98 protein-coding genes and 1 tRNA gene (2 of these 99 running past the window's edge) are annotated in these 114,342 nt (G+C 69.1%); 49 read left to right on the top strand and 50 right to left on the bottom strand.

The genetic code is table 11. The features are described 5' to 3' along the window. The 5 genes from HXX10_RS05010 to HXX10_RS05030 all read left to right on the top strand — a co-directional run. A protein-coding gene (locus HXX10_RS05010; protein WP_296520438.1) for an IclR family transcriptional regulator crosses the window boundary here: on the top strand, window positions 1-646 show its 3' portion. Its footprint begins 272 nt before the window's first position; the window shows 646 of its 918 coding nt (coding positions 273-918); the start codon falls outside the window, past its left edge; the stop codon is at window positions 644-646. Between the two features lie 575 nt (window positions 647-1,221). Continuing rightward, complete coding sequence (locus HXX10_RS05015; protein WP_296520439.1) at window positions 1,222-2,448, top strand: efflux RND transporter periplasmic adaptor subunit; 1,227 nt, start codon at window positions 1,222-1,224, stop codon at window positions 2,446-2,448. Between the two features lie 35 nt (window positions 2,449-2,483). Beyond that, the gene (locus tag HXX10_RS05020) at window positions 2,484-5,642 is read left to right on the top strand and encodes a CusA/CzcA family heavy metal efflux RND transporter (RefSeq protein ID WP_296520440.1); all 3,159 of its coding nucleotides are present in this window, start codon (window positions 2,484-2,486) and stop codon (window positions 5,640-5,642) included. A 170-nt stretch (window positions 5,643-5,812) separates the two neighbouring features. Beyond that, window positions 5,813-6,676, top strand: coding sequence for an amino acid ABC transporter substrate-binding protein (locus tag HXX10_RS05025; protein WP_296520441.1), 864 nt, complete (start codon window positions 5,813-5,815; stop codon window positions 6,674-6,676). A 112-nt stretch (window positions 6,677-6,788) separates the two neighbouring features. Next, window positions 6,789-8,051: an ATP-dependent 6-phosphofructokinase gene (locus tag HXX10_RS05030; protein WP_296520442.1), complete on the top strand. Its 1,263-nt coding sequence runs from the start codon at window positions 6,789-6,791 to the stop codon at window positions 8,049-8,051. A gap of 135 nt (window positions 8,052-8,186) precedes the next feature. On the opposite strand, the gene HXX10_RS05035 is transcribed toward HXX10_RS05030, so the two are convergent. Next, window positions 8,187-8,262 (bottom strand) — tRNA-Thr (locus tag HXX10_RS05035). Window positions 8,263-8,475: 213 nt separating this feature from the next. Here HXX10_RS05035 and HXX10_RS05040 point away from each other — a divergent pair. The 5 genes from HXX10_RS05040 (at window position 8,476) to HXX10_RS05060 (ending at window position 12,391) form a co-directional block, all read left to right on the top strand. Beyond that, window positions 8,476-8,631, top strand: coding sequence for a hypothetical protein (locus tag HXX10_RS05040; RefSeq protein ID WP_296520443.1), 156 nt, complete (start codon window positions 8,476-8,478; stop codon window positions 8,629-8,631). 91 nt (window positions 8,632-8,722) lie between these two features. Continuing rightward, entirely contained in the window at window positions 8,723-9,232 is a 510-nt protein-coding gene (locus tag HXX10_RS05045; protein ID WP_296520444.1) for a transcriptional repressor, read from the top strand. 96 nt (window positions 9,233-9,328) lie between these two features. Next, on the top strand, window positions 9,329-10,255 hold the full coding sequence (locus tag HXX10_RS05050) for a DMT family transporter (RefSeq protein ID WP_296520445.1): 927 nt from the start codon (window positions 9,329-9,331) through the stop codon (window positions 10,253-10,255). 49 nt (window positions 10,256-10,304) lie between these two features. After that, on the top strand, window positions 10,305-11,555 hold the full coding sequence (ispG, locus tag HXX10_RS05055; RefSeq protein WP_296520446.1) for a flavodoxin-dependent (E)-4-hydroxy-3-methylbut-2-enyl-diphosphate synthase: 1,251 nt from the start codon (window positions 10,305-10,307) through the stop codon (window positions 11,553-11,555). Continuing rightward, on the top strand, window positions 11,552-12,391 hold the full coding sequence (locus HXX10_RS05060) for an SDR family NAD(P)-dependent oxidoreductase (protein WP_296520447.1): 840 nt from the start codon (window positions 11,552-11,554) through the stop codon (window positions 12,389-12,391). The genes ispG and HXX10_RS05060 overlap by 4 nt, the downstream gene beginning before the upstream one ends. Before the next feature lie 241 nt (window positions 12,392-12,632). Here the strand turns inward: HXX10_RS05060 and HXX10_RS05065 are convergent, their stop codons facing one another. From HXX10_RS05065 to HXX10_RS05085, 5 genes are all read right to left on the bottom strand, one after another. Beyond that, window positions 12,633-12,863: a type II toxin-antitoxin system HicA family toxin gene (locus tag HXX10_RS05065; RefSeq protein WP_296520448.1), complete on the bottom strand. Its 231-nt coding sequence runs from the start codon at window positions 12,861-12,863 to the stop codon at window positions 12,633-12,635. Further along, the gene (locus HXX10_RS05070) at window positions 12,860-13,096 is read right to left on the bottom strand and encodes a type II toxin-antitoxin system HicB family antitoxin (RefSeq protein ID WP_296520449.1); all 237 of its coding nucleotides are present in this window, start codon (window positions 13,094-13,096) and stop codon (window positions 12,860-12,862) included. Before HXX10_RS05070 ends, HXX10_RS05065 begins: the two co-directional genes overlap by 4 nt. 2 nt (window positions 13,097-13,098) lie before the next feature. After that, on the bottom strand, window positions 13,099-13,356 hold the full coding sequence (locus tag HXX10_RS05075; RefSeq protein ID WP_296520450.1) for a type II toxin-antitoxin system ParD family antitoxin: 258 nt from the start codon (window positions 13,354-13,356) through the stop codon (window positions 13,099-13,101). A 181-nt stretch (window positions 13,357-13,537) separates the two neighbouring features. Next, window positions 13,538-14,062 (bottom strand): hypothetical protein, encoded by a 525-nt coding sequence (locus tag HXX10_RS05080; protein ID WP_296520451.1) that lies wholly within the window; start codon window positions 14,060-14,062, stop codon window positions 13,538-13,540. Further along, a complete protein-coding gene (locus tag HXX10_RS05085; protein WP_296520452.1) occupies window positions 14,059-14,655 on the bottom strand; it encodes a hypothetical protein in 597 nt (198 codons plus the stop codon). Before HXX10_RS05085 ends, HXX10_RS05080 begins: the two co-directional genes overlap by 4 nt. Window positions 14,656-14,870: 215 nt before the next feature. Between HXX10_RS05085 and HXX10_RS05090 the strand changes: the two genes are divergently transcribed. The 6 genes from HXX10_RS05090 to HXX10_RS05115 all read left to right on the top strand — a co-directional run bounded on the left by HXX10_RS05090 (window position 14,871) and on the right by HXX10_RS05115 (window position 19,396). Then, entirely contained in the window at window positions 14,871-15,077 is a 207-nt protein-coding gene (locus HXX10_RS05090) for a hypothetical protein (protein WP_296520453.1), read from the top strand. Window positions 15,078-15,405: 328 nt separating this feature from the next. Then, complete coding sequence (locus HXX10_RS05095; RefSeq protein WP_296520454.1) at window positions 15,406-16,461, top strand: NAD(P)-dependent alcohol dehydrogenase; 1,056 nt, start codon at window positions 15,406-15,408, stop codon at window positions 16,459-16,461. 373 nt (window positions 16,462-16,834) lie between these two features. Then, window positions 16,835-17,809 (top strand): ParA family protein, encoded by a 975-nt coding sequence (locus HXX10_RS05100; RefSeq protein WP_296520455.1) that lies wholly within the window; start codon window positions 16,835-16,837, stop codon window positions 17,807-17,809. Beyond that, a complete protein-coding gene (locus tag HXX10_RS05105) occupies window positions 17,793-18,263 on the top strand; it encodes a hypothetical protein (RefSeq protein ID WP_296520456.1) in 471 nt (156 codons plus the stop codon). The genes HXX10_RS05100 and HXX10_RS05105 overlap by 17 nt, the downstream gene beginning before the upstream one ends. A gap of 140 nt (window positions 18,264-18,403) precedes the next feature. Beyond that, entirely contained in the window at window positions 18,404-18,991 is a 588-nt protein-coding gene (locus HXX10_RS05110; RefSeq protein ID WP_296520567.1) for an HXXEE domain-containing protein, read from the top strand. Window positions 18,992-19,189: 198 nt separating this feature from the next. Beyond that, on the top strand, window positions 19,190-19,396 hold the full coding sequence (locus tag HXX10_RS05115) for a hypothetical protein (RefSeq protein WP_296520457.1): 207 nt from the start codon (window positions 19,190-19,192) through the stop codon (window positions 19,394-19,396). Between the two features lie 14 nt (window positions 19,397-19,410). Here HXX10_RS05115 and HXX10_RS05120 read toward each other — a convergent pair whose 3' ends face one another. Together HXX10_RS05120 and HXX10_RS05125 are read right to left on the bottom strand one after the other, a co-directional pair. Further along, window positions 19,411-20,019: a YidB family protein gene (locus tag HXX10_RS05120; protein ID WP_296520458.1), complete on the bottom strand. Its 609-nt coding sequence runs from the start codon at window positions 20,017-20,019 to the stop codon at window positions 19,411-19,413. 161 nt (window positions 20,020-20,180) lie between these two features. Next, on the bottom strand, window positions 20,181-23,909 hold the full coding sequence (locus HXX10_RS05125; RefSeq protein ID WP_296520459.1) for an IPT/TIG domain-containing protein: 3,729 nt from the start codon (window positions 23,907-23,909) through the stop codon (window positions 20,181-20,183). A 546-nt stretch (window positions 23,910-24,455) separates the two neighbouring features. Between HXX10_RS05125 and HXX10_RS05130 the strand changes: the two genes are divergently transcribed. The 4 genes from HXX10_RS05130 to HXX10_RS05145 all read left to right on the top strand — a co-directional run bounded on the left by HXX10_RS05130 (window position 24,456) and on the right by HXX10_RS05145 (window position 26,891). Continuing rightward, window positions 24,456-24,983 (top strand): phage tail protein, encoded by a 528-nt coding sequence (locus HXX10_RS05130; RefSeq protein WP_296520460.1) that lies wholly within the window; start codon window positions 24,456-24,458, stop codon window positions 24,981-24,983. A 131-nt stretch (window positions 24,984-25,114) separates the two neighbouring features. Beyond that, window positions 25,115-25,651 (top strand): phage tail protein, encoded by a 537-nt coding sequence (locus tag HXX10_RS05135; RefSeq protein WP_296520461.1) that lies wholly within the window; start codon window positions 25,115-25,117, stop codon window positions 25,649-25,651. Window positions 25,652-25,747: 96 nt separating this feature from the next. Beyond that, entirely contained in the window at window positions 25,748-26,275 is a 528-nt protein-coding gene (locus tag HXX10_RS05140; RefSeq protein WP_296520462.1) for a phage tail protein, read from the top strand. A gap of 13 nt (window positions 26,276-26,288) precedes the next feature. After that, window positions 26,289-26,891 (top strand): GNAT family N-acetyltransferase, encoded by a 603-nt coding sequence (locus tag HXX10_RS05145; protein ID WP_296520463.1) that lies wholly within the window; start codon window positions 26,289-26,291, stop codon window positions 26,889-26,891. A gap of 61 nt (window positions 26,892-26,952) precedes the next feature. Here HXX10_RS05145 and HXX10_RS05150 read toward each other — a convergent pair whose 3' ends face one another. Beyond that, a complete protein-coding gene (locus tag HXX10_RS05150; RefSeq protein ID WP_296520464.1) occupies window positions 26,953-27,219 on the bottom strand; it encodes a PilZ domain-containing protein in 267 nt (88 codons plus the stop codon). On the opposite strand from HXX10_RS05150, the gene HXX10_RS05155 reads away from it, so the two are divergent. After that, on the top strand, window positions 27,218-27,367 hold the full coding sequence (locus HXX10_RS05155; RefSeq protein WP_296520465.1) for a hypothetical protein: 150 nt from the start codon (window positions 27,218-27,220) through the stop codon (window positions 27,365-27,367). The genes HXX10_RS05150 and HXX10_RS05155 overlap by 2 nt on opposite strands. 149 nt (window positions 27,368-27,516) lie before the next feature. Here the strand turns inward: HXX10_RS05155 and HXX10_RS05160 are convergent, their stop codons facing one another. The 3 genes from HXX10_RS05160 to HXX10_RS05170 all read right to left on the bottom strand — a co-directional run bounded on the left by HXX10_RS05160 (window position 27,517) and on the right by HXX10_RS05170 (window position 31,379). Then, window positions 27,517-29,670: a DUF4139 domain-containing protein gene (locus HXX10_RS05160; RefSeq protein ID WP_296520466.1), complete on the bottom strand. Its 2,154-nt coding sequence runs from the start codon at window positions 29,668-29,670 to the stop codon at window positions 27,517-27,519. Window positions 29,671-29,902: 232 nt separating this feature from the next. Next, entirely contained in the window at window positions 29,903-30,448 is a 546-nt protein-coding gene (gene ppa / locus HXX10_RS05165) for an inorganic diphosphatase (protein ID WP_296520467.1), read from the bottom strand. A gap of 268 nt (window positions 30,449-30,716) precedes the next feature. Beyond that, on the bottom strand, window positions 30,717-31,379 hold the full coding sequence (locus tag HXX10_RS05170) for a DUF1847 domain-containing protein (RefSeq protein WP_296520468.1): 663 nt from the start codon (window positions 31,377-31,379) through the stop codon (window positions 30,717-30,719). 324 nt (window positions 31,380-31,703) lie between these two features. On the opposite strand from HXX10_RS05170, the gene cysE reads away from it, so the two are divergent. Next, complete coding sequence (gene cysE, locus HXX10_RS05175) at window positions 31,704-32,561, top strand: serine O-acetyltransferase (protein WP_296520469.1); 858 nt, start codon at window positions 31,704-31,706, stop codon at window positions 32,559-32,561. A 27-nt stretch (window positions 32,562-32,588) separates the two neighbouring features. Here the strand turns inward: cysE and HXX10_RS05180 are convergent, their stop codons facing one another. Then, window positions 32,589-34,352 carry a tetratricopeptide repeat protein gene (locus HXX10_RS05180; RefSeq protein ID WP_296520470.1) on the bottom strand — a complete coding sequence of 588 codons (1,764 nt, stop codon included), beginning with the start codon at window positions 34,350-34,352 and terminating at the stop codon, window positions 32,589-32,591. A gap of 268 nt (window positions 34,353-34,620) precedes the next feature. On the opposite strand from HXX10_RS05180, the gene HXX10_RS05185 reads away from it, so the two are divergent. From HXX10_RS05185 to HXX10_RS05195, 3 genes are read left to right on the top strand one after another with little or no spacing between them, the layout of a single operon-like run. Next, window positions 34,621-35,079, top strand: a complete 459-nt coding sequence (locus HXX10_RS05185; RefSeq protein ID WP_296520471.1) for a hypothetical protein — start codon at window positions 34,621-34,623, stop codon at window positions 35,077-35,079. A 58-nt stretch (window positions 35,080-35,137) separates the two neighbouring features. Continuing rightward, complete coding sequence (locus HXX10_RS05190) at window positions 35,138-36,820, top strand: methyl-accepting chemotaxis protein (protein ID WP_296520472.1); 1,683 nt, start codon at window positions 35,138-35,140, stop codon at window positions 36,818-36,820. A 60-nt stretch (window positions 36,821-36,880) separates the two neighbouring features. Beyond that, on the top strand, window positions 36,881-39,619 hold the full coding sequence (locus HXX10_RS05195; RefSeq protein WP_296520473.1) for an EAL domain-containing protein: 2,739 nt from the start codon (window positions 36,881-36,883) through the stop codon (window positions 39,617-39,619). Here HXX10_RS05195 and HXX10_RS05200 read toward each other — a convergent pair. Both HXX10_RS05200 and HXX10_RS05205 read right to left on the bottom strand, forming a co-directional pair. Continuing rightward, complete coding sequence (locus HXX10_RS05200) at window positions 39,529-40,257, bottom strand: NAD(P)H-dependent oxidoreductase (protein ID WP_296520474.1); 729 nt, start codon at window positions 40,255-40,257, stop codon at window positions 39,529-39,531. The two genes, HXX10_RS05195 and HXX10_RS05200, sit on opposite strands and share 91 nt — an antisense overlap. A 28-nt stretch (window positions 40,258-40,285) precedes the next feature. After that, the gene (locus tag HXX10_RS05205) at window positions 40,286-41,146 is read right to left on the bottom strand and encodes an IclR family transcriptional regulator (RefSeq protein ID WP_296520475.1); all 861 of its coding nucleotides are present in this window, start codon (window positions 41,144-41,146) and stop codon (window positions 40,286-40,288) included. 228 nt (window positions 41,147-41,374) lie between these two features. Between HXX10_RS05205 and HXX10_RS05210 the strand changes: the two genes are divergently transcribed. The 5 genes from HXX10_RS05210 to HXX10_RS05230 are packed head-to-tail and all read left to right on the top strand — an operon-like array spanning window position 41,375 to window position 45,931. Beyond that, complete coding sequence (locus HXX10_RS05210; protein WP_296520476.1) at window positions 41,375-42,514, top strand: ABC transporter substrate-binding protein; 1,140 nt, start codon at window positions 41,375-41,377, stop codon at window positions 42,512-42,514. A 41-nt stretch (window positions 42,515-42,555) separates the two neighbouring features. Beyond that, complete coding sequence (locus HXX10_RS05215; RefSeq protein WP_296520477.1) at window positions 42,556-43,278, top strand: ABC transporter ATP-binding protein; 723 nt, start codon at window positions 42,556-42,558, stop codon at window positions 43,276-43,278. A gap of 10 nt (window positions 43,279-43,288) precedes the next feature. Continuing rightward, a complete protein-coding gene (locus tag HXX10_RS05220) occupies window positions 43,289-44,293 on the top strand; it encodes a branched-chain amino acid ABC transporter permease (protein WP_296520478.1) in 1,005 nt (334 codons plus the stop codon). Further along, window positions 44,290-45,063 carry an ABC transporter ATP-binding protein gene (locus HXX10_RS05225; protein ID WP_296520479.1) on the top strand — a complete coding sequence of 258 codons (774 nt, stop codon included), beginning with the start codon at window positions 44,290-44,292 and terminating at the stop codon, window positions 45,061-45,063. The genes HXX10_RS05220 and HXX10_RS05225 overlap by 4 nt, the downstream gene beginning before the upstream one ends. Continuing rightward, window positions 45,056-45,931 carry a branched-chain amino acid ABC transporter permease gene (locus HXX10_RS05230; RefSeq protein WP_296520480.1) on the top strand — a complete coding sequence of 292 codons (876 nt, stop codon included), beginning with the start codon at window positions 45,056-45,058 and terminating at the stop codon, window positions 45,929-45,931. The genes HXX10_RS05225 and HXX10_RS05230 overlap by 8 nt, the downstream gene beginning before the upstream one ends. A 63-nt stretch (window positions 45,932-45,994) precedes the next feature. Here the strand turns inward: HXX10_RS05230 and prpB are convergent, their stop codons facing one another. Further along, entirely contained in the window at window positions 45,995-46,915 is a 921-nt protein-coding gene (prpB, locus tag HXX10_RS05235; protein WP_296520481.1) for a methylisocitrate lyase, read from the bottom strand. Window positions 46,916-47,169: 254 nt separating this feature from the next. Here prpB and prpF point away from each other — a divergent pair, with 254 nt between their 5' ends. From prpF to HXX10_RS05250, 3 genes are all read left to right on the top strand, one after another. Next, entirely contained in the window at window positions 47,170-48,345 is a 1,176-nt protein-coding gene (prpF, locus tag HXX10_RS05240; RefSeq protein ID WP_296520482.1) for a 2-methylaconitate cis-trans isomerase PrpF, read from the top strand. Window positions 48,346-48,373: 28 nt separating this feature from the next. After that, entirely contained in the window at window positions 48,374-49,378 is a 1,005-nt protein-coding gene (locus HXX10_RS05245) for a tripartite tricarboxylate transporter substrate binding protein (protein ID WP_296520483.1), read from the top strand. 200 nt (window positions 49,379-49,578) lie between these two features. Then, window positions 49,579-50,370 (top strand): alpha/beta fold hydrolase, encoded by a 792-nt coding sequence (locus HXX10_RS05250; protein WP_296520484.1) that lies wholly within the window; start codon window positions 49,579-49,581, stop codon window positions 50,368-50,370. Window positions 50,371-50,499: 129 nt separating this feature from the next. Here HXX10_RS05250 and pufA read toward each other — a convergent pair whose 3' ends face one another. The 7 genes from pufA to HXX10_RS05285 form a co-directional block, all read right to left on the bottom strand. After that, window positions 50,500-50,679, bottom strand: a complete 180-nt coding sequence (gene pufA, locus HXX10_RS05255) for a light-harvesting antenna LH1, alpha subunit (RefSeq protein WP_296520485.1) — start codon at window positions 50,677-50,679, stop codon at window positions 50,500-50,502. Window positions 50,680-50,695: 16 nt separating this feature from the next. After that, window positions 50,696-50,836 (bottom strand): light-harvesting antenna LH1, beta subunit, encoded by a 141-nt coding sequence (gene pufB / locus HXX10_RS05260; RefSeq protein ID WP_296520486.1) that lies wholly within the window; start codon window positions 50,834-50,836, stop codon window positions 50,696-50,698. Window positions 50,837-51,773: 937 nt separating this feature from the next. After that, window positions 51,774-52,922 carry a Gfo/Idh/MocA family oxidoreductase gene (locus HXX10_RS05265; protein ID WP_296520487.1) on the bottom strand — a complete coding sequence of 383 codons (1,149 nt, stop codon included), beginning with the start codon at window positions 52,920-52,922 and terminating at the stop codon, window positions 51,774-51,776. A 1-nt stretch (window position 52,923) separates the two neighbouring features. Continuing rightward, a complete protein-coding gene (locus HXX10_RS05270; RefSeq protein WP_296520488.1) occupies window positions 52,924-54,063 on the bottom strand; it encodes a C45 family peptidase in 1,140 nt (379 codons plus the stop codon). After that, a complete protein-coding gene (locus tag HXX10_RS05275; RefSeq protein ID WP_296520489.1) occupies window positions 54,060-54,875 on the bottom strand; it encodes an ABC transporter ATP-binding protein in 816 nt (271 codons plus the stop codon). The genes HXX10_RS05270 and HXX10_RS05275 overlap by 4 nt, the downstream gene beginning before the upstream one ends. A 17-nt stretch (window positions 54,876-54,892) precedes the next feature. Beyond that, window positions 54,893-55,942, bottom strand: a complete 1,050-nt coding sequence (locus tag HXX10_RS05280; RefSeq protein WP_296520490.1) for an ABC transporter substrate-binding protein — start codon at window positions 55,940-55,942, stop codon at window positions 54,893-54,895. A gap of 16 nt (window positions 55,943-55,958) precedes the next feature. Then, entirely contained in the window at window positions 55,959-56,789 is an 831-nt protein-coding gene (locus HXX10_RS05285; protein WP_296520491.1) for an ABC transporter permease, read from the bottom strand. Window positions 56,790-57,029: 240 nt separating this feature from the next. Here HXX10_RS05285 and HXX10_RS05290 point away from each other — a divergent pair, with 240 nt between their 5' ends. Further along, a complete protein-coding gene (locus HXX10_RS05290) occupies window positions 57,030-57,872 on the top strand; it encodes a polysaccharide deacetylase (protein WP_296520492.1) in 843 nt (280 codons plus the stop codon). 42 nt (window positions 57,873-57,914) lie between these two features. Here the strand turns inward: HXX10_RS05290 and HXX10_RS05295 are convergent, their stop codons facing one another. From HXX10_RS05295 to HXX10_RS05330, 8 genes are all read right to left on the bottom strand, one after another. Next, entirely contained in the window at window positions 57,915-58,130 is a 216-nt protein-coding gene (locus HXX10_RS05295; RefSeq protein WP_367141930.1) for a hypothetical protein, read from the bottom strand. A gap of 197 nt (window positions 58,131-58,327) precedes the next feature. After that, window positions 58,328-58,987 (bottom strand): hypothetical protein, encoded by a 660-nt coding sequence (locus HXX10_RS05300; RefSeq protein ID WP_296520493.1) that lies wholly within the window; start codon window positions 58,985-58,987, stop codon window positions 58,328-58,330. Window positions 58,988-59,051: 64 nt separating this feature from the next. Further along, window positions 59,052-59,828 (bottom strand): hypothetical protein, encoded by a 777-nt coding sequence (locus HXX10_RS05305; RefSeq protein ID WP_296520569.1) that lies wholly within the window; start codon window positions 59,826-59,828, stop codon window positions 59,052-59,054. A gap of 98 nt (window positions 59,829-59,926) precedes the next feature. After that, entirely contained in the window at window positions 59,927-60,709 is a 783-nt protein-coding gene (gene fabI / locus HXX10_RS05310; protein ID WP_296520494.1) for an enoyl-ACP reductase FabI, read from the bottom strand. After that, a complete protein-coding gene (locus HXX10_RS05315) occupies window positions 60,706-61,923 on the bottom strand; it encodes an acetate/propionate family kinase (RefSeq protein ID WP_296520495.1) in 1,218 nt (405 codons plus the stop codon). The genes fabI and HXX10_RS05315 overlap by 4 nt, the downstream gene beginning before the upstream one ends. Window positions 61,924-61,929: 6 nt before the next feature. Next, complete coding sequence (locus HXX10_RS05320) at window positions 61,930-62,916, bottom strand: phosphate acetyltransferase (protein ID WP_296520496.1); 987 nt, start codon at window positions 62,914-62,916, stop codon at window positions 61,930-61,932. Window positions 62,917-62,953: 37 nt separating this feature from the next. Further along, window positions 62,954-65,200, bottom strand: coding sequence for a DUF3141 domain-containing protein (locus HXX10_RS05325; protein ID WP_296520497.1), 2,247 nt, complete (start codon window positions 65,198-65,200; stop codon window positions 62,954-62,956). 144 nt (window positions 65,201-65,344) lie between these two features. After that, window positions 65,345-65,797 carry a hypothetical protein gene (locus HXX10_RS05330; protein WP_296520498.1) on the bottom strand — a complete coding sequence of 151 codons (453 nt, stop codon included), beginning with the start codon at window positions 65,795-65,797 and terminating at the stop codon, window positions 65,345-65,347. Window positions 65,798-66,053: 256 nt separating this feature from the next. Between HXX10_RS05330 and HXX10_RS05335 the strand changes: the two genes are divergently transcribed. Both HXX10_RS05335 and HXX10_RS05340 read left to right on the top strand, forming a co-directional pair. After that, window positions 66,054-67,157, top strand: a complete 1,104-nt coding sequence (locus HXX10_RS05335; protein WP_296520499.1) for an efflux RND transporter periplasmic adaptor subunit — start codon at window positions 66,054-66,056, stop codon at window positions 67,155-67,157. A 4-nt stretch (window positions 67,158-67,161) separates the two neighbouring features. Then, on the top strand, window positions 67,162-70,350 hold the full coding sequence (locus HXX10_RS05340; RefSeq protein ID WP_296520500.1) for an efflux RND transporter permease subunit: 3,189 nt from the start codon (window positions 67,162-67,164) through the stop codon (window positions 70,348-70,350). A 216-nt stretch (window positions 70,351-70,566) separates the two neighbouring features. Here HXX10_RS05340 and HXX10_RS05345 read toward each other — a convergent pair whose 3' ends face one another. From HXX10_RS05345 to HXX10_RS05360, 4 genes are all read right to left on the bottom strand, one after another. Continuing rightward, a complete protein-coding gene (locus HXX10_RS05345; RefSeq protein ID WP_296520501.1) occupies window positions 70,567-72,384 on the bottom strand; it encodes an ABC-F family ATP-binding cassette domain-containing protein in 1,818 nt (605 codons plus the stop codon). Next, window positions 72,384-72,887: a YaiI/YqxD family protein gene (locus HXX10_RS05350; protein ID WP_296520570.1), complete on the bottom strand. Its 504-nt coding sequence runs from the start codon at window positions 72,885-72,887 to the stop codon at window positions 72,384-72,386. Before HXX10_RS05350 ends, HXX10_RS05345 begins: the two co-directional genes overlap by 1 nt. Window positions 72,888-73,574: 687 nt before the next feature. After that, the gene (locus HXX10_RS05355) at window positions 73,575-74,741 is read right to left on the bottom strand and encodes a mandelate racemase/muconate lactonizing enzyme family protein (RefSeq protein WP_296520502.1); all 1,167 of its coding nucleotides are present in this window, start codon (window positions 74,739-74,741) and stop codon (window positions 73,575-73,577) included. Window positions 74,742-74,868: 127 nt separating this feature from the next. After that, a complete protein-coding gene (locus tag HXX10_RS05360) occupies window positions 74,869-75,600 on the bottom strand; it encodes a hypothetical protein (RefSeq protein ID WP_296520503.1) in 732 nt (243 codons plus the stop codon). Between the two features lie 396 nt (window positions 75,601-75,996). Between HXX10_RS05360 and HXX10_RS05365 the strand changes: the two genes are divergently transcribed. The 5 genes from HXX10_RS05365 to HXX10_RS05385 all read left to right on the top strand — a co-directional run bounded on the left by HXX10_RS05365 (window position 75,997) and on the right by HXX10_RS05385 (window position 81,818). Continuing rightward, entirely contained in the window at window positions 75,997-78,117 is a 2,121-nt protein-coding gene (locus HXX10_RS05365) for a methyl-accepting chemotaxis protein (RefSeq protein ID WP_296520504.1), read from the top strand. A gap of 212 nt (window positions 78,118-78,329) precedes the next feature. Next, window positions 78,330-79,187 carry an ABC transporter ATP-binding protein gene (locus HXX10_RS05370; protein WP_296520505.1) on the top strand — a complete coding sequence of 286 codons (858 nt, stop codon included), beginning with the start codon at window positions 78,330-78,332 and terminating at the stop codon, window positions 79,185-79,187. Next, window positions 79,184-79,945 carry an ABC transporter permease gene (locus tag HXX10_RS05375; protein ID WP_296520506.1) on the top strand — a complete coding sequence of 254 codons (762 nt, stop codon included), beginning with the start codon at window positions 79,184-79,186 and terminating at the stop codon, window positions 79,943-79,945. The genes HXX10_RS05370 and HXX10_RS05375 overlap by 4 nt, the downstream gene beginning before the upstream one ends. After that, on the top strand, window positions 79,924-80,712 hold the full coding sequence (locus HXX10_RS05380) for an ABC transporter permease (RefSeq protein WP_296520507.1): 789 nt from the start codon (window positions 79,924-79,926) through the stop codon (window positions 80,710-80,712). Before HXX10_RS05375 ends, HXX10_RS05380 begins: the two co-directional genes overlap by 22 nt. A gap of 146 nt (window positions 80,713-80,858) precedes the next feature. Next, window positions 80,859-81,818, top strand: coding sequence for an ABC transporter substrate-binding protein (locus HXX10_RS05385; protein WP_296520508.1), 960 nt, complete (start codon window positions 80,859-80,861; stop codon window positions 81,816-81,818). A 45-nt stretch (window positions 81,819-81,863) separates the two neighbouring features. On the opposite strand, the gene HXX10_RS05390 is transcribed toward HXX10_RS05385, so the two are convergent. Further along, the gene (locus HXX10_RS05390) at window positions 81,864-83,009 is read right to left on the bottom strand and encodes a DSD1 family PLP-dependent enzyme (protein ID WP_296520509.1); all 1,146 of its coding nucleotides are present in this window, start codon (window positions 83,007-83,009) and stop codon (window positions 81,864-81,866) included. A gap of 211 nt (window positions 83,010-83,220) precedes the next feature. Further along, window positions 83,221-84,003, bottom strand: a complete 783-nt coding sequence (locus HXX10_RS05395; RefSeq protein ID WP_296520510.1) for an SDR family NAD(P)-dependent oxidoreductase — start codon at window positions 84,001-84,003, stop codon at window positions 83,221-83,223. 229 nt (window positions 84,004-84,232) lie between these two features. Between HXX10_RS05395 and HXX10_RS05400 the strand changes: the two genes are divergently transcribed. Continuing rightward, window positions 84,233-85,456, top strand: a complete 1,224-nt coding sequence (locus tag HXX10_RS05400; protein ID WP_296520571.1) for a PHB depolymerase family esterase — start codon at window positions 84,233-84,235, stop codon at window positions 85,454-85,456. 88 nt (window positions 85,457-85,544) lie between these two features. On the opposite strand, the gene HXX10_RS05405 is transcribed toward HXX10_RS05400, so the two are convergent. The 3 genes from HXX10_RS05405 to HXX10_RS05415 form a co-directional block, all read right to left on the bottom strand. Beyond that, window positions 85,545-85,868: a hypothetical protein gene (locus tag HXX10_RS05405; protein WP_296520511.1), complete on the bottom strand. Its 324-nt coding sequence runs from the start codon at window positions 85,866-85,868 to the stop codon at window positions 85,545-85,547. A gap of 79 nt (window positions 85,869-85,947) precedes the next feature. After that, window positions 85,948-86,112, bottom strand: a complete 165-nt coding sequence (locus tag HXX10_RS05410; RefSeq protein ID WP_296520512.1) for a hypothetical protein — start codon at window positions 86,110-86,112, stop codon at window positions 85,948-85,950. 92 nt (window positions 86,113-86,204) lie between these two features. Next, complete coding sequence (locus HXX10_RS05415) at window positions 86,205-87,158, bottom strand: LysR family transcriptional regulator (RefSeq protein ID WP_296520513.1); 954 nt, start codon at window positions 87,156-87,158, stop codon at window positions 86,205-86,207. Between the two features lie 911 nt (window positions 87,159-88,069). Here HXX10_RS05415 and HXX10_RS05420 point away from each other — a divergent pair. From HXX10_RS05420 to HXX10_RS05435, 4 genes are all read left to right on the top strand, one after another. Then, window positions 88,070-92,980: a 2-oxoacid:acceptor oxidoreductase family protein gene (locus HXX10_RS05420; protein ID WP_296520514.1), complete on the top strand. Its 4,911-nt coding sequence runs from the start codon at window positions 88,070-88,072 to the stop codon at window positions 92,978-92,980. Further along, window positions 92,977-95,805 carry a sulfide/dihydroorotate dehydrogenase-like FAD/NAD-binding protein gene (locus HXX10_RS05425; protein ID WP_296520515.1) on the top strand — a complete coding sequence of 943 codons (2,829 nt, stop codon included), beginning with the start codon at window positions 92,977-92,979 and terminating at the stop codon, window positions 95,803-95,805. The genes HXX10_RS05420 and HXX10_RS05425 overlap by 4 nt, the downstream gene beginning before the upstream one ends. 95 nt (window positions 95,806-95,900) lie before the next feature. Next, a complete protein-coding gene (locus HXX10_RS05430) occupies window positions 95,901-96,452 on the top strand; it encodes a heme-binding protein (protein ID WP_296520516.1) in 552 nt (183 codons plus the stop codon). A 189-nt stretch (window positions 96,453-96,641) separates the two neighbouring features. Next, window positions 96,642-97,649: a Gfo/Idh/MocA family oxidoreductase gene (locus HXX10_RS05435; RefSeq protein WP_296520517.1), complete on the top strand. Its 1,008-nt coding sequence runs from the start codon at window positions 96,642-96,644 to the stop codon at window positions 97,647-97,649. Window positions 97,650-97,950: 301 nt separating this feature from the next. Here the strand turns inward: HXX10_RS05435 and HXX10_RS05440 are convergent, their stop codons facing one another. The 8 genes from HXX10_RS05440 to pdxA all read right to left on the bottom strand — a co-directional run bounded on the left by HXX10_RS05440 (window position 97,951) and on the right by pdxA (window position 108,777). After that, complete coding sequence (locus tag HXX10_RS05440; RefSeq protein WP_296520518.1) at window positions 97,951-99,078, bottom strand: zinc-binding dehydrogenase; 1,128 nt, start codon at window positions 99,076-99,078, stop codon at window positions 97,951-97,953. A gap of 157 nt (window positions 99,079-99,235) precedes the next feature. Further along, window positions 99,236-100,075, bottom strand: a complete 840-nt coding sequence (locus HXX10_RS05445) for a sulfurtransferase (RefSeq protein ID WP_296520519.1) — start codon at window positions 100,073-100,075, stop codon at window positions 99,236-99,238. A 103-nt stretch (window positions 100,076-100,178) separates the two neighbouring features. Next, window positions 100,179-101,495, bottom strand: coding sequence for a cation:dicarboxylase symporter family transporter (locus HXX10_RS05450; protein WP_296520520.1), 1,317 nt, complete (start codon window positions 101,493-101,495; stop codon window positions 100,179-100,181). 499 nt (window positions 101,496-101,994) lie between these two features. After that, a complete protein-coding gene (locus tag HXX10_RS05455; protein ID WP_296520521.1) occupies window positions 101,995-102,672 on the bottom strand; it encodes a GNAT family N-acetyltransferase in 678 nt (225 codons plus the stop codon). Then, entirely contained in the window at window positions 102,669-103,484 is an 816-nt protein-coding gene (locus HXX10_RS05460; protein WP_296520522.1) for a 1-acyl-sn-glycerol-3-phosphate acyltransferase, read from the bottom strand. The genes HXX10_RS05455 and HXX10_RS05460 overlap by 4 nt, the downstream gene beginning before the upstream one ends. A 366-nt stretch (window positions 103,485-103,850) precedes the next feature. Further along, window positions 103,851-106,529, bottom strand: a complete 2,679-nt coding sequence (locus HXX10_RS05465; protein WP_296520523.1) for an AAA family ATPase — start codon at window positions 106,527-106,529, stop codon at window positions 103,851-103,853. A 10-nt stretch (window positions 106,530-106,539) separates the two neighbouring features. Next, on the bottom strand, window positions 106,540-107,658 hold the full coding sequence (locus HXX10_RS05470; protein WP_296520524.1) for a DNA repair exonuclease: 1,119 nt from the start codon (window positions 107,656-107,658) through the stop codon (window positions 106,540-106,542). Window positions 107,659-107,796: 138 nt separating this feature from the next. After that, window positions 107,797-108,777, bottom strand: coding sequence for a 4-hydroxythreonine-4-phosphate dehydrogenase PdxA (gene pdxA / locus HXX10_RS05475; RefSeq protein ID WP_296520525.1), 981 nt, complete (start codon window positions 108,775-108,777; stop codon window positions 107,797-107,799). A 200-nt stretch (window positions 108,778-108,977) separates the two neighbouring features. On the opposite strand from pdxA, the gene HXX10_RS05480 reads away from it, so the two are divergent. The 3 genes from HXX10_RS05480 to HXX10_RS05490 are packed head-to-tail and all read left to right on the top strand — an operon-like array spanning window position 108,978 to window position 111,999. Further along, on the top strand, window positions 108,978-110,345 hold the full coding sequence (locus HXX10_RS05480) for a four-carbon acid sugar kinase family protein (protein WP_296520526.1): 1,368 nt from the start codon (window positions 108,978-108,980) through the stop codon (window positions 110,343-110,345). A gap of 19 nt (window positions 110,346-110,364) precedes the next feature. Continuing rightward, window positions 110,365-111,123, top strand: coding sequence for a DeoR/GlpR family DNA-binding transcription regulator (locus HXX10_RS05485; RefSeq protein WP_296520527.1), 759 nt, complete (start codon window positions 110,365-110,367; stop codon window positions 111,121-111,123). Between the two features lie 15 nt (window positions 111,124-111,138). Next, window positions 111,139-111,999, top strand: a complete 861-nt coding sequence (locus tag HXX10_RS05490) for a hypothetical protein (RefSeq protein WP_296520528.1) — start codon at window positions 111,139-111,141, stop codon at window positions 111,997-111,999. Window positions 112,000-112,150: 151 nt separating this feature from the next. Here the strand turns inward: HXX10_RS05490 and HXX10_RS05495 are convergent, their stop codons facing one another. Both HXX10_RS05495 and HXX10_RS05500 read right to left on the bottom strand, forming a co-directional pair. Then, on the bottom strand, window positions 112,151-114,082 hold the full coding sequence (locus HXX10_RS05495; protein WP_296520529.1) for a TRAP transporter large permease subunit: 1,932 nt from the start codon (window positions 114,080-114,082) through the stop codon (window positions 112,151-112,153). Next, window positions 114,033-114,342, bottom strand: the 3' end of a protein-coding gene (locus HXX10_RS05500) for a TRAP transporter substrate-binding protein (RefSeq protein WP_296520530.1). It continues 710 nt past the right edge of the window; 310 of the gene's 1,020 nt are visible here — the last part of the coding sequence; the start codon falls outside the window, past its right edge; its stop codon occupies window positions 114,033-114,035. The genes HXX10_RS05495 and HXX10_RS05500 overlap by 50 nt, the downstream gene beginning before the upstream one ends.

Here is a 114,342-nt window from a genome sequence, read left to right on the forward strand (position 1 = left end):
TCTGGGCTGGAAGCTTGTTCAGCTCGGCGAGTCGGTGGCCGAGCAGTTCAACCTGCGCGAGATCGCAGCGCCCTATCTCACCGCCATTCGCGACGAGACCCGGGAAACCGCCCTGCTCGCCGTGCCGGTCGGCTGGGAGACGCAGGTGATCAGCGTCGCCGACAACATCTACGCCCGGGTCTTCATCTCCATCAAACCCGGCAATCGGCCGCTGCCCCATGCTGCGGCGCAGGGGCGGGTCGTGCTCGCCTTCTCGTCGCCCGATGTGGTCGAGCGCGCGCTCGTGCGCGATCTGTTCCGGCTCACCCCGCACACGATCGTCGACAGGGCGGTGCTGCGCGAACGTTTCGCGGCGATCCGCGAGCGGCTGTGGGACACCGCCGACTGCGAGATCATCGAGGGCGTCAACACGCTCGCGGTGCCCATTCTGCGCGACGGCAACGAGCTCGCCGGGGTGTTCTCGATCGTCGGCCTCAGCAGCAAGATTCCCGGAGTGCCCGACCCGCACCAGCTCGAGGTGCTGCACCGCCATGCCCGACTCCTCTCGGAATCGCTCAACGGCATGGCCTACCGCAAGCTGCTGCCTGGGGCCGACAACGAGCCGCAGCGCCGCCGGGGACGACCGCGCGAGTCCGGCCAGCCATAAAGACGCCGCGCCCCGCCGTGGCGGTCGTCATCGCGTCATACGTGATGGGCACCCTGTCTGGGTCTCCTGCCGGGCTGGTCTTCGCGCTCCCGGTCCGGAGGATTTTTCACGCGAAGCCGCGGGGCGCCGCCGGGTCCGATGCGACGTTTGGTCATCCGAAATTGTCGGTCGCTCACCGGCGCGGTTCGTCCCGGATGCGGCGTTGCACTGCAGCAGGCCGCCCGTGCGGCCCGCATGGTCGGCCAGCCTCTACGTCAACCCTACGGTAAGATAAGGGGTTTCTCGCTCGGCACGGGGGGCTCGAGTAAGGTTGATGTAAGTCGCGTGCGCTAAGATGTAACTGTCTGGTTCCTCGACGAGGACCGGCAGCATAGGGGGCTGCGTCATTCGGCGGCCGTTCTTCCCGCCTGTCGGATCGAACGTTCACTCGCCGTTCAGGCGATACCGGCGACATGGGAGCCGCAACGGTCTTGGGCGGCCGCTGCATGGCGTCGGGGTTCGTAAAAGAAACAAGAAGGCCGGAAGGCATGCACGGGAGGACGGTCGTGGGTGGGGCGAAATCCGGAGTGCGGTCCATGACTCGAGCGCTGGGCTGGCGGGCTCAGGCCGCTGTGGTCGTTTTGATCGTCGGCGTCGGCGCCGGCGGCGCGACGACGTGGCTGACGCATGGAAACGGCAAGCGGTCGGCCGCGGAGCTGACGGCCGAGACCAAGCACTCGAGCCGCTACTACAAGCCGAAGGACAGCGAGTGGACGACCCTGTCGGTGCGTCCGGTGGTCGAGCACGCCTTCAGCCCCGAATTCGTCACCGAGGGCAAGATCCAGGTCAACGAGGATCGCGCCACCCCGATCTTCTCGCCCTATGCCGGCCGGGTCACCAAGCTGTTCGCCAAGGCGGGTGACTCCATCGAGACGGGCCAGCCGCTGTTCATCGTCGAAGCGACCGACATGGTGCAGTCCCAGAACGACTTCATCGGCGCCGCCACGGCGATGAACAAGGCGCGTTCCGCCCTCGACCTCGCCATGATCAACGACAAGCGCGCCCGCGAGCTCTACGACGCCAAGGCGACGCCGTTGAAGGACGTGCAGCAGGCGCAGGCCGCCCTCATTGCGGCGCAAAACGACATGCGCTCGGCCCAGACGGCGCTCGAGGCGGCGCGCAACCGCCTGCGCATCCTCGGGCGCAGCGAGGACGACATCACCCAGTTCCAGACGACCGGGCGGATCAATCCCGACACCTCCGTCTACGCGCCGATCGGCGGCACCGTGGTGCAACGCAAGATCGGCCCCGGCCAGTACGTTGCCGTCGGCTCCAGCGATCCGGTCTTCGTCGTCGGCGACCTGTCGACGGTCTGGCTCACCGCCTATGTCCGCGAGACCGATATCGGCAAGGTGAGGGTCGGCCAGACCGTCAGCTTCACGGTGCTGGCCTATCCGGACCGGACCTTCCACGCCACCGTCGACTATGTCGCGGCCTCGGTCGATGCGACCAGCCGGCGCCTGACGGTGCGGGCCACGGTGGACAATGCCGAGGCGCTGCTGAAGCCCGAGATGTTCGCCAACGTGTCGTTGCGCACCCAGCAGGACATCGTCGCGGCCGCGGTTCCGCGCGAGGCGCTGGTTTACGAAGGCAGCAATGTGCGGGCCTGGATCGCGCGCGAGGACCGCACGGTGGAGCTCCGCGACGTCACCACCGGCATGACGGACGGTCGTATGGTGGAGGTCCTGGCGGGACTGAATCCGGGCGAGCGAATCGTGGTGCGCGGCAGCCTGTTCATCGACCGCATCGCCAGCGGCAACTGAGCGCGGCGCGCCCGCCCCCTCCGACCGACCCCCTCATGAACCAGTTGATCGCCATCACGCTCCGCCATCGCGTCCTGATGGTCGGGTTCTTCGTGTTGACCCTGGTGGGCGGCGTGCTCGCCTTTCAGCAGCTCAATATCGAGGCCTATCCGGACCCGACTCCGCCGATGGTGACGGTGATCACCCAGAGCCCGGGGCTCTCGTCCGAGGAGATCGAGCGCTACATCACCATCCCGATCGAGGCGCAGGTCGCCGGGATCAAGAATCTCCGCAACATCCGCACGGTCTCGCTCTACGGCCTCTCGACGGTCAGCCTGCAGTTCACCTTCGACTACACCTACGAGGAGGCGTTGCAGCAGGTGCTCAATCGGCTGGGGTCGATGTCGGCCCTGCCAGGCGGTGCACAGCCGCAGATCTCCCCGATCAGCCCGATCGGCGAGATTTACCGCTACAAGCTCGCGGGGCCGCCCGGCTACAGCGTGCTCGACCTCAAGACTCTGCAGGACTGGGTGCTGGTCCGCCGATTCCGCATGGTGCCGGGCGTGATCGACGTCACCGGCTGGGGCGGCAAGACCAAGACGTTCGAGCTGCAGGTCGACCTCGCCAAGCTCCTGTCCTACGGCCTCACCCTGCCGCAGCTCACCCAGGCGCTCACCAACAGCAACATCAATGTCGGCGGCAACACGGTCAATCTCGGGACCCAGGCCGCGGTGGTGCGCGGCGTCGGCCTGATCCGCTCGATCGACGACGTCGCCAACACCATGATCGCGCAGAGCGGCGGCAACCCCGTGCTGATCCGTGACGTCGCCACCGTCACGGTCGGCAACCAGCCGCGACTCGGCATCGCCGGCAAGGACGGCGACGACGACATCGTCCAGGGCATCGTGCTGATGCGCCGCGGCGAGCAGAGCATGCCGACCATCCGGCGGGTCGAGCACGAGGTCGAGCAGATCAATGCCTCCGGCCTGCTGCCGCCCGGCGTGCGGATCGAGCGGATCTACGATCGCAAGGATCTCATCGACGTCACCACCAACACCGTGCTGCACAACATGGTGGTCGGGATCGGCCTGATCTTCGTGCTGCAGTGGATCTTCCTCGGTAATCTCCGCAGCGCCCTGATCGTCGGCGCGACGATTCCGTTCGCGCTGTTCTTCGCGGTCGGGATCCTGGTCGTCCGCGGCGAGTCGGCGAATCTTCTGTCGGTCGGCGCCATCGATTTCGGGCTGATCGTCGACGCCACCGTCATCATGGTCGAGGCGATCTATCGCCGGCTCGCCATTCCGCTGGAGCAGCGCCAGCAGGCGGCGACCGGTCCCGGACGCCTGACCGGCAAGCTCTACGAGATCTATGTGGCCGGCACCGGCATCGGCCGCTCGATCTTCTTCTCGGCCGGCATCATCATCGCCGCCTTCATCCCGCTGTTCACGCTGAGCGGCGTCGAGGGCCACATCTTCGGCCCGATGGCGAAGACCTACGCCTACGCGCTGGCGGGCGGCCTGATCGCCACCTTCACGGTGGCGCCCGCGCTCAGCGCCCTCCTGCTGCCCGAGCACGTCAGCGAGACCGAAACCTTCGTGATGCGGTTCATGCACCGGCTCTACATGCCGGTGCTGCGCTTCGGCCTGGCGAATCGGGCGATCGTGCTCGCCTTCGCCGGCACGCTGCTGCTGCTCGCCGTGGTGGCCGTGCGGATGCTCGGGCTCGAGTTCCTGCCCAAGCTCGAGGAAGGCAATCTGTGGATCCGCGCCACGCTGCCGTCGACGATCGCGCTCGAGGAGGGCAACGGCTACGTCAATCGCATGCGCACGCTGATCCGCGGCTTCCCCGAGGTCGAGTCGGTGGTGTCGCAGCAGGGCCGGCCGGACGACGGCACCGACCCGGCCGGTTTCTTCAACGTCGAGTTCTTCGCCCCGCTCAAGCCGGTCGGGCAGTGGCGCAAGGGGCTCGACAAGGACGACCTCACGGGCGAGATCCTCACCAAGCTGAACGCCGAGTTCCCCGGCATCGCCTTCAACTTCTCGCAGTACCTGCAGGACAACGTCGCCGAGGCGGTGTCGGGCGTCAAAGGCGAGAACTCGATCAAGCTGTACGGCAACGACCTGCGCTCGCTCACCGACACGGCGAACAACATCCGCAACGTGCTCGATACCGTGCAGGGAATCGAGGACCTCGCCGTCTTCATCTCGCTCGGCCAGCCGACCATCCAGATCGACGTCGACCGCGCCCGGGCGGCGCGCTACGGCCTGACGCCGGGCGACATCAACGCCACCATCAAGGCGGCGATCGGCGGTGAGGCGGCCGGCAATCTCTACGAGCCGTCGAGCGACCGCTATTTCCCGATCGTCGTGCGCCTCGCGCCGCAATACCGGCAGACGCCCGAGGCGATCCAGAATCTCCGCATCGGCGTGCAGGGACCGAACGGCGTGAGCCAGATCCCGCTCTCCGACGTCGCCACCGTGAAGCTGATCTCCGGCGCCGCCTACATCTACCGCGAGAACCAGCAACGCTATCTGCCGATCAAGTTCAGCGTGCGCGAGCGGGACCTCGGCGGTGCCATCACCGAGGCGCAGGCGAAGATCGCCGCCAACGTCAAGCTGCCGCCCGGCTCGCGCCTCGAATGGGTCGGCGAGTTCGGCAACCTGCAGGACGCGATCGCCCGGCTGCAGGTCGTCGTGCCGATCGCGCTCGGCCTGATCGCCGTGCTGCTGTTCCTCAATTTCGGCTCCGGCATCGACACGCTGCTCGCCATGAGCGTCATCCCGCTCGCCGTGATCGGCGGCGTGCTGGCGCTGGTCGTCACCGGGATTCCGTTCAGCGTGTCGGCCGCGATCGGCTTCGTCGCGCTGTTCGGGATCGCCGTGATGGACGGCATCATCATCCTGTCGCAATACAATCGGCTGATCGACGCGGGCTTCAGCCGACGCGCTGCCGTTCTGCGCACCGGCGAGCTGCAGATGCGGCCCGTGCTGATGACCTGCATCATCGCCGGCGTCGGCCTGCTGCCGGCGGCGGTGTCGACCGGCATCGGCTCGCAGGTGCAGAAGCCGCTCGCCGTCGTGGTGGTCGGCGGCATGGCGCTGGCGCCGGTGCTGATCCTGCTGACCCTGCCGGTGCTGATCTCGCTGCTCTCGCGCCGCAAGCGCGTCGTCGCCCCCCGCGAGCAGCCCGAGCCGGTGCGCGAGCCGGCCGAGTAGCGCGGCGCCCGGGACTGCCGGTCGAGCCCGTCGAGACGCCGATCGTCCCACCCCCGATCTCGCGCGGCGTCGTTCGACAGGGCGCGCGCCCGCATGCGATGATCGGATTCGAGCGGGCGCGGCGGTCGCGGTCCGATTGTGATGTCGAACACGTCGGGAGTGGGGGAACGATGCGCAGGCTTGTGGCTCTCTGTGCCGTGCTGTTGGCGGCGGCGACGTCGGCGAATGCGCAGGGCTCGATTCCGAGCGGCAGCCGGCTGCAGTCGATCATCGACAAGAAAACGGTCCGGATCGCCTATCGTGCCGACGCGTCGCCGTTCTCCTTCGTCGACGACAAGAAGGAGCCGGCCGGCTACACGATCGACCTGTGCCGGATCGTCGCCACCTCGCTCGGGCAGCAATACGGCACCGCCGGCATCAAGATCGACTGGGTGCCCGTGACGGTGCAGACGCGCTTCGCCGCGATCATGGACGGCAAGGCGGACCTCGAATGCGGGGCCACCACCGTGACGCTCGGGCGGATGCGCGACGTCGACTTCTCGAGCATCGTTTTCGTCGAGTCGACCGGCGTCGTGGTCTCGCGCGCGACCAACATCCGAACGTTCTCCGACCTCGCCGGCAGAAAGATCGCCGTCGTCGCCGGAACCTCGAACGAGCGCGCCGCAATCGAGCAGATCCGGATGCGCAAGCTCCAGACGACGCTGGTCGCGGTCAAGGATCGCGACGAGGGCTTCGCGGCGCTCGAGGCCGGCAAGGTCGACGCCTATGTCAGCGACAAGCTGTTGTTGGTCGGCGCCCAGATGAAGCGTCCCGACGCCCTGGTCATGCTGCCGGACGACCTCTCGGTCGAGCCCTATGCGATCGTTCTGCCGCGCGGCGACTGGGCGCTGCGGCTGGCCGTGAACACCGGCCTCGCGCAGTTCTTCCGCGGCAATCAGAACGGCGAGCTGTTCCGGCGATGGTTCGAGCCGGTCGGCATGCGCCCGGGCCTGCTCATCGGCGCCGCCTACACGCTCGGCGCCTTGGCGGACTGATCGCGGCTGTCGGGGTCGTGGTCGGCGACGCGGCCGGCCCTTGCCGAAACGTCGGGGTGGGGCTACGGCATCGGACCGGCGCGCGCGGCGCGGACCCAAAGGCGAGCATGTCATGACGATCACGAGTCTCGGCCCTTGTCGGTTTCCATCCCCCCGCGGCGGCTTCGTCAGCGACGACGACCGTATCCCGGAAAAAATCCTGCAGCGGGCGGGCGTGGCCTACGATCCGGGCGCGCTGTTCGAGCTCGCCGGGCCGCGCGAGCGGCTGTTCTTCGATCCCCGCCGGGTGCGGGCCGGCATCGTCACCTGCGGCGGGCTGTGCCCCGGGCTCAACAATGTCGTCCGCTCGCTGGTGCGCGAGCTGATCGCCGGCTACGGCGTCGCCGAGGTGATCGGCTTCCGCATGGGCTATGGCGGCCTCGATCCGAAAAACGGGCATGAGCCGATGGTGCTCGCGCATGCGAGCGTCGACGACATCCACCAGCAGGGCGGCACGGTGCTCGGCACCTCGCGGGGCCCGGTCGAGATCGACGCGGCCGTCGACAATCTGATCCGGCGCCGGATCGACGTGCTGTTCTGCATCGGCGGCGACGGCACCCAGCGCGGCGCCTTCGCGCTCTCCGAGGCGTGCAAGGCGCGCGGTCACGCGCTCGCCGTGGTCGGCGTTCCGAAGACGATCGACAACGACGTCCGCTATGTGGCGCGCACCTTCGGCTATCTCACGGCGCTGGAGGAATCGCGGCGGGTGATCGATGCCGCCCACAACGAGGCGCGCAGCGTCGAGAACGGCGTCGCACTGGTCAAGCTGATGGGCCGCCACGCCGGATTCATCGCCGCGGGTGCGACGATCGCCAGCCAGGACGTGAATTTCACGCTGGTTCCCGAGGTGCCGTTCGGGCTCGACGGCGGGCAGGGATTTCTCGCGGCGCTGCGACGCCGTGTCGCCGAGCGCGGACACGCCGTCGCGGTGGTGGCGGAAGGCGCCGGCCAGGATCTGTTCTCGATGGTGCCGCAAACCACCGACGCGTCGGGCAATGTCAAGCTGCAGGACATCGGCCCGTTCCTGGCCGAAGCCGTCCGGCGCGACTTTGCGGATGTGCAGATGCCGCTGACGCTGCGCTATTTCGATCCCGGCTATCAGATCCGCAGTTGCGCCGCCAACTGCGAGGACGCGGTGCTGTGCGACCAGTTCGCCCGCCAGGCCGTGCACGCCGCGATGGCCGGCCGGACCGGCGTGGTGGTCGGGTTCATTCACGGGACGTTCGTCCACGTGCCGACATCGCTCATCGTGTCGGGCGTCAAGCAGCTCGATCCGGAAGGGCCGATCTGGCAAGCCGTCCTGGCCGCGACCCAGCAGCCGACGCGATTCGGGTGAGGGGGGCGGGCGGCCAGGGCCGTGCCGGCGCGAGGCAGCAGTGGCGGCGAGCGTCGCAGAAGCCATCGACCACGCGGCCGTGCGATAGCCGGATCGCTCGTCGTTTCGATGAAGGTCGGATGTCGGGCGTGTATCTGGTGCCGCAAGAGGGATTCGAACCCCCGACCCCATCATTACGAATGATGTGCTCTACCAGCTGAGCTATTGCGGCGACGCGGCTCCCTGATAATCGGCCCAGGAGGTCTTGGCAAGGGATCGGACTTTAACACCGTCAAAGTCGGTGTGGCCTTAATGCACGATGATTGTTGCCATTCTGCAACGGCACGCTTAGATTTAGCAGAATGACGGGTGCAGCCAGTTTCAAATTCCCGGGGTTCGATTTACCATCTTCGCGGGGGGAAGTAGTCGCGAGGAGAGCGACGAGATGGATGTGCCCCCGGAAGTTAATATGAAGCTTTGGCAGTTCTCCTTGACGGCAAAGGGGCGTGCTGCCTTGTGGTTAATTATTTCTCTTTCGTTGATTGCGCCGGTTTTTGCTGTGGCATTTGTGGGATACTACATTTCGATAATGTGGCGATGAGGAGGCTCATCCGCGCTAATTGTCACTCGCATCGCGCATGCTTCATTTGTGCGCCTTTGAAAAACGCCGGCGGAGCCGATAAATAGACGGCATGCCCGCGACCCGTATGCCGGCGGCCCCTGAGCCCGCGACCTTCCCGTCCCCGGATCACGACCACGCCCGCTGCAGCGCGGCCGTGCTGGCGCATGCCGAGGCGCTGTGCAAGGAACGCCGCGAGCGGCTCACCCCGATGCGCCGCCAGGTGCTGTCGATCCTGGCCGGGAGCCACAAGCCGCTCGGCGCCTACGAGATCCTCGAGCTCGTCGCGCCCGGCGGGCCACGGCCGGCGCCGATCACCATCTACCGCGCCCTCGACTTCCTGGTCGCCCAGGGGCTGGTGCACAGGATCGAGAGCCGCAACGCCTTCCTGGCCTGCGCCCACAGCCATGCCAGCGGGGCGCTGGTCGCCTTCCTGATCTGCGAGCGCTGCGGTGCCGTCGGCGAGGTGCCGGCCACGGCCATCGCCGACGCCATCTCGGCCTCGGCCCGGGCGATGGGGTTCTCCCCCAAGCTTTCGGTCATCGAGGTGACCGGCGTGTGCGCCCATTGCGGGCGCGCCTGAGGCGCCGGCCGCGCGCCGCTCTCGGCGCCTCGCGTGAAAAACCTTCCCTCCGGGGGCGGCAGACCCAGGTTCCGCCCGGCACCCGACAAGGCGTCCATGACCCCCCACGCCCGCCCGCTCGATGCGCTCGCGACCGCGACCATCATCGCCCTCAGCCTGAGCTGGGGCCTCAACCAGGTCGCCATCAAGGCGGCGCTGCCCGACATTCCGCCGCTGGTCCAGGGGGTGATCCGCTCCTCCGGGGCGCTGGCGATGCTGCTCGCCTGGGCCTGGGCGCGGCGGGTGCGGCTGCTCTCGCGCGACGGCAGCCTGCTGCCGGGGCTCGCCGCCGGAACGCTGTTCGGGATCGAGTTCATCATGATCTATCGCGGCCTGCCGCTGACCACGGCGAGCCGCGGCACCATCTTCCTCTACACCGCCCCCCTGTGGGTGGCGCTGGGCGGCTCCTGGCTGCTGCCGGGCGAGCGGCTCGGGACGCTGCAGTGGTTCGGGCTGGCGCTGGCCTTTTTCGGGGTCGTGGTGGCGATCGGCAGCCCGCAGCTCGCCGGGGCGGGCGCGGGCGGATCCGGGCTGGCGGTGCCGGGCGGCACCCCGACACTGCTCGGCGACGCCCTGCTGCTCGCCTCGGGGCTCGGCTGGGCCGCCACCACCCTGGTCATCAAGGGCACGCGGCTGGTCCAGATCGCCCCCGAAAAGACGCTCGGCTACCAGCTCGTCGTCTCCATCCCCATCCTGGTGGTGGCGGCCCTGGTGTTCGGCGAGAGCCTTGGCGGTACCCCGCGCCCGGCTGCGGTCGGCTGGCTCGCCTATCAAACCATCTGGGTGGTCGGAATCACCTATGGGCTGTGGTTCGCCCTGGTGAAGCACTATTCGGCCAGCCGTCTTTCGGCCTTCACGTTCCTCACCCCCCTGTTCGGGGTTCTGGCCGGGCATGTGGTGCTGGGGGATGCTATAGACTGGCCTTTCGCCGCGGCGGCGGGCCTGGTGGTGGCCGGCCTCGTGCTGGTGAATCGGCCGCGTTGACGGCGGCGTGCAGGTCTGGCACTCCGCGCGCGATCAAGGGAGTTTTTCGATGAGCGATCAGGCTTCGCCGGCGATGCGCCGCAAGACGGTGGCCGTGAAGGTCGGCAACGTCACGGTGGGAGGCGGCGCGCCGATCGTCGTGCAGTCGATGACCAACACCGACACGGCCGACGTCGCCGGCACGGTCGCCCAGGTCGCGGCGCTGGCCCGCCAGGGCTCCGAGCTGGTGCGCATCACGGTCGACCGCGACGAAGCCGCCGCCGCAGTGCCGCACATAAAAGAGCGGCTGCTGAAGATGGGCCTCGACGTGCCGATCGTCGGCGACTTCCACTATATCGGCCACAAGCTGCTGGCCGACCACCCCGGCTGCGCCGAGGCGCTCGACAAGTACCGCATCAATCCCGGAAACGTCGGCTTCAAGGAGAAGAAGGACAAGCAGTTCTCCTCCATCGTCGAGATGGCGATCAAGCACGGCAAGCCGGTGCGCATCGGCGCCAACTGGGGCTCGCTCGACCAGGAGCTTCTCACCCATCTGATGGACGAGAACGCGAAGCTGCCGAACCCCGCCGACGTGCGCGCCGTGACCCGCGAGGCGATGGTGCAGTCGGCGCTCCTCTCGGCCGGCCGGGCCGAGGAGATCGGCCTGCCCAGGAACCGCATCATCCTGTCGGCAAAAGTCTCCTCGGTGCAGGATCTGATCGCCGTCTACCAGGTGCTGGCCTCGCGCTCCGACTACGCCATCCATCTCGGCCTCACCGAGGCCGGCATGGGCTCGAAGGGCATCGTCGCGTCGTCGGCCGCGCTCGGCATTCTGCTCCAGCAGGGGATCGGCGACACGATCAGAATTTCGCTGACACCGGAGCCCGGCGGCGACCGCACCCTGGAGGTGAAGGTCGCGCAGGAGCTCCTGCAGACCATGGGTTTTCGCGTTTTCGTGCCGCTGGTCGCCGCCTGCCCGGGGTGCGGGCGCACGACCTCGACGACGTTCCAGGAGCTCGCCCAGGAGATCCAGGGCTTCATCCACACCTCGATGCCGGAGTGGAAGACGCGCTATCCGGGCGTCGAGTCCCTCAACGTCGCCGTGATGGGCTGCATCGTCAACGGCCCGGGCGAATCCAAGCACGCCGACATCGGCATCTCGCTGCCCGGCACCGGCGAGACCCCGACCGCGCCGGTCTTCGTCGACGGCAAGAAGGTCGCGACCCTGCGCGGGCCGACGCTCGCCGCCGACTTCAAGACCATGGTGATCGACTATATCGAGCGCCGCTACGGCAGCGGGGCGCGGACCGCGGCGGAGTGACGGCCCTTCCACCGGCGTTTCTGGTCACCGGCGCATCGACCGGGATCGGTCGGGCCGTCACGGTGCGGCTGCTCGCCGCCGGATGGACCGGCTTCGCCACGGTGCGGCGGATCGAGGATGCGCCGCCCGGCGCCACCGCGCTCCTGGCCGACGTCACGGATCCGGCGTCGCTCGACGCGGCGCGCGAAACGGTGGAGCGCGCGCTGGCGGGACGCCGGCTCGCCGCGTTGGTGATCAATGCCGGCATTGCGCTGCCGGGACCGCTGCTCCATCAGCCGCTCGACGAGATCCGCGAGACCTTCGACGTGAACGTCATCGGTGCGGTCGCCACCATGCAGGCCTTCGTGCCGCTGATGCTGCCGGTCGGCGACGGGCCGGCCCGCATCGTCGCCATCAGCTCGGTGTCGGGACGGATTGCGGCGCCGCTGGTCGGCGCCTATGCGGCGTCCAAGCACGCGCTGGAGGCGCTGTGCGACAGCCTGCGCCGCGAGCTGATGCTGCACGGCATCGACGTGGCGATCGTCGAGCCCGGACCGATCGCGACGCCGATCTGGGACAAGGGGCTGGCGTTCGGCGGCAGCCGCTACGCGGCGACCCCGTATCGCGACGCCGTCGCGGCCATGACGGCGCACTTCGCCGGATCGGTGGCGCATGCCCTGCCGGCGACACGCGTCGCCGATGTCGTGCTGGAGGCGCTGACGGCGCGCCGTCCGCGCAGCCGCTACGTGGTGACGGCCCGCCCGCTCATGGACTTCTGGCTGCCGCGCCTGTTGCCGGACCGCCTGCTCGACCGCCTGATCGCCGGCCGGCTCGCGCTGACGCGAAAGCGCGGATAGGGCGAGGCTTTACGAAGCGAAGCAAGCGTAGGGCGGGCAAAGGCGCGCCCGCGCCGTGCCCACGTGATCACGATGCAAAAACGATGGGCATGCTTCGCTTTGCTCACCCTACGACTACTGTAAGATGGGGAGAGCCGAAGGCGAAACCCATCTTTGCGCGGAACCTTTATGTGATGGGTTTCGCTGCCGCTCAACCCATCCTACGAACTGCGCTCATCGCGGCGTACGGGCTCGCCTGCGTTCACAGCAGCTCCTTCAACTCGTCGACCGTCAGTCCGGTCTGGCGGAGGATGGCCTGCAATGTCCCGGGCTTGATGTCCCGCCCGGCATGGATCGGGACCGTGACGGCGCACGCCGGATCGTTCCCGTGCACCAAGCGACAATGGCTGCCCGAGGTCCGCGTGACGACGAACCCGGCGCGTTCGAGTGCGCGGACGACCTCACGGGATCGAACCGCCGGCAGCCGGGTCATGCGGCGAGCGTCACTGTCACCTCGTGGATGCGCGGCTTGGCGTCGTCCGGCACGGGCTCGCCTCGCGCCAAGCGATCCTCGACGACCAGGCGGATGGCGTCCTCCGCCATCGCCAGCGCCTCCGCCTCGTCCTCGCCATAGCTGACGATCTCGGGAAGCGCCGGCACCCGGACCGTGAAGCCGCCGTCCGGTTCGGGTTCGAGCAGGACCGCGTAGGTATGCGATGTGGTCATGGTCAGGCCCGCTGCTGGACGTGGTGGGCTCGCAGCCGGCCGAAAACCCCCTCGGCAGGGACCGGCGGCCGCGGGTCGGCGAGCGACGTTTCGACCTGCCGGCGCAGCGCCGCGTCGTGGGCGGCAGTTTCCCGGTCGAGCGCCCGCAGGGCGTCGCCGACCACCTCGCTTTCCGACGCATAGGCGCCGGACGCGACCTTGCTTTCGACCATCTCGGCGAGATCTGCCGGCAGGGTGACGGTGAGCGAGCGTGCTGGCATCGACGGCATCCGTTCAGCGGCTGTGCAACGAAGACTTGGGCATTTTTGGTCCGATCGCAAGCCGGGAGTTCGCAGGATGGCTCGAGCCGAAGGCGAAACCCATCGCTTTCGGGGTGCGATTGGTGATGGATTTCGATGGCGCTCAACCCATCCTACGAACTGGTCGCACCATCCGCTCTTTTCACCCCGTCCACCTGCATTCGCTCGAGCGCCCGCCGCACAGAATTCCGCGCAGCGGCTCCTCGACGTGAGTTGCGCGGGACGGGGCGAGGCGCCACAGCCGATTGCGGCCGAAGCGTACGTCGCTGGTCGCCAGGAACAGCACGGCGATCTCGACCACCGGCGCGCTGTCGAAACGGCAGAGCGTCGTCACCACGCCGGTCTCGATGGTGATCTCGTCGGCCAGCGGCGGGCGCACATCGGGTGCGGCGAGCCGGACCGGTGGGCTCGCGGGTCCACAGGCGATGATCACATGCGCCCGGTCGGCCGGGTCGACGCCGAGCGCGAGCCGCACCGCCTCGGCCTCCGGGCCGAGCCGGGTCGACTTCGACCATTGCGCGGTGCCGTCGGAGATCAGGAGGCTCACCCGCACGATCGGTTGCTCGCAGGCCGCCGTCGCCGACCACACGGTGCGCTCCGCCGTCGTCCAGCATCCCGCCAGCGCGACACGGCAGCGCGACAAATCGCTCGGCGCTGACGGGCTCACGGCGCCGGCTCCCCGGCGAAATCATAGGCCGCGCGGCACCACTTCTGGCCGGTCGCCTCGGAGCGGATGAAGCGCCATTCCGGCCCCGCGCCGGAGATGTCGAAGACCTGCTTGCCGGTGCCGGGAACCGTCACGGGCGCCTGCTCGGCCGAGGCTTCGGCGAGGACCGCCGGCGGCAGCCGCATGACGAAGCCGATGGTGCCGTAGCCGACCACGAAGACGATCCCCGTGTCCGGATGCACCAGCGCCGGCCCGCCCCAAAACACCCAGCGGCACGATTGCGGGAGCGACGCATCCAGCCGCCACATCACGTCGATGATGTCGGGATGCGTGCCGAGTCCGTAATACGGGTCGGCGACCTCGGCGAGCGGCTGGCTGAGCGGCGACGGCGGCTTGATCGGGCCCGCCGCGATCTGCGCCATGACGCGCTGCACGCGCGCCTCGACGTCGGCGGCAGATGCGCGCGGCAGCAGGCGGGAGAACAGCGCCCGCGTGCCCTCCTCGGTGACCGGCTTCGGCCGGAAGGCGCCGATCGGACCGCTGTTGCGCGGATCGTGCTCGGCGACGCCGCGGTGGCCGGCGGGGTCAGGCATCGGTGCTCCTTCTTGCATCGACTGCGATCCGCTCCTCGAACCGGCCGCCGCCGCGTTTATGATATACGTTTATTCGAATATAATAACGTCGCAGCGCAACGGCCGGTTGGCGATCGGCAGCGTTCGCCGTGGATCCTGAAGCTGCGTTGATCCAGGTCAAGCGTCGGTGCACACCACCGGCGTATAGCCCGTCGGGTCAGGTGGAGATCCGACACATGCTGAAGCTTGCAGTTCTGATCTGGATGATGCTCGGCATCACGCTCGCCGGGGCCCTCGTCGTCGTCATCGTGACGGTGCCGTCCCTTTACGCGCAGGGCATGAGCCTGATCCCGATCGCCGCAGCGGTCGGCTTCATCGTCGCCATTCCGGCCGCGATCGTGATCGCCAAGAAGATCGATTCTGCCACGGCGCGGCGCGCCTGAAGCCGGCATCGCCCGACACGCCTGGCAGTCTCGGCCGTGCGCGGTCCGCATGCGGCCGGGACCGTGCGCGCCGCAACGATGCGGGCCGGGCACGTTTTCCGCTGAAATCCCAACGTGATCGGACGCGGCCGCGCCTCGCCTTCGATCCGCCGATGCAGATCCGGAATGCCGCGCCGCCCCTTGAACTGCGGTGCGCGACTACATTGATGAGGCTCTGGAACCGGCGGCCTCCCGGCCGCTCCCCCCGGCACGCTCCGGTAGGCCTTTCGCGGGTCGACACGTCCCGCCGAGCCTCCGGCGCGTGGGCGGTCTTCATTCGGAGCACCACATGTTCACCTGCACGGGCTATGCGGCCGAGGCCGCCGACAAGCGGCTCACCCCTTTCACGTTCGAGCGCCGCGACCCCGGCCCGACCGACGTGGCGATCGAGATTCTGTTCTGCGGCGTCTGCCATTCCGATCTCCACACGGCGCGCGGCGAGTGGGGCAACTCGCTCTATCCGTGTGTGCCGGGCCACGAGATCGTCGGCCGGGTGACGGCAGTGGGCGGCAAGGTCTCGCGCTTCAAGGTCGGCGATGTCGCAGCGGTCGGCTGCATGGTCGACTCCTGCCGCACCTGTCCGAGCTGCAAGGCCGGGCTCGAGCAGTATTGCGACAACGGCTTCACGGCCACGTACAACAGCGAGGACAAGAAGAGCGGCGGCCACACCTTCGGCGGCTATGCGAGCCACATCGTCGTCGATCACGACTTCGTGCTCAAGGTGCCGACGAACCTCGACCTCGCCGCCGCGGCGCCGCTGCTGTGCGCCGGCATCACCACCTGGTCGCCGCTGCGCCACTGGAAGGCCGGGCCGGGCAAGAAGGTCGGCATCGTCGGGCTCGGCGGCCTCGGCCACATGGGGGTCAAGCTCGCCCATGCGCTGGGAGCCCATGTGGTTCTGTTCACCACGTCGCCCGGCAAGATCGCCGACGGCAAGCGGCTCGGCGCCGACGAGGTGGTGCTGTCCAAGGACGAGGCCGCGATGGCGGCGCATGCCGAGAGCTTCGACCTGATCGTCGACGCTGTCGCGGCCGATCACGACATCAACGCCTATCTGGGCCTGGTGAAGCGCGACGGCACGCTGGTGCAGGTCGGCGCGCCGGAGAAGCCGCTCGCGGTCAATGTCTTCAGCGTGATCTGGAAGCGCCGCAACTTCGCCGGCTCGCTGATCGGCGGCATCGCCGAGACGCAGGAGATGCTCGACTTCTGCGGCCGGCACGGGATCACGTCGGACATCGAGATGATCCCGATCCAGAAGATCGACGAGGCCTATGCCCGCATGCTCGAGAGCGACGTGAAGTACCGCTTCGTCGTCGACATGGCATCCCTGAAGACGGCAGCCTGAGCGATCGCGGCCTGCTCCCTCGCTACGGCGCGAGGGGGCAGGGCGTCCGCGGCCGCTCGACGGCGGTTCGCCGCGCCGATCGGGGCCCGACATCGCCGTGGCGGTCGTCGCTTGCGTCGGGGCGCCCGACCACCGGCCGCCAAGTCGTTGTTGAAAAACTGTCATACTAGATAAAAAGTCTCGGTTCGCCAGTCGTTTGCGTGGGCCGTCCGCGGTCGTTTCCCGTTCCAGAATCACGACGATGAGAGTTACATCGTCGCGAGGCGTCGCTTGCCATTACGCCCCGGCATTTGCCCGGCCGTTCCCGACGGCCGAGGAGAGCCGGGGCTGGTCGAAGGGGCGCCCTGCAGTGTCGCGTTCCGATCGATGCCGGATGGCCGTCGAAGCGGCCCGTGGCGTCGAGCCGGAGGAGCTCGTTTCGGAGGGGTTCGGCGTGGCCGGAAAGGTCATCACGATCGCCAACATGAAGGGCGGCGTCGGCAAGACCGCCACCGTGGTGGCGCTCGCCGAGGCGCTCGCCGCGGATGATGTCGATGCGAAAATCCTGGTGATCGATCTCGATGCCCAGGCGAATGCGTCGTCCTGCCTGGCCGGCGACGGACCGCTCGCGGCACTCATCCGCGACGGCCAGACCATCGACGGCTTCCTCAACGACGTTCTGTTCAAGCGGAAGTCCCGCGAGCTCGACGCTTACATCCGCAACTACATCAGCACCGTGACGCATCGCGGGCATCAGCTCGGCATCGCCCTGCTGGCCTCCAGCGTCGAGCTGCGGCGCACCGAGACCAAGATTCTCTACCGGCTGACCAGGGCCAAGATGAGCCTCGACGAGATCGTCGAGCACCTCTCGATGGTGATGGATCGCGAGCTCGGTCGGGCGAGACGCCGGTTCGATTACGTCCTCATCGACTGCGGCCCGGGGATCTCCATCCTGACCGAGGTCACGATCCGGCTCGCCGACATGGTGATCGTGCCCACCATCCCGGATGCGTTGTCGACCTACGGGCTGCAGGCTTTCTGCAACAGCATCTGGAGCGGCGAGCTCGCCGAGAAGAGCCATTTCGAGAGCAAGCCGAAGGCCCGCTCGCCGCATGTCCTGATCACGCGAAGGCGCCAGGTCGAACTGCACCACCGCTTCGCCGCGATGATCCGCAACGAAGGCTCGGCCAAGCGGCCGGCATTCCGGGTCTACGAGACCGAGATCCCGGAAAGTGCCGACGTCGCCAAGGCGCTCGGGTCGATCGACGAGCCGGTGCCGTTCTCCCGGAAATGGGGCCCGCAGGTCGTCGCCGTGATGCGCAACCTGGTGGACGAGACCAAGGAGATCCTGAATGTCGCTCGCCATTGACGGCTTCGCCGTGCTGCGCAGCATCGGCACGCATGCGGCGGCCTTCGGCGACGTCGCGGCCGAGGCCCGCAGGACGGCGCAGCGTCTCGTGGCGAAGCAGATCATGATCGCCGCCACGGACCTCGGCGCGCTGCGCAACGTCTACATCGCGGTCGGCGAAGCCGACTTCGGCCTCGTCCTCGACGGCATGAGCGATGCGGACATCCGCTGTGGCCTCCTGACGATCGATCCGCATCGGCCCGGCATCGCGACAGCGAGCGGCACGTGGTGCCGCAGCCGGTTTCGTGCGCTCGCCGGCGGCACCGCCGAGCCGGCGCCGAAGCCGGCGAGCGCGGTGGCGGCGCGGTCCAGGTCCGTGCGTGCTCCAGGGCAATCGAAAGCCGCCGCGACCCGGGCGCGGCCGGAACGCCTGCACAGCGCCGCGATGGTTGCGGTGCGACGCAAGAAGAAATGACGCGGCAACCGGCGAGGGCCAAGGGCCGCCCGCGTTAACCGAGCATTCGTCAGGCGTGTGCTAGCGTCTCTCGGCTACTCCACCGCTCAGCCCTGCCGCAACCGCCGGCGTCGAGACCGAGAGGATCCCCCGTGTCCCCCATGCATCGCATCGCCGAAGGCTGGCAGAAGAGCCTACCGATTCTCGCCGTCGTCGGCGCCGCCCTGTGGCTCGTGTTGTTCCACGCCGATCCGGCGAGCGAGCGCGCCATGTTCGCGGCCCTGCTGGTCGTCTACATGGTCCACCAGATCGAGGAGCATCTGTGGCCGGGCGGTTTTCGCCAGTACGCCAATGCGCATGTGTTCAAGAGCGGGCGCGACGATTGGCCGGTCGACGAAGGTGGCGTCGCGCTCGTGAACATCGGCTGGGTCTGGCTGCCCATCGCCCTCGCCGCATTGTTTCCCGACGCGCTGCGCTGGCTCGGCCTCGGCTGGGTCGGGCTGACCTTCGTCAACGCGCTGTCGCATATCGGCACCACGGTGCGGTTCCGCGGCTACAATCCGGGCCTCGTCACCTCGATCGTGCTGTTCCTGCCGTTCACGATCTGGGTGTTCGCCACGGAGGTCTCCCGCGGCGCCCTGTCGGGCGCCGAGATCGGCGGGCTCCTGGTCGCCGGCGTGCTGCTGCACGTGCCGGTCGCCGCCCTGTTCGTGGTGCCGTTCCGCCGCAAGACCCCTGCCTTGGTGTAGCGGATCGCCGCGCCGCGCCGCCCGGTGCGCCCGGGCAACCCAACCGGTCGAAAGACTTTGCCGGCGGCAACGCGGTCTTAAGGCAATCCCGAACCGCAGGCCCGGAACAGAGGTCCCGGGCCAAAGAGGGCGCCTGATACGGGCGACGTCGCACGTGTCATCCCGATGATGTCGTTCACGATGCGAGCGAGGTCCGCGATGAGCACGTCCAGTATCAGCAGCTCGACCCTGAGCACCTACCTCCAGTACCTCACCGGAACCGACACCGACAGCAGCAGCAGCGTGAGGACGACCTACCTCGACAAGGCGTCGGAGGGCACGGTCCTGACGAAGAGCGAGCAGAAGGCCGCGCAGGCGCAGCTCAAGGCTGTCAACGCGGCCAGGCTGTTCGACATCTCGGTTTGATCCGGAGGCCGGCCTCACAGCCAGCGGTGGACGTCCTTCTCGGTCGGCAGGCGGCCGTCCGGCGTCACCTCGTCGACGGCTTCGGGCAGCCGGTGCCTGAGCTCCTCGAGCAACGCGTCGCGCGACATGCCGGTGCGCCGTGCCAGCTCGTCGATGCGCTCCGGCCCGAGCGCGTCGGCGAGGTCGCGGGCCGAGATCGATTTGTTCGGGCCCTTGCCGATCCAGGAGTCGGCGACCTCGCCCTTGCCCTTCTGGTGAAACTGGTCGACCAGATCCTTCAGGCCGCCGCTGAGCGCACCGCCTGCGGCGCCGCCGCCGAGCAGGCCCCCGAGCTTGCCGAGAACGCCGCCGAGCCCGCCGCTCGACTCGTCGACATGGCCGCCTTGGCCGGCTTGCCCGGTGCGGCCCGGTCCCCATGGTGGCGCGTTGGTCTCGGCCTGCGGCACCGGGGCGCCGCCGCTGCCGAAATGCTTGTAGGCCTTGTAGGCGAGCAGGCCGAGGATCGCCATGGTGATGGTCGACATGCCGCCCTTGTCGTTGGCCGCCGTCGGTGCAGGTCCGCTGTGGCTGGTGTCGCCGTGCGGGCCGTTCCTCATGCCGTTGATGACGTCGAGAAGTCCCATGGTCGTCGCCTCCTGCGCCGCCCCCCGCGTCTTAGATCGCGCGTCGATGTGACGGACGCAAGGCGGCCGACTGGCCGGCGGGCGGGGCGACGTGCCGCAGGATCGTTTGGGCCGGCCCCGAAGCGAACGGGGGGCCGGTCTGCCGGCGCGCGCCGTCGTGGTCAGAACGGCACGGAGGCCCGGCCGCGAAAACTCCAGATCTGGACGTCGCTGCCGATGCCGCCGAGCTCGGCGCCGAGCGCGATGGACGCCCCGTTGCCGAACCGCGCCGAAACCCCGCCGGTCGCCCGCGCCGACCACCCCTCGAGCAACGGCACCGAGGCGAGCAGCGGCGCCCCCGCCAGGATCACGGCGGCGGCATCGTCCTTGGAGAAGTAGTAGTCGGCGTAGAGGCCGGCATAGGGAGACAGCGTCACGGCCGGGGAGATAATCCACGGATAGGCGACCTTGACGCCGCCCGAGGCGCGCCCGGTGAAGAAGTTGCGGGCGTCCTGCGGGGTGCCGAGCGAGTCGGTGTAGCCGTTCTCGTGCTCCCACAGCGCATAGACCCGGGCCGACGGCTCGATCCACAGGCCGTAGAGCTGGCTCGTTCCGGTCAGGCCGCCCGACACCAGCCAGCGATGGCCGTCGAAGGTGCCGCTCGCCGTGCCGGACGTGCCGTTGTAGTCGAGCCCCGAATAGGCGACCGCCGCGTCGAAACGCAGGCCCGCTCCGAACCGCCAGCCCAGATAGGAGCCGACCGTCCAGCCGTCGCCCTTGAAGTGGCCGGTGAGCGTGTCCGACTTGTAGTCGAAGGTCTCCCAGCCGCCGACCGCGCCGATCAGGAGGTCGGGCGTCAGCTTGCGGGTCAGGCCGATCAGCGCGTTGACCTGGGTGCCGTAGAGCACGGAGGGCGAGTTGCTGGGCGTGTAGTTGCTGACCCCGGTTCCCCTCACCTCGGCCCACATCAGCCAGTCGCGCGGCTCGACGAAGCGGGGCCGCGACGGGTCGGCCTTCACCACGTTGCGATCGAGCGACGCGAAGGCGTCGTCGACCCGGCGGTTGCCGGCCGGCTGTCCGCGTCCGCTGCCGCGGCCGCCCGCGGCGCTGCTCGCCGGGTCGCTCGGCGCATAGGCCGAGCGGGCGCGATCCGTCGCCGCGTCGTCGGCCGAAGCCGTGGCCGGATCGGCGGCGAAGTTGAAGCGCACGCCGGTCGAGCTCGGCGAGAACAGGGCGCCGCCGTCGCTGAAGCCTTCGGCGATCGCGGTGTCGATGGCGCCCGAGATCGCCGCGCCGGAGGCCTGGGCGATCGTCTTGGTCGCGATGAGCTGCAAGGCGCGCAGGCGCAGGCTGTCGGCCGGCGTGTTCACCTCCTGGATCAGGGCTGAGGAGGTCGAGGCGGCGAAGCTCGCCGTGCCGGCATAGACGGCCGTGATGGTGTGCCGGCCGGCCCGCAGTGCCGTGGTGGTGAAGGCGGCGGTGCCGCCTGCGAGGGTCGCGGTGCCGAGCGCGACGCCGCCGTCGTTGAACGTCACGGTGCCGGTCGGGGTGCCGCCCGAGGAGGTCACGGTCGCCGTGAAGGTCACGGGCTGGCCGGCCTCGCTCGGGTTCCGCGAGGAGGCGACCGAGGTCGTCGTCGCCGGCGCGGCGTAGCTGAACAGGCCGGCGCCCGTGCCGGTGCCGCCGAGCGCGGTGACGACCACGTCGACCGAGCCGGCCGCATGCGGCGGGGTCGTCGCCGTGATCGAGGTGGCGCTGTTCACGGTGAAACTCGCCGCCGCGGTGCCGCCGAACGTGACGCCGGTCGTGCCGGTGAAGCCCGTGCCCGTGATCGTCACCGTGGTGCCGCCGGCGATCGGGCCGGAGCCCGGCGTCACCGCCGTGACGGTCGGCGCCGCATTGTAGGTGTAGAGGCCCGTCCCGGTGCCGGGCCCGGCCGGGGTCGTCACCGTGATGTCGACGGCGCCGGGGGCATGCGCCGGGGTCGTCGCCGTGATCGTGGTGGCGTTGACGACCGCGACGCCGGTGGCGGCCGTGCCGCCGAACGTCACGGCGGTGGCGCCGGTGAAGTTGCTGCCCGTGATCGTCACCGCGGTGCCGCCGGCGGCCGGGCCGGCGGTCGGCGCCACCGATGTCACGATCGGCGTCACCGCGAAGGTGAAGAGATTGGTGCCGGTGCCGGTGCCGCCCGCGGCCGTGACGACGACGTTGACGGTGCCGGAGGCGTGGGCCGGGGTCGTCGCCGTGATCGAGGTGGCGCTGTTCACCGTGAAGCTCGTAGCCGCCGTGCCGCCGAACGAGACGGCGGTGACGCCGACGAAGCTGGTCCCGGTGATCGTCACGCTGGTGCCGCCCGTGACCGAGCCGATGTTCGGCGAGACGCCCGTCACGGTCGGCGCCGCCACGTAGGTGAACTGGTCGGCCGCGCCGGTCGGGCTCGTGCCGCCCGGGGTGGTGACGCGGATGTCGACGGTGCCGGTGCCGGACGGTGCGGTCGCGGTGATCGAGGTGGCGCTGTTGAACGTGAAGCCCGTCGCCGGGGTGGCGCCGAACGCGACCGCGGTGACGCCGGTGAATCCGGTGCCGGTGATGGTCACCGAGATGCCGCCGGCGAGGGGCCCGGCATTCGGCGTGACCGCCGTCACGGTCGGCCCCGCCACGTAGGTGAACTGGTCGGCCGCGCTGGTGGCGCTGGTGCCGGTCGGGGTGGTGACGGTGACGTCGACGGTGCCGGTGCCGGCCGGTGCGGTCGCCGTGATGGAGGTGGCGCTGTTGAACGTGAAGCCCGTCGCCGGGGTGGCCCCGAACGCGACCGCGGTGACGCCGGTGAAGTTGCTGCCCGTGATGGTCACGGTGGTGCCGCCGGCGAGCGGGCCGGAGATCGGCGCGATCGACGAGACGATCGGCACCAGGACATAGGTGAACTGGTCGGCCGCGCTGGTCGCGCTGGTGCCGCCCGGCGTGGTGACGCGGACGTCGACGGTGCCGGAGCCGGCCGGTGCGGTCGCCGTGATCGAGGTTGCGCTGTTGAACGTGAAGCCCGTCGCCGGGGTGGCCCCGAACGTGACCGCGGTGACGCCGGTGAAATCGGTGCCCGTGATGGTCACCGGCGTGCCGCCGGTCGTGGGGCCGGTGGTCGGTGCGATGCCGGTCACCGTCGGGGCCGGCACGTAGGTGTACTGGTCGGCCGCGCTGGTGGCGCTGGTGCCGATCGGGGTGGTAACGGTGACATGCACGGTGCCGGTGCCGGCCGGCGCCGTCGCGGTGATCTGGGTCGCGCTGTTGACCGTGTAGCCGGTGGCGTTGGTGGCGCCGAACTTCACCGCGGTGGCGCCGGTGAATCCCGTGCCCGTGATGACGACCGAGTTGGTGCCCGCGGTCGGGCCGCTGGTCGGCGAGAGGCCGGTCACGACCGGCACTGCGGGCAGAGTCACGGCAATCGAGAACAGCGTATCGGTCGGACCCGAGGGAAACTGCTGGCTGTCCGCCCGGGTCGCAAACGGCGGCCCGGTGCAGCTTCCCGAATCGCTACAATGCGAGGACGAATAAAGGCTCAGCGACTCCGATCCGGTCCCGGACTGCGACTGCAGGGTCACTTGGACTTCGTCGGCACCGAAACTCGCTCCGCCCTTGACAGGGTGCAGGAGATAGACGGCCTTTGCTGTCGTGTAAGTATAGTCGGCATAACTGTAGGTCGGAACGTCGACGGTGCCCGCCGTATTGCCGATCGGCCCGTTGAAATTCGACTGAACGCCCAGCGCCGGAAACAGGCCCCATTTGGCCTGATCGTCGGTGATGCAGATCGAGATGGTCTCGCCGACCGACGTGAACGCGATGCTGGCTCCGCTGAGGGTGCTCGGAACTGTGCAGGCCGCGGAGGCGCTGCCGGCGGTGGCGAGAGAGGCGAGCACGCCGAGCGCCAGAAGGCCGAGGGCCCGGACTCCGAGGGCCCGGATCGCGGCGTTCCACCGCGTCGCGAACCCCCCTGTCGGACCGATGCGGTGGTTCCGCTCTGCCGAGCCTGTCGCCGCTCCGCGCGCCCCGTCGCCTGTCATCACGTCCCCCGCTTGGCCTTGCCCCGGATCGCCCACCCCCGCACGAACGCACAGCGACCGCGGCGATCGCTCGGCTCGGACGGACTCGTTCGAGGCAACCGGACCATTTTTGGATTGCAAGGCACCTGTCCCAACCGCCTCGGTTGTAATCATCTCAGCGGCATATCGGCAGGAGCGCAAGGCTAGTCGGCCTCATCCGTTGGGGGGATGAGCCGGTTTTTCAGACAGCGTTGCGTCACCGCAACATCTCAACTATGGCGCGTCAAACGCATAGGCTTTAAAATACCTCCGTATGGATCAACGGGCGAGAATGCCTTGACAGTGTCTTTCTGATTGAAATAAAATTACCACAGGTTGTAGCAGGGGCATTCATCCGAGCTTCGAACCCGCCAGGGAGCGACCATGCCGCTGGAGCCTTTCATCGGACAGATCATGCCGGCCGGCTTCGGGCTAGTTCCGCGCGGGTGGGCTCTGTGCGACGGAAGCCTGCTCGCGATCCAGACGAATCAGGCGCTCTTCGCCCTGCTCGGCACGACATACGGGGGCGACGGAATCCGCACCTTTGCGCTGCCCGACCTGCGCGGGCGAGCCGTGCTGGGCAGCGATCTCGCCTCGGTCCCCTGGGGACAGGTCTCCGGGACGGAGACCGCGAGCGTGTCGGTCGCCCAGTTGCCGAGCCACAACCATACCATTCAGGCGTCGACGACGGCCGGCACGGGCCGGGGCGCGTCACCGGCCGGAAATCTCTTCGCCAAGAACACCGCCTCGCCCGTCGCCATCTTCGCGCCGCCCGCCAGCGGCGACGTCGCCCTGGCGTCCGGGACCAATGTCGGGCCCGCCGGCGGCAGCACGCCCCACAACAACATGCAGCCCTATCTGGCCGTCAACTATCTGATCGCGCTGAACGGGGTCTTCCCGCCGCGACCGTGACGGCTGCGCATCGCGCGGCGGCCGCGCACGGCATGACGGCACGATCGTCCGCCATCGACGGCGTCGATGGCGGTCCACCGAACCAGGACGCCGAACCAGGACGCCGAACCAGGACGTGAGGACTGTTCACGATGTCGGACCCCTTTGTCGGTGAAATCCGCCTGTTCGGCTTCCCGCGCGTGCCGACGGGCTGGCTCGCCTGCGACGGCGCGTCGGTGCCGATCTCGCAATACGACGTGCTGTTCGCGCTGATCGGCACCTCCTATGGCGGCGACGGCGTCTCGACCTTCAATGTGCCGGATCTGCGCGGCCGGTTGCCGCTGTCGCAAGGAAACGGCAGGGGGCTGACGCCGCGCGTGCTCGGCGAGGTCGGCGGTGAGGAGGCTCACATCCTGCTCGGGTCGGAGATGCCGTCGCACAGCCATTCCCTGCTGTCGACGACCAGCCCCGGCACCACTCCGACGCCCGACCCCGCCGTGCATCTGGCGACGTCGAGCATCGCGAGCGCCAAGGTCTACGCGCCGCAGGCCGACGTCCCGAGCTACGACGTCATGGCGCCGGCCATCGTCGCGACCGGCAACAACCTGCCGCACGACAACATGATGCCGACGCTGACCTGCAACTACTGCATCTGCTGGTCCGGCATCTTTCCGTCGCCGTCCGCCTAGGCGGACGCTGCCGGACGCGCGTGCGGGTTTCCGCGCCGATTCTGCGTCCTGCTTCGCAACCTTCGCTATCCGCGCGTCTCGTTTCAGGGGAATGTCATGTCCGATCCATTCGTCGGCGAAATTCAGGCCTTCGCGTTCGGCTACAGTCCGGACAACTGGCTGCCCTGCGACGGGCGCCCGCTCGCGATCAGGCAGTACACGGCGCTCTTCGCACTGATCGGCACCTCCTATGGCGGCGACGGCACGACCACGTTCAATCTGCCGAATCTCGTCGGCCGGGTCGCGGTCAGCCAGGGCCAGGGGCCCGGCCTGACGCCGCGCATCATCGGTGAGGAGATCGGCGAGGCGGCCGTGGCGATCGGACAGGCGGAGATGCCGTCGCACACCCATGCGCTGCAGTTGGGCAGCAGCCTCTCCACCAACGGCACGGCCGGGCCGACCGGCGGATCGAACGTCGCGATCGATCCGAGCTTCAACGGCTTCGTCCCGCCGCCGGCCAACACGACGCTGTCGCCGACCGCCGTCGGCGTCACCGGCGGCTCGCAGCCCCATGCCAACACCCAGCCGACGCTGGCGATGATCTACTGCATCTCGACGTCCGGCATTTTTCCGAGCTTCGGCTGAGCGTGCGCCGGCCATGAGCGTGGCTGCGCCGAGGCCGCCGGACACGATCGTCGGGCGGCTCGTCCCGAGCGACCCCGCGACGGTCGTCCGCCCGCTCGCGCCGGCGGACGAACAGTTTTGTCGCGCGCTGTTTCACGAGGATCGCGCCGCCCGGTTCGCGTCGCTCGGCGCGAGCGGCCACCTGCTGGCGACGATGCTCGATCAGCAATTCCGCGCGCAGCAGACCGGTTACGGTCGCAGCTTTCCCCACGCCGAGCATCTCCTGATCGAGCATGTCGGCGCGGCGGTGGGCCGGCTGATCGTCGCGGTCGAGCGGGCAGCGCTGCCGATGGCCGCCACCGACGAGACCTTGCCGGAAGGGTCGACGTCGCTGGCGCGTGCAGGCGATCGTACCGTACATCTCGTCGACATTGTGCTCGCCGCGGCGGCCCGCGGGCACGGCATCGGCACCGACGTGATCAACAGCCTTTTGCGCGCGGCCGCTGGGATGGGGGCGACGCGCCTGACCCTGGCGGTGCTGCAGACCAACGACGGCGCCCGCCGGCTCTACGAGCGGCTCGGCTTCGTCGCCACCACGGGCGGGAGCCACATCGTCATGGTCAAGTCCTTGCCGTGACGGTTTGGTCAGGGGCGGAGCCCTGTCCGAGGCGCAGGACGTGGTCCGCCTCGTCCTGCCGTCAGCCCTTCAGAAACATCACGCCGATCTGCCGGTCGTCGCGCCGCACGATGCGGCAGCGGCGCTGGAACATCAGCAGGAACTCGACCGGCATGTCGACCGGGTTGGTCACCGTGAGCTTGGCGCCGCCCGACGAGATGTCGCAGATCATGCAGTTCTGCGGAACCGAGCCGTCGCACGGATCGAAGAAGGCGGGATAGTGGATCTCGAAGCGGGGGCTCCGGCGGAGCTCCCGCAATTTGCTCTGCTGCTGACGAAAGAAGACCATGGCACGCCTCGTCCGGACGGCGCCGTCGACGCACGGCACCCTGTTCGGCTACGATTGTCGGCGGCTCCCGCTAAGCCGCCGCAAAGACGGGCGTTATGATTTCGACGAGTTTTTTTCCGACAATGTGAAGGGATTTTTGTGGGCGTGATGGTGGTTCGCCCCGACTCATCGGTCATCCCGGAAGCGCCGCGCAGCGGCGCTGTCCGGACTCCATAACCCCTGTCTGTGAGTATGGATTCCGGGCTCGCGGACCTTCGGTCCGCGCCCCGGAATGACGGCCTCGTCTGAATATGCAGCTCACAGCTTCAGTTGCCGCGCCAGCTCCACGGCGGCCTGGCGCTTCGCCGCCATGTCGGCCTCCAGCGCCTGGTCGGCCTTGCCGATCTCGGCGAGCCGGTCCTCCTGGGTCTTCAGCGTGTCGAGATAGCGCCGGCCCAGATCCGTCCCGGCACCGACCGACGAAAGATTCCGGCGCAGCCGCTCCTGGTCGTCGCCGATGCGCTTGCGCTCGGCGTCGAGGCGCGTCCGCTCCGCCCGCGCCCGGTTGATCTCGCCGACCAGGGCGCCGAGCTTCTGCACTGTCTCCTTGACGGCCGGCGTCTCGTTCTCCAGCCCACGGATGCGGGCGAGGATCTCCTCCGGCGCGTAGTCGGTCAGCATCACGATTTGCCGGTCGGTGCGCTCCAGCACCAGTGACGCCTTGGTGGTCTTGCCCTTCGGCGCCGCCACGGTGGCGCGGAAGCGGGTCGGCGTCTCCTCGACGCCCTTGCTGCCTTCGGCCGGCGTCCAGCCGTCGGCGCGTGCCTCCTCGATGACGATCTCGCGATCCTCGTCGGCCGGCGGCGTGATCTCATAGGCGAGCGTGCGACGTGATTTGATGGTCAGCGTCAGCTCGCCGTTGACGGCCTTGCCCAGGGTGGTGCGGCGGACGCCTTGGTCCTCGCGGCGGATGTCGGTCTTCGCATCGAGCGCGAAGGTCACGTATTTGAAGGTGCCGCGGGCGAGCAGCGGCAACTGGGCGTCGCCGACGAAGTTGACGGCGCCGTCGCCCGCCCCGTCGAAGGCCGTGACGATGCCGGCCGGCAGGCTGGTGTCGCCGTCGTTCTTCAGGCGTACGGCGGCGAGCGGCCGGCGCGGCGAGGTCTCGGGCTGGTAGAGCCAGGTCCGGGTCGCCGTCACCTCGCGGTCGACGAACGGCACCATCACGGTGTGGCCGGTCGCCACCGACACCTTGGCCGGAAACCGATAGAGAAGCTGGGTCGAGGCCTCCTCGGCCTCGGCCGCCTGGGCGACGCCCGCGATGGTGTCGAGCTCGGGAGGCGGCGGGGCGGGGGCCGGTATGGCGAGCGCCGGCGCCATCGGCCGTTGCATTTGGCCGACCTGGGGCGCCGGCATGGCCTCCCGCCGGGCGAACCCGGCCGCCGCCTTGGCGCGCGGCATCGAAGCCTGCTCGACGGCGTCGTCGGTGCGCGGCATCAGCCGCGTCGCGGTCGTTACCGGCACCTCGATGCGGTCGGCGTAGAAGGCCGTGTAGAGCGACTGCTTCAGTGCCACCGGATTGCCCGAGACCAGCACCAGCTCGACATCCTTCCAGTCGCCGCCCGTGAGGTTCTCGACCACGGCCCAGCCCTGCAGCCGCGCCTTGCCGCCCTCCTTGGGCAGCACCAGCCGGTACGAGGTCTTCCACACCGGCGCCGCGACCACATAGCCGAGCCCGGCCCGCCTGGTGCCCTCGCCCAGAAAGCCGATCGACAACGTGCGGCGATCCTTGGCGCGGTTCTGCGATTGCCCCGCCAGCGCGCGGTCGATCTGGGCGCGCGTCTCCGGATCGGTGAAGCGCAGCGAGGTCAGATCCTCCAGCACGGCCTGCACCAGGCCGCGCTCGGTCATCAGGCTGAGCCGATGCCGCGTCACCGTGCCGCCGTTGGCGGGCAGCGCCGTCTCCTCGGGCTCGACCCGGAAGACCCGGCCCTTGGCCGTGACGGGCCCGGCGACCTCCACCTCGGCGCCGACCAGGGCGTTGAGGAGCGCGGTCGGCGAGGCGAGCGCGTCCGGGCCGAACGGCAGATCGCGAAAGAGCTCGACCAGCGGCGCCTTGCCGGGGAGGCTGACGGCGCCGACCCCGCCCTCGCGGTCGAACACGGTCAGACTCTTCAACAGATCGTCGACCTGGTCGAGCCGGACCGGCAGGTCGATGCTGGCGCCGCCCGTCACGGGGCCGGCGTGCAGGAACTGGGCGAGGCCGGCACTCGACAGCACGACGCGCACCAGCGGCAGCTCGGCGGCGCCCGCTTGGCCGAGGCCGGCCAGCAGAGCGGCGATCGCGAGGCTGCAGAGGAGGCGGCGTTTCGGGGCGGAGCGCCGGACGGCGGTCGCCACGATCCGGGATTGGGGCAGGTGCAAGGTGGTCGCCGGGCGAAGAGCCCGCGACAGCGACGTCGGCTCGAGCATGGTGCGATCCTGTCGTTGCAAAACTGTCGTTGCAGGGTCGCGCACCGTCGGGCCGGGCCCGGCCGCCGGAACGCGACGATCGGAAACACGGGCGGTATGTCAGTCCGGAACCAGGGCGGCGTGAGGGCCAAAAGACGCTCGCACGGCGGCGTGCTCTCGTTTGTGCACGGCACGCCGGCGCCGGTTCAGATGACGCCGGCCTTCCTCGAGGTCGTAGCCCGGCCTATGTCGACTATTTGGCTTCGGCGGCCTTGGCGGTGGCGCGGGCGATCGACTCCATCACCAGCTTCTCGGCGCCGTCGGCATCGACCCAGCGCACGATGGTGACCCACTTGCCCTTTTCGAGGTCCTTGTAGTGCTGGAAGAAGTGGCCGATCTGCTCGCGCATGATCGGCGGCAGGTCCTCGTAGGTCTTCACGTCGGTGTAGAACGGATGCAGGTCGTCGACCGGCACGGCGATGATCTTCTCGTCGCCGCCGGCCTCGTCCTCCATCAACAGGGCGCCGACCGGGCGGCAGCGGATCACCGAGCCGGGGAACACCGGGACGCGGTTCACCACCAGGACGTCGAGGGGGTCGCCGTCCATCGACAGCGTATGCGGAATGAAGCCGTAGTTGCCGGGATAGAACATCGCCGTGTGCAGGAAGCGGTCGACGAACAGGGCGCCCGACGACTTCTCGATCTCGTACTTGACCGGTTCGCCGCCGAGCGGGATCTCGATCACCACATGGACGTCCTTGGGCGGATTGCGACCGGGCGAAATCTCGGCGAGGTTCATGGGAGCTCCACCTGCAGCGTGTTCGTTTCGGCCGGCCGGGTCCCGGCGCCGCCAACGCGTCTGCTTACTGCGGCGGAGCCCGGCGCGACAACTGGATTTCGCTTTTTCACCCGACCCTGGCGGCGATGGCGATAAATACATTAGCCCGCGACGCATATCTGCGTCATGCGCGGGCTTGACCCGCGCATCCATCCACTTCGCAAAAAGCGCATTTTTTCGAAGATGATGGATCGCCGGGTCAGGCCCGGCGATGACGCCGAGGCGGGTGTCACAGCCCCTTCAGGCGGTCGGCGTCCATCACCCGCTTGCTGTAGCTCTTGGCGGTGTAGAGCGCCGCCACCGGATTGTGGCCGAGCACGCGGTCCTTGGTGAGAAGCGTCGTCACCGGCGCCTCGGAATGCTTGCAGAACAGCGCGTCGTGTCCGACGCACAGGCCGATGATCACGTTGAGGTCGGTCTTCCTGGCGTTGAGCGTGACGGCCTGCAGAATCGGATTGCAGCAGGCCTCGAAGGTGCCGGGCCGGATCTTCTGCGCGTCGGGCACGCCGATCTCGCATTTGTCGGTCGAGCCGACCTTGCACAGGACGGTCTGCGGCGCAAATCCGCCGCGGCGCAGGATGGTGGCGAACAGCCGCGCCTCCTCGATCAGGCCGACGCAGGTCGCGATGCCGATCCGCTTCGCTCCGATGCGCCGTGCGAAGGCGAGCGTCTCCTCGACCCGGGTGAGCTTGCCGTAATAGGTGCCCTCCACCTCGGCGGCCGCGTGGGCGAGCTTGGCGTCCGGCCCGCCGTCGCGGTAGCGCGACAAGGCGTCCGCGAGCACGTCGGGCGGCGTCGCGTCGGTGAGGCAGAAATCCGGCCTGTTGTGCCGCGGATTGTGACAGTCGAGCTGCCCGCAGTCGGAGCAGGTCGGTTCGGCAGGCTTGGTCATGACGGTTCCGTTGCGACGGTCGGCCGGCCCGGGCGGGCTGGCCGCGATGCGCCCGGCGGGGCCGAAGCGCATTGGGTGAATGCTACCGCGTCGTCGATCGGCGGACTTCCGTGCAACTACGGCCGGTCGATGCGTGCCGTCGTGGTTAATCCCGTCGGTGCAACGAGTTCCGGCAAGTCGATAGGATAATCATGCTGTCGCCAGCGCGAAGAAGAGCAGGCCGTTTTCTTGACAAGCACCGCTGTGGAGCGGAGATCCTCGGACAATGATGCAGGTCTATGCCGCGCGTGCCCGGGCGCCGGACTGCCACACGAAAGGACGCTCGTGAGCTTCGCGACCCCTCTGCACGCCACCACGGCGCGCCGTCCGTCCGTCCATGCCGACCGACTCTGGACGCGCCTGCGCGACGAAGCCGAAACCATGCTGCGCAACGCGCCGGAGTTCGGCGCGCTGGTGATGTCGACCATCCTGGGTGCCGACGGCTTCGAGGACGCGGTGGCGCGGCGCATCGCGGCGCGGCTCGCCAATGCGGACGTCTCCGTGCCGGTGCTGCGCGATGCCTTCCGGCATGCCTTCGCGGACGATCCGGCGATCGGCCGCGCCGTGCGGGCCGACGTGCTCGCCGTGCTCGACCGCGATCCGGCGACCGCGCGGCTGATCGAGCCGGTGCTGTTCTTCAAGGGCTTTCACGCCATCCAGGGCCATCGCCTCGCCCATTGGGCGTGGCGGCGCGAGCGGCGCGACCTCGCCCTTTGGCTGCAGAGCCGGTCCTCCGAGGTGTTCCAGACCGACATTCATCCGGCGGCACCGTTCGGGCAGGGCATCTTCCTGGATCACGCCACCGGTTTGGTCGTCGGCGCCACCGCCGTGGTCGAGGACAATGTCTCGATCCTCCAGGCCGTGACGCTCGGCGGCACCGGCAACGAGACCGGCGACCGTCATCCAAAAATCCGCCACGGCGTGCTGATCGGGGCCGGCGCCAAGATCCTCGGCAATATCGAGATCGGCCACTGCGCCCGCATCGCTGCCGGCTCCGTCGTGCTCAAGCCGGTGCCGCCCGCCACCACGGTCGCCGGCGTGCCGGCCCGTGAGGTCGGCCCGGCCGGCTGCGCGGAGCCCGCCCGTACCATGGACCAGATCCTCGGCGAGGACGCCTACGAGTCGTTCGTCTACGTGATTTGAAGGTCGACGCCTTAACCCGGCGGGGGCTCAGTTGACCGCGCGGCCGGCGATGCGGTCGAGGTCGCCGGCCAGGCGCTCCACGATGTCGCGGGATGCGATGACGCGCGACAGACGATCGCGCGCCTCGTCGATCCAGGTCGGTCGACGCGCCTGCAGGGTCGCGAGCGCGGCACGTGCGCCGGCTGCGTCCCCCATGCGGGCCGCCAGCAGGGCGCGCGCGACCAGGTTGAAATCGAGATCGCCGGGCATCTGGTCGGCGCTGATGGCCGCGGTGGCGAGATCGTCCTGGAGATAGGCGGCGAGGAACAGCGACCAGGCGAGCGGCAGCGGGTTCGACGTGGTGCTGCGTCGCGCCTGCTGCAGCAGCGGCAGGCCGCGATCGATGTACCCCATCGCCACGAGCTGGGCGCCGACCTGCATCAGCACCCGAAGATCATAAGGGTTGAGGGCCAGCGCCTTCTCGCCGAGGTCGAGACCGCGATCCGGGAAGCCACGGGCGACCTGAATCTGCATCAGCGTGTAGTGGGCCCGCGCGCTCGCCGGGGCCAGCTCGACGGCGCGTCGCGCCAGCACCAGCGCGCGCGTCAGGTTGTCGCTCGCGCCGAAGCTCAGCGTGTAATCCCGCAAGTAGAGGCGGGCCAGGAGGACGTGGCCGTAGGCGAAGGTGGGGTCGTCGACGATCGCCTTCTCCAGGCACGCCCGCGTGTGCTCGCGCCGATCAGCGTCGAAGTAGCGCGCGACCTGGGTGGCATCGAGCAGGCAGTGAGAGGGCGACGGTGCGCCGTCGCCGGGCTTGCGCCGTTCCGCCGCCGCGATGATGCCGAACGGCTGCAGCAGGGCGCTCGTGATGTGGAGAATGAGGTGCGGCGGGGTCACGTCGCCGGCGCCGGCCGCCTGGTCTGCGGCAAAATCGTCCTGCCAGACCACCGTCCGGTCCGGCATCGCGATCAGACGGACGCTCAGGAGCGCCTGGCCGTTTGCTGCGCGGACGAGCGTCGGCGCCAGCACGTAGTCCAGCCCTGGCATGTCGCCGCCGGCGTTGCCGGCCTCGAGCAGATTCGGGGCGGCCGTCACCACGGTGATGTCCTCGAACCGCGACAGCGCGTTGGTCAGCGCGGCGTGCACCCTCGTGGCGTCGAGCGCCCCCGCCTGCGGCCGGCCGATCGTCGCGATCGGCTCGATCGCGATGCGTGGCCCGTCACGGCGGCGCTCGATCGCCCCGACGGTAAGCTCGCCGGTCGCGGCCGTGAGTCGTTGCATGTTCCATGCGTCGATCACCAGCACGTCCAGCAGGCCGTAGCCGACGATGCCGAGCAGCACCAGCCCTACGGACGAGAGCCGGGCCGGAAGCCGCCGTCCAGTGCTCGACGCGGCGGTCGAAAGCTCCGGTCCATCGCCCGACGGCGGCTCCGGTGCGGATGGCGGCGCCGGGAGAGGCTCCTGAGGCAGAAAGACCGGGACGTAGCGCCCGCGCGGCAGCGCGATCCGGACCGGATCGTGACGGCCGCCGTCGGCGTAGTACCGCGCCAGCTCCTGGCGCAGACGGGCCGCCTCGGTGCGGACGATCGACTGGGTGTTGGGGTCGAAGCTCGAGTCACGACCGAGCGCTTCGACCGCGATGGTGTAGCCCTTGATCTGGTCGTCCTTGCCGGCGAGCGTCCGCTCGACCACGTAGCGCAGGAAGGCGACGATCTGGGGCGAGTCCCGGAATCGCGTGCTCGATGTCACCCGCGTCAGCGCCGCAGCAATTTCGGCATCCGACGGGCGATTGCTGTCGCCCAAGTCCGGCAAGATTAGTACATCCTGAGTAGTCAATTTTCGGAATTGACGTGGCCCCGACCACCATATCGGGGCGCATGCAGCCACAACATCTTACAATTTAGAATAATTAGTAATACGCATCTGCAACTCGATAATTGAATTGTACCCTCAATTCAATCGCCCGTTACCGTCATGGCGAGTGATAACTTTCGGCTATCCGACATCTGACCGTCACCTGACGGCCAGAGCTTTGCCGCAGTAAGGAACAGGTAACCATTCGGGTCGAACCCTGCCCATCATGAAACACCGCGTCAGGGGGACGGAAACCGCAATGGCGAATCAGAAAAGTGATGGTGGAAGCGACCGGCGGAAGTCGCGGACCGCAGTCGAGCGGACGGCGCTGTGCGTTCTGCGCGCCGACCTGCCGCGATTGCGATCCGCGCTGGACACCTATGCGCGCTGCATGGCCGAGGTGGTGACCGAGCTGTCCGGGTCGGACGACGGGGCGGCTCGCCGGCTCGACCTGCTCGGCAGCCTGCGCCGCGAGCACGACGCCGCGCTCGCCGACCTGGAGCGCATCGTCGGACTGCTGGAGGCCGGCGGGCTCGGCGACCCGGATGCGGTCGACGGGGAGGACGACCGCCGCGAGGTTGGCCGTGCGATCGATTCGGTCGCCGCCCGTCGGCGCGGCTGGCGTGACCGAGCGATGCGGCGGTGCGAGCAGATCCAGCACAAGCGCAACGTCGTGGAAGGGTGACATTTCGGCCTCCGAGCGCGGCCGAACGGCGGCGGTCCGGCGGGGGCAGGAGGGGGCCATGTCATTGTCGAACGTAAAGATTCTTTACAAGATTCTGGGCTGCTTCGGGCTCCTGCTGGTCGTCGTGGCCGGCGCCGTGTGGTTCACGGCGACCCGGATGGTGGCGATCGATGCCGAATACTCGGCGATTATCGAGCGCGACGTCGCCGGCATGAAGGCCGGGCTGCGGGCCAACCAGGAGGTCTTCAATTTCGGCCGCCTGACCTGGCGCCTGATCGCCGAGACCGACCCGGCCGACCAGCAGCGGACGCTGGCCGAGCTCCGTGCGATCGAGAAGGACGTCTCTGCGCTGCTCGACGGCGCCAAGAAGGACCTGCCGCAATTCGCGGCCCGGTTCGAGACGGCGCGCACCATGTTCGCGGCAGCCCATCTGGAGATCGCGGCGATCGAGAAGGCGGCGGCGGCAAACGACAAGGCGGCGGCGCTGCGGGCCGGCAAGGCACTGCAGCCGAAGACCGCGGAGCTGCGCCAGTACATGCGCTCCATCACGGCCGACGTGGAAAAATCATTGCAGCAACGGTCCGACGCCGCCACCGCAGAGGTGATGCAGACCATCAAGGTCACGGTTGCGTCGATCGGCATTGCGGCTGGGCTGGTGCTGGCGCTCGCCTTCGGCGTCGCCCAGTTCGGTGTCGCCAAGCCGCTCGGCAGCCTCGCCGGCATCATGCAGCGGCTGGCCGGCGGCGATCTGGCGGCCGAGGTGGCCGGGGCGGAGCGCGGTGACGAGGTCGGCCTGATGGCGCGCAGCGTCGCGGTCTTCAAGCAGAACGCCGTCGAGACGCTGCGGCTGCGCAAGGAGCAGCAGGAGGCGGAGGTCCGTGCCGCCGCCGCCCGCAAGCAGGAGCTCGCCAAGCTGGCCGACGGCTTCGAGTCGGCGGTCGGCACCATCGTCGGGGCCGTGTCGTCCGCCGCCACCGAGCTCGAGGCCGCGGCCTCGACCCTCACCCACACGGCGCAGACGACCCAACAACACGCCGGTGCCGTCGCGGCCGCGTCCGAGCAGGCCTCGGCCAATGTCTCGTCGGTCGCCTCCGCGACCAACCAGATGGCCGCCTCGGTCAACGAGATCAGCCGCCAGGTCAGCGAATCGACCCGGATCACCGGCGAGGCAGTGCGACAGGCGGAGAAGACCGATGCGCGCATCGGGGAGCTCTCCGAAGCGGCGGGCCGCATCGGCGACGTGGTCAAGCTGATCACGGCGATCGCCGAGCAGACCAACCTGTTGGCCCTCAACGCCACCATCGAGGCGGCCCGGGCCGGCGAGGCCGGCAAGGGGTTCGCCGTCGTCGCCCAGGAGGTCAAGGCGCTCGCCGCCCAGACCGGCAAGGCGACCGGGGATATCTCGGCGCAGATCGCCGCCATGCAGGCAGCGACCGAAGATTCGGTCGGGGCCATCAAGGAGATCGGCGGCACCATCGGCCGCGTCGCCGAGATCGCGGCGACCATCGCGGCGGCCGTCGAGGAGCAGGGCGCGGCGACCGGTGAGATCGCCCGCAATGTCCAGCAGGCCTCGGCCGGCACGACCGAGGTGGCGCGCAACATCTCCGACGTCAACCAGGGCGCCGAGGAGACCGGGGCGGCGTCTGCCCAGGTTTTGTCGTCGGCCCAATCGCTGTCCAAGGACAGCAACCGGCTCGCGCACGAGCTCGACACGTTCCTGGCAACCGTCCGGGCGGCCTGAGAGTTGACTTGGCCCGACCGAGGTCGGCATCTGGACCGTGGTTCGCAACCGAGTGAGGACATGGCCAGGATCGCCGGCTCGCTCCATCATCGTGCCGTGTTCGTCAGCGCGCTGCTGGTCTGCGTGCTGGCCACGCTCGCGGTGGGGCTGTCGGTCTGGCAGAGCCGCTCCGACGCGATCGCCGAGGCGGTCCGCAGCGACCGCGACACGGTCGCCTTCCTGGCCGGCCAGCTCGATCATGTCGTCAGCGAGGTCGACAACGTCATCAAGGACTACCGCGACCTCGCCGAGATCTTCACCATCACGGCGAACGACGGGTTCCAGCGCCAGTTCACGGCAGGCTCCCTGCGCGACTGGATGACGGCCAAGCTCCAGCAGGTTCGCTTCGCCCACCATCTGTCCATCGCGGACGCCGCCGGCACCGTGGTGATGTCGACGTATCCGGGCGTGAACCCACAGCTCGACCTCGCCGATGGCGACCAGTTCGGCGACCTGCGGAGCTCCGTCGACGACCGGCTGAGCATCTCGCTGCCGCAGCGCAGCCAGGCGACCGGCGAGCCGATCCTGATCTTCGCCCGGCGCGTCAACGGGCCGAACGGCGCCTTTGCCGGCGTCGTGCTCCTCAGCGTGCCGATCGCGCATTTCGATCGGATGTACAACGGTGCCGGCTTTCGCCGCGACCGCGCCTTCGCGTTGGCGCGGCGCGACGGCACCGTGCTGCTCCGCTATCCTGTCGACGCGCGCCGGACCGGGCTGAAGTTCCCGCCCCATTGGCCCTGGCACGCCATGGTCGCGGCGGGCGGCGGCAGCTATCGCTCGCCCGGCGTGTTCGACGGCGTCGTCCGGTGGGCCTCGGTGCAGCCGCTCGCGATCCACCCGATCGTCGTCGCCATCTCGGTGCCCGAGGAGAGCGTGCTGGAGAAATGGCGCGAACGCTCGGCCTATGCGGCGTTCGGCGCGGTCCTGCTGCTCGGCTGCCTGCTGACGCTCCTGGTGATCCTGGCGCGGCAGCTCCGCCATCTCGGCGCCTCGCGGGCCCAGCTCGCCGCGCAGTCCGACTCGCTCGCCTCCTCCAATGCCCGCCTGCTCGACACCAATTCGCAGTTCGCCGCCACCCTCGCGTCCATGTCGCAGGGGCTGTGCATGTTCGACCGCGCCGGCGTGCTGCGGGTGTGCAACGACGAGTTCAGGCGCCTCTACGGGCTGGCGCCGGAGGTCGGCCCGGGCGCGACGCGCGACGACCTCGCGATCATGCGGGCGCGGCGGCTGAAGCGGGTGATCGCCCGCCGCGACCCCCTGGAGGAGCTGTTCGAGCCGGCCCGCGGCGACGACGCCCCCGAGCTGGTCGAGCTGGACAACGGCCGCGTGATCGCCGTGACGGGCAGCCCGATGGCGGACGGCGGCTGGCTGGAGACGCACGAGGACGTCACCGACCGGCACACATACGAAGAGCAGATCGAGTTCCTGGCGCGATGCGATCCGCTCACCGGGGTGGCGAACCGGACGAGCTTCGTCGACCGGCTCCAGGCGGCTCGGCTGGCGCTGCGCAAAGGCGGGGGCGCCTTCGCGGTCCTGATGGTCGATCTCGACCGCTTCAAGGACGTCAACGACTCGGTCGGCCACACGATCGGCGACCTGGTGCTGCAGCAGACGGCGGAGCGGCTCGCCGGGGCGCTGCGTCCCGGCGATTTGCTGGCGCGGCTCGGCGGCGACGAGTTCGCCATCATCCGCGCGACGCCGCGCGGCGCCGACGGGGACACGGTCCGTCCCGACATGCGCGACGATGCTCTGGTCCTGGCCGGCCGCATCGTCGACATCGTCGGCGAGCCTTATGAGGTCGAGGGCGAGAGCCACGTGGTCACGACCAGCGTCGGCATCGCGCTGGCGCCGGTCGACGGCGACGAGCCGGTCGATCTCCTGAAGAAGGCCGACCTCGCCCTCTATCGCGCCAAGACGCACGGCGGTCGCAACGGCTTCGCCTTCTACGACCCGTCCATGACCGAGGAGGTCGAGGCGCGCCACCGCCTCGAGAACGATCTCCGCCAAGCCATCGCCGAGGACGCCTTCCGGCTCCATTATCAGCCGATCGTCGACGTCGCCAGCGGCCGGGTCTGCGCCGTCGAGGCGCTGATCCGGTGGGAGCATCCGACCCGCGGCCTCCTGGCGCCGCAGGAGTTCATCGCGGTCGCCGAGCAGACCGGGCTGATCGCCCGGCTCGGCGACTGGGTCCTTCACGCCGCCTGCGCCGAGGCGGTGCGCTGGCCGCGGCACGTGAAGGTCGCCGTCAACATCTCGCCCGTGCAGTTTCGCCGGGCGGACCTGCTCGACACCGTCATGCGGGCGCTGCGCGCCGCCGGCCTGCCGTCCGAGCGGCTGGAGATCGAGATCACCGAATCGGTGCTGCTGGAGAACGAGGAGAGGAACGTCTCGGTCCTGCACCAGCTCAAGAGCCTCGGGATCGCCATCGCGCTCGACGATTTCGGCACCGGTTACTCGTCGCTCGGCTACCTGACAACGTTCCCGTTCAGCAAGATCAAGATCGACCAGCGGTTCACCCGCGACGTGCTGACCCGCTCCGACTGCGCCGCCATCGTGTGCTCGGCCGCCGCGCTCGGGCTCAGCCTCGGCATGGTGGTGGTGGCCGAAGGCGTCGAGACCCGCGAGCAGCTCGAGGTGGTGCGGATCACCGGCGTATCGCAGGCACAGGGCTATCTGTTCGGCGCGCCGGTCCCGCCGGACGAGATCGCCCTGATGCTGGCCATGGATGTGCCGCGGGCCTCCGCATCGGCGGAAGCCTGACCAGCAATGCTCTCCAACCGGTCGCGCCAGGCGGCGAGGTAGCCGGCGCGCGCGGCGGCGTCGACGCGCGGCGCCGCATAGGCGACGAACGGGTCGAGGGTCTCCAGCCCGAGATACTGCAGCACGCAGCGGTCGACCGGCCACAGCACCGTGCCGATCTCGCCGTAGACGCCGTCGGCCGAGAAGCGTGCGGCGGTGCCGCCCGTCGTCACGCAGGCGATGCCGCGGGCTTCGCGGAAGAAGCCGGTGTCGAAGCGGCGGCCGTCCACATAGGCGAAGCCGGCGGCGAGCACGCGGTCGAACCAGCCCTTGAGGATGGCGGGCGGCGCCCCCCACCAGATCGGAAACACCAGCACCAGGAGGTCGCTGCCGGCGAGCCGCTGCTGCTCGCGCACGAGGTCGGGGGCGAATCCGCCGTTCGCGTGCGCGTAGGCCTGCTCGGACTGATAATGAAACCGCGCAGGGTCGGCGACCGTCGTGAAGTCGTGCCGTCCGGCGACCGGATCGAAGCGTTCCGCGTAGAGATCCGACACCGCGATGGTCCAGCCGCGGGCCGACAGGGTCGCGGCCGCGGTGTCCTTCAGGGCTGCCGTGAACGAGGTCGGCTCCGGATGCGCGTAAACGATATGGGCCTTCACGTCGGGTGCTCCGTCATCATGTGCATGGTCACGCGCCGATGCCGCGGCGCGCCGCGCGTGGAGTCGTCACGCCGGCGGCACCGCCGGCGGCACCGCCAGGTCCGCGTCCGTGCCCGAAGCGGCGCGAGATCTGCTTGCCGTAGTCCTTGAGCGCCTCGACCGTGTCGGGGTCCGGCGTCTCGGGCAGGTACTGGATCGAGCCGACGATCGCCAGCGCGCCGATGCAGTTGTCGCGCTCGTCGAAGATCGGCGCTGCCATCACGTTGATGCCGAGCAGCACCTCCTCGGGCGCCGACGCGAAGCCGTGCCGCGCGATGCGGACGAGCTCCGCCTCGATGGTTTCGCGCTCGACGATGGTGCGGTCGGTGAACCGCTCCAGCGGACGGGCGAGAATCCGCTCCTGCACGGGCCGCGGCGCGAAGGCGAGCAGCACCTTGCCCTGGGCGGAGGCGTGGAACGGCAGCTCGCTGCCCGGCCGCACGCCGATCTCGATCGGCGACGTCGAGGCGAGCGTCGTCAGCACCAGCGCGCCGCGCGGCGTCATGGCGGACAGCACGACGGTATGGCCGAGCCGGTCGCGCAGCTCGCGCATCGTGCCTTCGGCGACCTGGATCAGATCGGCGTCCGGCGCGAAGCGGGCGAGCAGGCGACTCTTGGGGCCGATCGCGTAGCGCGCGGTCGCGGGGTTTTGGGTGAGGTAGCCGCGCTCGACCAGCGTGTGCAGATGGCGATGCACCGAGCCCTTGGTGACGTCGAGGCGGTCGGCGAGCTGGGTGACGCCGAGCTCGTCCCCCGAGAAGGCGATCGCCTCGAGCACGTCGAGCGCAAGCTGGACGGAACGGACACCGGCACCGGCCCGATCGCCGGGAGGGGATGAATCTCTGCGCAAGCGGGTCATCCTATCTGTCTGCGAGCGCGGAACAGATTATCGTCCTGACTGTGACTTACAAGTGGATTTATTCGATGATTGACGCGAAAGTCAGGCGTTGACAAGAAAATTCGGCGACGGTACCGTCACAAAAAAGAAAACAGTGTCTCGCAACTGCAAACAACTTGGGCGTCGCGGCCGTTCGGTCCACCCCCGCCAATTGCGATACCTATGAGGGAGCCCCGTTTCATGAACCAGAGTCGGAGTCTGTCCGCCGCCGGCGTGCTCGGCGCGGCGCTTCTGTTCGCCGTCCCGGCGCAGGCCCAGCAGGTCTACAAGATCGGCGTCGCGGCCGGCCTCACCGGTTACGCGGCCGCGGTCGATCGCGCTTGGCGCGACGGCCTCGAGGTCGCGGTCGACTACGTCAACGGCAAGGGCGGCGTGCTGGGGCGCAAGCTCCAGCTCGTCGTCGAGGACAACAAGTCCGAGCCGCAGGAGGCCGTGACGGTCTACCGGAAGATGATCTCGTCCGACAAGGTCGACATCTTCATCTCGGGCTGCGTCTCGGCCGGCAATTTCGCGGCGGCGCCGCTGGTCGTGCGGGCCGGCATCCCGATGGTGCTGTGCTCGATCCTGCCGCCGCAGCCCGAGCAGGTGAAGTGGGCGTTCAGCTTCCTCGCCCCGCCGCGCTTCGAGGTCGAGAAACGCTACGAGTACCTCAAGGCCAACACGCAGATCCGCAAGGTCGGCGTGCTGCACGATCCTTCGCCCTACGCCAATCTGCAGAAGGGCATCGCCGAGAAGATCGCGCCCGACTTCGGCATCGAGGTGCCGGTGGTCGAGCAGTACAAGCAGGACGACGCCGACTTCAGCCCGCAGATCAGCAAGATGAACGCGGCCGGTGCCAAGGCCGTGATCAAGATCGGGCTCGGCGGCTCGACGCTGACGACCGCCAAGAACATCAAGCAGCTCGGGCTCGACATGCTGCTGCTCGGCAGCATCGACGACCTCGCCGTGTTCAAGCCGACCGGCGAGACGCTCGGCGCCCAGTTCATGTTCGTCGCCGCCCCCGCGCAGGTCTACGAGGCGCTGCCCGACGGCGCCCTGAAAGCCGAGATCGGACGCTTCCTGCCGCTGTGGCGCGCCAAGCACGGCGAGCGCGATCCGTTCTGGGGCGGCAAGGCCTGGGACGCCGTGATGGTGACGATGGCGGCGATCGAGAAGGCGAACAGCGTCGAGGGCGCCAAGGTGCGCGACGCGATCGAGACCATCTCGGGCTTCCAGGGCACCGGCGGCGTCTACAACTTCTCGCCGACCGTCCATCAGGGCATCACCACCAATCCGTTCTTCATGGCCACCATGGTCGGCGGCAAGGTGCAGGTGAAGTAGTGTCCGGCGCGGCGGCTCGCGCGGCGACGAAGGATCCCGCGGTGACGAAGGATCGTGCGACGATCCTGGAGACGCAGGCGCTCTCGGCCCGCTACGGGCGGATCGAGGCCCTGCACGCCGTCGATCTCGATGTGGGCGCGGGCGAGCTGGTCGCCGTGCTGGGGCCGAACGGCGCCGGCAAGTCGACCCTGCTGCGCTCGATCATGGGGCTGACCGACTCGTCCGGCACGGTGCGGTTCGAAGGCGAGCCGCTGCCGCGCCGCGATCCGGTGGCGGTCGCCCGCCGCGGCGTCGTGCTGGTGCCGGAAGGCCGCGGCATCTTCGGGCCCATGACGGTCGCCGAGAACCTGCAGCTCGGCGCCTATCTGATCGGCGGGCGCGGGCCGGCCTTCGACCAGCGCCTCGAGCGGGTGCTGACCCTGTTCCCGCGCCTGAAGGAACGCCTCGACCAGGCGGCCGGCTCGATGTCGGGCGGCGAGCAGCAGATGCTCGCGGTCGGCCGCGCCCTGATGGCCGAGCCGCGCCTTCTGATGCTGGACGAGCCCTCGCTCGGGCTCGCTCCGCAGGTGACGGCCGAGATCCTGCAGACCCTCGCCTCGCTCAATCGCGGCGGACTGTCCGTCGTCCTGGTCGAGCAGAAGGCGCCGCTCGCCCTTCAGATTGCCGCGCGCGCCTATGTGGTGGCGGGCGGTACCATCACGGCCCGGCTCGATCCGCGAGAGATCACGTCCCATGACCAGCTCGCCCGCTACTACTTCACCTGACTGGAGGGCGGTGGCCGGCCGCCTGCTGGCGCTCGCGCCCACCGCCTGCGCCGTCGTGCTGGTCGGCTACGCGATCGTCGCGGGCGGCTATTTCGTCGCGCTCGCCGGCTTCGCGCTGATCTATGCGGTTTTCGTCACCGGCCTCAACATCTTCATGGGCTATGCCGGGCAGGCCTCGTTCGGCCAGAACGCCTTCGCGGCGATCGGCGGCTATGTCTCGGCCGTGCTGACCACCACCTGGGACTGGCCGACCTTGCCGGCGCTCGGGCTCGGCGTCACCGGCGCGGTCGCCTGCGCCGTGCTGATCGGCTGGCCGACGCTGCGGCTGCGCGGCCACTACCTCGCCATGGCCACGCTGGCGATCGGCCTGATCGTCTACGAGATCACGGTGCAGTGGCAGTCGGTGACCCAGGGCTATATGGGCATCTCCGGCATTCCGCCGCTCGGTGTGTTCGGATACGAAGCCGCCTCCGACCGCGCCCAGCTCGTGCTCTTGTCGATCGTCGCGGCGGCCTGCATGGGGAGCGCCTGGCTGATCCGCAACTCGCGCTTCGGTCGTGCCCTGGTGGCGCTGTCCGGCAGCGAGGATGCGGCGCGTGCGCTCGGCATCGACGTCACCCGCTACAAGCTCGCCGCCTTCGTGCTGTCGGCCGGCTACGCCGCGGTCGCCGGCTCGTTGTTCGTGCACGTGGTCGGCTTCGTCAGCCCCGAGATTTTCGGCATGAACATGGTCGTGCTCGGCTTCACCATGCTGTATGTCGGCGGCATCGGCACCGTCACGGGCCCGCTGGTCGGCGCCATCGTGATCAACATGCTGCCGGAGACGATCCGCGAGCTGAAGGACTACCAAGACCTCGTCTACGGCGCCGCCCTGATCGTGATTCTCATCTACGCACCCGGCGGCCTCGCTTCGCTCGGCGCCCTCTGGCGTCGTCCCGCCGAGCCGCCGAAGCCGGAGCCGCGGCCGCCGGTCCCGGAAGTCGTTGAAGCGCACCCCTCGGAGGCGCGTCCATGATCCGGCTCGCGGTCGAGGACCTCACAAAGCAGTTCGGCGGACTGACGGCGGTCGATTCGGTCGGCTTCGAGGTGCCGGCCGAGGGCGTCACCGCCGTGATCGGCCCGAACGGCGCCGGCAAGACGACGCTGTTCAGCATGATCTCGGGCTTTCTCGAGCCGACCCGCGGCCGCGTCCTGTTCGAGGGCGAGGACGTCACCGGCACGGCCCCGCACAGAATCGCGGCGCGCGGCCTGATCAGAACCTTCCAGCTCGTCCAGCTCTTCCAGACGCTCAGCGTGCGCGAGAACGTCGCCATCGGCCGCCATGTGCGCACCCGCGCCGGCCTTTTCGCGGCGCTTTTCCGACCGCCCTTCGCGCGGCGCGAGGAGGCCGAGACGGCCCGCCTGTCGCGCGAGCTTTTGGAGCTGGTCGGGCTCTCGGCGCAGGCGGAGACCAAGGCGGCGGCGCTGCCTTATGGCCAGCAGCGCCTGCTCGAGATCGCCCGGGCGCTCGCCGCCGAGCCGCGGCTCCTGCTGCTCGACGAGCCCGCCGCCGGCCTCAACCGTGGCGAGACCGAGAAGCTCTCGGTGATGATCCGCAAGATCGCCGAGCGCGGCACCACGGTGCTGCTGATCGAGCACGACATGACCTTGGTGATGAACACTGCCGACCGCATCGTGGTTCTCGACTTCGGCCGCAAGATCGCTCAAGGGACGCCCGCCGAGGTGCAGCGCGACCCCAAGGTGATCGAGGCCTATCTCGGTGGCGTGGAGACGCTGCATGCCTGATCCCGCCTATCTGGTCCAGATCCTGGTCAACGGTCTCGGTGTCGGCTGCATCTACGGCCTGATCGGGATCGGCTTCTGTGTCATCTACAATGCGAGCGGCATCGTCAATTTCGCGCAAGGCGCTTTCGTGATGCTGGGCGGCATGGCGGCGCATGTGCTGTACACCTGGGGCTTGCCGCTTCCCGTCGCCGGCGTGCTCGCCGTGCTGATGGTGGCGGCTCTCGGCGTCGTCATCGAGCGCCTGGTGGTGCGGCCGCTGTGGGACCGCAACGCGACCCTGTTCGTCATCATTCTGGCGACGCTCGCCGTGCAGATCGTCATCGAGCGCGCCACCCTGATCCTGGTCGGCGACCAGCCCAAGAGCCTGCCGGTGTTCACCGACCTGCCGCCGATCCGCATCGCCGGGGTGGCGGTCGGCTACCAGTTCCTGTGGATCGTCGGCACCTCGCTGGTGCTGATCGTGCTGCTGGTGCTGTTCTTCCAGCGCACCCTGGTCGGCCGTGCCATGCGGGCCTGCTCGATCAACCGCGAGGCCGCCGCCCTGCAGGGCATCCCGGTGTCGCGCATGCTGGCGCTGGCGTTCGCGCTGAGCGCCGGCCTCGGCGCCATCGCCGGGGTGCTGCTGACGCCGACCCAGTTCACCGCCTTCAATGTCGGCACGCCGTTCGCGATCAGCGGCTTCATCGCCGCCATCGTCGGCGGCTTCGGCCGGCCGTTCGGCGCGTTTCTGGGCGGCATCGCGCTCGGCCTCGCCCAGGCCATCGCCGTGGTCGCCTTCGGCTCCGGCCTCAAGAACGTCGCGGCGCTGTCGGTGCTGCTGGTGTTCCTGTTCTTCCGCCCGTCCGGAATTCTGGGCACGGCGAAGTGATAAGCCGTCATTCCGGGGCGCGGGCCGAAGGCCCGCGAGCCCGGAATGACGAATGTATAAAGCTCACCCCGCCTTCGGCATGGTCGGGATCACGGTGGTGACGATCGACGCGTCGAGCGCCTCGTAGTCGGCATAGCCGATGGCGGCGTAGAGCTCGGCTCGGGTCTGCATGCGCGGCAGCATCGCCTTGGCGCCGCCGTCGCGGGCGATCGCGGCATAGAGCTCGGCCTGCGCCTTGGCGGCGACCCGCAGCGAGCTGACCGGCCAGATGACGATCTTGTAGCCGAGCGCCGCGAACTCGTCCGCCGTGAGGAACGGCGTGCGGCCGAACTCGGTCATGTTGGCGAGCAGCGGCACGCCCGGCATCTTCTCCGCGAACGCCTTGAACATCTCCGGCGTGGTCAGCGCCTCCGGGAAGATCACGTCGGCCCCGGCCTCGACATAACGTTTCGCGCGTAAGACGGCGCCGTCCAGCCCCTCGCTCGCCGCCGCGTCGGTGCGGGCGACGATCACGAGGTCGCGCCGCGCCCGCACGGCCGCGTGGATCTTCGCCGCCATGTCGGCCGGATCGGCGAGCTTCTTGTCGTTGAGATGGCCGCACTTCTTCGGCAGGAGCTGGTCCTCGATATGGACCGCGCCAGCGCCGGCGTCCTCGAAGCAGCGCACCATGTGCATGACGTTGAGGGCCTCGCCGTAGCCGGTGTCGCCGTCGACCAGCACGGGCAGGGCGCTCGCGCGGACGAGCTGGCGGACGAAGAAGGCGACCTCGTCGACCGTGATGATGCCGAGATCCGGCAGGCCCATCGAGGCCGTCATGGCGGCGCCGGAGAGATACAGCGCCTCGAAGCCGGCGGCCTTGGCCTGCAGGGCGGCGAGGCCGTTGTGGGCGCCGGGCATCTGCAGGATGCCGGGCCGCGCCAGGAGGGCGCGCAGGCGACGGCCGGGCGGTTCGGTGGCGAGATCGGTGGACACCAGATAGGTCATGCACGGTCCTCCCGCGGCCCGTCTCCGGCCGCCCGCCCGCCATAGCGCGCCGTCCTCGGCGTGTCGACGCGATTGGCGCGGCGCCCGGCGCGATGCTCCCATGAGCACGCTGCGCGGACCCGTCGGTTGGGCCTTGCCGGAAACCCGCGGCGGCGGCATGGTCCGGGCGCGGTGTTCGCCGCGACCTTCAATCCCCGCGCGCCGCGTCGCATGGCCCCGCCGGCCGTCGGGCGCGCCGCCCTGGAGGACCGCGCATGGCTGCGCTTCGGATCCCCGCCGTGTATATGCGCGGCGGCACCAGCAAGGGTGTGTTCTTCCAGGCCCGCGACCTGCCGGCCGACACGGTCGCCCGCGACCGTATCCTCCTGCGCGTCACCGGCAGCCCCGACCCCTACGGCAAGCAGATCGACGGCATGGGGGCGGCGACCTCCAGCACCAGCAAGGTGGTGCTGGTCTCGCCGTCCGACCGGCCCGATTGCGACGTCGCGTATCTGTTCGGCCAGGTGGCGATCGAGCAGCCGATGATCGACTGGTCGGGCAATTGCGGCAACCTCACCACGGCGGTCGGCCCCTTCGCGATCGCCCAGGGGCTGGTGCCGGCCGGCCCCGACGGCATGCGCACCGTGCGGCTCTGGCAGGCCAATCTCGGCAAGCGCATCGTCGCCCATGTGCCGGTGCGTGACGGCGAGGTGGTGGAGGAGGGGACGTTCGAGCTCGACGGCGTCGCGTTCCCGGCCGCCGAGATCCGGCTCGAGTTCCTCGATCCGGGCGGCGGCGAGGGCGGCGTGCTGCCGACCGGCCGCGCCTGCGACAGCCTCGACGTGCCCGGCCTCGGCGTGGTCCAGGCCAGCCTGGTCGACGCCGGCAACCCGACCGTGATCGTCGCCGCCGAGGCGCTCGGCGTTCCGGCCACCCTGATGCCGGCGCAGGCCAATGCCGACGCGGCGTTCCTGGCCCGCTGCGAGGCGGTGCGGGCCGCCGGCGCGGTCGCCATGGGACTCGCCGAGACGGCCGCCGAGGCGACGGCCGAGCGGCCGGCGACCCCCAAGCTGGCGTTGGTCGGGCCGGTCGCCCCCTATGTGGCGTCGAGCGGCCGGCCGGTCGCAGCGGAGGCGATCGACCTCGTCGCCCGGATGATCTCGATGGGCAAGATGCACCACGCCCTCACCGGCACCGGCGCGGTGGCGCTGGCGGTCGCCGCGGCGCTGCCCGGCACGATCGTCGAGCGCCTGCTCGCCGGCGCCGCCTCGCGCGCCCGCATCGTCCGGCTCGGCCACGCCTCCGGCGTGCTGCCGGTGGGCGCCGAGGCCTCGCTGCACGATGGTGCCGTCGTGGTCGACAAGGCCGTGCTCAGCCGCACGGCGCGCCGCCTGATGGAGGGCGTCGTTCTCGTGCCGGCCTCTCAACTTTCGCCGTCGCCCGACGCATGATGCGCCGACACGTTCCGAGGAGCTCGCCGTGATCCTGATCCGCAGACTCGCTCTCGCGCTGGTCGCCTCCGCGCTCGCCGTGCTCGCCCCCGTTCTGCCCGCCGCGCAGGCGCAGGCGCCGGTGCCGGGCGGCGACTATCCGGTCCGCCAGGTCACCCTGGTGGTGCCCTATGCGGCCGGCGGCTTCGCCGACATCCGGGCCCGGAAGATCGCCGAGAAGCTCGGCAGGGCGCTCAATGCGACCGTGATCATCGACAACAAGACCGGGGCCGGTGGCGTGCTCGGCACCGCCACCATCGCCAAGGCGCCGGCCGACGGCTCGGTGATCGGCATGGGCAATCTGGCGCCGCTCTCCGTCAACATCTCGCTGATGGGCAAGCTGCCCTACGATCCGGCGACCGACGTGGTGCCCGTGATCCTGATCGAGCGCTCGCCGCTGGTGCTCACCGCGGCGCCCGGGCAGGGGCTCACCAGCGTCAAGGACGTGATCGCCAAGGCGAAGGCGGAGCCCGGCCGGCTCACCTACGGCTCGTCCGGCATCGGCGGCGCCCACCACCTCTCCGGCGTGATGTTCGGCCGCCAGGCCGGCCTCGACATCGTGCACGTGCCCTACAAGGGCGGCGGCAACGCCTCGACCGACCTGCTCGCCGGCCATATCGCGATGATGTTCGAGATGGGCTATGCGGCGCTGCCGTCGATCGAGGCCGGCAAGATCAAGGCGCTGGCCGTCACCTCCAGCCACCGCGTGAGCCTGCTGCCCGACGTGCCGACCATGGCGGAGGCGGGGCTGCCCGGCTTCGAGTCCTACAACTGGCAGGGCATCATCGCGCCGAAGGGGACGCCGCCCGCGATCGTGGCGCGGCTCAACAAGGAGCTCAACGCCATCCTGCAGATGCCGGATGTGCGCGACAGCATCGTCTCGCAGGCGAGCGAGCCGGCCGGCGGGAGCCCCGAGGAGTTCGCCGCCTTCATCAAGAGCGAGACCGCCAAATGGGCCGAGCTCATCCGCGCGGCCAACATCAAGCCCGAGTAGCGCCGATACGGGCCGAGGACATCTCCTATGCCGATGGATCGATCTCGGTGTCCGCTCGTCCCCGCGAAGGCGGGGACCCAGGGGCCGCGCGGCGCGGCGCTCCTGGATTCCCGCTTTCGCGGGAATGAGCGGAGCTTGGGGCGATCTCGGCGGAACATGCTTTGGCGGCCTGCCGCTCCGGCCTCAGAAGGACCTTGATCATGCCGATGCTCGAACGTCCCGATGGTGAGCTGCCTTACGAGGTGGTGGGCGAAGGCCCGCCGCTCGCGCTGGTGTCGGGGCTGGGCGGTGCCGCGGCCTACTGGAGCAATCTGGTGCCGGTGCTGTCGCGCGCCTTCTCGGTGATCCTGCACGACCATATGGCGACCGGTCGCTCGCGCTCGCGCCGGAAGGTCCACAGCGTCGAGGCGCTCGCCGCCGACCTCGACGCGCTGCTCACCCATCTCGGCTGCGCGCATTGCAGCCTGATCGGCCATTCGACCGGTGCCGCGGTCGGGCAGGTGCTGGCGCAGGATTATCCGGGCCGCCTCGACAAGCTGGTGCTGTATGGCGGCTGGGCCGGGCCCGATCCGCATTTCGCCCACTGCTTCAAGGTGCGCCGGCGGGTGCTGACCGAGCTCGGCGTGCCGGCCTACAACGAGATCGGCCCGCTGTTCCTCTATCCGCCGCTGTGGATCAGCCGCAATCCCGACAAGGTCGCCAAGATCATCGCCGACAACGACGCCATGGCGCCGGCCGCCGCCGACATCGCGGCACGCATCGACATGATCGTCGCATTCGATCGCCGCGCCCGGATGGGCGAGATCCGCACCCCGACCTTCGTGGTCTGCGCGGCCGACGACATCCTCACGCCGCCGCATCTGTCGGAGGAGCTGGCCGCCGGCATTCCGGGAGCCCACCTGGCCCTGGTGCCGTGGGGCGGTCACGCCTGCTCCCAGACGGCGCCCGAGGAGTTCTTGGCCACCGTGCTGCCGTTCCTGCGGGGCCGCTGAGGCCCGGACCGGCGGTCGCCGGCGCGGCCGCGTCGCCGGCAGGATTCCAAAACGACGAGAGCGCCCGAACGGGCGCCCTCGCGATCACGTCCACGGTCCCGATCGCGACAGCGGCCGGGACGTCGCCGACTACTTCTTCTCGACCTTCTCGGCCGCGGCCTTCTGGTCGATGAAGTTGTAGCGCGGGTTGTTCAGCACGAAGGAGTGCACGGCGATCGCGACGAGGAGTGCGGCGATCCAGATCACCGGCAGCCAGGTCGAGGGATTGATCACCAGCCAGATCTTGTAGTCGTCCTGCGGATTCGACATCACGTTATTCCTCGGCTCAGAACCAGGGCTTCCAGATCCAGACCAGCGCGTGAGCGAACGCGGCGATCAGCAGGAAGGCGGTGAAGGTGGTCTTGAACTGGGCGTGGAATTCCAGCGCCTCTTCTTCCGTCAGACCGGAGATGCTTCGGTCAGCCATGTTGCATCAGCTCCATCGTGTGTTGCCGGACGGGAGGGTCGATCGACCGGTCCGCGCACCGGGTTCGTCGTGGCCTTTCGCCACCGCTGCACCCGGCAGTCGCCGGGCGAGAGCAAGGTCGAGGGGCGCGGCTGCGAGTTCGGCAATCCGGGCGCGCGACGACGTTCGCGATCGCGGCGCAACCGGTTTTCCAAGAGCCCGACCCGTTTCGGACGCCACGTCCGTCGGCATAATGTCCTTGACTGCAAAAAACCTATTCAGAAAAACCAGTATGTCACATTCGTAATGCACTCTTTACGCCTGTGAGTGTCAACGAATTTCAATACGTAGTGTCGTCGAACTATCCCCGTAGGTCCGGCGAGCTAGAGCGGATTTCGGTTGTGATGAATCGCTCCGACCTCCGCTCGTCCCCGCGAAGGCGGGGACCCAGGGGCGGCTCGACCTGGGGCTCTGGATTCCCGCTTTCGCGGGAATGAGCGGAGTGTGGGTCGACATCACCGAAAACCGCTCTGAGGGACACGTCCCGGCGCGGCACCGGCGCCGTCGAATGCGACCTAGGCGTCGGCAGTGCGCAATAGCGCCATGAGATTACGCGTTGTTAGTCGTTGACCCTCGATGGCCGGGCGTTATGCTTTTAGTGGCCATGGAGATGGCCGTTTACGTGAAGTACCGGCGATCGATGCTTACGCGAAGATTGCCGTCCGTATACCCATTGAGATGGTTTCATCGATATCGAAGCCGGACGCCCACGGGTCGACTTCCGCGCAGGGCGCCCGGTTTGATCCCCCGGTGAAACACCAAGCTGCCGGCGGACCGACACCATGGGCGGGGTTACCCGACCATCGTGCTCGGTCCCGCTGCTTTTTGGCGGCCGTGATTGCTCTTTTGCAGACGATGTGGCTCGCGGCCGGCGCTCGCGGTTTGCGGCGCCCGTCGCTCATCCGGGGATCGGCGGCAGGTCGATCCAGCGCCGCCCGCGGTCGCTCCGGTAGCAGGCATCGATGAGCTGCAAGCCGCGGGCGCCCGCCACCAGCGGCGCGGGGAACGGCGCGTCCTCGGCGACGTGCCGCAGGAACAGCTCCCAGCCGGCTCGATATGAATTCACGGTGGGACCGAGCTCCGGCACCGCCTGCCACTGGTCGTAGAAGCTCTCGCTGCGCTCCTGTGCGATGTTCCAGGCCGGCTTCGGAGTGGCGTGCAGCGGCTGCACGACGCAGCGATGCAGGCCGCAGACGGCCGAGCCGTCGCTGCCGTCGACCTGCAGCACCACCATGTCGTCGCGTCGCACGCGCGTCGCCCACGAGCACGACACCTGCATCAGCGCGCCGCCGTCGAGCTCCAGCGTCGCGAAAACCGTGTCCTCGACGTCGACGTCGAACAACTGTCCCGCCTCGTCGCGCCGCTGCGGCACCGCGGTGGCGATCCGGCACGAGACGGCGCGGATGTCGGCGACCAGGCCCTCGATCAGGTAGCGCCAGTGCGGAAACATGTCGAGCACGAGGCCGCCGCCGCCGGCCTTGCGGTAGTTCCAGCTCGTGCGCTGCGCCGGCGCGAAGATGCCGTCGAACACCCACCAGCCGAAGTCGAGCTTGGCCGAGAGAATGCGGCCGAGCGCGCCCGAGCGGCGCACGCGGGCGAGCTTCGCGAAGCCGGGCAGGAAGAGCTTGTCCTGCACGACGCCGTGCTTCACGCCGGCGCGCTCGGCGGCGAGGACGAGACCCATGGCCTCGTCCAGCGAGGAGGCGATCGGCTTCTCCAGATAGACATGCTTGCCGGCCGCCAGCGCGGCGAGTGCCCGCTCGGCGCGGCCGGCGGTCGCCACCGCATCGAAATAGATGGCGATCCCGGGATCGGCGAGCAGTGCGTCGCGATCCGTGCTCCAGGCGAGGCCGCCGTTCGCCGCGGCGAGCGCCGCCAGCTTTTCAGGATTGCGGCCGAGCAGCACGGGCTCGGGGAGAAGCCGGTCGCCGCTGGCGAGCGGCAGCCCGCCCTCGGCCCGGATGTCGGTGAGCGCCCGCACATGCTGGCTCGATCCGAGCCGGCCGGTGGCGCCGTCGAGCGCGATGCGCAGCGTGCGGGTCGCCATCTCAGGTCTCCACGGCGAACGGCACATAGTCGTGTGTGCAGGGCGGGCCGTTCGCCACATGCATCAGGCGCGCGTCGAGGTCGATCAGCACGGCGCCCGCCGTCATGGTGCGCTTGGCCTCGGGCTGGCGCTCGTCGGGATGCCGGCAGATGCCGTTCGGCAGGCCGAAATGGTCGGAGGTCGCGGCGTGGAACGCTGCGAGGCCGAGCCTGCCGTTTGCCTGCGTCAGCAGGCGGCGCAGCCGCGCGGCGCGGAACAGCGTGCCGGGGCCGATGCGCTCCATCTGCGACTCGCCGTGGCCGGTGCCGAGGAAATGGTTCGCATGCGTGATCAGCCCGTCCGCGGGATGCAACACGCAGACATGGTCCGGGCTGGTCTCCAGATCGATGATCTCGCCGCCGGCGGCCCCGATGACGAAATTGGCCGAGCAGGTCCGCCGGGTCTCGACCACCGGGCGGAGCGCGTCGTCGTAGCGGTCGGCGTCCAGGACCTCGCGGCAGCGCATGTGGAACGGCTTCTGATAAGGATTGCGGCCGTCGTGGTCGCAGGCGAGCCCGTTCTCGACCAGGCCGATGCCGGTCTCGTTGACGCCCATCTTGCCGCCGACGATGCCGGCCTCGGTGAGGCAGACGAGGCTCGGCCGGCGGCTGCGGCGGATGCGCAGCACCAGGGTGTGGCCGTGGATGCCGGCGAGCCAGTCCCAGTTCTGGCCGAGCCAGGTGTGGCCGTCGGCGGTCGCCTCCGGCAGCGCGCCGAAGCTGGTGCAGCCGTCGGTCTCGGCGATGCCCGGGCTGGCGATGGTGGTGTCGCGCGCCTGCGCGTCACTCTTCTGCGCATCCCGCCCGAACAGCGTGAAGGCGACCTCGTAGCGCGCATTCAGAAGCGCGACAGCGGCCTCGCTCTGCTCGGCGCCGGCCGCGATGCCCTTCATCTCAGCGACGTAGTCGTCATTCTGCCGCGCCATCGCGGCCTGCCAGCGCGCGCCCTCGGCGAGCGCGTCGGCGGGCGCGAGGCCGGAGGCCTCGAAGCGACGCAGATAGGTCTTCAGATTGGCGGCGACATCGTCCTTGAAGGAACGGCCATGGGCGAGGCCACGGTCGAAAGAATCCTCGCCGACGTCGAGGCAGCGGATCGGGCTCATTCCATCACCTCGTAGAGGCCGCGGCCGACCTCGCCGACCAGATGCAGATAGGCGTCGGACAGGCGGGTCTCGCGGGTGCGCGGTCGCGGCAGGTCGATGTCGTAGACCCTGTGAATGCGGCCGGGCCGTGCCGACATCAGCACCACGCGGTCGGACAGGAACACGGCCTCGCCGAGCGAATGGGTCACGAACACCACGGTCTTGCGATACTGCTGCCACACCCGCATCAGCTCGAAGGCCATGCGCTCGCGGGTGATCTCGTCGAGCGCCGCGAACGGCTCGTCCATCAAGAGCACGGTCGGGTCGAGCGCCAGCGCGCGGGCGAGCGCGGCGCGCTGCTGCATGCCGCCGGAGAGCTGGTGCGGCCGCTTGCCGCCGAAGCCGGTCAGGCCGACGAGATCGAGCAGCGCCGGCACGTCGGGCGTTGTCCGCGCCCGGCCGGTCGCCCCGCCGCCCTTGGTGCGCACCAGATCGTCGAGCAGCGCGACATTGTCGGCGACCGTGAGCCACGGCATCAGGGCCGGCTGCTGGAACATCACGCCGATGCGGCCGGCGCGGCGCAGATCGGCGGGGGCGGCGTCGCCGATGGTGACGCGGCCGGTGCTCGGCGCCAGCAGGTCGGCGATGACGCGCAAGAGCGTGCTCTTGCCGCAGCCGGAGGGGCCGACCAGCGACACGAAGGCGCCGTCCGCAATGTCGAGGTCGATGCCGGCGAGCGCCGTCACGGCGTCCGGGCCGCCGAGCCCATAGGTGACGCCGACGCCGGCGACCGCGATGCGGGCCGGCGGATGCACCGGCGTGGTGGCGTCCATGGTGCCCCGCGCCGCCGTCAGTTGGGCTTGCGGTTGCGCAGCAGCGCCGCCAGCGCCTCCGCCTCGGCCAGCTCGTCGACGAAGCGGTTGGTGTACATGTCCTGCGGCTTCGGCGGCTTCGGCAGGTCGCCGGAATCGGCGAGAATCTTGATCGACGACGCCCATTTGGCATCGGTCATCAGGCCGAAGCGCGTCTCGTAGTCCGGCACGCGGTAGAGGTCGTAGATCATCTCCAGCTTGCGCGACTCGAGCTTCAGGTCGCGGTCGGGCGACACCGCGACGATCTCCTTCATGGCGGTCTCGATGTGGTCGCGGGTCCAGATCAGGCTCTTGAGCGTTGCGCGCACGAAGCGCCTGACCAGATCCGGGTTGCTCTTCAGCAGCGCGTCGCTGGTGTAGAGCACGGTGCCGTAGAACTGCACGCCGTAGTCGCGCACCGGCATCACGTTGACCGGAAAGCCGCGCTGCTCCAGCGTCAGCGCCTGGCCGAACGAGTAGCCGAACAGCCCGTCGACCTGGCCGGCGGCCAGCATCTGCACCTCGGCGCCGCGCGCCACCATGACGAACTCGATGTCGCCGAGCTTGAGGCCGCCGCTCGCCAGCAGCGGCTCGACCATGCCCTTCACGTTGGCCTGGAACCAGGCGAGCTTCTTGCCCTTCAGGTCGGCCGGCTTGGCGATGCCGGACTTCTGCAGCGTGATCACGGCGAACGGGTTGTCGGGCTGGTCGGCCATCACGGCGACGATCGGCAGGCCGCTGCCGCGCGCCTTGACGAAGGCGTCGGCATTGGTGAGGCCGAACTGCTCGCGCCCGGTGGCGATGAACACCTCGTTCTGCTGCCCGGCGGAGGGCGGCCGGATCTCCAGCTCGATGCCCTCGTCGCGATAGAAGCCCTGCGCACGTCCACCGAAATACTGGGCATGCATGCCCCAGGGCGTGAAGTTGATGCGCAGCACCACCTGGTCGAGGGCGCGGGCCGGCGCCGGCGCGAGAACGGCCGCCGTCGCGACGAGCGCGAAGGCGGCGAGCATCAGGGCCGGCGGCAGGCGGAACAGGGGTCGGGCCATGCGGGTCTCCGTGCGGTCAGGCCGTGGTGGCGTCGCTGATGCCGGTGCGCCACGAGATCAGACGCTCGATCCACGACATCAGGGAGAAGAAGGCGGTGCCGATGACGGCGAGCGCCAGGATGGCGGCGAACGAACGGGCGGTGTTGAAGTTGAAGCTGCCGGACAGCACCAGATAGCCGAGCCCGTTGGAGGCGGCGAGCCACTCGGCCACGATGGCGCCGAGCACGGCCAGCGTGGTCGCGATGCGCAGCCCGGCGAAGATATAGGGCACGGCCCAGGGCAGGCGGAGGCGGAAGAACACTTGCCGCTCGGTCGCGGCGACCGAGCGGAACACGTCGGCGAGGCCGCGGTCGACCTCCTTGAAGCCCGCCATGGTGTTGATCACCACCGGGAAGAACGCGATCGAGGCGACCACCAGGACCTTGGAGCCCAGCCCGGCGCCGACCCACACCAGGATCAGCGGCGCGATGGCGATCTTCGGCACGCTCTGCAGGGCGACGAAGATCGGCATGATCAGCCGCTCCATCAGGGGCCAGCGGATCATCAGGGCCGAGATCGCGAGCGCGAACGCCACCGCCGCGACATATCCGGTGGCGATGCTCCCGATGGTGGAGAGCGAGTGCATCTGGATGAGGCCCCACTCCGCGATGGCGAGCGCGACGATCTCGCTGGGCGCCGGCAGCAGGAAGCGCGGCACGTCGAGGAGCCGCACGGCCGCCTCCCAGGCGGCGACGAGGGCGACGATCAGCAGCGCCGGGCTGGCCCGCTCGAGCAGGTGCCCGGCGCGCGATCGGCGACGCTCGGCGGGGCCGAGAGCGTCGGGGTCGGCTGGCAGCGTCTCGGTCATGCGGGGCTCGGGCTCCGGACAGATGAGGCCGCCGGCGGCGACGGGGGGTTGCAGGGGCCTTGTATACGATGTCCTGCCTGTCCGCGCCAATTGCCGAGCGCCGCAGGCCCGCGTGGCGACCCGCCGGCCGCCCTGATGTCCTCCCTGTGCGGCCGGGCCGCAGGCCGACTCGTGCTATGGTCGGGCCGTGCGCGGTGGTCGACCGCTGACGCCGTGCCTGCCGTTCCGGAGACAAGAAACGTGCCGCGCCACATCGTCTGCCTCACCTTCGACTTCGACACCGAGTCCGGCTTCATCGCCCGCGGCATGACGACGCCGACGCCGCTGTCGCGCGGCGAGTTCGGCCTCGTCGGCGCGGCGCGAATTCTGGATCTTCTGAAAGCACACGGCATCCGCGCCACCTGGTTCACGCCGGGCTTCACCATCGAGAGCCATCCGGAGATGTGCGCCCTTGTGGTCGAGGCCGGCCACGAGATCGGCCACCACGGCTGGTCGCATGTGGCGCCGGCCGCGATGACGCGCGACGAGGAGGAGGCGGATCTCCTCCGCGCCACCGAGTCGATCCGGCGGCTCACCGGCGCGGCCCCGGTCGGCTACCGCTCGCCCGCCTGGGACCTGAGCGAAAACACGCTGTCGCTGCTCGAGGCGCAGGGGTTCCTCTACGACTCCTCGCTGATGGGCGCCGATTATTGGCCCTACCGGGTGCGGCGGGGCGACGTCGCCGAGCTGGGCAAGCCCTACGTGAAAGGGCCGGAGACCGATCTGATCGAGATGCCGATCTCGTGGACGCTCGACGATCACCCGCACTTCGAATACCTGCGCACCCCGCAGGGCATCATGCCGGGTCTGCAGTCCCCCCGTGTCGTGATGCAGAATTGGCTCGACGAGTTCCTCTACATGAGGAAGAGCGTGAACTGGGGCGTGCTCACCTACACGATGCACCCCTATGTGATCGGCCGCGGTTTTCGCATGCTGGCCTTCGAGGAATTTTTGGGCAAGCTGATCGACGGCGGCGTCGTGTTCATGACCATGGTGGAGGCCGCCCGCGAGGCGCGCGGCCGGCTGGGCGGCGGCGAGCGTTGAACCGCAGCCCGAAGCTCGGCGTTTGCTGAACGCACTTTCTTCTCAGCGACGGACGGCCCCGCGCCGCACCGGTGCGACGACACGCGGCGCAACGACCCGGGGGGCGACGACGCGCGGCCGCAGCACGACGCCGGGACGGGCGACGCATCGCGGTGGATAGTCGATATACGTGCAGTACACGACGGCGTGCGCCGGAGTCGTGCCGCCTGTCAGCGGTGTGATCATCAGGAGGGCCAACAACGCGAAGGCGACTTTCATCTGCGTCTCTCCTCGCTCGGGTTGGGCCGAGTGTCGACGTCGTCTCGGCGGGAGCATCTTCGGCGTCTCCGCGCGTTTCGCGCGTTCGTCGACGGCGCAGCGGCGCAGTGATCCCCACGGTCAATCGGGCCCCATTCGGGCACAGCCGCATTGACGCCCATCAAGGGGGCCGTCGGAGAGCCGAACTCTTGCGGGGTTCAGGCCTGCGTTGATTGCGGCGGCGCGCGCATGTTGTCGAACAGGATGTAGGTGCTGAGCACGAGGACCCAGAGCGGAAAGACGACGAAGCTCCAGCCGACATAATAGCTGCCGAACAACAGCAGCGCGGCCAGTGCGTATCCGAGGATCGCCATCCAGCGCGGCGCGATGGCCGTGTAGATGGCGACCGTCGAGGTCGAGATCATGAACACGCCGGCCATCTTGATCATGTAGATGTTGACGATGCCGTAGGTCGCGGCGCGCACCAGCCGGAACGCCGGGGAGGCGACCGGCAGTTCGGCCTGGCCGGCGAACGCCATCAATATGCCGCCGATGAGCGCCGCCGCGACGAACAGCATGCCGAGAAACAACAGTCCGCTTCCCAGGAACACCGTGGCGAAGAAGCGGTCCTCGAGGACGCCCAGGCGGTCGCGCAGCACGCCGATGAACCACAGGAAGGCGATGCCGGCGAACGGCACCAGATTGAGCGCCAGGCCGACGCGCCCCGAGTCTGTCTCGAGCCATGCCCCCGGTTCCAGGGGATCGGACGGCACCGAGCTTCGCAGCAGCCAGAACGACGTGAGCAGCAGCGCCGAGAACAGCATGCCGGCGATCGCCGCGGCTCTCGGGGTCCGCAAGACCTGTCCGGTGAATGCCATTGTGCCCACCGTGCTCTGTGACGCAGGTGCCTGACTGAACGGCGCGCGCTTGCCGGACGTCTCCCTAGTCCTTGAAGCCTGCAATGCTGGAGGCGGTGTCGACCAAGGGCTGCTGGCTGACCGTGATGAATCCGGTGGTCGGACGATCGAGATCCTCGATCAGCAGGATCACGGCGGAGATCAGCCCGGCCATGACATAGACGGGCAGCCGCGAGCGCCGCGCCTCCAACCCGGCGGCATAGCCCGTGAACGCGCTGGCGATCGTGGCGACACCGTACAGGGCGAGGAGGACGATCTTCGGCACGCTGTTGCGCGCGGCGGTCAGACGCTTTTCCTGGTTGTCGATCATCTCGTTGAGGCTCTGGATGTAGAGCCCGGTCGGCACCATGCCGGGCGCTTTCGCCGGCAGCATCTTGGCCTGCTGCCAGAGCGCCTCCTGGATCGCGTTCGACCGGTCGATCGCGGCATTCAGCTCGGAGACCGTGGCGACGCGCCGTGAAAGATCGAGGCGAAGCTGCAGGTAGTCCTTGAGCAGCGCAATCGATTCGGTGTTGTGCGGTGCCGGCAGCATCCGGGCCCGCAAGGCCGTGGTCCCGATCGCGTTCGCCTCGTTCAGCGCCGCGTCGCGGCGGGTTTCGAAGCGGGCCAGCGCCATGGCGAAGGTGAAGCCGATCATCAGGGCCATCAGCCCGAGAATGGCGCCTTCCAGCGTCGCGACATTGTCGCCGCCCCGGTTGCCGGCGCGCACGCCGAGCCGGCGGCCGAACTCGCTGGCCAGCAATATGATGGTGGTGCTGACCAGGAAGACCGCCAGCAGCGGGTAGTCGTTCAGATCGAGCATCGTCACGCCGCGGCTCCGCCGGAAGGCTCAGATGACACCGCGCGGCGTGCAACGGGCGGTGGCGCGTTGCACGCCTGGGTGTCGGTTCTGGGTGGCGCCTAGTCGATGATGTGATACCCCCCGTCGACATACAGCGTCTCGCCCGTGATCAGGCGGGCGGCGTCGTGGGCCAGGAACGCGGTGGCGAGCCCGACATCGTCGATGCTGACCAGCTTGTGGGCCGGCGCCTTGCCGCGCGCCTTCTCCAGGAGCTCGTCGAATTCGGGAATCCCCGAGGCGGCGCGCGTCGCCAGCGGCCCGGGCGAGATCGCGTGCACGCGGATTCCCTTCGGTCCCAGCTCGGAGGCGAGATAGCGCACCGCGCTCTCCAGCGCCGCCTTGGCGACGCCCATTATGTTGTAGTGGGCGACCACCATCTGGCTGCCGTAATACGTCATGGTGAACAGCGCGCCGCCATTGGTCATCAGCGGCTCGGCGAGATGCGCCATCCGCAGGAACGACCAGCACGACACGTCCATGGTGGCGAGGAAGCCCTCGCGGTCGACATCGACCACCCGGCCTTCCAGCGCCTGCTTGGGCGCGAAGGCGATCGAGTGGATGACGAAGTCGAGGCGGCCCCACGTCTTGGCGATCTTGTCGAACACCGCCTCCATCTGGCCCGGGACGCGCACGTCGAGCGGCATGAAGATCTCCGCCTCCAGCTCCTTGGCGAGCGGCTCGACATGCGGCTTCGCTTTCTCGTTGAGATACGTGACGGCGACCTCGGCGCCGAGCGCCCGGAACGCCCGCGCGCAACCCCAGGCGATCGACTGGTCGTTGGCGATGCCGACGATCAGGCCGCGATTGCCTTCGTGGATCTTGGCCTTGTAGACGGGAATCATGTCTCGTCCCTCTGGTTCGGGGTTGAAGCCGGCGGCGCACCGGCGAGCAGCGCGAGCGTGTGCAGCGCGATCATCAGCTCCTCGTCGGTCGGTATCACAAAGACGGCGACGGCGCTGTCGGCCGAGGAGATGCGGGTGCGGCCCTCGGCATTGGCGGCGGGGTCGATGTGGACGCCGAGCCAGGCGAGGCGCTCGGCGATCCTGGCGCGCACGCCGGCCGAGTTCTCGCCGATGCCGGCCGTGAACACGAAGGCGTCGAGCCCGCCGAGCGCGGCGGCGAGCATGCCGGTGCAGAGCCCGACCCGATAGGCGAAGTGGTCGATCGCGAAGATGGCGCGCGGATCGCCCGAGGCTTCGAGCGCGCGCATGTCGCTGCTGATGCCGGAGAGGCCCTTCAGGCCGCAGTCGCGATAGAGGAAATGCTCGATCACAGCGGCGTCCATGCGCTTCGCCGTCATCAGATGCAGCAGCACGCCCGGGTCGATCTGGCCGGGACGCGTGCCCATCGGCACGCCGTCGAGCCCGGTGAAGCCCATGGTGCTCTCGATGCTGCGCCCGGCTCTGAGCGCGCACAGCGAGGCACCGCTGCCGAGATGGGCGACGATCACGCGGCCGCCGGCGATCTCCGGCGCGACCTTCGGCAGGCGGTCGGCGATGTACTCGTAGGACAGGCCGTGGAAGCCGTAGCGGCGCACGCCCTCCGTATAGAGAGCCTCGGGAATCGCGTAGTGATCGGCCAACGCCCCGTGGCCGCGATGGAATGCCGTGTCGAAGCAGGCGATCTGCGGCAGGTTCGGCCGGCGCGCCAGCAGGGTCCGGATCGGCGCGAGATTGTGCGGCTGGTGCAGTGGCGCCAGCGGAGCCAGGGCCTCGAGGTCGGCGAGGATCTTCGGGGTGACTCGCGCTGGGCGATCGTAGGCCGGGCCGCCGTGCACGACCCGGTGGCCGACCGCGGCCAGGGTGATGTCGCGCAGCTCCCGCAGCCACGCCTCGGCCGCGTGGAGTGCCGCCGGCAGGTCCGGCACCTCGGTCGGTGCGAAGCTGCGGTCGACCATGGCGGTTCCGTCCGCCGCGACGATTCGCAGCCGCGGTGCGGTGCCCACCCCGTCGAGCTGGCCTTTCAGCACGCGGCGCAGGGCGCGGGCCGGCGCGATCTCGAACATCTGCAGCTTGAGACTCGACGACCCGGCATTGACGACGAGAATGGCGTCCATGACGGCTCAGCCCGACGAGACGGCCAGCGCATTGCGGCGGGCGTGGGCGTAGAGCACGGCGACGGCACAGGACGCCATGCGGGTGCGCACCGAATCGGCACGTGAGGTCAGGATGATCGGCACGCGGGCGCCGAGCACGATGCCGGCGGCGTCGGCGCCGGCCAGGAAGGTCAGGTTCTTGGCCAGCATGTTTCCGGCCTCGAGATCCGGCACCACCAGGATCTGGGCCCGTCCGGCGACCTCCGACTTGATTCCCTTGATGCGGGCCGCCTCCGGATCGATGGCGTTGTCGAAGGCGAGCGGCCCGTCGACGATGCCGCCGGTGATCTGGCCGCGGTCGGCCATCTTGCACAGCGCCGCCGCATCGATGGTGGACGGGATCTTGGTCGTCACCGTCTCGACGGCGGACAGGAGCGCCACCCGCGGCGTGCCGAGCCCCACCGCGGTGAACAAGTCGATGGCGTTCTGGATGATGTCGCGCTTCTCGTCGAGGTCGGGCGCGATGTTGATGGCGGCGTCGGTGATGAACAGCGTGTCGGAATGACTCGGCACGTCCATGACGAAGACGTGGCTGATCCGGCGGGCGGTGCGTAGCCCCGTCGCGGCGGCCGTCACGGCACGCATCAGCTCGTCGGTGTGCAGGCTGCCCTTCATCAGGAGCTCGCCGCGACCCTCGCGGATCAGCTCGACGGCGCGGGCGGCGGCGGCGTCGCTGTGGGCGACGTCGATCACCTCGAGATCGCTGATGTCGAGACCGTGCGCCCGGGCCACGGCGGCGATCTTGGCGGCGGGGCCGACCAGGATCGGCACGATGATGCCGGCCTCGGCCGCCTCCACGGCGCCCCGCAGCGAGGTCTCGTCGCACGGATGGACCACGATGGTCGGTACCGGCGCGAGCGACTTCGCCTTGGCGATCAGCCGCTCGTATTTCGCATGCGGCACGTGTGCGCCCGGCGGCGCCGCCGCAATCTCGTCGGTCACGCGGGTCGTCATGGTGTCGCCCTCCTGGGCTGGTCGGCCGATCCGCGGGTCAGGACGCCTCCCGGATCGAGCCGTCGGATCCCGAGCCGACGACCGTCAGGGTCGGGCTGCCGCTCTCGCCCGTGAACATGCGGGCGATGCGGCGCAGCCGCGCCTCCACCTCGCCGCTCGGGGCGTCGCGGGCCGAGATCACCTCGCGGACGATCGCCAGGCCCTCGGCCCGTGCGGCCGGGTCGTCCGGCAGCAGCGCCGGGATCGCCGCCACGGCCGCCTCCTGGTCGAGCAGCAGCATGTAGAACTGCTCGCGCAGCAGCGCCTTGAACTCGGCGAGCGGGATCGCTCGCGTCTTCTCGTTGGCGGCCCGGATGCGGCGCACCGTCTCGAAGCCGCGCTCGTCGACCGATCCGCGCGGGATGCCGATGTAGATGATCGCGCGGACGACCGCCTCGCGCAGGCCGCCGACGCCGACCCGGGCCTTCAGCTCGGCGATGCGGCGCTGGACCAGCTCGCGGTGCAGCGCGCTCTTGGCGGCCTTGCGCAGCGGCTTGTCCGACGCCGGGTCGACCCCGAAGAAGGCCTGCACGAACGGCGATCCGTAGAAGGTCCGGAACACCGTCTCGGTCATGCCGTCGCGGAAATCCCGCCAAGCGTCGAGGCCGGCGACGATCTGCTTCGACATCGTCTCCTGTGCCACCACGAACGGGTTATCGGAGTCGATCGGCCGGCGGTTCTCACGCACCCACCCGGCGGCCGTGGCGATCGGCGCAACCCACGGATTGGCGTCGGACAGCAGCTCGTATTGCAGCCGTGCCGGGTGCATCCGGTGCATCATCTCGGCCACGGGCTCGCTGACCATGGCGCGGACGAACGGCCTCGCGAAGGTCTTGTACAGCGCCAGATTGACCTCCGACACGCGGGCCACGGTGGCGAAGCGGCGGTCGTCCTCGACGGTGTTGCCGCCGAGCGCGCGAATGTCGTCGAGCGTGCGGGCCTCGCATCGCATGATCCACTCGCCATGGGCGAGATCGCCATTATGGCTGTCGGTCGACTTCGCCTCGAGCACGGCCTCATAGAGGCCGGGCGGCAGCACGTCGATCAGGTCGATGTTGCTGGCGAACTCGCCGTGCTCCTTGCGGGCGACGCCGCCCGACACGAAGATCCCGAGGTGCCCGACGGACTGGTGCACGCAGTAGACGATCGTTTGGCCGTAGGAGCGGACCTCGTCGACGTCGTCGTAGAGGTCGAGGATCCAGCCGAGCGCCTGCTGGGGCGGCGTGATGTTGTCGCCTTTGGAGCAGAACACCACGATGGGCGAGCGGATGTTGCGCAGGTCGATGGCGATGCCGTTCGAGGACTTGACCTCGCCGGCCGCCAGCTTGTTGCCGACGAACAGCTCGTCGACGATGAACTGCATCTCCTCGCCGTTGAGATTGACGTGGCCGCCCCACCAGCGCTCGAAGTCGAGATATTTCGGCGCCTCGGTGTCGACCTTGGCATAGAGATTGTAGGGCTTCTTCCAGTATGTGTTGGCCGGGTTGAGGTTCTCGAAGTTCTCCACCAGCCAGGCGCCGTCGAACGTGCCGTGGCCGAGATCGCTGGTGAACGCCGTCACCCAGCTTCCGCCGAACAGCCCGCCGGTGTAGCGCATCGGGTTGAGACCGCGCTGGCCGGTCCAGTAGGACAGCGGCGATCCGGCGACGATGATCGGGCCGAACAGTTCCGGTGCGACCGCGGCCAGCATCATCACGGCCCAGCCGGCCTGGCAGTTGCCGACCACGCAGGGCTTGCCCTCGGCCTCGGGGTGGCGGTCGATGACGGTCTGCAGGAAAAACGCCTCGGCGCGGGCGATGTCCTCGATGGTCTGGCCCGGCATCGGATCGGGCAGGAAGCCGACGAAGTAGCAGGTGTGGCCGGCCCGCATCGCGACGCCGATCTCACTGTCGGCCTTGAAGCCGCCGATGCCCGGGCCGTGGCCGGCGCGCGGATCGACGACGACGAAGGGCCGGCGTTTCGGGTCGATCTCGACGCCGTCCGGCGGGATAATGCGAGCCAGAGCATAGTTGACCGGACGGTCGAGCTTGCGACCGTCGACGATCAGCTCGGCCTTGTAGTTGAGGACGTGCGGGGCCGGCATCGCCATGTGCTCGCGATAGCCGTTGCCGCGCTGGCGCATGACGTCCCAGAACAGCACCGAGCGCTGGGCGTAGTCGATCAGATACGAGGCGGCACTCAAGGCGCCGTTGCCGGTGCCGAGCGCGAAGGCGTCCTGCAGGGACGGGGTGTTGTCTGCGGGCATGGTCGGCTCCTGAGATCTGTCGCGGTTTTCTCGACGGGTCTGTCGAGCGAAGCGTTGGCCGGCTTCCCCGCCGTCACGGATGGTTGCACGTGCTGGCGCCGGAGATCGGGCGTCCTATCGCTTGGTTCGGCTACGCCGAACCGATCATCCCCAGCACAACGTCATGCCGATGTCACCGGGTATGCCGCGGGGGAAATCGACCACCTGCACCTTCAGCCGGTAGCCGCGCGGCCGCATGTGCGTGTGCCAGAACTCGTAGAGCTCCTTCGGCAGTCCGGTCAGCGTGGTCTCCCAGCCGGGCTCCTGATTGTTGATCGCGCGGCCGCGGTCGGTGCAGAGCTGGTTGGGAAAGCGGATCACCTGGACCTCGGTCAGCCCGTTGGCGACAGCGCGGTTGACGATGGCCGCGGCCCGCTCGAGCCGCACCTCGTCGTCGACGCCCGACGGCTTCGAGAAGCGATCGAGCAGCGCGTTCTTCTCCGCCTCCTCGGCGGCCCGGGCCCGCATCGCCTCCTTGGCCTTCTCGGCCTCGGCGAGTGCGATCGTCTTCATGAGATCGGCGGCGGTGGGCAGAACGCTGTCGGTTTTTCCGGACATCGTCATCTCCGCATTGACGGGGCTTCACAAGGCTCGACGGGCCGGCGCTGCTCCATTTTATCGGGTCGCCGGCGCCACCGCGGGACGTCGGGAAAAATTCTCTGCGGGACATTCTCGTAGGGCTGTATTGCGATAGAAGTATGATGCGGCTGCTTCGGCACTCCTTGACCCGTGTCAAAGCTGGCGAGTCCGGTGTTGCCGAAGCTCCGGGCCGGGATGGCGGCTCGGAACGATCCGCGGAACGATGGAGAGGGACATGCGACTTTGGCTCTGCGCGGCCGTGCTGGCCTGTGGGCTAGCCGCTCCGACTTATGCGCAGCAAGCGAGCACCGGGGCGGTGCCAGTCGGAGTCGTCAAGGCCGAGCGCAGGTCGATCAGCCAGACGGCCGACTTCGTCGGCCGGATCGACGCCATCAACAAGGTCGAGGTGCGAGCCCGCGTGAAGGGCTATCTCGACGGCGTTTTGTTCAAGGAGGGCGACGAGATCAAGACCGGGGGCGCCCTCTACGCCATCGAGAAGGGGCTGTTCGAGGCCGATGTGGAGCAGGCGCAGGGCGCCCTCGAACGCGCCAAGGCGGCGCTCACGCTCGCCAGCCTGCAACGCCAGCGTGCCGAGGATCTGCTGGCGCGCAATTCCGGCACCGTGGTGGCGCGCGACCAGACGATCGCCGAGGAGCTGTCGGCCAAGGGCGCGGTGCTCAGCGCCGAGGCGAATCTCGCCACCGCCAAGATCAATCTCGGCTACACCCAGATCACCTCGCCGATCGACGGCAAGGTCGGCCGCACCGCCATCACCAAGGGCAACGTGGTGGGGCCGGACAGCGGAACGCTGACCACGATCGTCAGCCAGGACCCGATGTACGTCACCTTCCCGATCAGCCAGCGGGCGCTCACCGAGGCCGCCGCCAAGGGCGGCAAGCGGTCGCCCGACGAGCTGACGGTCTCGATCAAGTTCTCCGACGGATCGACCTACGACCAGACCGGCAAGATGAACTTCATCGACGTGACCGTGAACCGCTCGACCGACACGGTGCTGGCGCGCGCCAGCATGGCCAATCCGAACGGCCTCTTGATCGACGGCCAGTTCGTCCGCGTCACCCTGCAGACCGCCGACACCGAGGAGAAGGTGCTGATCCCGCAATCGGCCTTGATCGCCGACCAGCAGGGCACCTATGTTTTCATCGTCGAGGACGGCAAGGCGGCGGTGCGGCGGGTGTCGGTGAGCGCCTCGGTCGGCGCCGACATCGTGGTCGACGAGGGTCTCAAGGGCGGCGAGCTGATCATCGTCGAGGGGCTGCAGGGCATCCGCCAGGGGGCCGCGGTCCGCGCCACCCCGGTGCAGCCGGTCGGCCGGAGCTGAGCCGATGCTGTCATCGATCTTCGTCGACCGGCCGCGCTTCGCCATCGTCATCGCGATCGTCACCACCATCGCGGGGCTGGTGTCGCTGCTGGCGATTCCGTTCGCCCAGTATCCCGACATCGTGCCGCCCCAGGTGTCGGTGACGACCTCCTATCCGGGCGCGTCCGCCGCCGTGGTGGAGGCCACCATCGCCCAGCCGCTCGAGGCGCAGGTGGTCGGCGTCGACAAGGCGATCTACATGAAGAGCGTGAGCGGCGACGACGGCAGCTACTCGCTGCTGGTCTCGTTCGAGCTCGGCACCGATCCCGACATCAACACCGTCAACGTCAACAACCGGGTGCAGGTGGCGCTGTCCCGCCTGCCCGAGGACGTGCGCAAGCAGGGCGTCACGGTCAAGAAGAAGTCCTCGGCCATGCTGGGCGTCGTCGCCTTGTCGTCGCCGAAGCAGACCCACGACGCGCTGTTCATCTCGAACTACGTCACCATCAACATCCTCGACCAGATCAAGAGCACGCCGGGCGTCGGCGACGCCTCCCTGTGGGGTCCGCTCGACTACGCCATGCGGGTGTGGGTGCAGACCGACCGGCTGACCGGCCTCGACCTCACCACCGGCGACGTCGTCGCGGCGATCCAGTCGCAGAACGTCCAGGCCGCGGTCGGCCGCATCGGCGCCCGGCCGATCTCGGACGATCAGCGCCTGCAGCTCAACATCCAGACCAAGGGGCGGCTCGCCACGATCCCCGAGTTCGAGAACATCGTAATCCGCACCAATCCGGACGGATCGGTGCTGCGCCTCTCCGACGTCGCCCGCATCGAGCTCGGCGCCGCCACCTCGGACACGACCACCGAGCTCAACGGGGCCCCGGCGGCGGCGATCGCCATCTACCAGTCGCCCGGCGCCAACGCGATCACGACGCTCGACGCCGTCAAGACCCTGATGCGCGACATCGAGAAGCGCTTCCCCGAGGACCTCGTCTGGAAGGTGACCTACGATCCGACCACCTTCGTCAAGGCGACCATCCACGAGGTGCAGAAGACCCTGGTCGAGGCCTTCATCCTGGTGGTGCTGGTCGTCTATCTGTTCCTCGGCAGCTTCCGCGCCACGCTGATCCCGACCGTCGCCGTGCCGGTCAGCCTGATCGGCACCTTCATCGTCCTGCTTGCCATCGGCTACTCGGCCAACTCGGTGTCGCTGCTCGCCGTCGTGCTGGCGATCGGCATCGTGGTCGACGACGCCATCGTCGTGGTCGAGAACGTCGAGCGCGTGATGGAGGAGCATCCCGAGCTCTCCACCGCCGACGCGACCAAGAAGGCGATGACCGAGATAACGGCGCCGATCGTCGCCATCACGCTGGTGCTTTTGTCGGTGTTCGTGCCCGTGGCCTTCATCCCCGGCATCTCGGGCGAGCTGTTCCGCCAGTTCGCCGTCACGGTGGCGGTGTCGATGCTGCTGTCCGCCATCAACGCCCTCACGCTGTCGCCGGCGCTGTGCGCGATCCTGCTGAAGCGCCATCACGGGCCGCGCCGCGGCCCGATCGGCTATGTGATGCGCGGCATCGACAAGGTCCGCGACGCCTATGGCGCCGTGGTGGCCCGCATCGTGCGCATCTCGGTGCTCAGCCTGGTTGCGGTCGGCGTCGCCGCCGTCGGCATCGTCGGCTTCGCCAGGATCACGCCGACCGGCTTCCTGCCGGAGGACGACCAGGGTGCCTTCTTCGTCGTCGTCCAGCTTCCGGGTGGCGCCTCGGTCGCCCGTAGCGGCGAGGTGATGCGCCAGGCCGAGGCGATCCTGAAGGAAGAGCCGTCGGTGGAATTCTACACCTCGGTGGTCGGACTCAACTTCATCGACAACTTCTCGCAGGCGAACTCCGCCTTCATGGTCGTCACCCTCAAGGCCTTCGAGGAGCGCACCGAGCGGTCGCAATCCGCCTCGGCCATCATGGGGCGGCTGGTGCCGAAATTCCGCCAGATCCAGGGCGGCACCGTGCTGCCTTTGGCGCCCCCGCCGATCATCGGCCTGGGCACCGGTGGCGGCTTCACCTATGTGCTCCAGGACCTCCAGGCCGGCGATCCCAAGGCGCTGGCCCAGGTGCTGCGCGGCCTGCTGATCGCCGCCAACCAGGATCCGAACCTCAGCCGCGTGTTCTCGACCTTCTCGGCCACCAACCCGTCGATCTATCTCGACATCGATCGCGACAAGGTGCAGGTGCTCGGCGTCAAGCTCTCGGACGTGTTCCAGGCTTTGCAGGCGACGCTCGGCGGCCTCTACGTCAACGACTTCAACCTCTACGGCCGCACCTGGAAGGTCCAGCTCCAGGGCGAGGCGGTCGACCGCAGCGCGGTCGACGACATCTTCCGCATCAATGTGCGCAACAAGGACGGCCAGATGATTCCGATGCGCAGCCTGGCCGAGGCCAGCGTCATCGTCGGGCCGCCGTCGCTGATCCGCTACAACAACACCCGCGCCGTCACGGTGCAGGGCTCGCCGGCGCCGGGCGTCTCGTCCGGGCAGGCGCTCACCGCGATGGAGCAGGTCGCCGCCAAGACGCTTCCGGCCGGTTACTCCGGCGCGTGGACCGACACGGCGTTCCAGGAGAAGCGCGCCGAGGGCAAGACCACCATCATCCTCGCCTTCGCGGTGCTGTTCGCCTATCTGTTCCTGGTCGCCCTCTACGAGAGCTGGACGATCCCGGTGCCGGTGCTGCTGTCCGTCACGGTCGGCCTGCTCGGCTCGTTCGCGGCGATCGTGATGGCGGGCCTGACGCTCGACCTCTATGCCCAGATCGGCATGGTGGTGCTGATCGGTCTCGCCGCCAAGAACGGCATCCTGATCGTCGAGTTCGCCAAGGAGCAGCGCGAGCGCGGCGTGCCGCTCCTGGAGGCGGCGGCCGAGGGTGCGCGGCTGCGTTTCCGGCCCGTGATGATGACGTCCTTCGCCTTCATCCTCGGGCTCTGGCCGCTGGTGGTGGCGACCGGTGCCTCGCAGCTCGCCCGGCGCGACGTCGGCACCCCGGTGTTCGGCGGCATGATCTTCGCGTCGTTCCTCGGCATCTTCGTCATCCCGCCGCTTTATGTGTTCTTCCAGGCGGTGCGCGAAAAGCTGCGCAAGGGCGCGCGCCCGAAGGTGGAGCTGCCGCCGGCGGCGGAGCGGGGATCAGGTGCGGCGACGGCGGAGACCACGACGGCCGAGTGAGGCAGGAGTTTCGTGCGCAGGGGCGCGCGTGCAAGAGTGCGGTTCTGATGGCACGGCGCCGGTTCTCCTTCTCCCCGCACGCGGGGAGAAGGTCGGGATGAGGGGGCATCTCGTGGATACGGAAGCGCCCCCTCACCCGGACCGCATGCCTTGGGCATGCGCTCCGACCTCTCCCCGCACGCGGGGAGAGGTGAAGAACCTTCCGAAGCCTCAGCGTCACCGCCCCTCGATCTCTTCCCTCAGCATCTCCAGCTCCAGCCAGCGCTCCTCGGCGGCGGCGAGCTCGGCCTCGGCGGCGGCGGCGGCGCGCGAGGCCTCGTCGAACGCCTTGCGGTCGCGCCCGAACAGTTTTGGGTCGGCGAGCTTTTGGTGCAACGTCGCGATCGTCTTCTGAAGCTTCGCCATCGTCTTCGGCAGCGTCTCCAGCGCGTGCTTCTCGTTGAAGCCGAGGCGCCGCTTGGCGGCCTTCGGCTCCCGGGTCGGCGCGGGTGCGCTCGCCTCGGCCTTTTCCTTCGCCGGCTTCGCCGGCGCCGTGCGCAAAAGGTCCCCGCCGCGTTGCGAAATCATGTCGGAATAGCCGCCGGCGTATTCGGTCCAGCGGCCGTCGCCCTCCGGCACGATCACGGCGCTGACGACGCGGTCGAGGAAGTCGCGGTCGTGGCTGATCAGCAGCACCGTGCCGGCATAGTCGCCGAGCATCTCCTCCAGCACGTCGAGCGTGTCGAGGTCGAGATCGTTGGTCGGCTCGTCGAGCACCAGTACGTTGGAAGGCTTGGCCAGCGCGCGGGCCAGCATCAGGCGGCCACGCTCGCCGCCCGACAGCACGCCGAGCGGCGTGCGGGCCTGCTCGGGCGCGAACAGAAAGTCCTTCATGTAGCCGACCACATGGCGCGGCTTGCCGTCGACCATCACGCTGTCGCCGTGCCCGCCCGTGAGGGTTTCGGCGACCGTCGCGGTCGGATCGAGGCTGTCGCGGTTCTGCTCGAGCGTCGCCATCTCGAGGTTGGCGCCGAGCCGCACGACGCCCTCGTCGGCCGTGAGCGTGCCGGTGAGCAGCGACAGGAGCGTGGTCTTGCCGCTGCCGTTCGGCCCGATGATGCCGATGCGGTCGCCACGGCGGATGCGGGTGGAAAAATCCGTGACGATCGGCCGGTCGTCATAGGCCTTCGAGATGCGCTCCGCCTCGATCACCAGGGTGCCGGATTTTTCCGCCTGGGTCGCGGCCAGCGCGACGCTGCCGGCGGCGCCGCGAAACTCGCGGCGCGCCTGGCGCAGCGCCTGCAGCTCGCCGACCCGGCGCATGTTGCGCTTTCGGCGTGCCGTCACGCCGTAGCGCATCCAGTGCTCCTCGGCGACGATCTTGCGGTCGAGCTTGTGCTGCTCGCGCTCCTCCTCGGCCAGCACGTCGTCGCGCCAGGCCTCGAACTCCGAAAAGCCGCGGTCGATCCGCCGCAGCTTTCCGCGATCGAGCCACACGGTCACGCGCGACAGATCGGCGAGGAAGCGGCGGTCGTGGCTGATCATCACCATGGCGGCGCGCGAGATTTTCAGCGTCTCGTCCAGCCACTCGATCACCGGCAGGTCGAGATGATTGGTCGGCTCGTCGAGCAGCAGGATGTCTGGCTCGGGCGCCAGCACGCGGGCGATCGCGGCGCGGCGTGCCTCGCCGCCCGACAGCGTCGCCGGATCCTCGTCGCCGGTGAGCCCGAGCTCCTCCAGCAGAAAGTGCGCGCGATGCGGGTCGTCGCCGGGGCCGAGCCCCGCCTCGACATAGGCCAGCACGGTCGCGGCGTCGGCGAAGTCGGGCTCCTGCGGCAGATAGCGCACCGTTGCGCCGGGCTGGACGAAGCGGGTGCCGCGGTCGGGCTCGATCAGGCCGGCCGCGATCTTCAAGAGCGTCGACTTGCCGGAGCCGTTGCGGCCGACCAGGCAGAGGCGCTCGCCGGCCGCCACCGCGAGCTCGACGCCGTCGAGCAGTGGGTGGCCCCCGAAGGTGAGCCCGATATCCTTGAGCTGGACGAGCGGCGGCGCCATCAGCCGGCCGCCTGGCTGCGGTCGACGGCGGCGCGTTGCGAGCGCCGGATCGCCTGCTCCAGCGCCTGCAGGAAGGTCGAGCGGTCGCGCGGCGTGAACGGCCGCGGGCCGCCCGTCACCTCGCCGGCCGAGCGCAGGTCGGTCATCAGGTTGCGGACCGCCAGCGTCATGCCGATGTCGGCCTCGGTGAAGGCGCGGCCGTTGGGCGCGATGGCGCTGGCGCCGGCCTTGATGCTGCGGGCCGCGAGCGGGATGTCCTGGGTGACGACGATGTCGCCGGGCTTTGCATGCTCCGCGATCCAGTCGTCGGCGGCGTCCATGCCGTCGCCGGCGGCGATCCGCTCGATCAGCGGATCCTGTGGCACCCGGATGAAGCCGCCCGCCACCACGGTGACGGGCAGGTTGTGGCGGGCCGCCACGCGATAAATCTCGTCCTTCACCGGACAGGCGTCGGCGTCGACATAGATGCGGATGGTGGGGGCTGTTTCGGGCGGTGACGTCATGGGGTCGCGATAGCGGGTTTTTGGCGCGAAGGCCACAGCATGCAAGCCGGTCATTCCGGGGCGCACCGAAGGTGCGAACCCGGAATCCAGCGACGGTTGCCGAGCGTGCGGCTGGATTCCGGGTTCGTGCGCCTCGCGGCGCACGCCCCGGAATGACGGGCGAGGCCGCGATGACGGCCGGAAAATGCGAAGGGCTGCCCGCGAGGGCAGCCCTTCCATTGTCGAACCGGGTCCGGCGAGGACCGCGGACACCGCTTACGCGGCGCGGACCTCGGCAGAGGCGAGGATCCAGGTCGTAGCCGGAGACCGCGGCGAGAGACAATGAGACACTGGATCACCTCCTTTCGGTTGTTGATGCTTGCGCCAATGTAGGGGCCAAGGCGGCGGATGGGAAGGGTGGGGACGCGCTCGCGAATGCACTCGTTTTACCTCTCCCCGCGTGCGGGCTACGGCATGCACAGATCTCTGTTTGTCGAGAAGATCCTGTGGTGTGGCAGAGCGCGTACCTCATCCTCCGACGTCATCGCCGGGCTTGAGCGGGCGATCCATCATCCTGCGAATAAATGACTTTTTACGCTTTAGATGGATGCGCGGGTCAAGCCCGCGCATGACGGCTCCTGTCCATGGCAAGCGATGTGTGCATGCCGTAGCGCGTGCGGGGAGAGGGAGAGCCGGCGCCTCGTCAGCTCACTCCGCCAGGTCGCGCATCACCTTCAGCACGTCGGCTTTCGCTTCGAAGCCGATGCCGGGCGTGTCGGGCAGGCGCACCCAGGAGTCCTCGACCGCGTAGCCGTCGGCGAAGCCGCCGAAAGGCTTGAACAGGTCGGGATAGGACTCGTTGCCGCCGAGCCCGAGCCCGGCCGCGATGTTCAGCGACAACTGGTGGCCGCCGTGCGGGCAGCAGCGCCGCCACGACCAGCCGTGGTCCTTCAGCATCGCCAGGGTGCGGAGATACTCCACCAGGCCGTAGCTGAGCGCGCAGTCGAACTGCAGCCAGTCGCGGTCGGGCCGCAGGCCGCCGAAGCGGATCAGGTTGCGGGCGTCCTGCATGGAGAACAGGTTCTCGCCGGTCGCCATCGGGTTCTTGTAGACCTGCGCGATGGCGGCCTGCAGGGCGTAGTCGAGCGGATCGCCGATCTCCTCGTACCAGAAGAGATCGTAGGGCTCGAGCGCCTTGGCGTAGGCGATGGCGGTCTCCAGATCGAAGCGGCCGTTGACGTCGACGGCGAGATTCTTTCCCTCGCCGACCACCGACAGCACCGCCTCGATGCGGCGGAGATCCTCGGACAAGGGCGCGCCGCCGATCTTCATCTTCACGACCCGGTAGCCGCGGTCGCGATAGCTCCTCATCTCGTCCTTGAGCTTGTCGTCGTCCTTGCCCGGATAATAGTACCCCCCGGCCGCGTAGACGAAGACCTTGTCGTCGGCCTCGCCGCCGCGATAGCGGTCGGCGAGCAGGCGCCACAGCGGCTTGCCCTCGATCTTGGCGACCGCGTCCCATACCGCCATGTCGACCACGCCGACCGCGACCGAACGCTCGCCGTGGCCGCCCGGCTTCTCGTTGTTCATCAGGGTGCGCCAGATTTTGAACGGATCGAGATTGGCGCCGTCGTCGGTGATCAGCGATTCCGGCTTCGCGTCGCGCAGGCGCGGCAGGAAGCGGTCGTGCAGCAGGCAGCCGGGGCTGTAGCGGCCATTCGAGTTGAAGCCGTAGCCGACGACCCGGCGGCCGTCGCGCACCACGTCGGTCACCACCGCGACCAGGCTGCAGGTCATCGTCGAGAAGTCGATATAGGCGTTGCGGATGGCGGAGGCGATCGGGAAGGTCTTTTCGCGGATGTCGACGATGCGCACGGGCGATCCTCTCGCGCGGCCGGCCGGCCGGTGGGGCCCTTATGGGCTGCGGGCCTCGTTTAGTCCGCGGTGCGCTGCGGCCACAACGGCTAATTCGGAATGTCGCGGAACCGCCGGCTGCAGGGCGTCAGAACTGCTCGGCGAGGTCGCCGATTCCCATGACATGCGAGATGGTGCGGATTTCCCGCTTCTGATCATCGCGCAATTTGGCCATCAGCGGGGCGGCCACGGCCTTGAGCTGCTCGACGCTGCGGGTGTCGAGGGCCGCCGTCCCCGAATTGCGCTTGTCGTTGCCGCGGCGCCAGACGACGGCCCGCAGGGCCGTCTCGACGGGCGGCCAGAGCTTTTCCTGCTCGGCCGTGAGCTTCAGTCGCCCCTTGATCGAGGCGATCTGGGCCTCGTTGAGAAGCGTGCTGGCGGGTCGCCCGCGGCCCGGCTCGGGCGGCGCGCCATCCGGCCAGCGCGGCGGCACCGGCGCGTAGGCCGTCACCGGGCCGGACGGGGGATCGGCGGTCGCGGCGGGGGCGGAGGCGAAGCGATCGGCGAAATCGGTGCGGGACGCCCCGGCCGCGACCTCGGACAGCGACGTCGCGGTCGGCGACCACTCGGCCAGGAAACGCAGCCGCACGGTCTCGGCGGCCGTCAGCTCGAGCGCTGCCGGCTGCGGGCCGCGGCCCGACCACATCGCCATGGCGCCGGCGACGATCAGGGCGACGACCAGGGCGAAGACCGGGGCGGCGAGGGTTCGCCACAGCGCCGTGCGCCGCCGGCGGGTCGGCGCCGGAACGCGTCCGCTCCACGGCGGCGGCTCCCGTCGCGACGGTCGAGTGGGTACCTGCCGAATGGGTCGAACGGCCATCGAGACTCGACTGACATCACGCGTTGAACGGCTGATTGTTCTACGGCCCGGAACCAGGCCGCGGCCTTTCGGACCGGACCGGACTTGATTTAGCAAAAATTATCAAAGTTCGCGACCTGCGGCCGCCCGTGCGACCCAAGCGGCGCCATCGAGGAGTGTTACGCTTTTAACGCGAATTTAAGGCGCCGCATCCAAGATCGGTATTAGAGTAACAGGCTAGGATAAGAATTAGTCCGACGGCCCAGGCATCCCCCGCCTACCCGGCCGCCGTGAGAACGTGCGTGGCCTTCTGTCCGACGACCCGGCGATGTCCGGGTCCAAAGTGCGGCTCCTCGCGCAAGAGCGCACTGCGGCGGTCCGAGGGCTTCCCGCCACCGCGCCTCGCGTTGCTGGACCATGATCACGGCTCCTCGTCGTATCGGCACCAAGCTCGCGCTGTCGGCCGCCATCGGCGTGCTGCTGGTCGCCGGCATGATCGTCAACACCACCCTGAACGGCCGCTCCACCCTGACCATGACGGGTGTCGCCAACGAGCGGCAGAAGGCGGCCCAGGAGGCCGTCCAGATCGGCCTGCACTTCCAGCGCATGCAGACTTTCAGCCGGGACGCTCGGCTGGCGCGGGACGAGGCGCAGGTCGATGCCGCCCTGCAGGATCTGGAGAAGAGCTCCGGCGACGGCTTCGCGCTCCTCGACGTGCTGGTGGAGAAGACCAAGGATGCGGCGAGCAGCGAGAAGCTCGACAAGACCAAGGAGCTCTACGCCGACTATCTCACCGGCGCGGCCGAGCTGGTCGAGAGCCAGCGCGCGCTGGTCGGCCTGTGGGCCGAGCGGCGCCGCCTCGGCGCCGGCTGGGACGACGGGCTCGCTCGCACGCTCGACCTGATCGCCGAGCAGGCGACGGACACGCGTGCGCTCGAGGCGCGGCTGCGCGCCGCCGCCGCCGCCGTCAACACGCTGCGCATCGCCTCGCTGCAGTTCGACGAGCTGCGCACGCCCGACCAGGCGGGCGTCGTCGAGCGTGACGGCGGCGAGGCTGCCGGTCTGCTCGAACGGGCCCGCAAGGCGGCCGAAGACGCCGTTCTCGTCGCGGCCTTCGAGCCGCTGAACGCGACGCTCGCCGCCACGCGCGAGACGGCGGCCAGGATCGTCACCACGATCGGCGAGCAGGACGCGCTGCTGGGCGACCGGCTGCATCCCATCGTGGCGCAGATCGACGCGCTGCTGACCGGGATCGGCGAGGCGTCCAACACGGCGGCTGCGCACGAGATGGAGGTGACCTCGTCGCGGATCGCCGAGGCCACCATGGTCAACGCCGCGGCCGGGGCCTTCGTCGTGATCGTGCTGATCGGATCCGCCGCGTTCGGCGCGCTCGCCATCGGCCGGCCGATCCGCCGCGTCGGCGCCACCCTGAGGGCGCTCGCCGACGGCGACAAGACGGTGGCGATCCCCTATGTGACCCGGCGCGACGAGGTGGGCGACAACGCCCGTGCCGCCCAGGCCTTCAAGGACAATCTCGAGCAGTTCGCCCGCCTCGAGGTGGACCAGCGCGTCGCCGACGAGCGCGCCGCCAAGCAGCGGCAGGTGGCGGTGCACAGGATCGCCGACGAGTTCGAGGCGGCGGTCGGCGCCATCGTCGAGACCGTGTCGACGGCCGCGACCGAGCTCGAGCAGGCCTCCGGCAGCCTGACCCGGACGGCAGAGACCACCCAGCACCTGTCCACCGCCGTTGCGGCTGCCTCCGAGCAGGCGTCGGCGAATGTCGAGAGCGTCGCCTCGGCGACCACCGAGATGACCTCGTCGGTCGGCGAGATCAGCCGCCAGGTGCAGGAATCGACCCGCATCGCCGGCGAGGCGGTCCGACAGGCCGAGAAGACCGACGGCCGCATCGGTGCGCTGTCGCAGGCGGCCAGCCGTATCGGCGACGTCGTCAAGCTGATCACGGCGATCGCCGAGCAAACGAACCTGCTGGCGCTGAATGCGACCATCGAAGCCGCCCGGGCCGGCGACGCCGGCCGCGGGTTCGCCGTGGTGGCGAACGAGGTCAAGGCGCTCGCCGCTCAGACCGGCAAGGCGACCGGCGAGATCGGTGCCCAGATCGCCGGCATGCAGGCGGCGACGCACGACTCGGTCGCGGCCATCAAGGAGATCGGCGGCACCATCGGCCATATCGCGGAGATCGCCGCTGCCATCGCGGCGGCGGTCGAGGAGCAGGGGGCCGCGACTGCGGAGGTCGCGCGCAACATCCAGCAGGCCTCGCACGGCACCGCCCAGGTCGCCCGCACGATCGGCGAGGTCAGCCGCGGGGCGGACGCCACCGAGGCGGCGTCCGAGCAGGTGCGCAACTCGGCGACCTTGCTGGCCAGCGAGGGCGGCAAGCTCAAGGAGGAGGTGCGGCGCTTCCTGACGAATGTGCGGACCGGGCCGCTCGACCGCCGCGACGGCGACGACAGCGGCTATGCCGGGCCCGAACGCCGCGGCGGCCGCGACGCCGCAAGCGAGGCCGCGCGGGTGGCGTGACCCGGCGCGGCCATCGCCGCCGCGTTGCGTCTCCGATAAAATATCACTTGAAACGATCGCCCGACGCTGCGTTCAATCACGCAGCGGCGGGCCGCCATGCCTGCCGCCCGTCCGCGTGCGGAACCCCCTGCCGGCAAAACCGTGCTGGTCCGCGTGCGCAGGTGCGAGCGAGCCCCTCGAGAGGCTCGCCGCCCGGGAGGAAAGGCGTGCGAATGAGCGACCCTACGGTAGTCCCGTGGCCGCGGCCGGTGTCGGCCGCCCGGCCGGAGAGCGTGCTGACCGTCGACGACATCCTGGTGCGATTCCAGACCCGCGACGCCTCCGTGACGGCCGTCGACCGCATGACGTTCGACGTACGGCACGGCGAGTTCATCTCGGTGATCGGGCCCTCGGGCTGCGGCAAGTCGACCCTGTTCAACGTGATCGGCGGCCTGATCACGCCGACCTCCGGCCTGGTGACGGTGGCGGGTGAGCCGATCCGCGGCCCGCATCCGGCGATCGGCATGGTGTTCCAGGAGGAGTCGACCTTTCCCTGGCGCACCGTCCTCGACAATGTCGCGTTTCCGCTCGAGGTGCGCGGTGTGTCGCGCCGCGTGCGCCTCGAGAAGGCGCGCGACGTCGTCGCCATGGTCGGCCTCACGGGCTTCGAGGGCCACTATCCGTCCGAGCTGTCGGGGGGCATGCGCCAGCGCGTCTCGATCGCCCGCACGCTCGCCTCCGAGCCGAAGATCCTGCTGATGGACGAGCCCTTCGCGGCACTCGACGAGCAGACGAGGCTGCTGCTCGGCGACAAGGTGCTGCAGATCCAGCAGACGCTGAAGCAGACCACGCTGCTGATCACCCACTCGATCACCGAGGCCGTGCAGCTCTCCGACCGGGTCGTGGTGATGAGCTACCGGCCCGGCCGGCTGAAGCGCATCGTCGACATCGACCTGCCGCATCCGCGCACCTCGGAGATCATGACCAGCGACGCCTTCGGCCACTACGTGGCGGAGATCTGGGGTGATCTGCGCGACGAGGCGAGCCGCGGCATGGCCGAGGCCGAGGCGTCGCGCGGAGCTCGCACATGAGTATTTCGCGCGCGGATCATGCGCCGGCGCTGGTCGGTGCGGCGACTCTGCTCGGCCTGTTCGCGCTGCTCGAGCTGGCGATCCGGGCCGGCCTGGTCGACCGCTATGTCGTGCCGCCGCCGAGCGACGTGGTGGCGAGCTTCGCTCGCATCGTCACCGAGGAGGACATCCCGCACCGCTTCGCCCAGACGGCGCTGGAAGGCCTCGGCGCCGCCGTGCTGATCGCGCTGGTCGGCATTCCGGCCGGCCTGCTGCTCTATCGCCACATGGTGCTGCGCGTCGCCGTGCAGAGCTGGGTGGCCGCGCTCGCCGCCGCGCCGCTGGTGCTCGCCTATCCGCTGTTCCTGGTGATCTTCGGCCGCAGCGCCATGACCATCGTGATGATGGGCTTCATCTCCGGCGTCGCCCCGGTGACGTTGAAGACGCTCGAAGGCCTGTCCGCGACCCGGCGTGTACTGATCGATGTCGGGCGCAGCCTCAAGTTGACGCCGGCCCAGCAATTCCGGCTGGTGCTGCTGCCGGCGGCGGTGCCGACCATCTTCGTCGGCCTGCGGCTCGGCCTCGTCTTCGCGCTGATCAACATCGTCGGGCTGGAGTTTCTGATCAATTTCGGCGGGCTCGGCCAGCTCATCAACGAGCTTGCCGAACGTTACGACCTCGCCGGCACCTATGCGGCGATCGCCTTCGTGGTGCTGGTGAGCGTGCTGTTCTTCCTCGCTTTGGAGAGGACCGAGCGATGGCTGAGACCCGGACGATAGTCGCACTGCCGATCACGCCCCGGCTCGGGGCGGTGATGCGGCTCCGGCTATTTCTCATCCTCGGCGTGCTTATCATGTGGGAGGCGACCGCCGCCTCCGGCTTGTTGTTTCGCGACGTCGTGCCGTCGAGCGTCACGGTGGTGCGGGCGCTGGTCCGGCTGCTGATCGATCCGGACTTCTGGGGGAATTTCGGCGTCACGGCCGGCGAGGTGTTGGCGGCGCTGGCGATCGGCGCGACGGCCGGACTCGCCGCGGGCCTGCTGCTCGGTGCCAGCCGGTTTCTCGGCCGCGCCTACGAGCCCTATCTCAACAGCCTCGCGCCGACCCCAAAAATCATCTTCTTCCCGGTGATGATCATGGCGTTCGGCGTCTATGCGGGCTCCAAGGTCGCCATGGGGGCGCTGTCGGCGTTCTTCCCCGTCGCGCTCTCGACGGCCGGCGGCATGCGCGAGGTCGATGCGGCGCTCGTGAAGGTCGGCCGCAGCTTCCGCCTGTCGACCTGGCAGATGGTGACGAAGATCTATCTGCCGGCGATCCGCGTTCCCGTGCTCAACGGGATGCGGCTCGGCTTCGGCGTCGCCGTCATCGGCGTGCTGCTGGCCGAGACCAAGCTGTCCAACCAGGGGCTCGGCTATCTGGTCATGCAGGCCTATGCGCGCTTCGACATGCCGCAGATGTACGCGATCCTGCTGGTCGTGTTCGCCGTCGCGGTCGCGCTCAACGCCGGACTCGGCCGGCTGACCGAGCCTCGGCATCGGCGCACCTGAGGCGCTTCGATCTCCGCTCATTCCCGCGAATGCGGGAATCCAGAGACCGGAACGCGAGACATCTGGGTCCCCGCTTTCGCGGGGACGAACGGAGGCGGTTTTCGTCGACGAGAGATCAACCAAGAGAGAAACGTGGAGGACCCCCGATGACACTGACAAAATGGTGGCCGGTCGGCGCCGCGATGCTGGTCGCAACGGCCGTGACCCCAGCTCAGGCCGAGGACACGCTGAAGCTCGCCATCGGTCAGCGCGGCAACTGGGACACGGCGATCCCCGAGCTCGGCCAGCGCGCCGGAATCTTCAAGAAGCACGGGCTGACCCTCGAGCTCCTTTACACCCAGGGCGGCGGCGAGACCCAGCAGGCGGTGCTGTCGGGGAGCGTCGACGTCGGCGTCGCCGCCGGCACGCTCGGCGTCGTCGGCGCCTTCTCCAAGGGCGCGCCGGTGCGCATCCTCGGCGCCCAGGCGACCGGTGCGGCGGACTTCTGGTATGTGCGCAGCGAGTCGAAGCTGAAGGCCATCAAGGACGCCGACGCCGCGACCACCATCGCCTTCTCGACCAACGGCTCGTCGACCAACAGCGTCGTGCTCGCCTTCCTCAAGCAGTACGACTTGAAGTCCAAGCCGGTCGCCACCGGCAGCCCGCCGGCGACCTTCACGCAGGTGATGTCCGGCCAGATCGATGTCGGCTGGTCGTCGCCGCCGTTCGGCTTCGACGCCATGGACCAGGGCAAGATCCGCATCGTCGCCAAGGCGACCGACGTGCCCGAGGTGCGCGACCAGTCGATCCGCACGCTGATCACCAATGTTCGGGCCCTGCAGGGCAAGGGCGATGCGCTGGCCCGCTTCATGGCCGGCTATCGCGAGACCATCGACTGGATGTATTCGGACGACGCCGCGCTGAAAGCCTATGCCGAGTTCGCCGGCACCACGCTGCCGGTGGCCAGCCGTATCCGCGACGAGTTCTTCCCCAAGTCGCTGCTCGATCCCGACCGCATGGCCGGCATGGACGTGATCATGCGCGACGCCGTGTCCTTCAAGGTGATCCCGGCGCCGCTGACGAAGGCGCAGCTCGACGAGCTGATCAGGATTCCGCCGCGCAAGTGAGCGCCGGCGCGACGGCGTCGCCCGAGCCCGCCGTGACCCGCGGTCTCACCAGCCGTGAAAGCGGCTCCAGATCCGCGTCGCGCCGTCGCCGTCGACGACCTGATAGGCGTCGAATTGGGTGGCGGTGGCGCAGGCGTGGTTGGGCAGGATCCGCAGACGCGCCCCGATCGGGAAACGCTGCGCGATCTCGCGGTCGGGGACGCCGTCGCGACGCGCGACGATGCCGTGCTCCTGGTTGGCGCCGCTCATGACGTAGCCGTCGACCAGAGCGCCGGCGAGGTCGCACACTGCGCCATAGCCGTAGTCGACGGCTTGCGCCTGCGTCCCGCGGTCGCGGCTCATCGCCATCCAGCCGGCGTCGACGATGGCCCAGCCCTTGTCGGTCTGGTGGCCGATCACGGTGGCGAGCACCGACAGCGCGATGTCCTGCGGCCGGCAGACGCCGACATTCGCCATCACCAGGTCGAAGAACACGTAGACGCCGGCCCGCACCTCGGTGACGCCGTCGAGCGTTTGGGCCGACAGCGCCGTCGGGGTCGAGCCGATGCTGACCTCCAGGCACGGCAGCCCGGCGGCGCGCAGACGCGACGCGGCACGGACGCAGCGGCTGCGCTCCTGCTCGGCCATCTGCTGCAGCGCCTCCGGCGTGCTCAGCCCATAGGAGCTGCCGGCATGGGTCAGCACGCCCGTGAGGATCGCGCCGCCGCGGTCGAGCTTGGTGCCGATCTCGATCAGCAAGTCGTCGTCCGGCGCCACGCCGGAACGGTGGCCGTCGGTGTCGACCTCGATCATCACCTCGAACGCATGGGTCTCGGCGCGGCCCTTGTCGATCACGGCGTCGGCGCCCGCGAGCGAGTCCACCAGGATCACGAGCCGGCAGCCGGCGCGGCGCAGCCGCAGCACGCGGTCGAGCTTTTGCGGGGCGATGCCGACCGCATAGAGGATGTCGTCGAACCCGGCGGCGAAGTACTCCTCCGCCTCCTTCAGGGTCGAGACCGTGATGCCGCGTCCGCCGGCCTGCTGCTGCAGGCGGCCGACCTCGATGCATTTCGAGGTCTTGATGTGCGGGCGCAGCCTCGTGCCGAGCGCCGTGATGCGGCTCTGCATGGTGCCGATGTTGCGCATCATCAGCGTGCGGTCGATCAAGGCGGCGGGCGTTTCGATACCGTCGAGTGTCATGGTCGGTGTCATGGTCGGTGTCTTGGCGGCGGGCAGGATCACGCAGGCGGCGTCGGTCGACGCCGGAGAGGGATCCGACGCCGGCGCCACCCTAGGTCATCGGCGAGCGCGCCGTCGAGAAGGTCGGCGAGGCTGCGCGGCGCAGGCTGCGACGCGCTGGCACACCGGTGCGGGATCGACGGCACGTCACGCGACCGAGGTCCGCGTCGCCGCAAGGCTAGTCTCACAGCGTTCGCGTCTCGCCGCCGTCGAGATCGACGACGGCGCCCTGCAGATAGGCGATGCGGCCGGACGCCATCACGGCGACCAAGTCCGCCACCTCCTCGGGCCGTCCGAAGCGCGCGACGCGATGCGCCGCCCGCATGGTGTCGTAGGCCGCGGCTTCGGAGACGCCGGTCTCGGCGACCAGGCGCTGCAGGCGGGTGCGAAACCGGTCGGTCTCGACGATGCCGGGATTGATCGCGTTGACCCGCACGCCCTCGGCGATGCCGCGGTCGGCCAGCGCCTTGGTCAGCAGACCGAGCGCCGCATTGACGCTGCCGCCGATGGTGAACTCGCGGTCGCCGGTGCGGCCGCCGTTGCCGGCGATGCTGATCACCGAGCCGCCCGTCGCCTGCAGGAGCGGCCAGGCCGCGCGCGTCATCCGGACGGCGCCGAAGAGCTTGAGCGCATAGCCGTCCGCCCAGTCGTCGTCGGTCAGCGCCAGAAAGTCGCCGCGCTTCGTCGCCCCCGCATTGTTCACCAGCAGATCGAGCCGGCCGAGCGCTCCGGCCGTCGTGGCGACGACGTGGGCCGGCGCCGCCGGATCGCGCAGATCCACCGGCAAGGCGACGGCCTCGCGGCCGAGCGCGTCGATCTCCCGCCGCAACGCCTCGAGCGGCTCGCGCGAGCGTGCCACCAGTGCGACATGCATGCCCTCCTGCGCGAGCCGCAACGCGATCGCATGCCCGATGCCACGGCTCGCGCCGGTGACGATCGCGACCTTGTCGGCAAGTCCCAGATCCATATGTCGACACTTTCGGGTTGTGCGGCAAAGCCGTGTCCGCGGACGCCTTAGGACAGCCGCGATCTGGCATCAACAGGATGTGCGAATGAATTGTGCGCTGCAGCGTGACCGGGCGTGTTAACCCCAGGTCGCCCGCTCGGCGGCAGCTTTCAAGAGAGGTCACGGCGTGCCCGGACTGAACTCGACCATCGCGGCGCTGGCACGTCAACGTCAGCAGTGGGAAGCGTTTCTGCGGACGATTCCGGGAGGAGTCGCGCCGCGCGAGCGGCCGCCCGGCCCGACCCGGCTCCAAGAGGTCACGGATTTCGGCGCCAATCCGGGCAATCTGCGGATGTGCACCTATGTGCCGCGCAACCCGCAGCGCGCCCTGGTGGTCGTCCTGCACGGCTGCACCCAGACGGCCGCGAGCTACGATCTCGGCGCCGGCTGGTCGACGCTGGCCGACCGTTACGGCTTCATGCTGCTGCTGCCCGAGCAGCGGGCGGAGAACAACCCGAAGACGTGCTTCAACTGGTTCCGTGAGAACGACATCACCCGCGGCCAGGGCGAGGCGGCCTCGATCCGGCAGATGATCACGACGATGGCGATCGAGCACGACGTCGATCCCCGGCGCGTGTTCATCACCGGCCTGTCGGCCGGAGGGGGCATGACGGCCGTGATGCTGGCGACCTATCCGGAGGTCTTTGCCGCCGGCGCCATCATTGCGGGCCTGCCCTATCGCAGCGCGACCAGCACGCGCCAAGCGCTGGAGAGCATGTTCCGGGTGCGGGTGCGCACGCCGCGCGAATGGGGCGATCTCGTCCGCGCGGCGTCGCCTCATGCCGGGCCGTGGCCGCGCGTCTCGGTATGGCACGGCGGCGCCGACACGGTGGTCAAGCCGAAGAACGCCGAGGAACTGTTGAAGCAGTGGACCGACGTGCACGGGCTCGGCACCCAGGCGACCCGCACCGAGACGGTGGACGGCTATCCGCGCCATGTGTGGACGGATGCGTCGGGCGAGGTCGTCATCGAGTCCTACATCATTCCGCTGATGCCGCACGGCACCCCGCTCGCCAGCGGAGACGGCGACGAGAGCTACGGCGTGCCGGGCGAGTATCTGATCGAGGTCGGCATCTCGTCCTCCTATCACATCGCCTGCTTCTGGGGGCTGACCGAGAAGCGGCCGGCCGCGTCGCGGCCGCGTCGCACAGCGGAGTCGAGCGCAGCAACGCAGCGCGTCGTCGAGGCGCGTCCCGCAAAGGGGAGCGAGCCCACGCCCGCGCCGGTTCGGGCCGAGGTCATCGAGCAGCCAGGCCCGGGGGACGTCCCGCCGCCGCGGGCAGGGCGCTCGGAGGGGCCGGGCGAGAGTGCCGGCGCCGGCCGCGACAAGGCGCGCAAGTCGGGCGTCTCGGCCTTTGTCGAAGGCGCCATCAAGCGCGCCCTCGAAGCCGCCGGGATGATGAAGCGGCGCTGACGATCCACGCACCGACAAGCACCGACGCCGTCGCTGGTGGGCGACGGCGTCGGTCGTGTTCGGGGCGGGGGTTGAGGAGCGCCGGCGATCAGCGGATGTAGCCGGTCGCCTGGTCGAACCAGTCCTTCATCGACGAGAACAGCATGGTGCCGCTCGACATCTTGCGGTCTTCGAGGACGTAGAGCTTGCCGCCGCTGCGATAGACGATGGCACCTGCCGGCAGCTCGCGGCCTTCCTTCATGATCATGTCGTGGCCCTTGGGGTTGGGCGTCAGCACGTCATGGGCGCCGCTCGGCGACACATAGATGGCCTGGCGGTCGTTCATGCCGCGCGCCGTCTGGGCCGACGCGGCGGTGGCGACCAGCGCGACGGCGGCGGCGCCGGCCAGGATCGCGATCGTGGATCGAGCCATGGGATTCTCCTGCGGGAATATAGGGGGGGCGGGGCAGACGGGCCGGCCGGCGAGCTGCCGGCCGGCGACACGCGGCAGATCAGCGGATGTAGCCCTTGGCCTGGTCGACGCCGGTCTCCGTGGCGCCCATGCCGGTCGCGACATAGCGCGAGCTCTGGGTCCACGGGGCGGCGTCGGCGGCGAGCTGGGTGCCGACCAGCGCGACGAGAGCGAAGGCGAACAGGGCGATCTTGGACAGGGTCATGACAGTCTCCTCTGGGGCTTTGTTCGGGTCGTTCCGGTGGAGCGACCAGGCGACTATCGCGATCCCGAGGACGGAACTGAAATGCCGAGTGTCTATGGTGTCGATAGCGCCGAAGCATCCTCGGCGCCGTGGGCCGCGGCCGTCCGGGCCAAGGCCATGGCCGGCTTCCCGTGCCACGGCACCCGCATCGCCTCCCGCACCAGGGCGCCGACCGCCGGCGAATGCGGCCGTCCCCGCACCGTGACGAGATTCACGGTGCGCCAGAACTCCGGCTCGATCAGCGGGCGCGCGACGACCTCGCGATCCGTGACCGAGTATTCCGGCATGAAGCCGAAGCCGAGACCGGAGCGGATCATCGCCAGCACCCAGTCGTCGCGCTCGCTGCGATAGACGGTGCGGCACGAGACGCCCTGCGCGCGGAAGAACTGGCCGGCGTAGCCGTTGAACTCGCAATTGCTGCGGTTGACGTAGCTCAGGCCGTCGAGATCGCGCACCCGGATCGCATTCGAGGACGCGAGCGCGTGCCCGTTCGGAACGACGATCATCATCTGCTCGCGATAGAGCGGCATGACGTGCAGCCGTGCGTCGGGATCCCGGTCGGGCAGGCAGTAGACCGCGACCTCGAGGCCGCCATCGAGCAGCGTGGCGTCGAGCTCGCGCGCGCTCCGGTCGGCGATGTCCAGCTCGACGCCGGGATGGCGAACCTGCACCGAGCTCACCAGCTCGACGAGCTGGGCCGGGGCGATCGTGCACATCACGCCGAGCTTCAGCGGCACCCTCTCGAGCCGGATGGCGTCGCGGGCGAGCCGCTTGGCGACCTGCATCTCCTCGTACACCTGTGCGAGATGCGGATGGACCATGCGGCCGAGCTCGGACAGATGCGTGTTTGCCCGCTCGCGGTGGAACAGCGGGCCCCCGAGCTCCTCCTCCAGGAGCTTCACGGCACGGGTGAGCGACGGCTGCGCGACGTTGCAGGCCTCGGCCGCGCGGGTGAAGTTGAGATGCTCGGCGACCGCGAGGAAGTAGCGGACCTGATGCATTTCCATGCGACGAACCCTGCTGGCGAATCGGCCGGAGGCCGCACTCCCGAAGCGCCTCCTTTGCTGCGGCATGATGACGCCGCGGCACTCGGGCGCCAGAAAACTTGCCGTGATCGCACCGCAGCACGGCCTTCCGGGGGCCCTCTGGCCGCGGTGCCGCGCCATCGCGACGTCCCGCGACGGGGCCGCGCCGACCGCGACTCCGTCCGCCGGAAGGGCCGGCCGGACCTCGTTTCGCGGCGGAGCGGAGCTTCTGCACCACCGCTTTCGCATGTCAGGTCCGGCCGCGCGACATATCACTCGGTACGGGTCGGTCGTAGATCATGTGATATTTCACATGGCCGGTTTGCGGCCCGCGCGGATCGGCATCGGTGGCGGTCCGCACTGCAGCGCCACCATCACGCACCTGCAGCAATTCCCGAAACGACGCAGCCGAGACTCGAAGGTTCGGAAAAAATCACGTCGGCAAGGGAGCTTATAGGCATTCGGGGGCGTCCGTCCGCGGCCTCCTCCCGCGCTTCGATCGCCGCCGTCGAGCCGTGCGAACGGCAACCGTGGCGACAACCGTCGCGTTGCGGACGCCGTCCATGTGCAGACCGCAGTGCAGCACGCCGCGCTCCCGCCCCGGGGCCCTTTGACAATAGTCAGAGCGAGGTTCAGACCCTCGCAGTAGAAAGCCTCTAGTCAAGGTGGCAGGCAAGCCTGAGCAAGGCTCGGTGTGCAGGCCCGAAAAAGACAGCCTGGGGCGGAACGTCGAGTTTTCCGAAGGTTCGAGCGACCACGGTCGCCCCGGCTTGGACGCGAGCGACGGATCGCCTGCTCAGCGCAGACCACGTACCAGACGGACGCAGCAAATGAACGCGAAATATCCTGGCATTTCGACAGTCATCAATGGAAATGGTGCCGTCGCTCAGGTGATGGGACACGTCTGCGGCGGCGTCATCGGTTATCCGATCACGCCGTCCACCGAGATCTCCGAGCTCTACGAGGCGTTCCGCTCCGCCGGCGGCTGCAACGTCTGGGGCAAGCATCCCTTCTTCTTCGAGCCCGAGGGCGAGCATTCGGCGCAGTCCGGCGCGCTCGGCGCCGCGCTCACCGGCGGCAAGTTCGTCTCCAACGCCTCGTCGAGCCAGGGCATTCTGTACGGCCTCGAATCGCACTACGTGACGGTCGGCAAGAAGGTCGGCGGCTTCGTGCTGCAGGTCGCCGCCCGCGTCGTGTCGAAGCACTCGCTCAACGTGATGGCGGGCCACGACGACGTCTACGCCCTGCTGCAGTCCGGCTACACCATCCTGTTCGGCTCCAACCCGCAGGAAGCGGCCGACCTCTCCGTCATCTCCTACAAGGTGAGCGCCACCTCGCTCATTCCGGTCGCCAACGCGATGGACGGCTTCGCCACCTCGCACATGATGAGCGAAGCCCTGATGCCGGAGCCCGAGCTGATCCGGGAGTTCCTCGGCGACCCGTCCGGGCGCGTCAAGGCGCTGACGGTGGCGCAGGAGATCCTGTTCGGCGCCAAGGGGCGCGGCTATCAGCTCAAGCAGTGGCTCGCCAAGCACGAGGGCGACTTCGTGCCGGGCGAACTCGCCAAGGTCCGCGCCTGGCTCGACACCAATATCGACGCGGTCGAGATCGACAATGCCGCCGCGATGATCGACGCGACGCTGGCGTTCGTGCCGGAGGAGCTGCGCCCGCAGTGGCGGCGGCAGTGGACCAACGCGTTCGAGAAGGGCACCCGCCAGCTCGTGCCGGCGCTGGTCGACGTCCACAATCCGGGCCTCACCGGCGGCGTGCAGAACCAGCCCGACTTCCAGGCCGGCTCGATGGACCATCGCACCCACTTCGTGCGTGACGTGCCGCGCTTCGTGCGCGAGGCGATGGCCGAGTACTCGGCTCTCACGGGCCGCGAGTACAAGCCGGTGATGACCTATATGTGCGACGACGCCGAGCACGTGATGGTCGGGCTCGGCTCGGTCACCGACGACGTCGAGGCGGTGGTCGCGCATCTGCGCAGCAAGGGCAAGAAGGTCGGCGTCGTGTCGATCAAGCTGCTGCAGCCGTTCCCGGAGGCCGAGCTGGTCGAGGCCCTGAAGGGCAAGAAGTCCGTCACGGTGCTGGAGCGTTCCGACGTGACGGCGCTGACCAGCTTCGTCACCCAGGCGCTGTTCAAGGCGGTCGAGAACGCCGGCGGCCCGCGCCATCCCGGCATCGCCGCGATCGAGCGGCTGCCCAAGATGACGACGGCGATCTTCGGCCTCGGCGCGCACGACCTGCAGCCGCGCCACCTGATCGCGGCGTTCAAGAACATGGAGACGACCAACGCGCCGTTCGTCTATCTCGGCTCGCAGTTCTTCGCCAAGGATCCGAGCCCGCGGCTCGCGGCCTTGCAGGAGCGCCTGAAGACGGCCTATCCCGAGACCGAGCTGATGGCGCTCGAGACCGAGCCGAACCCGACCCTGCTGCCGCCCTCGGCCTTCCGGGTGCGCTTCCATTCGGTCGGCGGCTACGGCACCATCGCGACCGGCAAGCTCCTCACCGACATTCTCGCCGGCGTGCTCGACATGCACTCCAAGGCGTCGCCGAAATACGGTTCCGAGAAGAGCGGCGCACCGACCAACTACTACATCACGCTGAGCCCCGAGCAGGTGAAGATCACCAATGCCGAGCTCGAGGACGTCGAGATCGTCGTCTCGCCGGACCACAAGGTGTTCAGCCACACCAATCCGCTGCGCGGCCTGGTCGAGGGCGGCACCTTCATGCTGCAGTCGAACCTCTCGCCGCTCGAAGTGTGGAAGGATCTGCCCAAGCGCGCCCGCAAGACGATCCGCGACAAGAAGATCAAGATGTTCGTGATGGACGGCTTCGCGGTCGCCAAGCGCCACGCGCCGACGCCCGAGCTCGAGACCCGCATGATGGGCATCGCCTTCATTGGGGCGGTCTGCGGCCATGTCGACCGCATCGTCGCCGACGCCTCGATCGACGTCATTCTCAAGAAGGTCCAGCAGCAGCTTTCGAAGAAGTTCGGCGCCAAGGGCGCCGCCGTGGTCGACGGCAACATGGCCGTCATCAAGGAAGGCCTGGATGCGACGCACAGGCTCGACTACACGCAGCCGGAATTCGCCGAGCTGGAGACCGAGGAGACCGTCAAGGCGCTGCGCGGCGTCGCCATCTCGGCCGAAATGTGCCGGGTCGGCGGCTCGACGCCGTCCGGCGGCTTCTTCGACCGCGAGTACTACGACGACATGGTCGGCGCGCCGTTCCGCGACGGCACCGTCGCCGAAGCCCCGGTGCTGCCCGGCACCGGCCTGTTCATGCCGGCCGGCTCCGCCGCCTGGAAGGACAAGGGCCTGTTCCGCCGCGACGTGCCGGAGTTCCTGTCCGAGCTCTGCACCGGCTGCATGGAATGCACGCTGGTCTGCCCGGATGCGGCGATCCCCAACACGGTGCACGACATCCACGATCTGCTGCTCACCGGCATCAAGCATCTCGACCTGGTCGAGGCCCAGCGCGAGGCGGTGCGCGGCCAGATCTTCGCGTTGAGCGAAGCGGTCCGCGAGTCCTATCGGTCGACCAAGAAGGCGCAGTCGTTCGGCGAGGTGGTGACCGCGGCGGTCGCCAAGCTCGGCACCGACAACGCCACGCTCAAGCGCAATCTCGGCCGGCTCGCCGAGGTGCTGGAGACCTTCCCGGTCGCCAAGACGCGGCCCTTCTTCGACGCGATGGAGAAGGAGCAGCCCGGCACCGGCGGCCTCTACTCGGTCGCCATCGACCCGTGGAAGTGCTCGGGGTGTCTGGAATGCATCGACGTGTGCGGCCCCGGCGCCCTCAAGGCGCGCGAGCAGGACGCGCCGCTGCTCGAGACCCTGCAGGCCCGCTTCGAGTTCCTCAGCGAGACGCCGAACACGCCGGTCCGCTTCACCGAAGCGGCATTGAGCCCGGGCGGCGACACCAAGCGGCTGATGCTCGACCGCACCAACTACTATGCCACCACGGGCGGCCACGGCGCCTGCCGCGGCTGCGGCGAGGTGACGGCGATCCGCCTGGTGACCTCGACCAACAACGCCATCCAGACCAAGCGGCGCAAGGGGCACCAGCGCGAGCTGGAGGCCCTGATCGAGAAGCTGCAGGCGAAGGTGCCTGCCGTGCAGGACGACACGGCGCGGCGCGAGCGCATCGCCGGCGTGCTGAAGGTCCTCGAGAAGCGCCTTTATCTCCTGGAGAGCGGCCCGACCGGCAACGGCCCGGCCTCGGCCGTGATCGCCAACGCCACCGGCTGCTCGAGCGTCTACGCCTCGACCTTTCCGTTCAATCCCTACAACGACCCGTGGGTGAACAGCCTGTTCCAGGACACTCCGGCAGTCGCCAAGGGCATGTTCGAGGGCCTGACGGCGGCGGCGACCGACGACGTCAAGGCGCTGCGCATCGCCCAGCTCGAGCTCGACGACGCCTACGAGCCGGGCATGCACGACAAGTTCTTCCGCACCTTCTCGTGGCCGCAGTTCACGCCGGAGGAGCTCGCGCTGCTGCCGACCGTGATCAGCATGGGCGGTGACGGCGCCACCTACGACATCGGCTTCGGCGCGCTGTCGCGGTTGCTCACCACCAACACGCCCATCAAGGTCGTGGTGCTCAACACCGGCGCGTACTCCAACACCGGTGGCCAGGCCTCGACGGCGAGCCTGACGGGCCAGGACTCGGATCTGTCGCGCTTCGGTGCAGCCCATCACGGCAAGCAGGAGGACCGCAAGGAGCTCGGCCTGATCGCCGCCTTCCACCCGAACGTGTTCGTGGTGCAGACCTCGACGGCGCTGCAGCAGCACTTCCTGCAGAACGTCACCAAGTACCTCAACCACTCCTCGTCGCCGGCCGTGCTCGACGTCTACACGCCGTGCCAGGCCGAGCACGGGATCGCCGACGCGGCCGCCAGCCGGCGCTCCCGCCTCGCGGTCGAGAGCCGCATGAACCCGGTGTTCGTGCACGATCCGGGCGCGAGCCCGACCCGCCAGGGCTGGTTCTCGCTCGACGGCAATCCGGACGTCGACAAGGATTGGACGAAGACGACGGTGGAATATGTCGAGGACGGCGCCACCAAGCTGATGGACGTGCCGCTGACGCCGGCCTACTTCGCCCAGGAGGAGACCCGCTTCAAGAAGCAGTTCCGCAAGCTCGCGGCCGATGCCGACGCCATGCCGGTGCACGAGTTCATCGATCTCCCGATCGCCGACCGGGCCGGCAAGACCGCCTTCGTGTACTCGACCGACCACGACAAGAAGCTGGTCAAGCTGGAGGTGGCCAACGAGATCATCCATCTGGTCGAGGAGCGCCGCAAATACTGGCGGACGCTGCAATACCTCGCCGGGCGGCAGATCGAGAAGCTGGACGCCGATCATCGCGTCGAGCTCGAGGCCTTGAAGCAGCGCTACGACGAGTCCGTGAAGACGCAGGAGTCGACGCTCGACACCATCGCCCGCGCGATGAGCGAGCTCGCCGCCTCGTCGAACGCCCCGGCGTCCGGCCTCGCGAGTGCGCTCGCCCCGTTCGGCGGCGCTCCGGCGGCGGCGACCGCCGCCCCGGCGGCGGCGGCGAAAGCCAACGGCGCCACGTTGCCCCACATCCACGACGAGGACGTCGCGGCCTGCACCAACTGTAAGACCTGCTACCAGCAGGTCCCCGAGCTGTTCGAGCTGACCAAGATCATGGTCGACGGCGCCCCCAAGGAGGTCGCCCACACCATCCCGGGCGCTCTCGACAAGGTGCAGATCACGCCGGAGCTGAAGGTCCGGGTGGCCAAGGCGGCGGCGAGCTGCGACGCGGAGATCATCCGATGAGCACGGCGAATCCCCAGGAGCAGCTCCTGCGCTACGCCCAGACGTCTCGCACGCTGGAGCAGACCCGCAGCCAGCTCGAGGAGCTGGAGCACTCCGAGGCGGTCGAGATCTTCCAGAAGCAGCTCGACCTCCTCAAGAAGCGCCTGCTCGGCGACCCCAAGTCGCTGCGCAGCATGTTCGTCGCCGACGGCGTCCAGGCGATCGCCTGGGAGTTCCAGCAGGACGCGCTGAGCCCGGCCTTCACCAAGACGCTGTGGAGCCTGATGCTGCGCGACGACGACATGAGCGTCGTGCTGCTGCGCTTCATCTGGGCGATGCCGGTGCGGTTCAAGCGCAAGCTCATCAAGGCGATCGACGACCACCTGTCCGACAAGTACCCGATGTTCAAGGGCCTGTCGGTCAATTGGCCGTTCGACGCCTACATTCCGCCCTATATCCGGCCGCCGGAGGAGCGCAACCACGACTTCGCGCTCGTGAACACCGGCTATCTCGGCTACATGGCGCTCGGCTACACCGAGCGCGAGGTCGAGATGTTCGTCTGGCTCGAGGTGCTGCGCGACAAGCAGTGCCAGGACAAGCCGTGCGAGCTCGGCGTCCTGATCCACGGCAAGAAGGAGCCGAAGGGCGGCTGCCCGGTCAAGATCCACATCCCCGAGATGCTGGACATGCTGGGCCAGGGCAAGTTCCGCCAGGCGCTCGAGCTGATCGAAAGCTGCAACCCGCTGCCCAACGTCACGGGCCGCGTGTGTCCGCAGGAGCTGCAGTGCCAGGGCGTCTGCAAGCACACCCATCGGCCGCTCGAGATCGGGCAGATCGAGTGGTTCCTGCCGCAGCGCGAGAAGCTGGTCGGCCCGAAGCCGGAAGAGCGATTCAAGGGCCGTATCAGCCCGTGGGCGCACGCCGAGAAGCCGCCCATCGCGGTGGTCGGCTCCGGCCCGTCCGGCCTGATCAACGCCTATCTGCTCGCCGCGGAGGGGTTCCCGGTCACGGTGTTCGAGGCGTTCCACGACCTCGGCGGCGTGCTGCGCTACGGCATTCCCGAGTTCCGCCTGCCGAACGAGCTGATCGACGACGTGGTCGGCAAGATCACGCTGCTGGGCGGCCGCTTCGTCAAGAACTTCGTGGTCGGCAAGACCGCGACGCTCGAGGATCTGAAGGAGGCCGGCTTCTGGAAGATCTTCGTCGGCACCGGCGCCGGCCTGCCGACCTTCATGAACGTGCCGGGCGAGCACTTTCTCGGCGTCATGTCGGCCAACGAGTTCCTCACCCGCGTCAACCTGATGCGGGCGCTCGACGACAAGTACGAGACGCCGCTGCCCGACATCAAGGACAAGCAGGTCTTCGTCGTCGGCGGCGGCAACACCGCGATGGACGCGGCCCGCACGGCGCGGCGCCTCGGCGGCCACGTGACGATCGTCTATCGCCGCACCAAGTCGGAGATGCCGGCCCGCGTCGAGGAGCTGCACCACGCCCTCGAGGAGGGCATCGACCTCAAGGTGCTGCGTGCGCCGATCGAGTTCATCGGTGACGAGAAGACGCACTTCATCAGCCACGCCGTGCTGGCCGTCAACCAGCTCGGCCCGCCCGACAAGTCGGGCCGCCGCGCGCCGAAGCCTACCGGCGAGACCGAGCGTGTGCCGGTCGACCTCGTCATCATGGCGCTGGGCAACACCGCGAACCCGATCATGAAGGACGCGGAGCCCGACCTGAAGACCTCCAAGTGGGGCACCATCGAGGTGCCGGAGGGCTCGCAGAAGACCTCGATCGCGGACGTCTACTCCGGCGGCGACGCCGCCCGCGGCGGCTCGACCGCCATCCGGGCGGCCGGCGACGGCCAGGCGGCGGCGCGCGAGATCGTCGGCGACATCCCGTTCACGCCGGCCGAGATCAAGGTGCGGGTCGACAAGGCGGCCCGCTACACCGAGCTCGGCCAGGTCAAGCAGACCGTGGTCGAGAAGATCGCGCTCGCCGGCGGCATCGTCGAGTTCAAGGTGCGGGCCCCGATGGTGGCCCACTCCGCCAAGGCCGGCCAGTTCGTACGTGTGCTGGGCTGGGACGACGGCGAGCTGATCCCGCTCACCCTCGCCGACTGGGACGCCGAGGCCGGCACCATCGACCTGGTCATCCAGGGCATGGGCACCTCGACGCTGCTGATGAACAAGATGGCGGTCGGCGACGCCTTCGCCGGCATTGCCGGCCCGCTCGGGCGTGCGAGCGAGGTGCACCATTACGGCCCCGACCAGACCGTGGTGTTCACGGCCGGCGGCGTCGGCCTGCCGCCCGTCTATCCGATCGCGCGGGCGCATCTCGAGCTCGGCAATCACGTCACCCTGATCGCCGGCTTCCGCTCCAAGGACTTCCTGTTCTGGACCGGAGACGACGAGCGGATGGGCAAGCTGAAGGCCAAGTACGGCGATCAGCTCGACATCATCTACGCGACCAATGACGGCACCTTCGGCATCAAGGGCTTCGTCACGACGCCGCTCGAGGAGATGCTGAAGAACGACAAGACCAGCAAGGGCCGCAAGATCGCCGAGGTCATCACGATCGGTCCGCCGATCATGATGCGGGTCGTCTCCGACCTGACCAAGCCTTACGGCGTGAAGACGGTGGCGAGCCTCAACTCGATCATGGTGGACGCGACGGGCATGTGCGGCGCCTGCATGGTGCCGATCACGGTCGACGGCAAGATGGTGCGCAAGCACGCCTGCATCGACGGTCCGGAGCTCGATGCCCACCTGATCGACTGGGACAAGTTCCTGCCGCGGTTCAACACCTTCAAGGCGCAGGAGCAGCGCAGCAAGGTGGCGCACGGGCTGGCCTGATCGGTCGTCCGCCGCGGCACGTTCCGCGTGCCGACACATGTTGCGAAGGAGCAGGGCCGAGCCCTGCTCCTTTTGCATTCGGGGGTCGAGGAGATATGCGCGCGCCGTCGCGGTGCGCCGCGGCGCTATTGCGTCGGGAATCGCGCCGGCCGACAATGCGGCCCCGCAACGAAACCCCGGCGAACAACAAGCCCATGTACACCGCAACCTCGAAGCGCCTCACCAACGAGGGCGCCCGCAAGATCCTGGAAACCGCCATGGCCAAGGCCCGCGAGGCGGGCATTCAGGTCGCTGTCGCGATCGTCGACGGCGGCGGCAATCTGCTGCTGCTCGAGCGCATGGACACGGCGCGGTTCCATCTCGTCCATTCCTCCACCACCAAGGCGAAGTGCTGCGCTTCCAACAAGCGGCCGACGACCTCCAAGGGCGCGGTCGCCCAGCCGCTGGATACCGCGCACGCCCTCGGCCTCGCGCTGGCGGCCGGCCCCGAGAACTGGACCGCCATGGAAGGCGGCTGCCCGATCATCTTCGACGGCGAGTGCGTCGGCGGTGTCGGTGTCAGCGGCGGAAGCTGGGACATGGACGGCCGGATCGCCGAGGAAGCGGTGAAGTCGATCGGCGCGAGCGTCAGCATCGACGGCAAGTGACGTTTCGCGTGGCGCGGCGCACCGGCAAGCAACTATCGTCGTCATTGCCGGGCTCGACCCGGCAATCCATCGAACTTCGAAAGAAGCCCTTCTTCTTAAGCGATGGATGCGTGGGTCGAGCCCGCGCATGACGAGTCGGAGTTTGTGAAGACTGGTATTACTCGTCACAACAAAAAGTGGTCGAACAACATGAGCAACAACCCCGTACGCGTCGGTTGCATCGGCATGGGCTGGTGGTCCGACGTGCTGGCCGATGCCATCAAGCGTTCGAGCAAGATCGAGATCGTGAGCTGCTACACCCGCACGCCGGAGAAGCGCAACGCGTTCGCGGCGAAGTACGGCGGCAAGGCGGTGGCGAGCTTCGAGGAGATGCTCGCCGATCCGTCGGTCGAAGCGATCATCAACACCACGCCGAACAACGTTCATCTGGAGACGACCGGACAGGCGGCGGCCGCCGGCAAGCACGTCTTCCTCGACAAGCCGATCGCCAACAACGTCTCGACCGGTCGCGCCATCGCCGACGTGGCCAAGAAGCACGGCATCATCCTTCAGCTCGGCTATCAGCGCCGGCGCGAGAGCCAGTTCCGCTGGATCAAGCAGCAGATCGACGCCGGCGTGTTCGGCAAGCTGGTCAACGCCGAATCGAACATCAGCCGCGACCGGCTGGGCAAGTTCGACGCGCACCACTGGCGCCACACGGCGGAGGGCATGCCGGGCGGCGTGATGCTGCAGATCGGCATCCACTACATCGACGTGCTGAGCTATCTGATGGGGCCGGTCGTCGCCGTCACGGGCCGGGCCGTTCAACTCGTCCTCCCGGGCGACAATCCGGACGTCGCCAGCATGATCCTGGAGCACGAGAACGGCGCACTCTCGACCGTCAACGCCTCCTACGCGTCGGCGGCCGAATACTACCTGATGAACATCTACGGCAAGGAGGCGACCGCCTATTACGACCTCCACAACGGCCTGCGCCTGCAGAAGCGCCACTCCGACAAGGTCGAGCCGATTCCGTTCGAGAAGAACGACGCCATCCGCGACGAGCTCGAGGAGTTTGCCGCCGTGGTGCGCGGCAACGGCAAGCCGGAGACCGACGGCGTGCACGGCTATCAGTCGCTCGCCGTGGTGCGGGCCGGCACCGTCTCGGCGCGCGAAGGCCGTCGCGTCGAGGTCGCCGAGATGTTGGCGAAGGATTGAACGGCCGCGTGGCGCGACCCGACGTTTGCGCGGCTCGCGGGCTCGGAGCGTGTGGCACCCCCCTCCCTGTCCCTCCCCCACAAGGGGGGAGGGAGCAGGCTGCGGCGAGCCGCCGGTTGTTCCGGCTCTCGGAGTGGGAGTCGTGGAAGCGTGAAGGCGAAGCGCTTCCGGTGTTCCCTCCCCCCTTGTGGGGGAGGGACAGGGAGGGGGGTGGCCCGATGCGAGGTGTCAGCGGTCCGGCCACGGCTCTTCACCGAGGCCGCCGACTGAGCGAGGGCAAAACGACCGTCCGGCGCCGCCCTCAATCCTGCTTCATCTTCACCACCACCTTGATGGCGTCCTCGATGCGGTCGCGGGCGTAGCGGAAGGCGGTCGGCACCTCCTCGAGCGGGAACGTGTGGGTGTGGATCAGCTTGGGGTCGAACCGCTTCTGCTCGACCAGCGCGGCGACCCGGTGGGTGGCGCTGCGGCCCTCGCCGCGGATGCCGAACACCGAGATGTGCTGGCGGATCAGCTTGGCGAGGTCGACCGAGGCCTTGTGCTCCGGAAAGCCGATCAGGCACACCTTGCCGCCGCGCTTGAGCATGTCGGTGGCGAGGTCGAGGCTGTTCGGGTCGCCCGAAGCCTCGACCACGTAATTCACCCCCTTGCCGCCCGTGATGCGCTTCACCGCCTCGAGCGGATCCTCGTTGCGGATGTTGACGACGTGGTCGGCGCCCATCCGCTTGCCGAGCGCCAGCCGCGCGTCGCGGGTGCCGGTGAGGATCACGGGTTGGGCGCCGAGCGCCTTCGCCACCGCGACCACCATCAGGCCGATGGCGCCGGGGCCGAGCACCACGACGCTCTCGCCGGCGACCAACCCGTTCAGGGTGTCGAGTGCGTACATGGCCGTGCCGGCCGTCACGATCAGGGTCGCCTCCTCGTCGCCGACCCCCTCCGGCACGTGGACCAGCGTCGAGACGTGGTTGACGGCGTACTCGCAGAAGCCGCCGTCGGTGGTGAAGCCGTTGGCGCGGTGGCCCTTGTCGTGGCCCTTGTAGTTCATGCCGTAGTTGAGGCAGGCCGTGTACATGCCGGCGCGGCAGCGCTCGCAGCGGCCGCAGCCGTAATGCACCTCGACCACCACGCGGTCGCCGGGCGAAAACTCGTCGACGCCGGCGCCGAGCTTTACCACGGTGCCCATGTACTCGTGTCCGGGTGTAAAATTCTTGTTGAAGGGCTTGCCGCCTTCGATCAGCGCCGGCGGGCCCTTGGTGATGATGCTGATGTCGCCGGCGCAGAACGCGATGGCGTCGATGCGCACCAGCACCTCGGAATGGCCTGGCTGCGGCACCGGCTTCTCGGTGAGGCGGAGCTGTCCGGGATCGTCCAGCACCCAGGCCTTCATGGTGGCCGGGATGACGAAGTCTGTCGGGGCGGTAGCGGTCATCGGAATTGTCCTTGCCGGTTGGAGGTCCGGAGGGGAAGGAGTCGTCATTGCCGGGCGTGACCCGGCAATCCATCGATCTTCGAAAAGAGCGTGTCTTTAGGGATGGATGCGCGGGTCGAGCCCGCGCATGACGAGTCCGAGTGTTTGAAGACTGGTCTCACTTCTCGATCGGGAAGCCGACGATGCTGCCCCATTCGGTCCAGGAGCCGTCGTAGATCTTGATGTTGCCGTAGCCCAGCAGGCCGGCGAGCGCGACCCAGGCGAGCGTCGCGCGGTGGCTGAGCCGGCAATAGCAGACGACGTCGTCGAACGTCTCCGGCGCGATGCCGTAGGCGGCGAGCGCCTTGCGGATCGCGTCCGGCGACTTGAACGAGTCGTCGTCGTTCAGCACCTCGCGGAAATAGAAGTGCCGCGCGCCGGGAATGCGGCCGGTGCGCTCGGCGCCGTGGTCGAACGCCGACGTGTACTCGGCGACCCGCTTGCCGGCATATTCCTCCGGCGAGCGGACGTCGAGGATCAGCCGGTGCGAATGGCCGAGATGGGCCTTCACCTCGTCGCGGCCGACCCGCATGGAGGCGTCCGGCGTGGGCACCGGATATTCGACAGGCCTGAAGCTCGGCACGGTACGGGACAGCGGCCGTTTCTCGGCGAGCCATTTGCGGCGGCCGCCATCGAGGACTTTCAGGTTCTTGTGGCCGGCCATCGTGAAGGCCCAGTACGCATAGGTGCCGTACTGCACGGGCTCGCCGTAGAGCACGACGGTGGTGTCGGGGCCGATGCCGAGCTTGCCGAACAGCCGCGCCAGCGCTTCCGGCGAGACGAACTCGCGGTCGCTCTCGTGCCAGCAGGCGGTCTTCCAGAACAGCCAAGCGGCGCCGGGTACATGGCCGTCGCAATAGGCGGTCGGCTCGTTGATATTGGAGATTTCGACGACCCGCAGTCCGGGGTCGTCGAGATGCTCCTCGAGCCAAGCGGGGGAGACGACGGGTGAAGCCATGGAAGATCCTCGCGCGAAGGGAGCCGATCTCTGTTGCTCTTTGGGCGGACGAGGCGCCGCGACATCGTCGCGGCGCCTCCGAGTATCGAGCAGGCCGGCGGCGTCAGTCGACGTCGCCCGTGGCGAGCCTGCGCGTCGCCGTGTCGTAGTCGCATGCGCTCACCCACCGGCCGACCACCAGGGTGGCGATCACGTTGCCCATCAGGTTGGTCGCGGCGCGGATCTGCGACATGAAGCTGTCGGCGCCGATCAGCAAGGCGAGTGCGCCGACCGGGATGTCGCTGATGGTCGGCATGGTGGCGGCGAGCGCCACGAAGCCGGCGCCGGCGACGCCGGCCGCGCCCTTCGACGTGAACAGCATCACGAACAGAACCGAGAGCTGCTGCCAGATCGACATCTCGATGTCGAGGGCGTGGGCCATGAACATCAGGCCCATGGTCATGTAGATTGCGGTGCCGTCGGTGTTGAACGACATGCCGGACGGCATCACCAGGCCGACCACCTCGCGCGAGACGCCGAGCTTCTCCAGCTTCTCCATGCAGCGCGGCAGCATCGCCTCGCCGGACGTGGCGGCGAGGCAGAACAGCCACTCGTCCTTGAAGTAGGAGAGCACCTGGAAGACGTTGAAGCCGGCCCATCTGAGGAAGCCGCCGAGCACCACCAGCACGAAGAAGATGCTGACGACATAAACGCCGAGGATGAGCTGGCCGAGATCGACCAGGGTGCGCGTGCCGAACTTCGACACCGTGAACGCCATGGCGCCGAAGGCGGCGAGCGGCGCGACGTACATGATGATCTTCACCATGCCGAAGAACGCCGAGGTGGACCGGTCGAGGAGGTCGACGATCGGCCTGCCTTTCTCGCCGATCCCGACCAGGGCGAAGCCGAACAGCGTGGCGACGAACACCACCTGCAGCATGTTGCCCTTGGCGAAGGGGTCGATGAAGGTGATCGGGATGATGTCCATCAGGAAGGACATCATGGTCATGTCCTGGCTCGCCTTGGCGAAGCCGGCGACCAGCTTGCTGTCGAGTGCGGCCGGATTGGCGTGGATGCCGGAGCCGATCGGCCAGACATTGATGACGACGATGCCGATGATCAGCGCGATGGTCGAGGCGACCTCGAAATAGATCAGCGCCTTGGCGCCGACATTGGCGACGCGGTGCATGTCGCCCATCTTGGCGATGCCGACCACGATGGTGAGGAAGATGATCGGCGTGATGATCATCTTGATCGCCTTGATGAAGACCAGGCCGAGCGGCTGCAGCGTCACACCGATGTTCGGGTAGACGATCGCCAGCAGCGAGCCCAGGATCACGCCGACGATCACCTGGACGTACATCTTCTTGTAGAACGGCTTGGCGGCCTGCTTCGCAGCAGGCGACGCGGGTGCCTGCGTCGCGACGGTCGTGATGGTCATGGTTTCAAATCCCCCAGACTATGGCGCGCGCCGCGCGGCTTGGCGTGGGGTGCAAATCACCCACGCGACGGCGGATGCTGCCTCAATTCTGGAATGCGGAAAAGCAACGCGGCTGCGCGGACTGCCCCGCGCGCCGCGCAATACGGCATGCCGCGACGGATCCGCGAATCGATCGCGCCGTATCCGTGACATTCCGGGGTCTTGCTGCTGTGATCAGACTCCTGCCGTCTGTGTTGCATCCGGCTTACTGCGTAGTGGGCGCGCAATTGGCGGCGGCGCGCTGCCGTCCAGCAGGCCGCGTTCTGCGCTGCAGCAGACGCGCCGCGATCGCCTGCAAGAAAATGCAATTAATGAGCGAGAGGCGGGGCGGTGACGACAGGCGGCCTCGGATACCGGCGACGACGGCGACGAGCCTGCCGGTGTCTTTCTGCGAAACGAGGCGGGGCCCCGCATCGATCCTTTCGGAGTCCGAGGGCCGCCGCCGGCCAACCTGGGCTGATCAGATGGCGAGGCGCTGGTGCAGCGCGTCGTCCCACTGACTGGTGAGATAGCGGAACATCCAGTTGCCGCGCCGCTTCAGCCGCTGATACGCGGCCTTCAGGTCGAGCACCATGGTGATGCGCCGGCTGGCGCAGTGCAGCTCGCCGACATCGTGGGTGGCTACCGGGTGGAAGCCCATCACCCTGGTGTGGAAGCCGTAGGGGCTGTGCGGGTCGTCCTCGAACACGTCGGTGAGATAGTGCGTGTAGCCGCGTGAAATCGTCTCGGCGGCGGCGGCGCGCATCAGCGCGGCGGCGACGACCAGGCGCCGGCGGTAACGCGGCACGACGGCGAAGCGGCCGATCTCGGCGATCTTGCAATCGCCGATCATCTCCTCGATGCGGATCGCCGGGTCGATCGGGGCGAAGCCGTAGGCCGCATAGGCGGCGAGCGGCGGATCGTAGAGCACGCGCACCACGCCGGCGGGCCGCACCCGCACGCCGATCGGCCGGCTGCGCACGTCGACCACGAACCAGGAGACATTGTCGCGGACGAGATCGTCCGGCGGAAACTGAGTCTCCGGATCGATCACCCAGCGCTTCTCGCGCTGATAGGTCGCCCGCAGCACCGCGAGGACGCGGAGGCGACCGGCCTCGTCGATCACCCGGTGGGCGGTGACGCGCTCGTCCAGTCTCATGGCGAACCTCCGTGCAGTGGGGGCGGGGCGGCGGGCGTCGACATCCGGTCGGAGCAGATCGGGCCGGCCGAGCGCTTGCCGGAAAGGCGGGCGATCTCGGCCATCACGGCGCCGTGCCAGGACCGCAGGGCGGTCGCCGAGGGGCGTTCGATGCGCTCGCGCGGCAGCAGCGGCGGGCCGATCCGCACCTCGATGGCGTCGCGATCGCTGATCGGGCGGCCGGGCGGCGCGTGCGGGAAGCGAATCCCGACCGGTACGACCGGGACGCCGGTCTCGAGCGACAGGAGCGCGGCGCTGCGCCGTCCCGGCAGCAGCGTGTTCGGATCGCGATTGACCGTGCCTTCGACAAAGACGCCGACCGAACGGCCGCGGGCGAGACAGTCGCGGGCGTGGTCGAGCACCGAGCCGGCCGGTCGGTAGAGCGGCCGCAGCACGTCGAGCACGCGCGGCCGCGCCGGCTTCGCCGTCACGGCGAGGATTTCGGCGCGGCGATAGAGCAGGCCGATGCCGGGGATGAGCTGGAAGTTCCAGTCCGCCATGAAGTGGATCAGGCGGCCGCCGCGATGCAGCGTCAGCACGGCGGGGACCAGCAGCGCCTCGATCCGGGTCGAATGATTGAGCGCCAGGATGAACGGATCGTAGCCGGGCCTGATGTTCTGCAGGCCGGTCACGCCGAGCACGCGGCCGCGCGCCGCGAGCGCGACGGCGCGGAGCAGGGCGCGATTGGCGAAGCCCTGATAGGGCAGCGGCCAGCGCAGCACCTCGCCAGGCGTCGCCAGCTCCCAGGACGGCGGATCGGCATACAACGACATCGGCGGTGCAGGTCCACCCGGAGACGGACGCCACCCGGCGTGGCGCGCTCGCTCTCCCGGTCATCCAAACAGCGTCGGTGATTCCTGTTGCGCCCGGATGAGCGCGCCGTGACGGGGACGTGACAAAGAATCGAGGACTCGAGCCGGTTATCGGTGATTCCGGGGCGCCGCGCAGCGGCGAGCCCGGAATCCATACTCACAGAGACAGGGGTTATGGATTCCGGGCTCGCGGGCTTTCAGCCCGCGCCCCGGAATGACGGCCAAGAGATGTCTATCCGAATTCGGAAACAGATAAGAAGCGGGGGACGACGTTTCCACCCCGCTCGCCGCAGGCAGGGAGAGGCGAAGGTCATCCGCCGCTTTCGCTCAGCTCTCCTCGCGCTCGATCGTCAGCAGGCGGCCGCCGCAACTGACAAACGCGCGGCTGCGGCAGGTGAGCACGATCACCTGCTGCTTCTCGGCCGCCTGGGTCAGCACGTCGAACATGCGCTCGATGCGCTCGTCGTCGGAGAACACCAGCGAGTCGTCGAGCACCACCGGCACCGGCTGGCCGCGCTCGGCGAGCAGCCGGCCGAGCGCCAGCCGCACGATGATGGCGATCTGCTCGCGGGTGCCGTCGGAGAGCGACATGAACGGCTCGTCGGTACCGGCCCGCATCAGGCCGTCGATCGAGAAGCCGGCGTCGAGCGCCGCATCCGCCCCGGGAAACAGCGCGTGCAGATAGGGCCGCATCGCGGTCTTCACGGGCGCGAGGAAGCTCTCGCTGGCGGCGCGGCGGCTCTCCTCGATGGTGTCGCGCAACAGGCGCAGCGCGGCGAGGCGCCGCTCGATCGCGGCGACATCGGTCTCGGCCAGCGCCAGCGCGTCGGCGGCCTCGGCCTCGCGCTCGCCCAGGCCCTCGCCGCCGCGCGTGGCGATGCGGCCCTGCAGATTGGCGATCTCCTGCTCGACCGCGATCAGCCGCGTCTCGTTGCCCTTGATCGCCTCGGTCAGGCGCTTCACCCGCGCGTCCAGCGCGCTGCGCTGCTCGGGCGTCGGCAACGCGGCGCGCAGTTGCGTGGCGCACGCTGCCGCGGCGTCGAAAGCGGCCCGCGCCTGCGCCGCCTCGGCGGCCAGTGCCACCAGCCGCTCGTCACGCCCTGCGTCCGGGCAGACGGCGAGATCCTCGGCGAGCCGGCTTTGGGCCTCGCCGATTTCGATCTGAAGGGCTTGCTGCCGGAACTTCTCGGCGGCGTCCTCGCTGCGGGCCACGTGCACGGCGCTTTGCGCGTCGGCGTGCTCGCGGTGCAGCGCGTCGCGGGCCTGCTCGGAGGCGGTTCGCTCGCGCGCCAGCACGTCGCGGTCGAGCGGCGCCGAGCCGGCCGCCCCGATCCCGGCACCGTCGAGCCCGGCCTGCGCCTCGGCGAGCGCCCGCTCCAGACCCGCGATCCCGTCCTCTTTGCTGCCTTTGGCCGCCGGCGGCGCCGTGGCGGCAAGCTCTGCGACGAGGCCGCGACCCTCGGTCTGGAGATCGTCCGCCTTGGCGCGCCGCTCGTAGGCTTCGGCGAGCGAGCCGACGCCCGCCTCGCGCAGCGCTTTCGCGAGCTTTTCACGCGCCGCCTCGACCGCACCGGCATCCTCCGAGGTTGCGACCGGCACGATCTCGACGGTGGCGATGTCGCCGACCGCGACGGTGAGCGGGCCGACCGCGGCGATCTCACGCAAGCCGTCGATCGGTTCGCCCGCGCAGGTGACGAGGCCGGCACCGGCCGGCCCGACTCTCACGGTGACGCGCGGCGCCTTTGCTTCCTGGCGGGCACGGGCGGCATCGAGCGCCTGCATGGCCGCCTCGATGGCCTTGATCGTCTCGACCGGCACGGCGAGCGTCGTGATCACCTGGCGAATCCGGGCGATTCCTTCGCGCAACTCGCGGGCTCTGGCGAGCCGGGTGGAGATCTCGACGACCCGTTCGGCGTCGCGGGCCGCGGTCTCGCGCCGGCGCGCCTGGTCGACGGCGCGCTCCGCCTCGGCCCAGCGCGCCGCGAGCGCGCCGAGCACCTGCTCCTGCGCCGCGAGCGCCGCCGCCTGGGCCGCGCAGGCGGCGTTCTGCTCGGCGAGGCGTCGCGTCAGTGCCGCGATCTTCTCGCGCGTCTTGCCGATGCGCTGGTCGAGCCCGACCAGCTCCTCGTGGCGCTTGCGGGCGCGGTCGAGACCGAGCTCGCGCTGGGCCTGCTCGGTCTCGGCCCGCTGGGTCGCCTGCTCGGCCTTGGCCGTCTGCTCGCGCTCCGCGACGGCCGCGTCGCGGTCGGTCCGCATCTGCGCGAGCGCCGCAGCATCGGCCAGCGTCTCGCGCTCGCGCAATTTCCCTGCCAACGCCGTGCGGTCGGCCTCGAGCGCCGCCAGGGTCGACCGCAGCTCGGCGAGCGCGGTCTGGGCGGCGGCGCGGCGGTCGAGCGCCGCCTTCCATGGGCCGCCCGCCTTCGGCCCGGTCTTGGTCTCCTCGCGCGACAGCTTGTCGGTGATGCTCTTCCACACCCGCTCGCCGCGCTCGCCACCCAAGACCTCGCCGACCTCGGCCTCGATGACGCGCGACAGCAGCGCCTTGGTCTCCTCGCTCGGCACGGCGGGCTTGAACGACTGGCCCTGCCGCACCCACAAGAGCCCGAAGGTCGACTCGTCGGCCGCCGAGGTGCCGGGGACGAGATCGAGCGCCGCCCACACCGCCTCGTCGGCGGCGCGGCCGTCCGCCACCAGGGTGCCGCCCTTGTAGAGCCGCGCGCCGGTGCTGCGCAGGAACGACTTCTTGACCAGATAATCGGCGCCGCCGCGCTGGAAGCCGACCTCGATGCAGGCCGGGATCTCGGCGCCCAGGCAGGCGAGCCGCCGCATCTCCTCGGTCTTGCTGCCGTGACGGGCGAACAAGGCGAGCTGCAGGGCGCGGAACAGCGTCGATTTTCCCGCTTCGTTGGGGGCGCACAGCAGATTGAGCCCGGGGCCGAGCCCGCGCACCACATGGCGCGAGCGAAAGCGTCCGACCCCGTCGACGGCGAGATGCGTGATGATCATGATCGCGCCCTCACGCCGTCGCTTCGAGATAGAGGGCGAGCAGCGCGTCCTCGGCGATCTGCCGTTCGGCGCCCGACAGCGCCGGGTCGGCGGCCCGTGCCTTCAGGCTCTCGGCGACGCGGCGCAGGACGCCGTCGAAGTCGATGCTCTCCAGATCGGCGGCGTCCGGCCGCACGGCGAGCGCCAGCGCCGCGTCGAGATGGAACACGGCGGCCTGCAGCCGCTCCAGCCAGTCGTCGAGCTTGCGGCGGTCCGCGATCGACACCGCGCCCGTGATCTTCAGCTTCAGCACCAGCTTCGACATCGGGTCTTGGGTCGTGCGCAGCAGCGCCTCGCGGGCCGCCAGCGGCTCGGCATCGGCGATCTCGACGGCGTCGCTCGCCCAGCGATACGTGCCGACGGCGCGGGGCTCGACCAGCGGCGGGGCGCCGGCCTCCGTCACCGTGACCAGCAGCGCGCTGCCGACCGTCTGGCTGTCGTGGCGGTCTGGCTCGGGCGTGCCCGAATACCAGGTGCGTGGACCGATCTCGCGGGTGCGGTGCCAGTCGCCGAGCGCGAGGTAATCGAGGCCGGCTTTTTGGGCGCGGCCCGGATCGATCTGGTTGGTCGCCTCGCCCTCCGCCTCCGGCGTGCCGAAGCGCGTGACGGCGCCGTGGGCGAGGCCGATGCGGATCGTGCCGATCGGCGTCGGCGTGTCGTCCATGCGGGCGGTGAGGTCGCGGGTCTCGGCCCGGCTGGTCAGCGGCGCCGGCAGCAGCACGGCATCGGGGGCGAGCGCCATCGGCGTCGCGGTGAGATGCAGCCGCACATTTGCAGGAGGTCCGAGAGCGGCCAGCCGCTCCCACACGCCGCCCGGCCGGTGGGCATCGTGGTTGCCCGGCAGCAGGTGCCAGGTGACGCCGGGAAAGCCGCGCATGCGCTCGAGCGGCGCCCGCAGCGTGACATTGGTGGGCGTGTCGCTGTCGAAGACGTCGCCGGCGACCAGCACATGAGCGGCATTTTCCGCGACGGCGAGCCGGCCGAGGCTTTCGATGGCGTCGAGCCGGGCGCCGCGCAGCGCCTCGGCCTTGTCGCCGAAGCGGACGAAGGGCTTGCCGATCTGCCAGTCGGCCGTGTGGACGAAACGCATGGGAACCCGGGTGCCTGGCGACGGCGCGGCGCGCCGATTCGCAGGCCGGATACTAGCGGAGTCTGGTTTTGCTCGGCAGTGCGCCGCCGCCGTCGGGTGGTCGTCCCCGGGATCGGGTCGTCGCAGAGGCCGGCGCGCTCACGCTGGCTTCACCGGCGTCATGCGGCGCGCCATGGCGATCGCCGCCGCCATGTTGTGGTGATCGGCGACGCCCTTCCAGGCGATGTCGAAGGCGGTGCCGTGGTCGACCGAGGTGCGCAGGATCGGCAGGCCGGCCGTGATGTTGACGGTCTCGTGCTTGCCGATCAGCTTGGCCGGGATGTGGCCCTGGTCGTGGAACTGGGCGACCACGATCTCGTACTTGCCGTCGATCGCCTGCTGGAACACCACGTCGCCCGGGATCGGGCCGTGGGCGTCGATCCCTTCGGCGCGGGCAGCCGCGACCGCCGGCTTGACGTAGTCGTCGTCCTCGCTGCCGTAAAGCCCACCCTCGCCGCAATGGGGATTGAGGCCGGCCACCGCGACCCGCGGCGCCGCCACCCCGGTGGTCAGCACGTGCCGGTGGGCGACCCGGATCGTCTCCAGCACCAGATCGGTGCGGCAGAGCCCGGCGGCCTGCGCCAGCGAGACGTGGGTCGAGACGTGGATCACGGCGAACTGGGGGCACGCCAGCACGGCGTAGTTCTTCTTCACCCCGGTGAAATGGGCGAGCAGGCCGGCATGGCCGTTGAGCGCGTAGCCGGCCATGCGCAGCGCGGTCTTGTTGAGCGAGGCCGTGCAGACGACGTCGATCTCGCCGGCGAGCGCCATCTCGACGGCCGTCTTGACGCAGCGGCAGGCGGCCTCGCCGGCGTCAGCCGAGAGCGTCCCGGGCAGGATGGCGTCGCGGTTCGGGGCCTCGACGGCGAGCAGCGGCACGGCGCCGCTCGGCACCGCCGCGTCATGCGGCACGAAATGCAGCGCGCTCCCGACCAGGCGGTTGGCCCGCTCCATGAAGACCGGATCGCCGATGACGATGGTGGCGGCGCGCTCGGCGGCCGGCAGCTCGGCCAGAGCCTTGCAGATGACCTCCGGTCCGATGCCGGCCGGATCCCCCATGGTGAGACCGATCGTGTTCATCTGTGCGGTTCCGAGGAATGTCGTCGAGGCCTCGCCCGATCCGGGAAAGCCACCACGGTGACATCCGCATTATCACAAGAATTGCGTTAGAACCATACATGTTTTATGGTACAAACTCGGTCGCGCGATGTGTCGATCGGGCTCGCGCGGCCCGAGGATCTCGCCGTCGGACCGGCTCCGGCGGCCGTGAGGGACCGCGCATGTTGGGCCGTTCGGACAGCTCCGGGCTGATCCTGAGCTTCTATGGCGACGATTTCACCGGCTCGACCGATGCGCTCGAGGCGGTGGCGATGGCCGGAATCCCGGCCATGCTGTTCCTCGAGCCGCCGACCCGCGAGGATCTGGTGCGCTGGCCCGGGCTGCGCGCCGTCGGGGTCGCCGGCACCAGCCGCAGCGAAAGCCCCGCCTGGATGGACACGCATCTGCCCGGGGTGTTCGAGCGCCTGAAGGCGCTCGGCGCACCGCTCTGCCACTACAAGACCTGCTCGACCTTCGATTCCGCCCCGAGCGTCGGCAATATCGGCCGCGCCGCCGAGATCGGGCAGCGGGTGTTCGGTACCTCCGTGCTGGTGGTGGTCGGCGTCACCCGGTACCAGCGCCATGTCGTGTTCTCGACCCTGTTCGCGGCGGGCAGCATATCGGGTGCCCAGGAGGTGTTCCGGATCGACCGGCATCCGACCATGAGCCGCCACCCGGTGACCCCGATGACCGAGGCGGATCTGCGCCGGCATCTCGCGGCGCAGACCAGCCGGTCGATCGTCGGCTTCGATTTCCGGCGCATGCTGGCCGACGATGCGTCCTCGGCGCTGCAGGCCGCTCTTGCCGCCGCCGACATGGTGATTCTCGACACTTTCGACGCGGCGACCACGCGAGCGACCGGCCGGCTGCTGGCCGAGCACGCCGCGCGGAAGCCGGCCTTCGTGGTCGGGTCGTCGGGCGTCGAGTACGCGCTCGTCGATCATCTCACGGCGGCCGGCGAGCTGCCGCTCGCGCCGCCGCCGACCGCGCGCGGCGCGGTGGACAGGCTGATCGCGGTGTGCGGAAGCTGCTCGCCCGTCACCGAAAGCCAGATCACCTGGGCGGACTCGAACGATCTTGCCGTCGTCGCCGTCGACACGGTGGCGATGGTGAACGGCGGCGAGGCGATCGAGGCCGACCTCGCCGACGCGGTTGCGGCGGCCTTGTCGACACGGGCCGGCGTCGTCTTGCACACGGCGCGCGGACCGACCGATCCTCGGCTCGGGCCGACCCGCGCGGCGCTCGAGAAGCGCGGGCTCACCGGCTTCGACAGCGCGCGGGTGCTCGGCGGCAGCCTCGGGCGCGCGCTTCGCCGCGCCGTCGCCCGCACCGGCGTCACCCGCGTGGTGCTGGCCGGAGGCGATTCGTCCAGCCACACCGTCTCGGCCATGGGGGTCGAGGCGCTCGAGGTGGCGGGGCCGCTCGTCCCCGGCGCGCCGCTGTGCCGGATCCATTCGTCCGACGCCGTCATCGACGGCGTCGAGATCTCCCTCAAAGGCGGGCAGGTGGGCAGCTCCGACTTCTTCGCCCGCGTGCTCGCCGGGCACTGAAACGCCCTGGAGGCTGCCGGTGAATCCCGACGAACGCCGCCGCGAGATCGTCAAGCTCGTCCAGAACGAGAAGACCGTGCAGCTCGACGATCTCTCCGAGCGGCTCGGTGTGAGCCGCATGACGGTCCACCGCGACCTCGACCTGCTCGAGAGCCGGGGCCTGCTGCGCAAGGAGCGGGGCGGGGCGACTGCCGAGAGCTCGCTGCTGTTCGAGAGCAACTTCCACTACCGCCTGCAGTTCGGTCAGGCCGAGAAGCGGGCGCTGGCGAAGGCCGCCCGCGCCCTGATCGAGCCAGGCGCCGTGGTGATGATCGACGACAGCACCTCGACGCTGCCGATCTGCGACGAGCTGGAGACGATCGAGCACGTGACGGTGATCACCAACTCGCTCGCCGCCTGCGATCGGCTGCGCGACCGCACCAATGTGCGGCTGATCCTCACCGGTGGCATCTTCAACGACACCCTGCAGGGCTTCTACGGGCTGGTGTGCGAACAGGCGCTGAGCAAGCTGCGGGCCGACTGGGCCTTCCTGTCGGCATCGTCGGCGATCGGCATCGCCCTGTACCATCAGGACCAGGAGGTGGTGCGTGTGAAGCGCGCCATGATGGCCGCGGCGGAGCGCTCGGTGATGCTGCTCGACGCCTCGAAGTTCAAGACGCGTGCCCTCAATCACTTCGCGGATCTCACCGAATTCGATCGGGTGCTCGTCGATCGACAACTCGACGAGACGTCGGCGCAGCGTCTGCGCCAGGCGGGAATCTCGTTCGATCTCGTCTAGCCGGAAAGACATGCCATGCCGCAGACGTTGGGCAAGCAGCTTCGCCTTTCGCGTATCGTCGATCCGAAGACGAAGCGCGGCTTCTGCATCGCCTTCGACCACGCGCTGCAGCTCGGCCCCTGTGCCGGCATGGAGCGGCCGGAGGAGAGCCTCGACCAGATGGCCGAGGCGGGGGTCGACGCCGTCATCCTGCCGCTCGGCTCGGCCCTGCAGTACGGCCCGCGGCTGGTCGCCAATGGCGGTCCGGCCCTGATCCTGCGGCTCGACCAGACCACCATGTGGCGCGAGGGAACGCCGCTCGGCTATACCGACGGGCATACGCGCCTGGTCGCCGCCGTGGAGGACGCAGTCGCGCTCGGTGCCGAGGCGGTGATCACCTATCTGTTCGTCGGCCACAATGATCCGGCCGAGGAGACGGCGGCGTTCCGCGACAATGCCGCCGTCAACGCCGCTGCGCGAAAAGCCGGGATGGTCCACATCATCGAGACCATGGGGGCGCGCGGGGCGCGCGCCGGCGACGTCCACGACGGCGAGTTCGTCCGCTTCCATTCGCGCATCGGGGTCGAGATGGGCGCCGACGTCATCAAGACCGACTGGCCGGGAAGCGTCGCGGCGCTCCGTCGTGTCACGGCGGCGTTGCCGGTGCCGGTGATGCTCGCCGGTGGCCCGCGCGACGGCACCGACCGCGGGACCATCGAGCTGGTCGACGCGATCATGAAGGGCGGTGCCGCCGGCATCCTGTTCGGCCGGGCGATCTTCCAGGCGCTCGATCCGCTCGCCGTGATGAAGGCGTGCCGGGCGATCGTCCACGACCGGCTCCCGGTCGATGCCGCCATCGAACAATCCGGTTTCCGCGGGTCTCCGGCGGCGGCCTGAGCGGCCGGTTCAGTCCGGCCGGGAAAGGGCGGCGCCGGTTGCGCCGCCCTTTCTTTGCCCGCCGAACGTCCGCGCTTGCGCCGCCAGGACGATGAGAGGCCCGTGTCGGGGCGACACGGACCTCTCGGCCGACGGTCGTGGGCGACGACCGTCAGAAGCGCAGATGCGGGGCCGTCAGCCAGGGCACGGCGGCGACGATGACGGCGGCGATCAGCAGCGATGCCATGTAGGGCCAGATGGCGTGCATCGCCTTGTCGGGCGGCACCCGGCCGATGGCGCAGGCCTGGTAGAAGCCGATGCCCAGCGGCGGGGTGAACAGGCCGAGGCTCATCGAGAGCACCATCATGATGGCGTAGTGCACCGGCTCGATGCCGAGATCGTGGGCGATCGGGAACAGCAGCGGTGCGAACACCACGATGGCCGGGATGCCCTCCAGCACGCAGCCGAGGATGGCGAACACCACGATCGACAGCGCCAGGAAGCCGTAGGCGCCGCCCGGCATCTGCGCCATGCCGTGGGCGAGCTGCTGCGAGAAGCCGGACTGGGTGAGGGCCCAGGCCATGGCGGTGGCGGTGCCGAGGATGATCATGATGGCGCCGGACAGCGCCAGGGTGTCGCACAGCATCGGCCACACCCGCTCGAGCGGGAATTGCCGGTAGATCACGATGGCGACCACGACCGTGTAGACCACCCCGATGGTCGACACCTCGGTTGCGGTGGCGACGCCGCTGACCACCGCCCAGCGGATCAGCACCAGCAGCAGCAGGGCCGGGATGGAGGCGGCAAAAGCCTTCAGCACCTGCTTGCCGGAGGCCCGCACGGCCTCGCTGACGTCCTCGCCGCGGGAACGGAAATACGCCACGACGACGAGCCCGATCGCACCGACCGCCGCCGGCAGCAGGCCGCCCGTGAACAAGGCGGCGATCGACACCCCGGTGACCGAGCCCACCGTGATCAGCACGATCGAGGGCGGGATGGTCTCGGCCATGGCGGCCGACGACGACAGCAGGCCGATCAGCTCGCCGGGCTCCTTGCCGCGGCGCTGCATCTCCGGCAGCAGCACCGGCGCGATCGCCGCCATGTCGGCCGCCTTCGAGCCGGAAATGCCGGAGACGAGATACATGGCGCCGACCAGGACGTAGGAGAGCCCGCCCTTGAAGTGGCCGACCAGGGCGGTGAGCAGGTTGATCAGCACGGCGGCGAGGCCCGTCATCTCGATCAGCAGGCCGAGCAGCACGAACAGCGGGATCGACAGCAGCACGAAGGTCGACATGCCCTCGTCCATGCGGCTGATCACGATGCTCATCGGCATGTGGGTCATGAACTCGAGATAGACGACGGTCGAGAGCCCGAATGCGAAGGCGATCGGGGCGCCGCCGAGCACCAGGGCGGTGACGCCGATGCCGAAGAAGATCAGCAGGTTCCAGTTCTCCATGTCCTGCATCTGCGGCAGGAACACCGTGAGGGCGACCCCGCAGGCGACCATCAGGCCGATCGCGAAGGCGAGGTCGGCCGGCTTCGCCCGCTGGACGAGCTGCAGCACGGCGACGATCAGCATCAGGGTGGTGCCGGTGAGGATGGCGGCGGAGCGGACGGTGTCCGGAAGCTGCAGGGCGGGTGTCGTGATCGCCATCTGGTCGACGGCGTGCTCGAAGGCCGGCTGCAGGATCAGGCCGAGGAACAGGATCACGGCGGCCGCCGAGCAGGTCTCGATCCGGTCGCGCCACGGACGCGGAAACAGGGCGGAGACGACGGTGAGGCGCATGTGGCCGCCCTTGTGCTGGGCGACGACGGCGCCGAGCATGCACAGCCACAGGAACAGGATGGAGGCGAGCTCGTCCGACCAGACCAGCGGCTTGTGCAGGCCGTAGCGGAAGGCGACGCCGGTGAACAGGACGACCACCTCGACGACGACCAGGATGGCGCCGGGAACCTCGGTGAGGAGCGCGATGCCGCGCTCCAGGCGGGCGCAGGCGGCCTTCAGGGCCGCAAGCCCGCCGGGCGCGACGCCCGACGGGTCCACGACGATGGCGTCAGCCGAGGGGGCCGACGTATTTTTCGAGGCGGGTCCAGGCGTCGTCACCGAACTTCTCCCTCCACTGGGCGTAGAATCCGGCCTTCTTCAGCGCGTCGCGGAAGGGCTGCGGGTCCGGTCGGCTGAACACCATGCCCTTGGTCTCGAGCTCGGCCTGGACGGAGCTGTTCAGGGCGGCGATGTCGTCGCGCTGCTTCATCCCCGAGTCGTCGAGCGCCGTCTGGGCGATCTTGCGCATGTCGCCCGGCAGCCGGTTCCATGTCTTGCCCGAGGCGATGAACAGGAAGCCGTCCCAGATGTGGTTGGTC

The organism is Rhodoplanes sp. (assembly GCF_013377085.1).
GTDB lineage: Bacteria > Pseudomonadota > Alphaproteobacteria > Rhizobiales > Xanthobacteraceae > Rhodoplanes.

Excerpts from the sequence above, each read along its gene's own strand:
- HXX10_RS05275 (WP_296520489.1), bottom strand. The coding sequence starts at position 54,875 with ATGGACGCCACCACGCCGGTGCATCCGCCGGCCCGCATCGCGGTCGCC.
- HXX10_RS05460 (WP_296520522.1), bottom strand. The coding sequence starts at position 103,484 with ATGTCGTTGTATGCCGATCCGCCGTCCTGGGAGCTGGCGACGCCTGGC.
- HXX10_RS05370 (WP_296520505.1), top strand. The coding sequence starts at position 78,330 with ATGAGCGACCCTACGGTAGTCCCGTGGCCGCGGCCGGTGTCGGCCGCC.
- HXX10_RS05085 (WP_296520452.1), bottom strand. The coding sequence starts at position 14,655 with ATGCCTGACCCCGCCGGCCACCGCGGCGTCGCCGAGCACGATCCGCGC.
- HXX10_RS05450 (WP_296520520.1), bottom strand. The coding sequence starts at position 101,495 with ATGACCATCACGACCGTCGCGACGCAGGCACCCGCGTCGCCTGCTGCG.
- HXX10_RS05405 (WP_296520511.1), bottom strand. The coding sequence starts at position 85,868 with ATGGCTCGATCCACGATCGCGATCCTGGCCGGCGCCGCCGCCGTCGCG.
- HXX10_RS05315 (WP_296520495.1), bottom strand. The coding sequence starts at position 61,923 with ATGGACGCCATTCTCGTCGTCAATGCCGGGTCGTCGAGTCTCAAGCTG.
- HXX10_RS05395 (WP_296520510.1), bottom strand. The coding sequence starts at position 84,003 with ATGGATCTGGGACTTGCCGACAAGGTCGCGATCGTCACCGGCGCGAGC.
- HXX10_RS05160 (WP_296520466.1), bottom strand. The coding sequence starts at position 29,670 with ATGCTCGAGCCGACGTCGCTGTCGCGGGCTCTTCGCCCGGCGACCACC.
- HXX10_RS05325 (WP_296520497.1), bottom strand. The coding sequence starts at position 65,200 with ATGCCCGCAGACAACACCCCGTCCCTGCAGGACGCCTTCGCGCTCGGC.
- HXX10_RS05345 (WP_296520501.1), bottom strand. The coding sequence starts at position 72,384 with ATGGCGCCGCCGCTCGTCCAGCTCAAGGATATCGGGCTCACCTTCGGG.
- prpF (WP_296520482.1), top strand. The coding sequence starts at position 47,170 with ATGGCTGCGCTTCGGATCCCCGCCGTGTATATGCGCGGCGGCACCAGC.
- pdxA (WP_296520525.1), bottom strand. The coding sequence starts at position 108,777 with ATGAACACGATCGGTCTCACCATGGGGGATCCGGCCGGCATCGGACCG.
- HXX10_RS05225 (WP_296520479.1), top strand. The coding sequence starts at position 44,290 with ATGATCCGGCTCGCGGTCGAGGACCTCACAAAGCAGTTCGGCGGACTG.
- HXX10_RS05150 (WP_296520464.1), bottom strand. The coding sequence starts at position 27,219 with ATGGTCTTCTTTCGTCAGCAGCAGAGCAAATTGCGGGAGCTCCGCCGG.
- HXX10_RS05435 (WP_296520517.1), top strand. The coding sequence starts at position 96,642 with ATGAGCAACAACCCCGTACGCGTCGGTTGCATCGGCATGGGCTGGTGG.
- HXX10_RS05410 (WP_296520512.1), bottom strand. The coding sequence starts at position 86,112 with ATGACCCTGTCCAAGATCGCCCTGTTCGCCTTCGCTCTCGTCGCGCTG.
- HXX10_RS05455 (WP_296520521.1), bottom strand. The coding sequence starts at position 102,672 with ATGAGACTGGACGAGCGCGTCACCGCCCACCGGGTGATCGACGAGGCC.
- ppa (WP_296520467.1), bottom strand. The coding sequence starts at position 30,448 with ATGAACCTCGCCGAGATTTCGCCCGGTCGCAATCCGCCCAAGGACGTC.
- HXX10_RS05090 (WP_296520453.1), top strand. The coding sequence starts at position 14,871 with ATGCTGAAGCTTGCAGTTCTGATCTGGATGATGCTCGGCATCACGCTC.
- HXX10_RS05375 (WP_296520506.1), top strand. The coding sequence starts at position 79,184 with ATGAGTATTTCGCGCGCGGATCATGCGCCGGCGCTGGTCGGTGCGGCG.
- HXX10_RS05360 (WP_296520503.1), bottom strand. The coding sequence starts at position 75,600 with ATGGCCGTTCGACCCATTCGGCAGGTACCCACTCGACCGTCGCGACGG.
- HXX10_RS05295 (WP_367141930.1), bottom strand. The coding sequence starts at position 58,130 with ATGAAAGTCGCCTTCGCGTTGTTGGCCCTCCTGATGATCACACCGCTG.
- HXX10_RS05170 (WP_296520468.1), bottom strand. The coding sequence starts at position 31,379 with ATGACCAAGCCTGCCGAACCGACCTGCTCCGACTGCGGGCAGCTCGAC.
- HXX10_RS05465 (WP_296520523.1), bottom strand. The coding sequence starts at position 106,529 with ATGATCATCACGCATCTCGCCGTCGACGGGGTCGGACGCTTTCGCTCG.
- HXX10_RS05300 (WP_296520493.1), bottom strand. The coding sequence starts at position 58,987 with ATGGCATTCACCGGACAGGTCTTGCGGACCCCGAGAGCCGCGGCGATC.
- HXX10_RS05390 (WP_296520509.1), bottom strand. The coding sequence starts at position 83,009 with ATGACACCGACCATGACACTCGACGGTATCGAAACGCCCGCCGCCTTG.
- HXX10_RS05305 (WP_296520569.1), bottom strand. The coding sequence starts at position 59,828 with ATGCTCGATCTGAACGACTACCCGCTGCTGGCGGTCTTCCTGGTCAGC.
- HXX10_RS05135 (WP_296520461.1), top strand. The coding sequence starts at position 25,115 with ATGTCGGACCCCTTTGTCGGTGAAATCCGCCTGTTCGGCTTCCCGCGC.
- pufA (WP_296520485.1), bottom strand. The coding sequence starts at position 50,679 with ATGTCGAATCCGCAGGACGACTACAAGATCTGGCTGGTGATCAATCCC.
- HXX10_RS05385 (WP_296520508.1), top strand. The coding sequence starts at position 80,859 with ATGACACTGACAAAATGGTGGCCGGTCGGCGCCGCGATGCTGGTCGCA.
- HXX10_RS05045 (WP_296520444.1), top strand. The coding sequence starts at position 8,723 with ATGCCCGCGACCCGTATGCCGGCGGCCCCTGAGCCCGCGACCTTCCCG.
- HXX10_RS05065 (WP_296520448.1), bottom strand. The coding sequence starts at position 12,863 with ATGACCCGGCTGCCGGCGGTTCGATCCCGTGAGGTCGTCCGCGCACTC.
- HXX10_RS05380 (WP_296520507.1), top strand. The coding sequence starts at position 79,924 with ATGGCTGAGACCCGGACGATAGTCGCACTGCCGATCACGCCCCGGCTC.
- HXX10_RS05140 (WP_296520462.1), top strand. The coding sequence starts at position 25,748 with ATGTCCGATCCATTCGTCGGCGAAATTCAGGCCTTCGCGTTCGGCTAC.
- HXX10_RS05285 (WP_296520491.1), bottom strand. The coding sequence starts at position 56,789 with ATGACCGAGACGCTGCCAGCCGACCCCGACGCTCTCGGCCCCGCCGAG.
- HXX10_RS05430 (WP_296520516.1), top strand. The coding sequence starts at position 95,901 with ATGCGCGCGCCGTCGCGGTGCGCCGCGGCGCTATTGCGTCGGGAATCG.
- HXX10_RS05480 (WP_296520526.1), top strand. The coding sequence starts at position 108,978 with ATGTTGGGCCGTTCGGACAGCTCCGGGCTGATCCTGAGCTTCTATGGC.
- HXX10_RS05440 (WP_296520518.1), bottom strand. The coding sequence starts at position 99,078 with ATGACCGCTACCGCCCCGACAGACTTCGTCATCCCGGCCACCATGAAG.
- HXX10_RS05110 (WP_296520567.1), top strand. The coding sequence starts at position 18,404 with ATGCATCGCATCGCCGAAGGCTGGCAGAAGAGCCTACCGATTCTCGCC.
- HXX10_RS05100 (WP_296520455.1), top strand. The coding sequence starts at position 16,835 with ATGGCCGTCGAAGCGGCCCGTGGCGTCGAGCCGGAGGAGCTCGTTTCG.
- HXX10_RS05155 (WP_296520465.1), top strand. The coding sequence starts at position 27,218 with ATGGCACGCCTCGTCCGGACGGCGCCGTCGACGCACGGCACCCTGTTC.
- HXX10_RS05070 (WP_296520449.1), bottom strand. The coding sequence starts at position 13,096 with ATGACCACATCGCATACCTACGCGGTCCTGCTCGAACCCGAACCGGAC.
- HXX10_RS05105 (WP_296520456.1), top strand. The coding sequence starts at position 17,793 with ATGTCGCTCGCCATTGACGGCTTCGCCGTGCTGCGCAGCATCGGCACG.
- HXX10_RS05415 (WP_296520513.1), bottom strand. The coding sequence starts at position 87,158 with ATGGAAATGCATCAGGTCCGCTACTTCCTCGCGGTCGCCGAGCATCTC.
- HXX10_RS05145 (WP_296520463.1), top strand. The coding sequence starts at position 26,289 with ATGAGCGTGGCTGCGCCGAGGCCGCCGGACACGATCGTCGGGCGGCTC.
- HXX10_RS05425 (WP_296520515.1), top strand. The coding sequence starts at position 92,977 with ATGAGCACGGCGAATCCCCAGGAGCAGCTCCTGCGCTACGCCCAGACG.
- HXX10_RS05265 (WP_296520487.1), bottom strand. The coding sequence starts at position 52,922 with ATGGCGACCCGCACGCTGCGCATCGCGCTCGACGGCGCCACCGGCCGG.
- HXX10_RS05040 (WP_296520443.1), top strand. The coding sequence starts at position 8,476 with ATGGATGTGCCCCCGGAAGTTAATATGAAGCTTTGGCAGTTCTCCTTG.
- HXX10_RS05445 (WP_296520519.1), bottom strand. The coding sequence starts at position 100,075 with ATGGCTTCACCCGTCGTCTCCCCCGCTTGGCTCGAGGAGCATCTCGAC.
- HXX10_RS05330 (WP_296520498.1), bottom strand. The coding sequence starts at position 65,797 with ATGTCCGGAAAAACCGACAGCGTTCTGCCCACCGCCGCCGATCTCATG.
- pufB (WP_296520486.1), bottom strand. The coding sequence starts at position 50,836 with ATGGCTGACCGAAGCATCTCCGGTCTGACGGAAGAAGAGGCGCTGGAA.
- HXX10_RS05195 (WP_296520473.1), top strand. The coding sequence starts at position 36,881 with ATGGCCAGGATCGCCGGCTCGCTCCATCATCGTGCCGTGTTCGTCAGC.
- HXX10_RS05015 (WP_296520439.1), top strand. The coding sequence starts at position 1,222 with ATGACTCGAGCGCTGGGCTGGCGGGCTCAGGCCGCTGTGGTCGTTTTG.
- HXX10_RS05470 (WP_296520524.1), bottom strand. The coding sequence starts at position 107,658 with ATGCGTTTCGTCCACACGGCCGACTGGCAGATCGGCAAGCCCTTCGTC.
- fabI (WP_296520494.1), bottom strand. The coding sequence starts at position 60,709 with ATGATTCCCGTCTACAAGGCCAAGATCCACGAAGGCAATCGCGGCCTG.
- HXX10_RS05095 (WP_296520454.1), top strand. The coding sequence starts at position 15,406 with ATGTTCACCTGCACGGGCTATGCGGCCGAGGCCGCCGACAAGCGGCTC.
- HXX10_RS05420 (WP_296520514.1), top strand. The coding sequence starts at position 88,070 with ATGGGACACGTCTGCGGCGGCGTCATCGGTTATCCGATCACGCCGTCC.
- HXX10_RS05025 (WP_296520441.1), top strand. The coding sequence starts at position 5,813 with ATGCGCAGGCTTGTGGCTCTCTGTGCCGTGCTGTTGGCGGCGGCGACG.
- HXX10_RS05270 (WP_296520488.1), bottom strand. The coding sequence starts at position 54,063 with ATGAGCCCGATCCGCTGCCTCGACGTCGGCGAGGATTCTTTCGACCGT.
- HXX10_RS05365 (WP_296520504.1), top strand. The coding sequence starts at position 75,997 with ATGATCACGGCTCCTCGTCGTATCGGCACCAAGCTCGCGCTGTCGGCC.
- HXX10_RS05210 (WP_296520476.1), top strand. The coding sequence starts at position 41,375 with ATGAACCAGAGTCGGAGTCTGTCCGCCGCCGGCGTGCTCGGCGCGGCG.
- HXX10_RS05075 (WP_296520450.1), bottom strand. The coding sequence starts at position 13,356 with ATGCCAGCACGCTCGCTCACCGTCACCCTGCCGGCAGATCTCGCCGAG.
- HXX10_RS05020 (WP_296520440.1), top strand. The coding sequence starts at position 2,484 with ATGAACCAGTTGATCGCCATCACGCTCCGCCATCGCGTCCTGATGGTC.
- HXX10_RS05320 (WP_296520496.1), bottom strand. The coding sequence starts at position 62,916 with ATGACGACCCGCGTGACCGACGAGATTGCGGCGGCGCCGCCGGGCGCA.
- ispG (WP_296520446.1), top strand. The coding sequence starts at position 10,305 with ATGAGCGATCAGGCTTCGCCGGCGATGCGCCGCAAGACGGTGGCCGTG.
- HXX10_RS05250 (WP_296520484.1), top strand. The coding sequence starts at position 49,579 with ATGCCGATGCTCGAACGTCCCGATGGTGAGCTGCCTTACGAGGTGGTG.
- HXX10_RS05280 (WP_296520490.1), bottom strand. The coding sequence starts at position 55,942 with ATGGCCCGACCCCTGTTCCGCCTGCCGCCGGCCCTGATGCTCGCCGCC.
- HXX10_RS05335 (WP_296520499.1), top strand. The coding sequence starts at position 66,054 with ATGCGACTTTGGCTCTGCGCGGCCGTGCTGGCCTGTGGGCTAGCCGCT.
- HXX10_RS05190 (WP_296520472.1), top strand. The coding sequence starts at position 35,138 with ATGTCATTGTCGAACGTAAAGATTCTTTACAAGATTCTGGGCTGCTTC.
- HXX10_RS05115 (WP_296520457.1), top strand. The coding sequence starts at position 19,190 with ATGAGCACGTCCAGTATCAGCAGCTCGACCCTGAGCACCTACCTCCAG.
- HXX10_RS05120 (WP_296520458.1), bottom strand. The coding sequence starts at position 20,019 with ATGGGACTTCTCGACGTCATCAACGGCATGAGGAACGGCCCGCACGGC.
- HXX10_RS05130 (WP_296520460.1), top strand. The coding sequence starts at position 24,456 with ATGCCGCTGGAGCCTTTCATCGGACAGATCATGCCGGCCGGCTTCGGG.
- prpB (WP_296520481.1), bottom strand. The coding sequence starts at position 46,915 with ATGACCTATCTGGTGTCCACCGATCTCGCCACCGAACCGCCCGGCCGT.
- HXX10_RS05030 (WP_296520442.1), top strand. The coding sequence starts at position 6,789 with ATGACGATCACGAGTCTCGGCCCTTGTCGGTTTCCATCCCCCCGCGGC.
- HXX10_RS05490 (WP_296520528.1), top strand. The coding sequence starts at position 111,139 with ATGCCGCAGACGTTGGGCAAGCAGCTTCGCCTTTCGCGTATCGTCGAT.
- HXX10_RS05340 (WP_296520500.1), top strand. The coding sequence starts at position 67,162 with ATGCTGTCATCGATCTTCGTCGACCGGCCGCGCTTCGCCATCGTCATC.
- HXX10_RS05230 (WP_296520480.1), top strand. The coding sequence starts at position 45,056 with ATGCCTGATCCCGCCTATCTGGTCCAGATCCTGGTCAACGGTCTCGGT.
- HXX10_RS05350 (WP_296520570.1), bottom strand. The coding sequence starts at position 72,887 with ATGACGTCACCGCCCGAAACAGCCCCCACCATCCGCATCTATGTCGAC.
- HXX10_RS05185 (WP_296520471.1), top strand. The coding sequence starts at position 34,621 with ATGAAACACCGCGTCAGGGGGACGGAAACCGCAATGGCGAATCAGAAA.
- HXX10_RS05050 (WP_296520445.1), top strand. The coding sequence starts at position 9,329 with ATGACCCCCCACGCCCGCCCGCTCGATGCGCTCGCGACCGCGACCATC.